Annotated in this window: 101 protein-coding genes and 5 tRNA genes (1 of these 106 running past the window's edge); 81 read left to right on the top strand and 25 right to left on the bottom strand. The window is 70.2% G+C overall.

Translation table 11 applies throughout. The features are described 5' to 3' along the window. Positions 1 to 228, top strand: partial view of an RDD family protein gene (locus BIV04_RS01350; RefSeq protein ID WP_043592664.1) — the 3' portion only. Its footprint begins 216 nt before the window's first position; 228 of the gene's 444 nt are visible here — the last part of the coding sequence; its start codon lies beyond the left edge, outside the window; it ends in the stop codon at positions 226 to 228. Positions 229 to 320: 92 nt separating this feature from the next. Here the strand turns inward: BIV04_RS01350 and BIV04_RS01345 are convergent, their stop codons facing one another. Then, the gene (locus BIV04_RS01345) at positions 321 to 1,043 is read right to left on the bottom strand and encodes a DUF4191 domain-containing protein (protein ID WP_071253490.1); all 723 of its coding nucleotides are present in this window, start codon (positions 1,041 to 1,043) and stop codon (positions 321 to 323) included. Between the two features lie 122 nt (positions 1,044 to 1,165). Between BIV04_RS01345 and BIV04_RS01340 the strand changes: the two genes are divergently transcribed. Further along, entirely contained in the window at positions 1,166 to 2,527 is a 1,362-nt protein-coding gene (locus BIV04_RS01340) for a hypothetical protein (protein WP_071253488.1), read from the top strand. Positions 2,528 to 2,550: 23 nt separating this feature from the next. On the opposite strand, the gene sucB is transcribed toward BIV04_RS01340, so the two are convergent. From sucB to BIV04_RS01325, 3 genes are all read right to left on the bottom strand, one after another. Continuing rightward, entirely contained in the window at positions 2,551 to 4,044 is a 1,494-nt protein-coding gene (sucB, locus tag BIV04_RS01335; RefSeq protein ID WP_071253487.1) for a 2-oxoglutarate dehydrogenase, E2 component, dihydrolipoamide succinyltransferase, read from the bottom strand. A 91-nt stretch (positions 4,045 to 4,135) separates the two neighbouring features. Next, the gene (gene lpdA, locus BIV04_RS01330) at positions 4,136 to 5,509 is read right to left on the bottom strand and encodes a dihydrolipoyl dehydrogenase (RefSeq protein ID WP_071253486.1); all 1,374 of its coding nucleotides are present in this window, start codon (positions 5,507 to 5,509) and stop codon (positions 4,136 to 4,138) included. Between the two features lie 174 nt (positions 5,510 to 5,683). Next, positions 5,684 to 7,162 (bottom strand): leucyl aminopeptidase, encoded by a 1,479-nt coding sequence (locus BIV04_RS01325; protein ID WP_071253484.1) that lies wholly within the window; start codon positions 7,160 to 7,162, stop codon positions 5,684 to 5,686. Between the two features lie 86 nt (positions 7,163 to 7,248). Between BIV04_RS01325 and BIV04_RS01320 the strand changes: the two genes are divergently transcribed. From BIV04_RS01320 to BIV04_RS01300, 5 genes are all read left to right on the top strand, one after another. Next, positions 7,249 to 8,175 (top strand): proteasome assembly chaperone family protein, encoded by a 927-nt coding sequence (locus tag BIV04_RS01320; RefSeq protein ID WP_071254609.1) that lies wholly within the window; start codon positions 7,249 to 7,251, stop codon positions 8,173 to 8,175. 88 nt (positions 8,176 to 8,263) lie between these two features. Continuing rightward, complete coding sequence (locus BIV04_RS01315; protein WP_071253481.1) at positions 8,264 to 9,619, top strand: nitrate/nitrite transporter; 1,356 nt, start codon at positions 8,264 to 8,266, stop codon at positions 9,617 to 9,619. 240 nt (positions 9,620 to 9,859) lie between these two features. After that, positions 9,860 to 11,119 carry an RNA polymerase sigma factor gene (locus BIV04_RS01310; RefSeq protein WP_071254607.1) on the top strand — a complete coding sequence of 420 codons (1,260 nt, stop codon included), beginning with the start codon at positions 9,860 to 9,862 and terminating at the stop codon, positions 11,117 to 11,119. Positions 11,120 to 11,123: 4 nt separating this feature from the next. Further along, positions 11,124 to 12,383 carry a MurT ligase domain-containing protein gene (locus BIV04_RS01305; RefSeq protein ID WP_071253479.1) on the top strand — a complete coding sequence of 420 codons (1,260 nt, stop codon included), beginning with the start codon at positions 11,124 to 11,126 and terminating at the stop codon, positions 12,381 to 12,383. Further along, positions 12,380 to 13,132 (top strand): hypothetical protein, encoded by a 753-nt coding sequence (locus BIV04_RS01300; protein WP_054146013.1) that lies wholly within the window; start codon positions 12,380 to 12,382, stop codon positions 13,130 to 13,132. Before BIV04_RS01305 ends, BIV04_RS01300 begins: the two co-directional genes overlap by 4 nt. 100 nt (positions 13,133 to 13,232) lie before the next feature. Here BIV04_RS01300 and BIV04_RS01295 read toward each other — a convergent pair whose 3' ends face one another. Next, a complete protein-coding gene (locus BIV04_RS01295) occupies positions 13,233 to 13,460 on the bottom strand; it encodes a hypothetical protein (RefSeq protein ID WP_043592677.1) in 228 nt (75 codons plus the stop codon). Positions 13,461 to 13,684: 224 nt separating this feature from the next. Between BIV04_RS01295 and BIV04_RS01290 the strand changes: the two genes are divergently transcribed. After that, positions 13,685 to 15,799, top strand: coding sequence for a type IIA DNA topoisomerase subunit B (locus BIV04_RS01290; protein ID WP_071253477.1), 2,115 nt, complete (start codon positions 13,685 to 13,687; stop codon positions 15,797 to 15,799). 77 nt (positions 15,800 to 15,876) lie between these two features. Here BIV04_RS01290 and BIV04_RS01285 read toward each other — a convergent pair whose 3' ends face one another. Further along, positions 15,877 to 18,390: a DNA topoisomerase (ATP-hydrolyzing) subunit A gene (locus BIV04_RS01285; RefSeq protein WP_071253475.1), complete on the bottom strand. Its 2,514-nt coding sequence runs from the start codon at positions 18,388 to 18,390 to the stop codon at positions 15,877 to 15,879. Between the two features lie 61 nt (positions 18,391 to 18,451). On the opposite strand from BIV04_RS01285, the gene BIV04_RS01280 reads away from it, so the two are divergent. Then, positions 18,452 to 19,582, top strand: coding sequence for an alkaline phosphatase family protein (locus BIV04_RS01280; protein WP_071253473.1), 1,131 nt, complete (start codon positions 18,452 to 18,454; stop codon positions 19,580 to 19,582). Positions 19,583 to 19,607: 25 nt separating this feature from the next. Here the strand turns inward: BIV04_RS01280 and sepH are convergent, their stop codons facing one another. Next, positions 19,608 to 20,762 (bottom strand): septation protein SepH, encoded by a 1,155-nt coding sequence (gene sepH / locus BIV04_RS01275; protein ID WP_071253471.1) that lies wholly within the window; start codon positions 20,760 to 20,762, stop codon positions 19,608 to 19,610. A 198-nt stretch (positions 20,763 to 20,960) separates the two neighbouring features. On the opposite strand from sepH, the gene BIV04_RS01270 reads away from it, so the two are divergent. Next, positions 20,961 to 21,254, top strand: a complete 294-nt coding sequence (locus BIV04_RS01270) for a DUF4193 domain-containing protein (protein ID WP_043592858.1) — start codon at positions 20,961 to 20,963, stop codon at positions 21,252 to 21,254. On the opposite strand, the gene BIV04_RS01265 is transcribed toward BIV04_RS01270, so the two are convergent. Then, entirely contained in the window at positions 21,229 to 21,684 is a 456-nt protein-coding gene (locus BIV04_RS01265) for a DUF3093 domain-containing protein (RefSeq protein ID WP_071254605.1), read from the bottom strand. The genes BIV04_RS01270 and BIV04_RS01265 overlap by 26 nt on opposite strands. 39 nt (positions 21,685 to 21,723) lie before the next feature. Between BIV04_RS01265 and dut the strand changes: the two genes are divergently transcribed. From dut to dxs, 5 genes are all read left to right on the top strand, one after another. Next, positions 21,724 to 22,185 (top strand): dUTP diphosphatase, encoded by a 462-nt coding sequence (dut, locus tag BIV04_RS01260; protein WP_177174731.1) that lies wholly within the window; start codon positions 21,724 to 21,726, stop codon positions 22,183 to 22,185. Positions 22,186 to 22,262: 77 nt separating this feature from the next. Then, complete coding sequence (locus tag BIV04_RS01255; RefSeq protein WP_043592861.1) at positions 22,263 to 22,901, top strand: DUF3710 domain-containing protein; 639 nt, start codon at positions 22,263 to 22,265, stop codon at positions 22,899 to 22,901. A 6-nt stretch (positions 22,902 to 22,907) separates the two neighbouring features. Then, positions 22,908 to 23,666: a DUF3159 domain-containing protein gene (locus BIV04_RS01250; protein WP_071253470.1), complete on the top strand. Its 759-nt coding sequence runs from the start codon at positions 22,908 to 22,910 to the stop codon at positions 23,664 to 23,666. A gap of 151 nt (positions 23,667 to 23,817) precedes the next feature. After that, positions 23,818 to 26,634 carry an aconitate hydratase AcnA gene (gene acnA / locus BIV04_RS01245; RefSeq protein WP_071253468.1) on the top strand — a complete coding sequence of 939 codons (2,817 nt, stop codon included), beginning with the start codon at positions 23,818 to 23,820 and terminating at the stop codon, positions 26,632 to 26,634. A 127-nt stretch (positions 26,635 to 26,761) separates the two neighbouring features. Further along, a complete protein-coding gene (dxs, locus tag BIV04_RS01240; RefSeq protein WP_071253466.1) occupies positions 26,762 to 28,708 on the top strand; it encodes a 1-deoxy-D-xylulose-5-phosphate synthase in 1,947 nt (648 codons plus the stop codon). Between the two features lie 80 nt (positions 28,709 to 28,788). Here the strand turns inward: dxs and BIV04_RS01235 are convergent, their stop codons facing one another. The 4 genes from BIV04_RS01235 to BIV04_RS01220 form a co-directional block, all read right to left on the bottom strand. Further along, a complete protein-coding gene (locus tag BIV04_RS01235) occupies positions 28,789 to 30,912 on the bottom strand; it encodes a 3-hydroxyacyl-CoA dehydrogenase NAD-binding domain-containing protein (protein ID WP_071253464.1) in 2,124 nt (707 codons plus the stop codon). Then, positions 30,909 to 32,114, bottom strand: coding sequence for a thiolase family protein (locus BIV04_RS01230; protein ID WP_071253462.1), 1,206 nt, complete (start codon positions 32,112 to 32,114; stop codon positions 30,909 to 30,911). Before BIV04_RS01230 ends, BIV04_RS01235 begins: the two co-directional genes overlap by 4 nt. A 73-nt stretch (positions 32,115 to 32,187) precedes the next feature. Next, positions 32,188 to 33,537 carry an HRDC domain-containing protein gene (locus BIV04_RS01225; protein WP_083396038.1) on the bottom strand — a complete coding sequence of 450 codons (1,350 nt, stop codon included), beginning with the start codon at positions 33,535 to 33,537 and terminating at the stop codon, positions 32,188 to 32,190. Positions 33,538 to 33,580: 43 nt separating this feature from the next. Then, positions 33,581 to 34,177, bottom strand: coding sequence for a DUF3000 domain-containing protein (locus tag BIV04_RS01220; protein ID WP_071253460.1), 597 nt, complete (start codon positions 34,175 to 34,177; stop codon positions 33,581 to 33,583). 111 nt (positions 34,178 to 34,288) lie between these two features. Between BIV04_RS01220 and BIV04_RS01215 the strand changes: the two genes are divergently transcribed. Then, the gene (locus BIV04_RS01215) at positions 34,289 to 35,506 is read left to right on the top strand and encodes a S9 family peptidase (protein WP_255364102.1); all 1,218 of its coding nucleotides are present in this window, start codon (positions 34,289 to 34,291) and stop codon (positions 35,504 to 35,506) included. On the opposite strand, the gene BIV04_RS01210 is transcribed toward BIV04_RS01215, so the two are convergent. The 3 genes from BIV04_RS01210 to BIV04_RS01200 are packed head-to-tail and all read right to left on the bottom strand — an operon-like array spanning position 35,464 to position 37,555. Beyond that, on the bottom strand, positions 35,464 to 36,219 hold the full coding sequence (locus BIV04_RS01210; RefSeq protein WP_071253458.1) for a dihydrofolate reductase family protein: 756 nt from the start codon (positions 36,217 to 36,219) through the stop codon (positions 35,464 to 35,466). The two genes, BIV04_RS01215 and BIV04_RS01210, sit on opposite strands and share 43 nt — an antisense overlap. Beyond that, positions 36,216 to 36,659 (bottom strand): SufE family protein, encoded by a 444-nt coding sequence (locus tag BIV04_RS01205; RefSeq protein WP_071253456.1) that lies wholly within the window; start codon positions 36,657 to 36,659, stop codon positions 36,216 to 36,218. Before BIV04_RS01205 ends, BIV04_RS01210 begins: the two co-directional genes overlap by 4 nt. After that, positions 36,656 to 37,555, bottom strand: coding sequence for a sulfurtransferase (locus BIV04_RS01200; RefSeq protein ID WP_071253454.1), 900 nt, complete (start codon positions 37,553 to 37,555; stop codon positions 36,656 to 36,658). The genes BIV04_RS01205 and BIV04_RS01200 overlap by 4 nt, the downstream gene beginning before the upstream one ends. 176 nt (positions 37,556 to 37,731) lie before the next feature. Between BIV04_RS01200 and zapE the strand changes: the two genes are divergently transcribed. Together zapE and BIV04_RS01190 are read left to right on the top strand one after the other, a co-directional pair. Further along, a complete protein-coding gene (gene zapE / locus BIV04_RS01195; protein WP_071253452.1) occupies positions 37,732 to 38,748 on the top strand; it encodes a cell division protein ZapE in 1,017 nt (338 codons plus the stop codon). 221 nt (positions 38,749 to 38,969) lie between these two features. Next, positions 38,970 to 40,262: an ammonium transporter gene (locus BIV04_RS01190; protein WP_071253450.1), complete on the top strand. Its 1,293-nt coding sequence runs from the start codon at positions 38,970 to 38,972 to the stop codon at positions 40,260 to 40,262. Between the two features lie 153 nt (positions 40,263 to 40,415). Here BIV04_RS01190 and BIV04_RS01185 read toward each other — a convergent pair whose 3' ends face one another. Beyond that, on the bottom strand, positions 40,416 to 42,110 hold the full coding sequence (locus BIV04_RS01185; RefSeq protein WP_071253448.1) for a glycoside hydrolase family 13 protein: 1,695 nt from the start codon (positions 42,108 to 42,110) through the stop codon (positions 40,416 to 40,418). A 124-nt stretch (positions 42,111 to 42,234) separates the two neighbouring features. After that, positions 42,235 to 42,307, bottom strand: a tRNA-Val gene (locus BIV04_RS01180). 174 nt (positions 42,308 to 42,481) lie between these two features. Between BIV04_RS01180 and BIV04_RS01175 the strand changes: the two genes are divergently transcribed. The 3 genes from BIV04_RS01175 (at position 42,482) to BIV04_RS01165 (ending at position 42,846) form a co-directional block, all read left to right on the top strand. Continuing rightward, a tRNA-Gly gene (locus BIV04_RS01175) sits at positions 42,482 to 42,553 on the top strand. A gap of 66 nt (positions 42,554 to 42,619) precedes the next feature. Next, positions 42,620 to 42,693, top strand: a tRNA-Cys gene (locus BIV04_RS01170). 81 nt (positions 42,694 to 42,774) lie between these two features. Then, positions 42,775 to 42,846 (top strand) — tRNA-Val (locus tag BIV04_RS01165). Positions 42,847 to 42,993: 147 nt separating this feature from the next. On the opposite strand, the gene BIV04_RS01160 is transcribed toward BIV04_RS01165, so the two are convergent. Both BIV04_RS01160 and BIV04_RS01155 read right to left on the bottom strand, forming a co-directional pair. Further along, complete coding sequence (locus BIV04_RS01160) at positions 42,994 to 44,499, bottom strand: serine/threonine-protein kinase (RefSeq protein ID WP_071253446.1); 1,506 nt, start codon at positions 44,497 to 44,499, stop codon at positions 42,994 to 42,996. Beyond that, entirely contained in the window at positions 44,496 to 45,848 is a 1,353-nt protein-coding gene (locus BIV04_RS01155; protein WP_083396141.1) for a phosphopantothenate--cysteine ligase family flavoprotein, read from the bottom strand. The genes BIV04_RS01160 and BIV04_RS01155 overlap by 4 nt, the downstream gene beginning before the upstream one ends. A gap of 177 nt (positions 45,849 to 46,025) precedes the next feature. On the opposite strand from BIV04_RS01155, the gene BIV04_RS01150 reads away from it, so the two are divergent. From BIV04_RS01150 to BIV04_RS01135, 4 genes are all read left to right on the top strand, one after another. Next, on the top strand, positions 46,026 to 46,772 hold the full coding sequence (locus BIV04_RS01150; RefSeq protein WP_071253439.1) for an NRDE family protein: 747 nt from the start codon (positions 46,026 to 46,028) through the stop codon (positions 46,770 to 46,772). A 133-nt stretch (positions 46,773 to 46,905) separates the two neighbouring features. Then, positions 46,906 to 47,760 (top strand): amino acid ABC transporter substrate-binding protein, encoded by an 855-nt coding sequence (locus BIV04_RS01145; protein WP_071254597.1) that lies wholly within the window; start codon positions 46,906 to 46,908, stop codon positions 47,758 to 47,760. A gap of 2 nt (positions 47,761 to 47,762) precedes the next feature. Continuing rightward, positions 47,763 to 48,428, top strand: coding sequence for an amino acid ABC transporter permease (locus BIV04_RS01140; RefSeq protein ID WP_071253438.1), 666 nt, complete (start codon positions 47,763 to 47,765; stop codon positions 48,426 to 48,428). Further along, positions 48,418 to 49,221, top strand: a complete 804-nt coding sequence (locus BIV04_RS01135; protein ID WP_071253437.1) for an amino acid ABC transporter ATP-binding protein — start codon at positions 48,418 to 48,420, stop codon at positions 49,219 to 49,221. The genes BIV04_RS01140 and BIV04_RS01135 overlap by 11 nt, the downstream gene beginning before the upstream one ends. A 79-nt stretch (positions 49,222 to 49,300) precedes the next feature. On the opposite strand, the gene BIV04_RS01130 is transcribed toward BIV04_RS01135, so the two are convergent. Next, positions 49,301 to 50,527: a cobalamin-independent methionine synthase II family protein gene (locus tag BIV04_RS01130; RefSeq protein WP_071254595.1), complete on the bottom strand. Its 1,227-nt coding sequence runs from the start codon at positions 50,525 to 50,527 to the stop codon at positions 49,301 to 49,303. 180 nt (positions 50,528 to 50,707) lie between these two features. On the opposite strand from BIV04_RS01130, the gene BIV04_RS01125 reads away from it, so the two are divergent. From BIV04_RS01125 to BIV04_RS01055, 15 genes are all read left to right on the top strand, one after another. Beyond that, a complete protein-coding gene (locus BIV04_RS01125; RefSeq protein ID WP_369825254.1) occupies positions 50,708 to 52,057 on the top strand; it encodes an aminotransferase class V-fold PLP-dependent enzyme in 1,350 nt (449 codons plus the stop codon). Continuing rightward, complete coding sequence (gene sufU, locus BIV04_RS01120) at positions 52,054 to 52,503, top strand: Fe-S cluster assembly sulfur transfer protein SufU (protein WP_071253436.1); 450 nt, start codon at positions 52,054 to 52,056, stop codon at positions 52,501 to 52,503. Before BIV04_RS01125 ends, sufU begins: the two co-directional genes overlap by 4 nt. A 193-nt stretch (positions 52,504 to 52,696) precedes the next feature. Beyond that, the gene (gene thrS / locus BIV04_RS01115; RefSeq protein ID WP_071254592.1) at positions 52,697 to 54,634 is read left to right on the top strand and encodes a threonine--tRNA ligase; all 1,938 of its coding nucleotides are present in this window, start codon (positions 52,697 to 52,699) and stop codon (positions 54,632 to 54,634) included. Positions 54,635 to 54,636: 2 nt separating this feature from the next. Beyond that, positions 54,637 to 55,221, top strand: a complete 585-nt coding sequence (locus BIV04_RS01110) for an HIT domain-containing protein (RefSeq protein ID WP_255364100.1) — start codon at positions 54,637 to 54,639, stop codon at positions 55,219 to 55,221. Positions 55,222 to 55,244: 23 nt separating this feature from the next. Then, positions 55,245 to 56,159, top strand: a complete 915-nt coding sequence (pdxS, locus tag BIV04_RS01105; protein ID WP_043592715.1) for a pyridoxal 5'-phosphate synthase lyase subunit PdxS — start codon at positions 55,245 to 55,247, stop codon at positions 56,157 to 56,159. Between the two features lie 22 nt (positions 56,160 to 56,181). Next, positions 56,182 to 56,790, top strand: a complete 609-nt coding sequence (gene pdxT / locus BIV04_RS01100) for a pyridoxal 5'-phosphate synthase glutaminase subunit PdxT (protein ID WP_071253432.1) — start codon at positions 56,182 to 56,184, stop codon at positions 56,788 to 56,790. Positions 56,791 to 56,827: 37 nt separating this feature from the next. Then, positions 56,828 to 57,589: a YebC/PmpR family DNA-binding transcriptional regulator gene (locus BIV04_RS01095; protein ID WP_071253429.1), complete on the top strand. Its 762-nt coding sequence runs from the start codon at positions 56,828 to 56,830 to the stop codon at positions 57,587 to 57,589. A gap of 9 nt (positions 57,590 to 57,598) precedes the next feature. Next, a complete protein-coding gene (gene ruvC / locus BIV04_RS01090) occupies positions 57,599 to 58,174 on the top strand; it encodes a crossover junction endodeoxyribonuclease RuvC (protein ID WP_071253427.1) in 576 nt (191 codons plus the stop codon). Continuing rightward, positions 58,171 to 58,785 (top strand): Holliday junction branch migration protein RuvA, encoded by a 615-nt coding sequence (gene ruvA / locus BIV04_RS01085; protein ID WP_071253425.1) that lies wholly within the window; start codon positions 58,171 to 58,173, stop codon positions 58,783 to 58,785. Before ruvC ends, ruvA begins: the two co-directional genes overlap by 4 nt. After that, the gene (gene ruvB / locus BIV04_RS01080; protein ID WP_071253423.1) at positions 58,782 to 59,807 is read left to right on the top strand and encodes a Holliday junction branch migration DNA helicase RuvB; all 1,026 of its coding nucleotides are present in this window, start codon (positions 58,782 to 58,784) and stop codon (positions 59,805 to 59,807) included. The genes ruvA and ruvB overlap by 4 nt, the downstream gene beginning before the upstream one ends. 79 nt (positions 59,808 to 59,886) lie before the next feature. After that, positions 59,887 to 60,300 (top strand): preprotein translocase subunit YajC, encoded by a 414-nt coding sequence (gene yajC, locus BIV04_RS01075; protein WP_071253422.1) that lies wholly within the window; start codon positions 59,887 to 59,889, stop codon positions 60,298 to 60,300. A 96-nt stretch (positions 60,301 to 60,396) separates the two neighbouring features. Further along, the gene (gene secD / locus BIV04_RS01070; RefSeq protein ID WP_071253420.1) at positions 60,397 to 62,160 is read left to right on the top strand and encodes a protein translocase subunit SecD; all 1,764 of its coding nucleotides are present in this window, start codon (positions 60,397 to 60,399) and stop codon (positions 62,158 to 62,160) included. Beyond that, positions 62,160 to 63,170: a protein translocase subunit SecF gene (gene secF / locus BIV04_RS01065; protein ID WP_071253419.1), complete on the top strand. Its 1,011-nt coding sequence runs from the start codon at positions 62,160 to 62,162 to the stop codon at positions 63,168 to 63,170. The genes secD and secF overlap by 1 nt, the downstream gene beginning before the upstream one ends. Then, on the top strand, positions 63,167 to 63,517 hold the full coding sequence (locus BIV04_RS01060; protein ID WP_071253418.1) for a rhodanese-like domain-containing protein: 351 nt from the start codon (positions 63,167 to 63,169) through the stop codon (positions 63,515 to 63,517). Before secF ends, BIV04_RS01060 begins: the two co-directional genes overlap by 4 nt. 237 nt (positions 63,518 to 63,754) lie before the next feature. After that, complete coding sequence (locus BIV04_RS01055; RefSeq protein WP_231567017.1) at positions 63,755 to 65,899, top strand: bifunctional (p)ppGpp synthetase/guanosine-3',5'-bis(diphosphate) 3'-pyrophosphohydrolase; 2,145 nt, start codon at positions 63,755 to 63,757, stop codon at positions 65,897 to 65,899. Here the strand turns inward: BIV04_RS01055 and BIV04_RS01050 are convergent. From BIV04_RS01050 to BIV04_RS01040, 3 genes are all read right to left on the bottom strand, one after another. Beyond that, on the bottom strand, positions 65,878 to 66,519 hold the full coding sequence (locus BIV04_RS01050; protein ID WP_071253417.1) for a type IV toxin-antitoxin system AbiEi family antitoxin: 642 nt from the start codon (positions 66,517 to 66,519) through the stop codon (positions 65,878 to 65,880). The genes BIV04_RS01055 and BIV04_RS01050 overlap by 22 nt on opposite strands. A 102-nt stretch (positions 66,520 to 66,621) precedes the next feature. After that, entirely contained in the window at positions 66,622 to 67,851 is a 1,230-nt protein-coding gene (locus BIV04_RS01045; RefSeq protein ID WP_071253416.1) for a DUF349 domain-containing protein, read from the bottom strand. Between the two features lie 89 nt (positions 67,852 to 67,940). Continuing rightward, positions 67,941 to 68,732: a peptidylprolyl isomerase gene (locus BIV04_RS01040; protein ID WP_071253413.1), complete on the bottom strand. Its 792-nt coding sequence runs from the start codon at positions 68,730 to 68,732 to the stop codon at positions 67,941 to 67,943. 65 nt (positions 68,733 to 68,797) lie between these two features. Between BIV04_RS01040 and BIV04_RS01035 the strand changes: the two genes are divergently transcribed. From BIV04_RS01035 to BIV04_RS00840, 40 genes are all read left to right on the top strand, one after another. Beyond that, positions 68,798 to 70,207 (top strand): replication-associated recombination protein A, encoded by a 1,410-nt coding sequence (locus BIV04_RS01035; RefSeq protein ID WP_083396036.1) that lies wholly within the window; start codon positions 68,798 to 68,800, stop codon positions 70,205 to 70,207. Between the two features lie 220 nt (positions 70,208 to 70,427). Further along, entirely contained in the window at positions 70,428 to 71,057 is a 630-nt protein-coding gene (gene rpsD / locus BIV04_RS01030) for a 30S ribosomal protein S4 (protein ID WP_043592736.1), read from the top strand. Positions 71,058 to 71,180: 123 nt separating this feature from the next. After that, positions 71,181 to 71,372: a hypothetical protein gene (locus tag BIV04_RS01025; protein ID WP_054146050.1), complete on the top strand. Its 192-nt coding sequence runs from the start codon at positions 71,181 to 71,183 to the stop codon at positions 71,370 to 71,372. Positions 71,373 to 71,428: 56 nt separating this feature from the next. Continuing rightward, a complete protein-coding gene (alaS, locus tag BIV04_RS01020; protein WP_071253410.1) occupies positions 71,429 to 74,101 on the top strand; it encodes an alanine--tRNA ligase in 2,673 nt (890 codons plus the stop codon). Positions 74,102 to 74,109: 8 nt separating this feature from the next. Further along, a complete protein-coding gene (gene ruvX, locus BIV04_RS01015) occupies positions 74,110 to 74,619 on the top strand; it encodes a Holliday junction resolvase RuvX (RefSeq protein ID WP_071253409.1) in 510 nt (169 codons plus the stop codon). Positions 74,620 to 74,622: 3 nt separating this feature from the next. Next, complete coding sequence (gene mltG, locus BIV04_RS01010) at positions 74,623 to 75,954, top strand: endolytic transglycosylase MltG (RefSeq protein ID WP_071253407.1); 1,332 nt, start codon at positions 74,623 to 74,625, stop codon at positions 75,952 to 75,954. Positions 75,955 to 76,054: 100 nt separating this feature from the next. Continuing rightward, complete coding sequence (gene aroC, locus BIV04_RS01005; protein ID WP_055972703.1) at positions 76,055 to 77,260, top strand: chorismate synthase; 1,206 nt, start codon at positions 76,055 to 76,057, stop codon at positions 77,258 to 77,260. Further along, the gene (locus BIV04_RS01000) at positions 77,257 to 77,772 is read left to right on the top strand and encodes a shikimate kinase (protein ID WP_369825252.1); all 516 of its coding nucleotides are present in this window, start codon (positions 77,257 to 77,259) and stop codon (positions 77,770 to 77,772) included. The genes aroC and BIV04_RS01000 overlap by 4 nt, the downstream gene beginning before the upstream one ends. Continuing rightward, complete coding sequence (aroB, locus tag BIV04_RS00995) at positions 77,769 to 78,857, top strand: 3-dehydroquinate synthase (RefSeq protein WP_071253405.1); 1,089 nt, start codon at positions 77,769 to 77,771, stop codon at positions 78,855 to 78,857. The genes BIV04_RS01000 and aroB overlap by 4 nt, the downstream gene beginning before the upstream one ends. Positions 78,858 to 78,942: 85 nt before the next feature. Then, positions 78,943 to 79,506, top strand: a complete 564-nt coding sequence (efp, locus tag BIV04_RS00990) for an elongation factor P (protein ID WP_043592746.1) — start codon at positions 78,943 to 78,945, stop codon at positions 79,504 to 79,506. Between the two features lie 3 nt (positions 79,507 to 79,509). Continuing rightward, the gene (nusB, locus tag BIV04_RS00985) at positions 79,510 to 79,920 is read left to right on the top strand and encodes a transcription antitermination factor NusB (protein WP_043592748.1); all 411 of its coding nucleotides are present in this window, start codon (positions 79,510 to 79,512) and stop codon (positions 79,918 to 79,920) included. 132 nt (positions 79,921 to 80,052) lie between these two features. Further along, positions 80,053 to 80,646 carry a bifunctional pyr operon transcriptional regulator/uracil phosphoribosyltransferase PyrR gene (gene pyrR, locus BIV04_RS00980; protein WP_083396035.1) on the top strand — a complete coding sequence of 198 codons (594 nt, stop codon included), beginning with the start codon at positions 80,053 to 80,055 and terminating at the stop codon, positions 80,644 to 80,646. Continuing rightward, positions 80,643 to 81,599, top strand: coding sequence for an aspartate carbamoyltransferase catalytic subunit (locus BIV04_RS00975; RefSeq protein WP_071253403.1), 957 nt, complete (start codon positions 80,643 to 80,645; stop codon positions 81,597 to 81,599). The genes pyrR and BIV04_RS00975 overlap by 4 nt, the downstream gene beginning before the upstream one ends. After that, entirely contained in the window at positions 81,596 to 82,966 is a 1,371-nt protein-coding gene (locus tag BIV04_RS00970; protein ID WP_071253401.1) for a dihydroorotase, read from the top strand. Before BIV04_RS00975 ends, BIV04_RS00970 begins: the two co-directional genes overlap by 4 nt. Further along, positions 82,963 to 83,484, top strand: coding sequence for a hypothetical protein (locus BIV04_RS00965; protein WP_071253399.1), 522 nt, complete (start codon positions 82,963 to 82,965; stop codon positions 83,482 to 83,484). Before BIV04_RS00970 ends, BIV04_RS00965 begins: the two co-directional genes overlap by 4 nt. After that, positions 83,477 to 84,661: a glutamine-hydrolyzing carbamoyl-phosphate synthase small subunit gene (gene carA / locus BIV04_RS00960; RefSeq protein WP_071253397.1), complete on the top strand. Its 1,185-nt coding sequence runs from the start codon at positions 83,477 to 83,479 to the stop codon at positions 84,659 to 84,661. Before BIV04_RS00965 ends, carA begins: the two co-directional genes overlap by 8 nt. Continuing rightward, positions 84,661 to 87,936: a carbamoyl-phosphate synthase large subunit gene (carB, locus tag BIV04_RS00955; protein ID WP_071253395.1), complete on the top strand. Its 3,276-nt coding sequence runs from the start codon at positions 84,661 to 84,663 to the stop codon at positions 87,934 to 87,936. The genes carA and carB overlap by 1 nt, the downstream gene beginning before the upstream one ends. Then, positions 87,933 to 88,787: an orotidine-5'-phosphate decarboxylase gene (gene pyrF, locus BIV04_RS00950; RefSeq protein WP_071253393.1), complete on the top strand. Its 855-nt coding sequence runs from the start codon at positions 87,933 to 87,935 to the stop codon at positions 88,785 to 88,787. The genes carB and pyrF overlap by 4 nt, the downstream gene beginning before the upstream one ends. Then, a complete protein-coding gene (gmk, locus tag BIV04_RS00945) occupies positions 88,775 to 89,689 on the top strand; it encodes a guanylate kinase (protein WP_055972721.1) in 915 nt (304 codons plus the stop codon). The genes pyrF and gmk overlap by 13 nt, the downstream gene beginning before the upstream one ends. Positions 89,690 to 89,766: 77 nt before the next feature. Continuing rightward, entirely contained in the window at positions 89,767 to 90,033 is a 267-nt protein-coding gene (gene rpoZ, locus BIV04_RS00940; protein WP_043592764.1) for a DNA-directed RNA polymerase subunit omega, read from the top strand. A gap of 126 nt (positions 90,034 to 90,159) precedes the next feature. Next, positions 90,160 to 91,386 carry a methionine adenosyltransferase gene (metK, locus tag BIV04_RS00935; RefSeq protein WP_043592879.1) on the top strand — a complete coding sequence of 409 codons (1,227 nt, stop codon included), beginning with the start codon at positions 90,160 to 90,162 and terminating at the stop codon, positions 91,384 to 91,386. A 2-nt stretch (positions 91,387 to 91,388) separates the two neighbouring features. After that, positions 91,389 to 93,464, top strand: a complete 2,076-nt coding sequence (locus BIV04_RS00930) for a primosomal protein N' (protein ID WP_255364099.1) — start codon at positions 91,389 to 91,391, stop codon at positions 93,462 to 93,464. 15 nt (positions 93,465 to 93,479) lie between these two features. Further along, positions 93,480 to 94,463, top strand: coding sequence for a methionyl-tRNA formyltransferase (gene fmt, locus BIV04_RS00925; RefSeq protein WP_071253391.1), 984 nt, complete (start codon positions 93,480 to 93,482; stop codon positions 94,461 to 94,463). Further along, positions 94,460 to 95,830, top strand: a complete 1,371-nt coding sequence (locus BIV04_RS00920; RefSeq protein ID WP_071253389.1) for an RsmB/NOP family class I SAM-dependent RNA methyltransferase — start codon at positions 94,460 to 94,462, stop codon at positions 95,828 to 95,830. Before fmt ends, BIV04_RS00920 begins: the two co-directional genes overlap by 4 nt. A gap of 9 nt (positions 95,831 to 95,839) precedes the next feature. Then, the gene (gene rpe, locus BIV04_RS00915; RefSeq protein WP_071253387.1) at positions 95,840 to 96,505 is read left to right on the top strand and encodes a ribulose-phosphate 3-epimerase; all 666 of its coding nucleotides are present in this window, start codon (positions 95,840 to 95,842) and stop codon (positions 96,503 to 96,505) included. Further along, a complete protein-coding gene (locus BIV04_RS00910; RefSeq protein ID WP_043592769.1) occupies positions 96,502 to 96,765 on the top strand; it encodes a phosphoribosyl-ATP diphosphatase in 264 nt (87 codons plus the stop codon). The genes rpe and BIV04_RS00910 overlap by 4 nt, the downstream gene beginning before the upstream one ends. Positions 96,766 to 96,829: 64 nt before the next feature. Then, the gene (gene hisG, locus BIV04_RS00905) at positions 96,830 to 97,669 is read left to right on the top strand and encodes an ATP phosphoribosyltransferase (protein WP_054146064.1); all 840 of its coding nucleotides are present in this window, start codon (positions 96,830 to 96,832) and stop codon (positions 97,667 to 97,669) included. A 2-nt stretch (positions 97,670 to 97,671) separates the two neighbouring features. Further along, positions 97,672 to 98,478 carry an imidazole glycerol phosphate synthase subunit HisF gene (gene hisF / locus BIV04_RS00900; protein ID WP_071253385.1) on the top strand — a complete coding sequence of 269 codons (807 nt, stop codon included), beginning with the start codon at positions 97,672 to 97,674 and terminating at the stop codon, positions 98,476 to 98,478. Positions 98,479 to 98,560: 82 nt separating this feature from the next. Then, positions 98,561 to 98,977 (top strand): phosphoribosyl-AMP cyclohydrolase, encoded by a 417-nt coding sequence (gene hisI / locus BIV04_RS00895; RefSeq protein WP_054146066.1) that lies wholly within the window; start codon positions 98,561 to 98,563, stop codon positions 98,975 to 98,977. Continuing rightward, positions 98,970 to 100,502 (top strand): anthranilate synthase component I, encoded by a 1,533-nt coding sequence (locus BIV04_RS00890; protein ID WP_369825250.1) that lies wholly within the window; start codon positions 98,970 to 98,972, stop codon positions 100,500 to 100,502. The genes hisI and BIV04_RS00890 overlap by 8 nt, the downstream gene beginning before the upstream one ends. Further along, entirely contained in the window at positions 100,502 to 101,146 is a 645-nt protein-coding gene (locus BIV04_RS00885) for a Trp biosynthesis-associated membrane protein (RefSeq protein WP_071253383.1), read from the top strand. Before BIV04_RS00890 ends, BIV04_RS00885 begins: the two co-directional genes overlap by 1 nt. An 81-nt stretch (positions 101,147 to 101,227) precedes the next feature. Beyond that, a complete protein-coding gene (locus BIV04_RS00880) occupies positions 101,228 to 101,506 on the top strand; it encodes a DUF6704 family protein (RefSeq protein WP_043592886.1) in 279 nt (92 codons plus the stop codon). Next, the gene (trpC, locus tag BIV04_RS00875) at positions 101,507 to 102,280 is read left to right on the top strand and encodes an indole-3-glycerol phosphate synthase TrpC (RefSeq protein WP_071253380.1); all 774 of its coding nucleotides are present in this window, start codon (positions 101,507 to 101,509) and stop codon (positions 102,278 to 102,280) included. Between the two features lie 2 nt (positions 102,281 to 102,282). Continuing rightward, a complete protein-coding gene (gene trpB, locus BIV04_RS00870) occupies positions 102,283 to 103,491 on the top strand; it encodes a tryptophan synthase subunit beta (RefSeq protein ID WP_056045283.1) in 1,209 nt (402 codons plus the stop codon). After that, a complete protein-coding gene (gene trpA, locus BIV04_RS00865; RefSeq protein ID WP_083396034.1) occupies positions 103,488 to 104,303 on the top strand; it encodes a tryptophan synthase subunit alpha in 816 nt (271 codons plus the stop codon). The genes trpB and trpA overlap by 4 nt, the downstream gene beginning before the upstream one ends. A gap of 85 nt (positions 104,304 to 104,388) precedes the next feature. After that, a complete protein-coding gene (lgt, locus tag BIV04_RS00860) occupies positions 104,389 to 105,390 on the top strand; it encodes a prolipoprotein diacylglyceryl transferase (RefSeq protein ID WP_071253379.1) in 1,002 nt (333 codons plus the stop codon). A gap of 288 nt (positions 105,391 to 105,678) precedes the next feature. Then, positions 105,679 to 110,256, top strand: coding sequence for a glutamate synthase large subunit (gene gltB, locus BIV04_RS00855; protein WP_071253377.1), 4,578 nt, complete (start codon positions 105,679 to 105,681; stop codon positions 110,254 to 110,256). Beyond that, the gene (locus BIV04_RS00850) at positions 110,249 to 111,706 is read left to right on the top strand and encodes a glutamate synthase subunit beta (RefSeq protein ID WP_071253375.1); all 1,458 of its coding nucleotides are present in this window, start codon (positions 110,249 to 110,251) and stop codon (positions 111,704 to 111,706) included. The genes gltB and BIV04_RS00850 overlap by 8 nt, the downstream gene beginning before the upstream one ends. A 78-nt stretch (positions 111,707 to 111,784) precedes the next feature. Continuing rightward, positions 111,785 to 113,233 carry a pyruvate kinase gene (pyk, locus tag BIV04_RS00845; protein ID WP_071253373.1) on the top strand — a complete coding sequence of 483 codons (1,449 nt, stop codon included), beginning with the start codon at positions 111,785 to 111,787 and terminating at the stop codon, positions 113,231 to 113,233. A gap of 85 nt (positions 113,234 to 113,318) precedes the next feature. Beyond that, positions 113,319 to 113,945, top strand: coding sequence for a hypothetical protein (locus BIV04_RS00840; protein WP_071253371.1), 627 nt, complete (start codon positions 113,319 to 113,321; stop codon positions 113,943 to 113,945). A 124-nt stretch (positions 113,946 to 114,069) separates the two neighbouring features. Here BIV04_RS00840 and BIV04_RS00835 read toward each other — a convergent pair whose 3' ends face one another. Beyond that, positions 114,070 to 114,273 (bottom strand): cold-shock protein, encoded by a 204-nt coding sequence (locus tag BIV04_RS00835; RefSeq protein WP_043592793.1) that lies wholly within the window; start codon positions 114,271 to 114,273, stop codon positions 114,070 to 114,072. Positions 114,274 to 114,586: 313 nt separating this feature from the next. Next, a tRNA-Leu gene (locus BIV04_RS00830) sits at positions 114,587 to 114,672 on the bottom strand. Between the two features lie 39 nt (positions 114,673 to 114,711). On the opposite strand from BIV04_RS00830, the gene BIV04_RS16955 reads away from it, so the two are divergent. Continuing rightward, complete coding sequence (locus tag BIV04_RS16955) at positions 114,712 to 115,317, top strand: ANTAR domain-containing response regulator (protein WP_043592796.1); 606 nt, start codon at positions 114,712 to 114,714, stop codon at positions 115,315 to 115,317. Positions 115,318 to 115,343 lie beyond the last annotated feature (26 nt).

Raw genomic sequence — 115,343 nt, 5'->3', positions numbered from 1 at the left:
GGGGTGTTCCTGCTCATGCAGATGCTCTTCCTCGTGCTGTTCGGCGGCTCGCTCGGGCACCTCGCACTGGGCATGCGTCTCGTGCCGATGGCCGGAGGCCGCATCGGCGTCGGACGGCCCGTCCTGCGGTCGGTACTGCTCGTGCTCGTCATCCCGGCCGTGGTCTGGGACCTCGACCAGCGGGGCCTGCACGACCGTGTCGCCGGCACGCTCCTCGTCCGCGTCTGAGGCGCCCCTCCGACCCGACCGACGCACGACGGCGCCCCTCCTGGTCGGAGGGGCGCCGTCGTCACGTCACGTCGAGGCGGAAGTCTCCGGGGTCAGCGCGGACGACCCGACCGCACCTTGAAGGGGTCGACGCCCTTGGGGATGGGCAGGCCGTTCTGACCGAGGGACTGGAGGCGGTTGCTGACGGCGAGCACCTCGTTGCGGTTGATCGAGGACTTCAGCTTGTTCATGCGTCCTGCGAGCTTGTGCAGGGGCACGGAGTCGGCGTCGGGGCCGACGTTGAGGACGTGGACCGGGACGTTCGGCAGGATGCGGGTGACCTTGCGACGCTCTTCGTCGACGAGTCGGCGCGTCTGACCGGCGCCACCCTCGGCGACGAGCACGACACCCGGCTTGCCGACCGCGCGGTACACAGCGGCCTGGCTGCGGCCCTGGACGGCCACGGGCATCTCGGCGGCGCGCCACGCACGACGCAGGCCGCTCTTCATGACGGCACCCACGGCACCGGGCTGCCCCTCGATCTGCGAGTACGCCGCGCGCTCGGCCTTCCGGCCCAGCACGATCAGCAGCAGCAGGAACCCGAGCATGACGCCGACGACGATGTACAGCACGAGGGCGAGCACGTTGCCGCCCGTGAGCAGCAGCGCCGCGACCACACCGAGCAGCACGGGCACGAAGAACGCCAGCAGCATCATCGGCAGCGCCGTCTTGTCGACGCGGCGGGTCATCTGGAAGACCTGCCACATCTGCTTGAGACGGCCGGGTTCCTTCGGCGGTTTCGGGGACGTGTTCTCGGGGGACGTGCGACGAGCCATGTGGACCAGGATACGGGGTAAGCGGTCCCGACGAGTCCTCCCCAGGGCCTCGGATCCGACGACGGTCGACAGAGGTCTCCGGCGGGACGACGGCGTCGGCCTCGGGACGACACCATCGCCTCATGACGAGCGAGTCGATCGGCCCTTACCGCGTGCTCTCCCGGCGCCTCGACGGCGGGGTGGAGCGCATCCTCGCCGAAGCACCCGGCGGGTCGCGCGTCGTGCTCAGGAGGCGCGGGTCGGGCTCGGCAGGACGCTCTCCCGTCGCCGAGGCGGTCGCCTTCGCGCGCGCGGACCACCCGCACGTCGCGCCCCTGGTCGACGTGCTGACGAGTGCGTCGGGCGAGCTCGTGCTCGTCTTCGAGGACCTCGGCGGCGACCCGCTCGCCTCGTGGCTCGCCGCCAGGGGGCGTCCCGAGCCGGGGGAGGCCATCACCCTCGTCGTGCCCGTGCTGGACGCGGTCCAGCACCTGGCCCGTCGGGGGACGGCCATCGGTGCTCTCGACGTCGACGACGTCGAGATCGACGCCCGCGGGGCCCCTGTGCTGGTCGGCGTTCGGCAAGCGGCCGCCGGGCCGGACGCCGAGCGCGCCTCGTTGCCCGTGGCGGCGCAGTTCGCCCGGGCCGTCGTCGAGCGCGCGGCTCGACCGGCGTCGCGGGACTCGATGCCGACCCTGGACGCGACGAGCTTCGAGTCCCTCGTCGAGTCGGTCTTCGACCTCGGCGAGGCCGTTCCGCTCTCGAGCGTCGACGACGTGGTCGAGGGCGTCGACGACGGTCTCGGGGGAGACCCCCACGTGTCGGCCCTCGAGGACGAGCCGGTCATGCGGGGCTGGCTCGCGCTCCTGCCCGAATCGGAGGCGCTCGACCGGGTGATCGCCGGTGTGCGGGACCTGCGACCGCGACAGGTGTTCACCGCCCTCGGGGCCGTTCGACGGCGCTACCGACTGCTCGCGGCGGGCGCCGTCGTCGTCGCCGGTGCAGCGGTCGTCCTCGGGACGGCTTCGTCGGCACGCCACGACGGCTCCGACGACAGGGTGAGTACGGTCTCGGCCGGTGCCGAGTCCTCCAAGCCGGGAGATCCTGCAGGCGACTCCCCGGGGACCGTCACGACAGCACCTTCTCGGTCGGGTGGAACCGGTTCTCTCGACGAGGTGGAGGCGCTCGTGGTCGGTGACGATGCCGGCGCAGCCGCCGAGGTGCTCCTGGCGGCGCGTCTGGAGTGCCTGCGCGACGTGACACCCAGCTGTCTCGACGCCGTCGACCAACCGGGCTCACCGATCGCGCTCCGCGACGCGGCCGTGCTCGACGACCCCTCGCTGGCCGGCGGGGCGACGGTCGCACTCGAGTTGACCGGCGGGGCGTCACGAGCCGGCGGGACGGTCGTGCTCGAGGCGACGGGCCCCCACGGCGAACCGGCCTCGGTCCTCGTGATGAGGACCGAGGCCGGTTGGCGGCTTCGAGACGTGTTCGTCGATCGGTGAGGTCCGGCCTCACCCGACGGGCGTCAGATGCCGAGCTTGGACGAGAAGTCCCCGCCCTCGAGACGCTCCTTGACGGCGACCAGGAAGCGCGCGGCGTCGGCACCGTCCACGATGCGGTGGTCGTACGACAGGGCCAGGTAGACCATGGACCGGATCGCGATGGACTCCGATCCGTCGGCCTTGATGACCACCGGGCGCTTGACGACGATGCCGGTGCCGAGGATGGCCACCTGCGGCAGGAAGACCACCGGGGTGTCGAACAGGGCACCTCGCGAACCCGTGTTCGTGACGGTGAACGTGCCACCGGCCAGCTCGTCGGGCTTCAGCTTGTTGTCCCGCGTGCGCTGTGCAAGGTCGGCGATCTGACCGGCGATGCCCGCGAGGTCGAGGTCGGAGGCGTTCTTGATGACGGGCGTCAGCAGGCCTCGCTCGGTGTCGACCGCCATGGCCACGTGCTCGTGGTCGGGGTAGACGATCGAGTCGCCGTCGACGGTGGCGTTCAGCTTGGGATGCGCCTTGAGTGCCTCGGCGGCCGCCAGGGTGAAGAAGGGCAGGAAGGACAGCCTGTTGCCGGTCTTCTCGAGGAAAGCACCCTTGTTCGCGTCTCGGAACGCCGCGACCTTCGTGACGTCGACCTCGACCACGCTGGTCAGCTGAGCCATGGCCTGCATCGACTGGACCGCGCGCTCGGCGACGACCTTGCGGAGGCGCGACATCGGGACGGTCGTGCCGCGCAGCGGCGAGACCTCGATCGGTGCGGGACCGGTGGAGGCCGGTGCCGACGTGGTCGAGGACGCGGCGGTCTCGGCAGCCTCGGCGGCGGCGAGGACGTCCTCCTTGCGGATGCGACCCCCGACACCGCTGCCCGTCAGGGTCGAGATGTCGACGCCCTTCTCGTTCGCCAACTTGCGGACGAGCGGGGTGACGTAGCCGACGGGCGCACCGCTGTTCGGGGCCGGGGTGGCGGGTGCCGACGTCTCGGACGAACCCGTGGCGGGTGACGGGGTCGGTGCCGACGGGGCCGGCTGCTCGCTGCTGGGCTGGGTGGCCTCGGGCTGCGAGGCGGCAGGCTGCTGGCTGGCAGCTTCCTGCTGTGCCGCAGCAGCCGGATCAACGGCGGGAGCGGGCTCGGGCGCGCTGGCCGCGGAGTCCTCGCCCGGGGCGGGTGCGGCGGACGAGGCGACCTCGGCCTCTTCGGCCTCTGCTTCGGCGGGTGCCGCGGGAGCCTGCTCGGGCTCTGCGGCGGCTTCGGGCTCGTCCGCGGGTGCCTCGGCGGCACTGCCGTCTCCGATGCGGACCAGGGCGGTGCCGACCTCGACGGTTTCGTCCTCGGCGACGAGGATCTCTTCGATCACACCGGCGACGGGCGAAGGGATCTCGGTGTCGACCTTGTCGGTCGAGACCTCGAGCAGCGGCTCGTCGACCTCGACGCGGTCACCGACGTTCTTCAACCAGCGGGTGACCGTACCCTCGGTGACACTCTCACCGAGTGCCGGGAGGTTGACGGATTCGCTCATCTGTGGGGCTCCTTTGACGACATTTGTGTGTCTGTGATTGCTGTGGTGGTGATGCGGGCCCCTGCTTCGCAGGAGCGATGGTGCGCGGGATCTACATCGCGTGGAGCGGCTTGCCCGCGAGGGCCAGCATGGCTTCTCCGAGGGCTTCGTTCTGGGTGGGGTGCGCGTGGATCAGGGGGGCGACGTCTTCCGGGTAGGCCTCCCAGTTGACGGCGAGCTGTGCCTCACCGATCAGTTCTCCGACGCGGGCGCCGATCATGTGCACGCCGACGACGGGGCCGTCGACCACGCGGACGACCTTGACCGAGCCGCTCGTGCCGATGATGTGGCTCTTGCCGTTGCCCGCGAGGTTGTAGTCGTAGCTGGTGACCTTGTCGGCGCCGTACTGGTCGGCGGCCTTGACCTCGGTCAGGCCGACCGATGCGACCTCGGGGTCGGAGTAGGTCACCTTGGGGATGTTCACGTCGGAGATCACCTGCGGCTTGAGGCCCGCGATCTCTTCGGCGACGAAGATGCCGTGCTGGAAGCTGCGGTGGGCGAGCTGCAGGCCGGGCACGATGTCGCCGAGGGCGTAGACGCCGGGGACGTTGGTCGCGAGGCGTTCGTTCGTCAGGACGAAACCGCGGTCCATCGTGATGCCGACCTCGTCGTAGCCGAGACCCGCGGTCGAGGGGCCACGGCCGACGGCGACGAGCATGAGGTCCGCCTCGAACGTCTTGCCGTCCTCGAGGGTGACGACGACGCCGTCGTCGTTCTGCTCGACGCCCTGGAACCGAACGCCCAGTGAGAAGGCGATGCCGCGCTTGCGGAAGGCGCGCTCGAACTGCTTCGAGATCGACTCCTCCTCGTTGGGGACGAGGTGGGGCAGAGCCTCGACGATGGTCACGTCGACGCCGAAGCTCTTCCAGACGCTGGCGAACTCGACGCCGATGACACCGCCGCCGAGGATGACGACCTTGTTCGGCACGTGGTCGAGCGCGAGTGCGTGCTCGCTCGTGATGACCTTGCCGCCGATCTCGAGACCGGGGAGGCTGCGCGAGTACGAGCCGGTGGCGAGCACGACGTTCTTGGCCTTGAGCGTGGTCTCGCCGACCTGGACGGTCGACGGCGAGGTCAGCTTGCCCTCGCCCTCGACGGTCGTGATGCCACGAGCCTTGACGAGCCCTTGGAGACCCTTGTACTTGCTGGCGACGATGCCCTCGCGGTACGAGGTGACGGCTGCGATGTCGATGCCGTGGAAGTCGGTGTTGACGCCGTACTTGGCGGACTCGCGAGACACGTCGGCCACCTCGGCCGAGTGGAGCAACGCCTTGGTGGGGATGCAGCCTCGGTGGAGGCAGGTGCCCCCGACCTTGTCCTTCTCGACGAGTGCGACGCTCAGGCCCAACTCGCTCGCTCGCAGCGCTGCGGCGTATCCGCCGCTCCCGCCACCGAGCACCACCAGGTCAAAATTCTGTTCCGACACCCAGCAACTCCCTCGTGCGTCCGCGGTGCCCCGACGCCGAGGCGGGGCCGTCGCGGTGGCGACGACGCCCGTCCCCGTACCGATCGCACCGTTCGGCGGCGTCGTCGTGACGCACGTCGGCGGATGCCCTCGGGGGACCGATCTCAGCGGGTTTCTCCCGCTCCCACGACCTTACTACGCAGCGGAAAACTTGTCGGCCAGCTCGATCAGGGTCCGGACGGTCACGCCCGTGGAGCCCTTGGCCGTGTAGCCGTAACCGCCGCCCTTGTTGTTCGACGGCCCCGCGATGTCGAGGTGCGCCCAGGGGATCGGCGTGGACGTGCCCTCGCGCGATCCGACGAACTCGTTCAGGAACACTCCGGCCAGCAGCATGCCGGCCGCCGTGTTGCCCGGGGTCGCGTTCACGAGGTCGGCCACGTCGGAGTTCAGGCGCGCGCGCAGCTCGGCAGCCAGCGGCATGCGCCAGAACGTCTCGCCCGTCGTGTCGGCGAGCGACACGATCTCGGACGCGAGGTCGTCGTTGCCCATGACGCCGACGTAGCGCATGCCCAGGGCGACGACCTGGGCGCCCGTGAGGGTGGCCACGTCGACGATGGCGTCGGGTTGCTCGTCGCTCGCCGCGACCAGGCCGTCCGCCATGACCAGTCGGCCCTCGGCGTCGGTGTTCGTCACCTCGACGGTGGTGCCGCCCTTGATGGTGAGGACGTCGTCGGGTCGGATCGCCGTGCCGCTCGGCATGTTCTCGGCGATGCAGAGCCACGCGGTCAGTCGCACGGGCAGCCGGAGCTTCGCCACGGCCACCGTCACGGCGAGGACCGTCGCGGCCCCCGTCATGTCGTCCTTCATGCCGAGCATGCTGGCGGCGGGCTTGAGGGACAGCCCGCCCGTGTCGTACGTGATGCCCTTGCCGACCAGGGCCAGGTGCTTCGCGGCTCCGGCGGGGGAGTACTCGACCTTGACCAGCCGGGGTCCGCGGCTCGACCCCTGGCCGACGCCGAGGATGCCTCCGTACCCGCCGTCGCGGAGACCGTCCTCGTCGAGGACGGTGACGGAGAGGGCGTCGTCCGCGGCATGCGCCACGGCGAAGTCGGCGAGTGCCTGGGGGTACATCTGCTGAGGGGGAGTCGTGGCCAGGTCGCGGACGGTGTGTACGGCCTCGGCTACCACGGTCGCACGCTCGAGGACGGAGTCCTGCACGTCGGCCGACGTCGCCAGGACGATGTCGCGGGCGTGTCGACGGGTGTCGGACGCCGAGGCGTGGCGGAACGCGTCGAACTCGTACGAGGCGATCGCGGCGCCCTCGAGGGCGGCCAGCGCGTCGGCGGCGTCGCCCACGGGCAGAGCCAGGACGACCCGGTCGACGGCGGTGAGCTGACGGACGGCCGAGCCCGCGGCGTAGCGGAGGCTCTCGGCCGTGACGGAGTCGCCCAGGCCGACCAGGGCAACGATCGAGGCGGTGACGCCGGTCGCGGGGACCTTGACGAGTTCGTCCCGGGCGCCGGTCACTCCCAGGGCGGCGAACGACTCTGCGAGCCCCGGGACCTCGAGGGTCGGCTCGGGGCCGTCGGCCCCCTTCATGACGCCGACGACGAGGACGTCGGCCTCGGCGGCGATCGGATCGGACGGCAGGACGGAGAGCGTGGCGACGGTCATCGGCCCATCGTATCGACCGTGGTGTTCGCTCTCGGCACGTGGTCGTGCGCCCCTCCCGTCGACGCCCGGTGCCTAGCATGGAGACCATGCACGACCCCGCAGCTCTCTACGACATCACCCCCGACGCCGACGACGTACCCGAAGGCCTGCCGCTCGTCGCCGGCCTGACCGGGTTCGCCGACGCGGGCTCGGCGGTGAGCCAGCTGGCGGAGTACGTCCTCGACACCCTCGACCACACCCTCGTGGCGACCTTCGACGCCGACGAGCTCCTCGACTACCGGGCCCGTCGCCCGACCTTCACCTTCGATCAGGACCACATCTCCGAGATCGACCCCTCGACCCTCTCGCTGTACCTCGTCCACGACGACCTCGGTCAACGGTTCCTCCTCCTGGCCGGGTTCGAACCCGACTTCCAGTGGCAGCGCTTCACCGCGGCCGTCGTGCAGCTCGTCGAGCGCTACCGCGTCTCGACCACGACCTGGGTGCACTCCATCCCGATGCCCGTGCCCCACACCCGTCCGATCGGGGTCACGGTCAGCGGCAACCGCTCCGACCTGGTCGAGGCGATGTCCGTGTGGAAACCCGTCACCCAGGCGCCCGCCAACGCGTTGCACCTCGTCGAGCACCGCCTCGGCGAGACGGGTCACCCCACGGCGGGCTTCGTCCTGCTCGTGCCGCACTACCTGGCCGACACCGAGTTCCCCGACGCGGCCGTGGCGGCTCTGTCGAGCATCAGCGCCGCGACGGGGCTGATCTTCCCGACCGATCGCCTCCGCGAAGAGGGTCGCGACTTCATGGTCAAGGTGGACGAGCAGGTCGCCGGCAACCACGAGCTGTCCCGGTTGGTCGCCACGCTCGAGGAACGTCACGACACCTACATGCAGGGCAACCCGCTGCCCTCTCCGCTGACCGACCAGGACGGCCAGGTTCCCTCGGCCGACGCCCTGGCCGCCGAACTGGAGAAGTTCCTCGCCACCCGGCGGGTGGACGGCGAGGGCGACGACCGCTCCTGACCGGCACCGCGCCTCCCGGGTCCGTTCCGACCGGGTGGCGCAGGAGGCGCGGGCCGGCGGCCAGCCCGCGGTCGGCTAGGGTCGCGGGGTGAACTCCGCACGTGCCTGGCTCGTCTGGGGAGCCGCCGTCTTCGCCTACGTCGTCGCCGTCCTGCAGCGGTCGTCGCTCGGCGTCTCGGGCGTCGAGGCGCAGCACCTCTTCGGCGTCTCGGCCTCGACCCTGTCGACCCTGGCCGTCGTGCAGCTCGTCGTCTACGCGGGGCTGCAGATCCCGGTCGGCGTCCTGCTCGACCGGGTGGGACCCAAGAGGCTCATCGTCGCCGGTGCCGTCCTGCTGGCCGCGGGCCAGCTCGTCGTGGCGCTCTCGCCGCCGACCATCGGCGTGGCCGTCGTGGGGCGCGTGCTCGTCGGCGCCGGCGACGCGATGACCTTCATCTCGGTGATCCGCCTGTTGCCCTCGTGGTTCCGTGGCCCGATCCTGCCGCAGGTGTCCCAGTGGACCGGCAACGTCGGACAGCTCGGCCAGGTCCTGTCGGCCGTGCCCCTGTCGATCGTCCTGCACGGGGCGGGGTGGGGCCCGGCCTTCCTCAGCGCGGCATCCCTCTCGGTCGTCGCCGCCGTGGTCGTGCTCCTGGTCGTGAAGGAGTCGCCGACCGGACGCGTCCGCTCCGAGGCGGTCGTCAGCTGGACCGACGCGGGCCGACAGCTGGGACAGAGCGTCCGCCGCCCGGGGACCCGGCTGGGGTTCTGGTCGCACTTCGTGACGCAGTCCTCGGGCACGGTCTTCAGCCTCTTGTGGGGCGTTCCGCTGCTGGTGGGCGGTCTCGGCTTCTCGACCGGGGAGGCCTCCGGCATGCTCTCGCTGCTCGTGCTGTCGGGCGTCGTCGCGGGGCCGGTCCTCGGGGTGCTGGTCGCCCGGTACCCGATGCGACGTTCCAACCTCGTCCTCGGGATCGTCACGGTGCTCGCCGTCGTCTGGACGGCGTTGCTGGCGTGGCCCGGGACGCCACCTCACTGGCTCGCGTACGTGCTGGTCGTCGTGCTCGGGGTGGGCGGGCCGGGCTCACTGATCGGATTCGACTTCGCGCGGACGTTCAACCCGCTCCGTAGCCTCGGAGTGGCCAACGGCGTGGTCAACGTCGGTGGCTTCCTGGCGAGCTTCGTCATGATGTTCCTCATCGGCGTCGTCCTCGACCGACTCGACGCGGCCCGCATCGCCTCGGGACAGCCGAGCGACCTCTTCGCCTTCGAGTCGTTCCGCATCGCGCTGCTCGTGCAGTACGTGGTGGTCGGCGGCGGCGTGGTGGCCCTGCTCGTCGAGCGCCGACGCACCCGTCGGGGCCTGCGCCTCGAGGAAGGAATAGAGGTGGCGCCCCTCTGGGTTGCCCTGAACAGGAGATGGCAGGCCGCGCGCCGCCGGCCCCGACGGGGGCCGGAAGCCTGACGTCCCCTGTGTCGTCCGACACCGGTCGGACGTGCAATAATGGGATACGGACCCGTTCATGTCCATCGATCGAGTTCACGAGTCGGCACAGTCGGCGCGCTTTCGATCGGGGACTTGACATGGGTCCTAGTACTGCCCGAATTCGGCCGACGCCCAGTGCCGGTCGACGTCCCCACCGGCGCACGTGAACGCGACGATCGCGTCCGGTCCGGAACGTACCGAGAACTGAAAGGTGTTCGCATGGCTACACGCAGCAAAGCGACCGCGGCCCCCGACGAGGCCGTGACCGACGACACGGCCGTCGAGGCCGAGACCACGGCTCCCGCCGCCAAGAAGGCTCCGGCCAAGCGGGCTCCCGCCAAGAAGGCGGCGACCAAGGCTCCGGCCAAGACCGCAGCCGCCAAGAAGGCCGCCGCGGCCGAATCCGCCGACGACGAGGTCGACGCCGAGGCCGCCGTCGACCCGGCCGCCGCCGACGACGCCGACGGCGAAGGCGCGAAGCCCGCCCCCGAGATCCTCCCGACCGGTGCGCTCGTCATCTCGCAGGACGACGACGACGAGATGCCCGTCTACTCGACGACCATCACCGGCGCGACGGCCGACCCCGTCAAGGACTACCTGAAGCAGATCGGCAAGGTCGCCCTGCTGAACGCGGCCGAAGAGGTCGAGCTCGCCATGCGCATCGAGGCGGGCCTGTTCGCGGACGACAAGCTCGCCAACAGCACCGGCCTGAGCCGCGAGCTCGAGCGCGAGCTGCGCTGGGTGTCCCGCGACGGTCAACGGGCCAAGAGCCACCTGCTCGGTGCCAACCTCCGACTCGTGGTCAGCCTCGCCAAGCGCTACACCGGCCGTGGCATGCAGTTCCTCGACCTGATCCAAGAGGGCAACCTGGGTCTGATCCGTGCCGTCGAGAAGTTCGACTACACCAAGGGCTTCAAGTTCTCCACGTACGCCACTTGGTGGATCCGTCAGGCCATCACGCGTGCCATGGCCGACCAGGCCCGCACGATCCGCATCCCGGTGCACATGGTCGAGGTCATCAACAAGCTCGCCCGCGTCCAGCGCCAGATGCTGCAAGACCTGGGACGCGAACCCACGCCCGAAGAGCTCTCCCGTGAACTGGACATGACGCCCGAGAAGGTCGTCGAGGTTCAGAAGTACGGTCGCGAGCCCATCTCGCTCCACACGCCTCTGGGTGAAGACGGAGACAGCGAGTTCGGTGACCTCATCGAGGACACCGAGGCCGTGGTGCCCGCCGACGCCGTCGGATTCACGATGCTGCAGAAGCAGCTCGAGTCGCTGCTCGACAGCCTGTCCGAGCGTGAAGCCGGCGTCATCCGCATGCGCTTCGGCCTGGGCGACGGCATGCCGAAGACCCTCGACCAGATCGGTGACACGTTCGGCGTGACGCGCGAGCGCATCCGCCAGATCGAGTCCAAGACGATGGCGAAGCTCCGCCACCCGTCGCGTTCGCAGTCGCTCCGCGACTACCTCGAGTAGGCCCGTGCGTTACCTGGTCCCCGTGCTGGCCGGCCGACTCGTCCGGGCGGTCGCCCGGTTGCGGGGCGGCGGGTCCGCCTACCCGGGGCAGACCGTCCTGAAGCTCGCGCCCGATTTCCTCACGCACGTCTCGTCGCAGTTCGAGCGCGGCGTCGTGTTCGTGCTCGGATCGAACGGCAAGTCGACGACGACGATGATGCTGACCGAGACGCTCCGGGCCCACGGGCTCAAGGTGTTCACGAACCCGACGGGTGCCAACCTGCCTCAGGGCATCGCGTCGGCCTTCCTCCGCGAGGTGACGCCGTTCGGTCGCGTCCGCGACGACATCGGCGTGATCGAGGTCGACGAGGCGTTCGCCGTCGAGTTGACGAAGTCCCTGCACCCCTCGACGGTGCTCATGCTCAACGTGCAGGTCGACCAGCTGTACCGGTTCTTCGAGACCGAGCGGGTCGGCACGATGATGACTGACACGGCTGCCGTGGCCACCGCCGCGGTCGTGACGAACCGCGACGACCAGCACCTGGGCCCGTACCAGGCCGTCGGTCGCCAGACGGTGACCCGCTTCGGTGCCTCACCCGAGGTCGTCTCCGCGTCACCCAACGGCCTCCAGAACGCCAACGACTTCAGCCGTGAGGCCGACACCTCGTTGACCGCCGAGACCGAGGTGACGGCGCTCACGGGCACGGGCGCCACCATCACCGTCTCCGGCACCCCGATCGACGTCCGGCTGCCGGCGCGTGGTCTGCACTACGCCGTGGACGCCGCCGCGGCCCTCCAGACGGCTTCGATCGTCCTGGGGCACCCGGTCGACCCGACCGCCGTCCAGCGGGCTTTCGAGAGCATGAAACCGGCCTACGGTCGCGGTGAGCGCATGTCCCTTGGCGCCGACGAGGCCGAGTTCATCATGTTCAAGAACGCGGCGAGCCTCCAGATGAACCTCGACGCGCTCCCGCAGGGCGTGGAGCAGGTCATGTTGGCGATCGACGAGGGCACGCCCGACATCTCGTGGATCTACGACATCGACTTCTCGCACCTCGACCACGTCGACGTCCTCGCGGGGGCGAAGGCCTGGCAGTTGGCCTTGCGACTCGAGCACGAGGGCATCCCCGTCCACGTGATCGAAGAGGACATCTCGAAGGCCATCCGCCTGATGCGGGCACTCCCGTCCCCGAGCGACAACACGAAGCACTTCGTGACGAACTACGAGCAGATGATGCTGGCCCGCCGCATCCTCGGCCACCCCGACCTGGAGAAGACCGCGTGAGCGACGACGTCCTCCGAATCGTCCACCTCTACCCGGAAGAGCTCGGTGTGAGCGGTGATCGGGGCAACGTGACGACTCTCGCGGTGCGCGCGCGCCGAGCCGGGGTCGACAGCACCGTCCTCGAGTACCGGGTGGGTGACGACGTTCCGACCGTGGCCGACGTGGTCGTGGTGGGGCACGGTCCCTTGTCCGGGGTCCGAGCCGTCGCCGCCGACGCTCGTCGCCTCGCGCCGGCACTCGAGTCGTTCGCCGCCTCCGGTGTCCCGGTGGTGGCAGTGGGAGGCGGTCTCGAGCTCCTGAGCCGCGGAGTCGAGGGCGTCGACGGCGAGTCAGTCGAGGGAGTCGGTTTCTTCGACGCGGTGGTCCGCCGCGGGGCTCCTCGTCGGACGAACTATCTGCAGGTGACGACCGACTACCAGGGCGACGAGATCACCCTCTTCGGATTCGAGGACCATGCCGCCCACCTCGAACTCGGGACGGACGCCGAGCCGTTCGGTTCCGTGGTCCACGGCGGTGGGAACGGCGACGGCCGCGAGGGGGTGCGCCGGGGCGTGTCGTTCGGCACCCAGCTCAAGGGACCGGTCCTGCCTCTCAACCCCGCCCTGACCGATCGGGTCCTGCGAGTCGCGTTGAGCCGCCGCATGATCTCGTACTCGGCGGGCGCCGGGCACGCCAAGCTCGACGAGTACGCCGCCGCGTCGCAGAAGGTGATCGCCGACAACCTCGAACGCTCGTTCAAGGCCATGTGACGACGTCCGCACCGCGACACGACGAAGGCCCCGCATCGATCGGATGCGGGGCCTTCGTCGTGCTGCCGACCCGGGCTGTGGTCCGGGGCGGCGCCGTGTCTCAGTGCGCGAGGAGCTTCGAGCTCTCGTCGAGCCATTCGATGGCGGTGGGCTGCAGTTTCTCTTTGAACTTCGCGCCGTGGTGGGCGCAGAAGAGAAGTTCGCCGGTGGCCATGGTCGCGCGGATGTAGGCCTGGGCTCCGCAGCTGTCGCAGCGGTCCGCAGCGCTCAACTGGTAGCGGGAGCCGAGCTCGTCGACGGCGGTCTGGTCGGTGGCCATCTGAGTCATGTGATGCTCCTCCTGACGGTGGTGCGGTGGGTGAGACACTCATCAAAACACGCCGACGTCCGTATCGCGTGACATCGGCCCCGGATTTCGCTCATCGCGTAGCGGGGACCGGGCCGTCGAGTGTCGGGACCGCCGTGTCGGCGGCCCTCGGTAGGCTGTAACGCGGCCACCGCCTCCCCGCATTCCCGTCGTCGAGAGATGACGGTGGGCCCTTCAGGAGAACCATGCCCCCCACCTCGTCCGCACCCGCCTCCGACTACTCGGCCCGGCACCTCTCGGTGCTCGAAGGCCTCGAGGCCGTGCGCAAACGTCCAGGCATGTACATCGGGTCGACCGACTCTCGCGGCCTCATGCACTGCCTCTGGGAGATCATCGACAACTCGGTCGACGAGGCGCTCGGGGGGCACGGCGACACGATCGACGTCGTGCTGCACTCGGACGACAGCGTCGAGGTCCGCGACAGCGGCCGCGGCGTGCCCGTCGACATCGAACCCAAGACCGGGCTCAGTGGCGTCGAGGTCGTGTTCACGAAACTCCATGCTGGCGGCAAGTTCGGCGGCGGCTCGTACACGTCGTCCGGTGGCCTCCACGGCGTCGGGGCCTCCGTCGTCAACGCGCTGTCCGAGAGGCTCGACGTCGAGGTCGACCGGGGTGGCAAGACGTACGCCATGTCGTTCCGACGTGGCGAACCCGGCACCTTCGACGACGAGGGCGAGCCCACCCCCGATTCACCGTTCACCCCGTTCGTCTCGGGCAGCGTGCTCCGCGAGGTCGGCAAGACCAAGCGCGGTGTCACCGGCACCCGGGTGCGCTACTGGGCCGATCGGCAGATCTTCACCCGGGGGGCTTCGTTCCAGACCGACGAGCTCTCGGCCAGGGCGCGACAGACGGCCTTCCTCATCCCCGGGCTCACGCTCACGCTGCGCGACGAGCGTGCGGGCTCGCTCACCGACGGCGGCTTCCCCCTCGAGAGCACCTTCCGCTTCGACGGGGGCATCAGCGAGTACGTCGAGTTCCTGGCGCCCGACACGGCGGTGACCGACACGTGGCGCCTGACCGGTTCGGGCACCTACACCGAGACGGTGCCCGTGCTCACGGACGGCGGTGCCATGATCGCGACCGAACTCGAGCGCCAGTGCGACGTCGACATCGCGCTGCGCTGGGGCGGGGGATACGAGACCGTCTTCCGCAGCTACGTGAACATCATCGCCACGCCGAAGGGCGGATCGCACCAGACCGGCTTCGAGACCGGGCTGCTGAAGTTCGTCCGGCAGCAGGTCGAGGCCAACGCCCGTCGCCTCAAGGTCGGCAACGACAAGATCGAGAAGGACGACGTCCTGGCCGGCCTGACGGCCGTGCTCACCGTGCGCCTCCCCGAGCCGCAGTTCGAGGGCCAGACCAAAGAAATCCTGGGCACGCCGGCCGTGCGGGCGATCGTGGCGAACGTCGTGGCCACCGAGCTGGGCTCGCTGTTCACGTCGAACCGTCGAGAGGACAAGGCCCAGACCGCCCTCGTGCTCGACAAGGTCGTCGCCGAGATGAAGACCCGAATCGCCGCCCGGGCGCACAAAGAGACCCAGCGTCGCAAGAACGCCCTGGAGAACTCGACCCTGCCGGCCAAGCTCGTCGACTGCCGGTCGAACGACGTGGCGAACAGCGAGCTGTTCATCGTCGAAGGCGACTCCGCGTTGGGCACGGCCAAGGTCGCCCGCAACAGCGAGTTCCAGGCGCTCCTGCCGATCCGCGGCAAGATCTTGAACGTCCAGAAGGCCTCGGTCAGCGACATGCTGTCCAACTTGGAGTGCGCCTCCATCATCCAGGTGCTGGGGGCCGGGTCCGGGCGGTCCTTCGATCTCGAGGCGGCCCGCTACGGCAAGGTGATCATCATGAGCGACGCCGACGTGGACGGTGCCCACATCCGGACGCTGCTGCTCACGCTGTTCTTCCGGTACATGCGACCGATGATCGAGGCCGGTCGCGTCTTCGCGGCTGTTCCCCCGCTGCACCGGGTGGTCGTGATGCACCCCGGCAGCAAGCCCAACGAGACGATCTACACGTACTCAGAGAAAGAGCTGCACGGCGTCCTCGCGGGGCTCAAGCGCACCAACAAGAAGTTCCAGGACCCCATCCAGCGGTACAAGGGTCTCGGCGAGATGGATGCCGAACAACTCCGGACCACGACGATGGAACGTCAGAACCGCATGCTGCGGCGCGTCAAGGTCGACGACGCCGAGAACGCCGCACGGGTCTTCGAGTTGTTGATGGGCAACGACGTCGCCCCTCGCAAGGAGTTCATCATCGACGGAGCCGGTCTCAGCCGCGACCGCATCGACGTCTGAGTCCTGACCGGCTCGCGACCGACGACGCCGACCTCGACTTCGAGGAGCGGCGCCGTCTCGGTGGGTCGTCCGAAGGGTCACTCCCCGGGTTCGGCACCGGCCTCGAGGCCCGTGGCCGAGTCGGTGATGTGGGCCACCGAGGCCCCGACGGACCCGACGGGTGCGTCGAGGGGCGTGCCTGACCCGTCTCGGCGTGAGAGCTCGGTCGGCAGGCTCCGGACGGAGCCGTCCGGGCCGACCGCCTGCGCGGGGGCCGGTCCGACCCAGGCCAGCGACAGGGCGTCTTCGCCCTTGAGCAGCGAGTGGGACCGGACGCCGCCCGTGGCGCGCCCCTTGCCCGGGTACTCGTCGAAGGCGCTGAGCTTCGCACGTCCGGGGTCGGTGCCGGCGATCGTCGAGCTGCTCGACGACACCGTCGCGACGACGGCCTCGTGACCCGCGGGCACGGCGCCGAAGAAGATCACGCTCGCGTCGTCCGGGAGGTTGATGCCGGCCACCCCGCCGCCGGCGGGCCCTTGCGGTCGGACCGCAGAGGCCGTGAACCGGAGCAACTGCGTGGCGGAGGTGACGAACACGAGTTCGTCCTCGTCGACCCCCTGGGCGACGCCGACGACCTGATCGCCCTTCTTCAGGCTGATGACCGGGAAGTCGGGTCGGGCGGGGTACTGGCCGGTCGCGACTCGTTTGACGACACCCCGGGCCGTACCCAGCGCGATGCTCCGATCGGCGGTGAGCGAGACGAGCCCGAGCACACGTTCTTTCTTGTCGACCAGGCCGATGTAGTCCCTGATGGGCACGCCCGCACCGAGCTGGACCGACGTGGGTGGCACCGACGGGAGGTCGACGGGGGTGAGCCGGACGAGACGCCCGAGGTTCGTCACGGCTCCGATCTCGGTCCGCGTGGTCGTGTCGATCGACGACAGGACGGCATCGTGCTTCGTACGCCGGGCCGGGGGAGTGGGGGCCGCGGAGTCGGGGTCGAGGTGGTCCACGCGCAGGACGCGGCCCGTCGTCGAGAGGAACACCCGGGTCGGGGTGTCGGCGATCTCGAGGACGGGGGCGGACCTGCTGCCGCGACCCGTCGTGGCGACGCTCGGCTTGGCCTCGGTGAGGAGGGTCCGCCGCGGGGTGCCGAACTGTTCCGCGATCTCGCCGAGCTCGCTCGAGACGAGAGCGCGGAGGCGGGCCGGGTCGGCCAGCAGGTCCTTGAGGTCGGCGATGGCCGCGAGCAGCTCGTCACGTTCGGCCTCGAGTTCGATGCGACTGAACCTGGTCAGCCGGCGCAACTGCAGGTCGAGGATGTACTCGGCCTGGATCTCGCTGAGGTCGAACACCTCCCGCAGCCGAGCGCGGGCGGCGGCCGTGTCGTCGCTCGTCCTGATCACCTGGATGACCTCGTCGATGTCGACGATGGCGACGAGCAGGCCCTCGACGAGGTGGAGGCGGTCCTCTTTCTTGGCCAGCCGGTAGCGGCTGCGACGCGTGACGACCGACAGGCGGTGGGCGACGTAGACCTCGAGCATCTCTTTCAGCCCGAGCGTGCGCGGCTGCCCGTCGACCAGGGCGACGTTGTTGATGCTGAAGCCGTCCTCGAGCGGCGTGTACCGGTAGAGCTGTTCGAGGACGGCTTCGGGGCTGAAACCCGTCTTGATCCCGATCACGAGACGGAGACCGTGCTTGTGGTCGGTGAGGTCGGTGACGTCCGTGATGCCGGTCAGCTTCTTCGCCTGCACCCCGTCCTTGATCTTCTCGATCACCTTCTCGGGCCCCACCAGGTACGGCAGCTCGGTGACCACGAGTCCGTTCTTCCGCGCGGTGATGCTCTCGACGCCGACCCGCGCCCGGGTCTTGAAACTGCCCCGACCCGTCGCGTAGGCGTCGCGGACCCCGGCGAGCCCGGCGATCGTGCCGCCGGTGGGCAGGTCGGGCCCGGGCACGAACGCCATGAGGTCGTCGAGGCTCGCGTCGGGGTGGTCGATGAGGTGTCTCGCGGCGCCGACGACCTCGACGAGGTTGTGGGGCGCCATGTTCGTGGCCATGCCCACCGCGATGCCGCTCGCACCGTTCACCAACAGGTTGGGGAAGGCCGCGGGAAGCACCTCGGGCTGCATCAGCTGGTTGTCGTAGTTGGGGACGAAGTCGACGACGTCCTCGCCGAGTCCCTGCGTCATGGCCAGCGACGCCTCGGCGAGACGGGCCTCGGTGTACCGCGGTGCGGCGGGCCCGTCGTCCAGCGAGCCGAAGTTGCCGTGCCCGTCGATGAGCGGCACGCGCATGGTGAAGGGCTGCGCCTGACGCACCATGGCGTCGTAGATCGCGGTGTCGCCGTGCGGGTGGAGCTTGCCCATGACCTCGCCGACGACGCGCGCGCTCTTCACATGGCCGCGGTCGGGCCGCAGGCCCATCTCGGACATCTGGTAGAGGATGCGGCGTTGAACCGGCTTGAGGCCGTCCCGGGCGTCGGGGAGCGCCCGCGAGTAGATGACTGAGTACGCGTACTCGAGGAACGACCCCTGCATCTCGAGCGAGACGTCGATGTCCTCGATGCGTTCGCCGTGGTCGGGGCTGCTCGTGTTCTCGGTGGTGGTCATGCACTTCTCACGGATCGGGGTGGACGGGGCACCCGATCGTCGCTGTGCCAGACTGGGGCCGGTGTCCTCCATCGTACCGGCGCGCCCCCGGGGGGCCGTGAGCCTGGCCGACGTGGTGCCCTCGTGTCTCGCGTCCCTCCGGGGTGAGGTGAACGCGCTCCGACTGCCCGCCGCGCGGGCCGCCGTCGTCGTCCTGGTGGACGGCCTCGGCCAGGTCGCCCTCGGAGCCCGCCGAGGCCACGCCCGGACGTTGTCGGGCGTGAAGGGCAGCCTGTGGTCCGGGTGGCCCACGACCACCGCGGCGGCGCTCACGACGCTGACGACCGGGGCGCTCCCCGGCGAGCACGGCCTCGTCGGCTACTCCGCCCTCGACCCCGAGAACGATCGTGTGGTCAAGCAGCTCTCGGGGTGGGACGACCGCATGCGACCCGACGAGTGGCAACGCCGTCCCACCCTGTTCGAGACGGCCCCCGACGTGGAGTCCCACGCCGTGGGCCCCAAGCGCTACCGATCGTCGGGGCTGACCGAGGCCATCCTCCGGGGCGCCACCTACGACGTGGCGGAGAGCGTGGCCGACCGCTTCGCGACCGCGGCGAGGCTCGTCGACTCGACCCGCGCCTCCTTGGTGTACCTCTATGTCCCCGAACTCGACATGATCGCCCACCGTGCCGGATGGGAGTCCGACGAGTGGATCGACGCCCTCGAGGGCGTCGACGCCGAGGTGCGGAGGCTCGAGTCCACGGTCGCACCCGACGTCGGGGTGATCGTGACGGCCGACCACGGGATCGTCGACGTCGCCGAACGGCGACGCATCGTGTTCGGGGGGACGCCGGCCCTGGTCGACGGGGTGAGGCACGTGGCGGGGGAGCCCCGCTGCCTGCAGCTGCACCTCGAGCCCGATGCGGACGAGTCCCGACGGAATGCGTTGCTCGACGCCTGGCGGTCGGCCGAAGGGGATCGGGCCTGGGTGCTGACCCGGGCCGAGGCGGTCGAGGCCGGTTGGTTCGGTGACGTGCACCCCGAGGTGCTCCCGCGCATCGGCGACCTGATCGTCGCCGCCCGGCGGGGCGTCGCCTACTACGACGGGCGAGATCGCGGCGGTCAGCCCGGCACGATGATGGGTCACCACGGGTCGTGGTCCGACGACGAGACCTTGGTTCCCCTGCGGACGTTCGGCGCCTACCGGCGGTGACGGGTCGCCGACCCGGGCAGAGGGGTCAGGCGGGGTCGTCGTCCGAGCGTGCTCCGAACACGATCTCGTCCCAGCTCGGCATGGAGGTGCGCCCCCGGGCCTTCTTCGTTGACTGAGCCGCGCTGGGCATCTCGCGACGGCCTGCCCGTCCCCGGCTGCCCCGGATGCCCGTGGGCTGGACCGGTGCGTCGTCCGCGGAGGCATCGCCTCGGGTCGACCGGTCGGGCAGCACGGGCGTGGGCTTGGTGGCCCCCTCGGGCAGGTCGAAGTCGTCCAGGGGGACGTCGATCACGCGGATCGTCCCGGTGACCGGGTGGTCCGAGCGCCCGTCGTCGTCCGAGAACCGGGAGGCCTCGCGTTCTCCGCGACGACGCCGGAGGGCCTCGAGCAGGTCGGCGGTCTGGTCGTGCCCGCTCGCGTCGTCCGGCGCTCGGTTGGCGGCAGCGAAGGAGGCGGTGCCCCGGACCCCGGGACGCAACCGGTCGGTCGCGGCCTCGGCCGGGAGCTCGACCTCGTCGACCTCGTCCACCAGGAAGGCGCCGCTGTCGAAACGACCCGAGGCGTCGTCGTGGCGTGGCTCGCGGGACACGGCCCGCAGACGCGGCACGAGCGGACCGGCCTCCTCGCCGTGCTGGGAGAGCCGGTGGGCGTCGCCGCCGAGAGGGGCCAGGACCGACTTCTTCGGGTCGAAGCGCCACGTCGCGTCACGCTCGACCTCGTGCGTGACGAAGGCCAGGTGGACCACCCAGCCGTGCTCGGCGTCCTTGTAGGCGCTCCACTCGCGCTGCGAGGTCTCGGCACCGTCGAGACGCTCGTCGATGACGGCTCCGAAGGTCGTCGCCTGCACGCCGGAGGCCGCGTCGTCGGCGACGGACACCGTGACGGCCCGAGCGCTCTCGAGGACGAAGGCACGCTCGGCCAGGACCGGTCCTTCGAACCGGTGCACGTAGTCGAGGTCGGCACCGGTCAGGTCGGCGACCTGCTGCGGTGTCTTGCCCGCCCGGACCAGAGCCTGGATCTCGCGCGGCGGTGCCTTCCTCTCGACCGGCGCGTCACCCGGGCTGGCCGCCCGGAGCTGGGAGTGGAGGGTGTGGGTGACGGGAAGGCGGTACTCGCCACCGGCGTCGGTGGAGACGAGCAGAGCTCCGCTCTGGACGCCGATGACCCTGAGATCCTGCATTTTCCACGCCTTTCACCGTCGTGATCCGGTGCCAAGAGTCGCACGTCGGCACCCGTTCTCGCGGGAATACGACGGGCGTGCCGTCAGTTCTTCCGAGGCGGCTGAAAGGCCGTGGGAACGGGTTTGCTATTCGACAACGAGTGATGCAAACTGCACCCGCCGAATCGGGCACACGAACGACCGAAGAACTGGATGGGCATGGCCACCGACTACGACGCACCTCGCAAGAACGACGACGACGGCTCGGAGTCGATCGAGGGGCTCAAAGAGAGGGTCCCCGACAAGATGACCGGCGTCGTCGACGACGACGCCGACAACCCGGGCTCGTTCGAGCTCGCCGGACAGGACCTCTCGGACCTCGACCTCGACGTCGTCGTCCTCCCCCCGCAGGTCGACGAGTTCACCTGTGTCGAGTGCTTCCTGGTGAAGCACCGCTCGCAGCTCGACCACGAGACCAAGCTGGGCGCTATCTGCCGGGAGTGCGCCGCCTGAGCGCCTCCAACCGCCGGACGACCTCGTCAGGACGACGGGTCGACACCAACCAATAGGGTGCCGGGTCGTCGAGGTCCGTCAACGAGATCTTGACGACCGGTCGCACCCAGCCTCTGAAGAGGGTCCAGGCTCGCGCGTCGAGCCGGGGCCCTCTTTCTCGTGTCGCGTCGGCGCCGGTGAACCCCTCGGCCTCGCCGATCTCGTGGGCGTACAGACGGGCACGACCCGCGGTGAAGCCCTCGTCGTCGATCGTCAGCACGGGCGAGGTCAGGACGAGCAGGACGATGGCGGCCGCGTAGAACACGACGGCCATCACCACGCCGACGGTCGAGTTGATCGGCAGGAAGACCAGCAGGGTGGCAGGGACGAGCAACGCGCAGGCGATGAAGACGGAGAGCGGCGGGAGCAGGCGCTCACGGTAGGGGTTCATGACGTCCATTCGACCAGACTTCTGCACTAGCCTCGACACGTGCCCCAGACCCTCGACGTCCTCATCGCCGCCGAGGCGACCTCGATGCCCGTGTACTCCCACCCGGGCGACGCCGGCGCCGACCTGCTCTCGACGCACGACCTCGTGTTGCGGCCCGGGCATCGCGCCCTCGTCGGCACGGGCGTCTCCATCGCGCTGCCCGAGGGTTTCGCCGCGTTCGTCATGCCCCGCAGCGGACTGGCCGCCAAGCACGGCATCACCGTTGTTAACGCTCCGGGCACCGTCGACGCCGGCTACCGCGGCGAGATCAAGGTCTCGCTGCTGAACACGGACCTCGAGGCCGAGCACCACGTCGCCGTCGGCGACAAGATCGCCCAACTCGTCATCATGCCGGTCGTCCGCGCGACCTTCGTCCCCGTCGCGACGCTCCCCGAGAGCGTACGAGGGGCCGACGGGCACGGCTCCACCGGATACGCACACAACCCAGGAGGCACCGCGTGAGGAAGTCCAAACGCCGCGAGCAAGAACTGGCCGCCGTCGAGATCGACGTTGAGTCGGCGGACGTCGACGACGTCGAGATCGACATCGAGTCCCTCGACGACACCGAGGTCGAGGTGTTCGACGACTCGAAGTCGGCACCCGAGGACCGTGCCGACGTCGGCCCTCTGGACGAGACCGAGGCCAACCCCGTCCGTCCTTACGTCGACCTCGGTGGCGTCAAGATCCTGCCCCGAGAGGGGCTTCACCTCCGACTCGAGGTCGAGGAGGGAAGCAAGCGGGTCGTCGCCGTCGGCCTCGACTTCGCCAAGTCGACGCTGCAGGTGCAGCCGTTCGCCGCGCCGCGCACGACGGGCCTCTGGAACGAGATCCGGGGGCAGATCAGCGAGCAGATCGAGAAGCAGGGCGGCACGACGGCCGAGGTCGAAGGGCCGTTCGGTCCCGAGGTCCGCGCCGAGATCCCGGTCATGGGTGGCGACCCCGGCACGACCAGGCGAGCGCGTTTCATCGGAGTCGACGGTCCTCGATGGTTCCTCCGCGGCGTCATCGCGGGCGACGCGGCCCACGAGGGCGAGGCTGCCGAGAAGATCGAAGAACTCTTCCGCAGCATCGTCGTGGTCCGCGGTACGACCCCCATGCCTCCGCGCGAGCTGATCCCTCTGGCCATGCCGAAGGCCGGCCCGACCGACGCCCCGGGCACCACGCCCTCGGTCGTCTGACCCGACGTGTCCGCGTCCGACGAACGGCCCGACCCGGCTGATCCGTCGCCGCTCGACGACCCCCGGGTGTCGCTCGCGGCTCAGTTGCAGGCCGCCGCGCGGCGAGCCGGCATCGGCCAGGTCGCACCCGGCGAGGTGCCCACGGCGGCAGCGCTCCTGACGGCGATCGGTGGGGTGCGCGGGCTCGTCGAGTCCATCGTCCCCGGCCTCGGTTTCGTGGTCGTCTACACGATCACCCGAGACGTCGTCCCGTCGGTCCTCATCCCGCTGGTCCTGGCCGTGGCGTTCGTCGTCGCTCGGGCCGTCCAGCGCGGTCCGGTCGCCCAGGCACTCGCAGGCGTCTTCGGCATCGCCCTCTCCGCGGGGATCGCGCTGCTCTCCGGCCGGGCCGAGAACAACTTCGTCCCCGGGCTGCTCATCAACGCCGCCTCGCTCGCCGCCATGCTGGTCAGCATCGCCGTGCGTTGGCCCCTCATCGGCATCGTGGTGGGACTCCTCACGAACGACGGCACCGGCTGGCGGGCCGATCGGGCGAAGCGGCGCGTCCTCGTCCTGGCCACGTGGTTGTGGGCCGGGCTCTTCGCCGCCCGCCTCGCCGTCCAGGTGCCCCTCTGGCTGGCCGGTGACGTGGCCCTGCTCGGCACGCTCAAACTCGTCATGGGCGTTCCCCTGTACGCCGGGCTGCTCTGGGTGACCTGGCTGCTCGTCCGGACGGTCTATCGGGGACGCGAGGCGGCGGACGACGCGCGGGGCCCCTCGGCCTGACCCGCGCCTCCTGGTGCTATGTTTTGTCTCGACATCGAGACAAATCGCTGGGATCGGCCCCGGGGACACCCCGCGGACTTAGGCTGACCTCGCTGGTGGGCGTCGCGCGCACCGGCCAAGATGAGGGCGTAGTCAGCAAGGGAGACGGCACGTGTCTGCAATCAACAGTTTCGGCTCGAAGAACACCCTCACGGTCGGGTCCACCGGCTACGAGGTCTACCGCATCGACGCGGTCGAGGGTTCTTCGAAGCTTCCGTTCAGCCTCAAGGTCCTCCTCGAGAACCTCCTCCGCACCGAAGACGGTGCGAACGTCACGGGTGACCAGATCCGGGCACTCGGCTCGTGGCAGCCCACCGCCGACCCCGACACCGAGATCCAGTTCACGCCGGCGCGCGTGGTCATGCAGGACTTCACCGGCGTGCCGTGCATCGTCGACCTCGCCACCATGCGCGAGGCCGTCGCCGAGCTGGGTGGAGACCCCACCAAGATCAACCCGCTGGCACCTGCCGAACTCGTCATCGACCACTCGGTCATCGCCGACCTCTTCGGCAGCGAGGACGCCCTCGAGCGCAACGTCGAGATCGAGTACGAACGCAACGGCGAGCGATACCAGTTCCTCCGATGGGGCCAGACGGCCTTCGACGACTTCAAGGTCGTGCCGCCGGGCACGGGCATCGTCCACCAGGTCAACATCGAGTACCTCGCGCGCGTCACCTACAGCCGTGAGGTCGGCGGCGTGCTGCAGGCCTACCCCGACACCCTCGTCGGCACCGATTCGCACACGACGATGGTCAACGGCCTGGGCGTGCTCGGGTGGGGCGTCGGCGGCATCGAGGCCGAGGCCGCCATGCTCGGTCAGCCCGTGTCGATGCTGATCCCCAAGGTCGTGGGCTTCAAGCTCTCTGGCTCGATCCCCACCGGTGTGACAGCCACCGACGTGGTGCTCACCATCACCCAGCAGCTGCGTCGCCACGGCGTCGTCGGCAAGTTCGTCGAGTTCTACGGCGAAGGCGTGGCCGAGGTCCCCCTGGCCAACCGCGCCACCATCGGCAACATGAGCCCCGAGTTCGGTTCGACCGCGGCGATCTTCCCGATCGACGACGTGACGCTCGACTACCTGCGTCTGACCGGACGCTCGGACGAGCAGATCGACCTGGTCGAGCAGTACGCCAAACTGCAGGGTCTGTGGCACGACCCGTCGACCGAGCCCGTCTTCAGCGAGTACCTCGAACTCGACCTCGCGACGGTGGTCCCGTCCATCGCCGGGCCGAAGCGCCCGCAGGATCGCATCGAGCTCACCGAGGCCAAGTCGCAGTTCGAGGTCGACCTCGAGAACTACGCCGGCACGGACCACTCGCACGTCGACGCCGCGGTCGAGGGCACGTTCCCCGCCTCCGACCCGATCGGCTTCACCGCCGAGGACGACGACGAGGCCCAGCCGCACTCGATCTCGCACACGTCGCACGCCCCGGCCAAGGTGTCCAAGCCGACCTCGGTCGCCCTCGGTGACGGCTCGACGTTCACCCTCGACCACGGTGCGGTCGCCATCGCAGCCATCACGTCGTGCACCAACACGTCGAACCCCTCCGTCATGCTCGCCGCGGGCTTGCTCGCCCGCAACGCCAGCCAGAAGGGCCTCAAGGCCAAGCCGTGGGTCAAGACGACCCTTGCGCCCGGTTCGAAGGTCGTCACCGACTACTACGAGAAGGCCGGACTCACCGCCTACCTCGAAGACCTCGGCTTCTACACGGTCGGCTACGGCTGCACGACCTGCATCGGCAACTCGGGCCCCCTCCTCGACGAGATCTCGACCGCGGTGCAGGACAACGACCTGGCCGTGACGGCCGTCCTGTCCGGCAACCGCAACTTCGAGGGTCGCATCAACCCCGACGTCAAGATGAACTACCTGGCGAGCCCGCCGCTCGTCATCGCGTACGCCCTCGCCGGGTCGATGAACTTCGACTTCGAGAACGACGCCCTCGGCACGGCCGACGACGGGACCGACGTCTACCTGCGGGACATCTGGCCCGACGCCGCCGAGGTGCAGCAGACGATCGACTCCTCCATCGACACCGGCATGTTCACCCACGAGTACGCGGGGGTGTTCGACGGTGACGAGCGCTGGCGCTCCCTGCCGACTCCCACCGGCGCCACCTTCGAGTGGGACTCCGAGTCGACCTACGTCCGCAAGCCCCCGTACTTCGAGGGCATGACAATCGAGACGACCCCGGTCACCGACATCCGGGGCGCTCGCGTCCTGGCCAAGCTGGGCGACTCGGTCACGACCGACCACATCAGCCCCGCCGGGTCGATCAAGGTCGACAGCCCGGCCGGCCACTACCTCGACGAACACGGCGTCGACCGCAAGGACTTCAACTCGTACGGGTCCCGTCGCGGCAACCACGAGGTCATGATCCGGGGCACCTTCGCGAACATCCGCCTCAAGAACCAGCTGCTGGACGGTGTCGAAGGCGGTTACACCCGCGACTTCACGCAGGCCGAGGGCCCGCAGTCGTTCATCTACGACGCCAGTGCTCGCTACCAAGAGCAAGGGACGCCCTTGGTCATCCTCGGTGGCAAGGAGTACGGCTCGGGATCGTCTCGTGACTGGGCCGCGAAGGGCACGAGCCTCCTCGGGGTCAAGGCGGTCATCACCGAGAGCTTCGAGCGCATCCACCGGTCCAACCTGATCGGCATGGGCGTGGTCCCCTTGCAGTTCCCGCAGGGTGAGAGCTGGGAGTCGCTCGGACTCGACGGCACCGAGCAGATCGACATCGCCGGGATCGAGCAGCTGAACGAGGGCACGACGCCGAAGACGGTCCACGTGACCGCCACTCCGACCGCTCACTCGCCCGAGGGCAAGCAGCCGATCGAGTTCGACGCCGTCGTGCGCATCGACACCCCCGGCGAGGCCGACTACTACCGCAACGGTGGAATCCTGCAGTACGTCCTGCGCAGCCTCGTCTGATCGACAGAACCCGCACCGACCAGACCCCCGGACGATCACCCGCATCGTCCGGGGGTCGTACGGCGTTCTCGCCGATCGCGTGCCTAGACTGGCGGGATGCCCGAGTGGGCCGAGAGGGAAGGCCAGCATGAGCCTGTTGCAGACGATCACGGGGCCTCGTGACCTCGACCGCCTGACGAACGAACAGATGGTCGAACTGGCCGCCGACATCCGGCGGTTCCTCGTGACCGAGGTGTCGAAGACCGGGGGCCATCTCGGGCCGAACCTGGGCGTCGTCGAACTGACGTTGGCCATGCACCGCGTCTTCCACTCGCCACACGACGCCTTCGTCTTCGACACCGGCCACCAGTCGTACGTCCACAAACTCCTCACCGGTCGGCAGGACTTCTCCGCGCTCCGCCTCCGGGGCGGTCTCGCCGGCTACCCGCAGCGGTCCGAGTCCGAGCACGACATCGTCGAGAGTTCACACGCCTCGAGTTCTCTCTCGTGGGCCGACGGCATCTCCCGCGCGTTCCAGCTCACCGGCCGCGACGACCGGCACGTCGTGGCCGTCGTGGGCGACGGCGCGTTGACCGGGGGCATGACGTGGGAGGCCCTGAACAACATCAGCGACGACAACGACCGCCGTCTCACCATCGTCGTGAACGACAACGGCCGGTCGTACGCCCCCACCATCGGCGGCATGGCCCGCTTCCTCAACACCGTCCGCACCCGCCAGGCCTACCGCGAGCTCCACGTCGGCAGCCGCGCCGTCTTCGACCGACTCGGACACCCGGGTCGCGCCGTCTACCGCGGTGTCCGGGGTGGACTGCACGGTTTCCTGAGCCGGTTCACCAACAACGAGGCGCTCTACTCGAACCTCGACATCAAGTACATCGGCCCGGTCGACGGCCACGACCAGGTGGCGATGGAAGAAGCCCTTCTCCAGGCGAAGAACTACGGCGCCCCCGTGATCGTGCACGCGATCACCGAGAAGGGCCGGGGGTTCGATCCCGCTCGCGCCGACGTGGCCGACCAGTTCCACGCGGTCGGGCAGATCGATCCCGAGACGGGAGAGCCCCTCGAGACGGCCACCTCGCCGTCGTGGACGTCGGTCTTCGCCGACGAGATCGTCGACATCGCCGAGCACGACGAGAAGGTCGTCGGCATCACGGCCGCGATGCTGCGTCCCGTGGGCCTGCACAAACTCGCCGAGCGGTTCCCGAAGCGCGTCTTCGACGTCGGCATCGCCGAACAGCACGCGGTGACGAGCGCTGCGGGTCTGGCGTTCGGCGGCCTCCACCCCGTCGTCGCTTTGTACGCGACCTTCGTGAACCGCGCCTTCGACCAGGTGCTGATGGATGTCGCCCTCCACCGGGCGGGGGTCACGTTCGTCCTCGACCGGGCCGGCGTCACCGGGCCGGACGGTCCGAGCCACCACGGCATGTGGGACCTCGCGCTGCTGCAGATCGTGCCGCACATCCGGTTGGCTGCACCCCGCGATGCGACACGCCTCCGCGAGGAACTCCGGGAGGCCGTCGCGGTCGACGACGCTCCCACCGTCATCCGGTTCTCCAAGGGCGCCGTCGGCGTCGAACACGAAGCCGTCGAACGTCTCGAGGACGGTGTCGAGGTGCTGCGTCGCGCGGGGCACGACGACGTCCTCATCGTCTGCGTCGGCCCGATGGCCGGGATCGGGCTCGAGGTCGCCGAACGGCTGGAGGCCCAGGGCATCGGTGCCACGGTCGTCGACCCGCGATGGGTCGTTCCCGTGCCGGGGAGCATCATCGATCTGGCGGCGACGCACCGACTCGTCATCACGATCGAGGACGGAGTCCGAGTGGGCGGAATCGGCACCCGGGTGCGGCAGGACCTCCGTGGCGCAGGCGTCGACACGGCCGTCACCGAGCTGGGCCTGCCCGACGAGTTCCTCGAACACGGATCTCGGGCAGAGATCCTCGAGGAGGCCGGCCTCACCCCGCAGCACATCGCTCGGGACGTCGTGGCCCAGGTGCTCGGCAGTCGCATCCCCGTCGCGAGACCCTTGGACGAGACCGCCGCCGCGACGAGGCACGAGGACGCCCGACACGACTAAGTCCCGGTGCGGTGGCACACCACACCGACCGACGTCGAACGCCCCGTCTCGTCCGAGACGGGGCGTTCGAGGTCGGTGGGCTACTCGACGCCGCGGATGGCCGGCTCGTGGAAGTCGCGACCCCGCACGCGTCGTGAGGCCCCGACACGATCGAGGTACGGCGTGACCCCGCCCATCTGGAACGGGTACCCGGCTCCGAGGATCAGACAGAGATCGATGTCCTCGGCGGCGGCCACCACGTGGTCGTCGAGCATGCGACCGACCTCGTCGGCGAGGCCGTCCTCGATGCCGATGCGCAGCTCGTCGTCGGTGAGTGCCGTGCCCGGCCCGGCGGCGAGGGCGACGGCCTTCTTGTCGAACCCCTTGCGACGGCCCTTCGAGTCCCGCTCGAAGATGGTGCCGTGCTCGGCCAGGCGGTGCAGTCCTTCGCTGGCGAAGAACCGGTCGGGGAACGCGGCGTGGTGGGCGTCGAGAACGTGCGCCCCGACGGTCAGCCCCACCAGCTCGAGCAGCTCGAACGGCGTCATAGGCAGGCCGAACGGGGCGGTCGCTCGATCGACCACCTCGAACGGCGTCCCCGTCTCGACGGCGTGCATGGCCTCGCCCAGCAACTTGGCCAGGATGCGGTTGACCACGAAACCAGGGGTGTCGGCCGTGATGACGGCGTTCTTCCGAAGAGCCTTCGCCGTCACCATCGCCGTGCTGAGCGTCTCGTCGTCGGTCGCCGGGGTCTTGACGACCTCGACGAGGGGCATGACCGCGACCGGATTGAAGAAGTGGAACCCGACCAGGCGCTCGGGATGCGCGAGGCGCGCCCCGATCTGCTCGACGCTCAGCGACGAGGTGTTGGTCGCCAGCACCGCGGTGTCAGAGACGACGGCTTCGACGTTCGCGAACACTTCTTGCTTGACGGACAGCTCTTCGAAGACGGCTTCGATCACCCAGTCGGCGTCGGCGAAGTCGGCGAGGTCGGTCGTGCCCGTGATCAGCGCCTTCAGGCGGTTGGACTCGTCGCGCGAGATGCGCCCCTTGCCCTGCAACTCGTCGATCTCGCCTCTGATGCGGGCGAGCGCCGTGTCGACCCGGGCCTGGTCGAGGTCGGTGATGACAACCGGGACGCGCAGGCGCCGCACGAAGAGCAAGGCGAACTGGCTCGCCATGAGGCCGGCACCGACGACGCCCACCTTGCCGATCTTCCGGGCGAGGTCGGGGGAGGGGGCTCCTGCGGGCTTCTTGGCGCGTTTCTGGACGAGGTCGAAGGCGTACATGCTCGCGTGGAACTGGTCGCCTGCCACGAGGTCGGCCAGTGCTTCGTCCTCCGCCGCGAAGCCGGTCGCCCGGTCGGTGTTCTTCGCGGCCCTGAGCAGGTCGAGTGCGGCATAGGGCGACTTCGCGACGGTGCCGATCTTCGACTCGAGCGACTTGCGCGCGACCGAGATCGCGACATCCCACTTGACCGCACGCTCGAGCTTGCCCGGGACGTTCGGTCGCTTGACGGTGACGCGGCCGGTCAGCACCCCGTCGGCCCACCGGATGCTGTCCTCGAGGAAGGACGCGGGGCCGAACATCACGTCGACGATGCCGAGTTCGAGCGCCTGGGCGGGCCTCAGCGTGCGGTTGTTCTTCAGGGGGTTCTCGATGACGACCTTGAGCGCGTTCTCGATGCCGATCAGGTTCGGCAGCAGCCAGGCGCCTCCCCAGCCGGGGATGATGCCGAGGAAGACCTCGGGCAGGGCGATGGCCGCTGCCGACGAGTCGACCGTCCGGTAGTCGGCGTGCAGGCCGATCTCGACGCCGCCCCCGAGGGCGAGGCCGTTCACGAAGACGAAGGTGGGCACCGCGGCGTCGTGCAGCTTGCCGAGGACCGCGTGCCCGAGCCGGGCGAGTTCGCGGGCGACGTCGCGGCTGGGGATGGCGCTGACCTTGCTGAGGTCGGCGCCCGCCGCCAGGAAGTAGGGCTTGCCGGTGACGGCGATCGCCGCGATCTCACCCGAGGAGGCGCGGGTGCGGACGGCGTCGAGGGCCGCCCCGAACTCGTGCAGCGTCGCCGGCCCCAGCGTGCTCGGCCGGGTGTGGTCGCGACCGTTGTCGAGGGTGATGAGGGCGAGGACGCCGCCGGAGGGCAACGGGACGTCGCGGACGTAGGAGTGCGTGACGACCTCGTCGGCCGACAGCTCGGTCAGTTGTTCGGTCGCAGAGCTCATGCGCGCGCCGCCTTCCGCGAGTAGTGGGGGTTCTCCCAGATGACGCTGCCGCCCTGGCCGAGGCCGATGCACATGGCCGTGAGGCCGTAGCGCACCTCGGGGTGCTGCTCGAACTGGCGGGCGAGCTGGATCATGAGCCGGACGCCCGAGGACGCGAGGGGATGGCCCACGGCGATGGCGCCACCCCAGGGGTTCACGCGCGGATCGTCGTCGTCGATGCCGAAGTGGTCGAGCAGCGAGAGGACCTGCACCGCGAACGCCTCGTTCAGCTCGAAGAGGCCGATGTCGTCGATCGAGAGCCCGGCCTTCCGGAGCGCCTTCTCGGTGGACGGAACGGGGCCGATGCCCATGATCTCGGGCTCGACGCCGGCGAAGGCGAAGCTGACCAGGCGCATCTTGGGGGTGAGTCCGAGCTCTTTGGCCGCGGCACCGGACGCCATCAGGCTGACCGTCGCCCCGTCGTTGAGACCGGACGAGTTGCCGGCGGTGACGCGGCCGTGCGGCCGGAAGGGTGTACGAAGCCCGGCCAGCCCCTCCATGGTGGTCTCGGGACGGGGGGCCTCGTCGCGCGTGGCCAACCCCCAGCCCTGATCCGTCTTGATCGCCACCGGGACGAGGTCGGGCTGGATCTGGCCTGCGTCGTAGGCGGCCGCGAGTTTCTGTTGCGATCGCAGGGCGTAGCGGTCGGATCGCTCCTTGGTCAGCTGGGGGAACCGGTCGTGGATGCGCTCCGCGGTGTTGCCCATGTTCAGGGCCTCGCCGCTGACGAGCTTCTCGGCGGTGAACCGCGGGTTCGGGTCGGCGGCGAACCCCATCGGGTGCCGACCCATGTGCTCGACCCCGCCGGCGAGTGCGACGTCGTAGGCGCCGAAGGCGATGCCGCCGGCGACGCTCGTCACACTGGTCATGGCGCCGGCGCACATGCGGTCGATGGCGTACCCGGGCACGGACTGGGGGAGCCCCGCGAGCAGTGCCGTCGTGCGCCCCAGGGTGAGGCCCTGGTCGCCCTGCTGCGTCGTCGCCGCGATGGCGACGTCGTCGATGCGTTCGGGCGGGAGGGACGGATTGCGTTCGAGCAGACCCTTCATCGCCTTCACGACCAGGTCGTCGGCGCGGGTCTGCCAGTACATGCCTTTGTCGCCGGCCCGCCCGAACGGGGTGCGTACCCCGTCGACGAACACGACATCGTTGCTCTCGGCCACATTGCCTCCAGTGTCAGGATCTGGTCCCGATCTTAGGGACGACACCGAGGGGCCGAGAATCGTTCGAGCAATCCTACGAAGCGCCGTCGCCCGTCGCCTCGGGCTCTTGGTGGGCGTCGACAAAGGCCTCGGCGACCGCCTCGGCGACGGCCTCGACCTGCCAGGCCCGGGCACCCAGCTCCACCAACGCGGCCGCGATGGTCGGTGCGTCGAAGGGGATGGGCGGGTCCCAGGCGAGCCGCCGCAGGGTCTCGGGGGTGAGCAGGTTCTCCACCGGCAGGTCGAGCCCCTCGGCGATCTCGGTGACCTTGGGGCGGACCGCCTTGTAGCGCGCGTCGGCCAGCGGGTTCTTGTCCGCCCACGATCGCGGCGGGGGGAGGGTGTCGCTCGCCGGCCCCCGGTGCGAGGGCAGGTCCGTCGTCTCACGGCCGCGTTCGATCGCCGCGAACCAGCGGTCGAGCTCACTGCGACTGGCGCGGCCGACGAACTCCTTGATGCCGGCGAGCGATCGTTTGTCGGTGGGCATCGCCTTGGTGGCGGCCACGAGTGAGGAGTCCGGGACGAGACGACCCGGGGCCGTGTCGATCTCGCGGGCGTAGTCGTCGCGCGCCTGCCAGAGCTCACGGGCGACGGCGAGCGAGCGGGATCCGCGCACGCTGTGCAGTCCCGTCAATCGACGCCACGGATCGACCTTCGCCGGCTTGGCCTCGCGCCGCAGGGTCGCCTCGAACTCCTGGCGCGCGATCTCGAGCTTGCCCGCGTCCGCGAGCACCGCCTCCATGGCGTCGCGCAGGTCGACGAGCAGCTCGACGTCCAGCGCGGCGTAGACGAGCCAGCTCTGCGGCAACGGTCTCGTCGACCAGTCGGCGGCGCTGTGCTCCTTCGCGAGGTGGACGCCCAGCAGCTGCTCGACGACGGCGCCGAGCCCGACCTTCGGCAGGCCGGCGAGACGCGCACCCAGTTCGGTGTCGAAGATGCGGCTCGGGTCGAGGCCGACCTCGCGCAGGCACGCCAGGTCCTGGCTGGCGGCGTGCAGCACCCACTCCTCGTCGCCGATCACCTCTTGCAGTTCGGCGAACGAGCCGATGGCGGGCGGATCGAGCAGGAACACCCCCGAGCCGCGTCGGAACACCTGGATGAGGTACGCCCGCTGCGAGTAGCGATAGCCGGAGGCGCGCTCGGCGTCGATCGAGATCGGCCCGGTCCCGGCGCGGATCGCCTCGACCGCGGCCAGGTAGCCCGGGCGGTCGTCGATGACCGTGACCTCGCCGTGCAGCGAGTCGGCGGTCTCGACGACCGGTCGGACGGTGACCCGGGGGCGCGTGTCGCGCGGTGCAGAGCCGCGGGGTGCAGAACCGCCGGGTCCAGAGCCGCCGGGTGCCGACTCGTCGGGTGCTGACTCGTCTGGTGTCGCTGTGGTCATGTCTCCGCTGTTCTCTCCGGGGGCGCTGTTCTGTTCCGGTGGTTCAGTCTCGTCCCACACGCCGCGAGGCGAGGAGCGTGACGCCCTCGACGGTCGGGGGCAGGCCTGCGAGCGTGCAGATCAACTCGCTCCAGGCCTCGATGTGCGGGGCCAGGTCGGTGGTGGTGGGGCTCCAGGACGCCCGGAGTTCGAGCTGGGCCCCGTCGCCGTGGCTGGCCAGCTCACCGTAGCCGGTCGAGAGGATCTTGGTGGCGGTGCCCGATGCCTGGTCGTACGAGGCTCCGCGGGCGTCGAGGCTGTCGACGAGCCAGGACCATGCCACGTCGGCCACGAACGGGTCGAGCGCGATCTCGGTCTCGAGGGGCGCCTGCGCGAAACTCACGACCCGGAACGGTCCGCCCCAGGCTTCGGGTTCGTCGTCGTCGTAGAGCAGCACGAAGCGGCCCGTGCCGAGATCGGGGTCGGGGCGGCCGGACGCGCCGATGACGTCCCCTGCGAGGGCCAGCGCGTGGGGGGCGAGGCCGTTCGGGGCGGGGATCTCGGTCACGGCGAGGGCGTCCCGCGCGGCGGCACGGTGGACGGACTCAACGGCCGCGGCGAAGGCGGGCGGCCGGGTCGGCGTCGGGGGGATCTCGGACACCCTGGAAGACTAGGGTCGATCCCGAGGGCGACCCCCGCGGCACGCCGCGCCCGGCTCAGCAGATCCACAGGTCACCCTCGAGCCCACCTCACGCCGCCCGAGGAGTCGCCCGTGAACCGCCCCGCATCCACCGGCCGACGGGGCATCGGCCCGCTCGCCGTCGTCTCGATCACGGTCGGGGGCACCGTGCTGGTGTCCACCGCGGCCCTCGCGTCGGGCATCATCGCCATCGCCCGGAAGATCGTCACGCCGGCCCGCAGGCGGCGAGACGACGTGCGGATCGAAGCCCACGACGCCGTCGCCGGGACGATCACCCTCCGTTCGACGCCGGACACGCGCCTCCCCGGTCGCTACAGCTTCTGGTACGCCCGGGGCCGAGGCCACGCCCGCGTCGGTGACGTCGTCCGCGACGACGGCCGGTCCGTCGAGCGTCGCGTCGAGGGCGTCGAAGGGCCCGGTCTCGAGCGGACTCACCGGGGCCGCATCGGCGGCTGGCTGTTCCCGACACCCCGTGACGCGGGCCTCGCGGCGGAAGAGGTCGCGATCGCCACGGAGGTCGGTCCGGCCCCCGCATGGCTCGTCCCCGCCGAGGCCGGCCTCGACGGCCCGTGGATGATCGGGGTGCACGGTCGCGGGGTGACCCGCGCCGAGACGATCCGGGCGGCTCCGGTCTTCCACCGAGAGGGCCTGACCTCGCTCCTCGTGTCGTACCGCAACGACGGCGAGGCACCCCGATCGCCGGACGGCCGCTACGCCCTGGGCGACTCCGAGTGGCGCGACGTCGAGGCGGCGATCCGGTTCGCCCTCGACCACGGGGCGACGTCCGTCGTGTTGATGGGATGGTCCATGGGCGGGGCGCTCGTGCTGCAGGCCGCCACGCGCTCCTCCCTGCGCGGCGTCGTCTCGGGCCTCGTGCTCGAGTCGCCGGTCGTCGACTGGAGGACGACCCTCGCCTACCAGGGGGCGGCCATGCGGGTGCCGCGGGTCGTCCAGGGTCTGGTGCTGCGCCTCCTGGGCTCGCCCCTGCTCTGTCGGTTGGCCGGCAGCGCCGAGCCGATCGACTTCGACCGGCTCGACCTCGTCTCGCGGTCCGGCGAGCTCGACCTGCCGGTGTTGTTGCTGCACAGCGACGACGACGGTTTCGTGCCGTCCACCGCGTCACACGCGTTGGCCGAGGCACGGCCCGACCTCGTGACCTTCGAGGTGTTCGAGGTCGCGCGGCACACGAAGCTCTGGAACCTCGACCCCGAGCGCTTCGAGGGGGCGATCAGTGGGTGGCTCGGTCGTCACCGACTCGCGGGGCCGCCGTCGACCGACCACCGCGCGTAGAGCGTGCTCTGCTCGTCGACCAGCAGCTGGCCGAGCACGAGCGACGCGGGGTCGAAGCGTTCGCGACCGAAGACGGGCAGGCCGCTGCCGATCACGACGGGCGAGGTCGACAAGCACAGCTCGTCGACGAGGCCGTCCCGAAGGAACTGACCGGCGAGCGAGGGGCCGCCCTCGCAGACGAGCGAACGGAGGCGCTGCTCGCGCAGGCAACGAAGGATCGCGGCGGGCTCCAACCGTCCGTCGTCGTCGGGCGCGGTCAGCACGGTGGCGACCGCCCAGATCTCGTCGCCGAGGGTCTCACGGACCCGGTCTCGAGCGGATCCGGGACACACGACGACGACCCGACCGGCCTCTGACGGGTCCATGCGATGGCCCGAGAGGTCGCCCGACGACGTGACGACGACGAGTCGTGAGGACTTCGGCACCCGGTAGCCCTCGGCCCGCACGCTGGCCGCACCGACGAGGACGCCGTCGGCGAGCGAGCGGATGGCCGCCAGGATCGTGCGGTCGGTGGCGTTGCTCAGCGTCTCGGAGGTGCCGTCGGAGCCCGCGGCGTCACCACTGACCGCGGCGATCAGGTTGAGTCGCAGCCAGGTCTCGCGGGATGGGGCGTACAGCTCGCGGATCCGGGCAGGGGTCGAGTCCTCGTCGATGTCGAGCTCCAGCCCGACGTCGCCCGGACGCTCGAGGGCGTGCAGCACCCGGAGCGTCACGCGCCGGCGGTCCGATCGCGGATCTGGCGCTTGGCGCGACCGAGCAGGGCGGTCATGCCACGGATCCGCAACGGGCTCACCGCCTCGGTCAGACCGATCGTCTGCGGGTAGTCGTCGGGGACGTCGTCGAGGACCTGGGCGACGGTGAGCCCGTCGAGCCCCTGGGCGAGGATCGACGCGAAGCCACGGGTCGTGGGTGCTTCGCGAGGTGCCGTCGCGTGCAGGTGCACCCGACCGTCGGTCACCTCGACGAACAGGAACACGGGGGACTGGCACTCGACCACCCGCTCGAGCAGGTCGGGGTGATCGGCGTACCGGGCCGGCAGTTCGGGCAGCTCGTTCGAGAACTCGAGCAGCAGCTGCAGACGGTTCCGCACGTCGAGGGCGAGGAACTCCTCGCGGATCTCGACGAGCGGCTCGGGCAGGGCGGCGTCGGTCACCGGGCCGGCACCTCGCCGGGCTCGGTGCCCTGCACGATCGGCACGCGGACGGCGCTGCCCCACTCGGTCCAGGAGCCGTCGTAGTTGCGCACGTCCTCGAAGCCCATGAGGTGCTTGAGCACGAACCACGTGTGGCTCGACCGCTCGCCGATGCGGCAGTAGGCGACGACCTGGTCGCCGTCGGAGAGGCCCGCGCCGTCGCGGTAGATGGCGTCGAGCTCGGAGAGCGGCCGGAAGGTGCCGTCGTCGGCCGCGGCCTTGCCCCACGGCACGTTCTGCGCGCTGGGGATGTGACCGGCGCGGAGGGCCCCCTCGTCGGGGTAGGCCGGAGCCGTGGTGCGCTGACCCGAGAACTCCTCGGGCGAGCGCACGTCGATCAGGGGCTTGCCGAGATGGGCCAGCACGTCGTCCTTGTAGGCGCGGATGACGCTGTCGTCTCGCTCGACGACGGGGTAGTCGGTGGCTTGGACCGTGGGGGCGTCGGTCGTGTAGTCGCGGCCCTCGGCCTCCCATTTCGCCCGCCCGCCGTCGAGCAGGCGGACGTCCTCGTGCCCGAACAGCGAGAACACCCAGAGCGCGTAGGCGGCCCACCAGTTGTTCTTGTCGCCGTAGATGACGACGGTACTGTCGCGCGAGATGCCGCTGCGGGCCATCAACGCGGCGAAGCCCTCGCCGTCGACGTAGTCGCGCTGCACCGGGTCGTTGAGGTCGAGGTGCCAGTCGATCTTGACGGCGCCGGCGATGTGGCCGGTCTCGTACAACAGGACGTCCTCGTCGGACTCGACGACGACGAGCCCGGGGGTGCCGAGGTGCTGCTGCAACCACTCGGTGCTGACGAGACGCTCGGGGTGGGCATACTCGCCGAAGTGGGCGGACGTGTCGTGCTCGACGGCCATGGTGTCTCCTTGTGCGGGTGTCGGGATGGAGCCGACGTCGGGCGACGGGTGGCGCCCGGCGGCGTAGGATCGCCTCTGGTCGGCCCCGTCGAGGTTACGCATGCCGCGTGACCGTCGCCCGGGAACCGTACGACTCTGACACAGATCCCCGCCCACACCGTTGCGAGGCCGCGCCCATGCCCCCCGAATCCGTCAGCACCCTCGTGTCCTTGACCGACCGCACCCCGACGATCACGGGGGCCGAGATCGTGACGCAACTCGTGCCTCCTCGTCAGTTCGCCGAGGCCTCGCTCGAGAACTACCGACCCGACCCGGACTTCGCCTCGCAGGCCGAGGCGGTCGCCGCCGTGACGGCGTTCGGAGGCGCGGGTGCCGACGCCCCGCGGAGGGGTCTGTTCCGCAAGAAGCCGGCCGCCCCGGCCGTGCGTCCCGGCCTCTACCTCGACGGCGGGTTCGGCGTGGGCAAGACCCACCTGCTCGCCGCCCTCTGGAACCGCACGTCCGGCCGGCGCTACTTCGGCACCTTCATCGAGTACACGGCGCTGGTCGGTGCCGTCGGCTACGCCGGCGCCGCGTCGCAGCTCAAGGGGGCCGCGCTGGTCTGCATCGACGAGTTCGAGCTCGACGACCCGGGCGACACGATGATGATGACCCGGCTGCTCGGCGACCTGGCCGACGACGGCACCCGCATCGCCGCCACCTCGAACACCCCGCCCAACGCCCTCGGCGAGGGCCGGTTCGCCGCCGCCGACTTCCTCCGCGAGATCCAGGGGTTGAGCGACAAGTTCCTCACCCTGCGCATCGACGGGAACGACTACCGGCGTCGCGAGGTCGAGGCCCGGGCACACGTGGTCGACGACGTCGACGCGGCGGCGGCGTCCCTCGGCGGGACCGTCTCCCTCGACGACTTCGACGGCGTCGTCGCTCACCTCGCGACGGTGCACCCCAGCAAGTACGTCAAGCTCGTCGACGACCTCGACGCGGTCGGGCTCCGTGACGTCCACGTCCTGACCAGCCAGGTCGACGCGTTGCGCCTCGTGGCCTTCGTCGACCGCCTCTACGACACGCAGATCCGGGTCGTCGCCTCGGGCACGCCCCTCGACCAGGTCTTCTCGGACGAGATGCTGGCCGGCGGCTACCGCAAGAAGTACCTGCGGGCCGTGTCACGCCTCGTGGCGCTCACCTCGCTCTGACGACATCCCCACCCGGTACGGGGTGAGCCGAAACACGTTGTTTACCTGCGCCCGAATCGTGTTACATCGGGGAAACAATCCCGCACACGGCTGGAAACCTCACCCCGCGACACTGGTGGCCGCACCGGACGAGAGCGTTCGTCACCACAGCCCGTGAACCCACGCGGTCGACCTCGACGTCGGTGCCTCCCCGGCTCAGGAACTCGAGAGGTGACCCGTACATGGAACTCGACCAAGGCAACACCGCCTTCATGCTCATCTGCGCAGCACTCGTGCTGCTCATGACCCCCGGCCTGGCCTTCTTCTACGGAGGACTCGTCAAGGCCAAGAGCGTCATCAGCATGATGATGCTGAGTTTCGGGGCCATGGGCCTCATCGGTGTGCTCTGGGTGCTCTTCGGATACTCGATCGCATTCTCGAACGGACCCCAGGGCCCTGCGGGTACGGACAGCTTCATCGGCATCGACGGTGTCATCGGGTTCGACTGGAAGACCCTCGGCCTGCAGCAGCTGTACACGGACGCGATCGCGGGCGGCAGTGGCGCGTACCCGACCATCGCTTTCGCAGCGTTCCAGGCGACCTTCGCCATCATCACCGTGGCACTCGTCTCGGGCGCCATCGCCGACCGCGCCAAGTTCGGGGCCTGGATGGTCTTCGCCGGAGTCTGGGCCACGGTCGTCTACTTCCCCGTCGCCAGCTGGGTCTTCAACTTCACGCTGGGCGACGACGGATCCGTCGTCGACGGTGGCTGGATCGCGAGCATGGGCGTCATCGACTTCGCGGGCGGTACCGCGGTGCACATCAACGCCGGTGCGGCCGGTCTCGCCCTCGCCCTCGTGTTGGGCAAGCGCGTCGGTTTCGCCAAGGGCGCGGACAAGCCGCACAACCCTCCCTTCGTGCTGCTGGGTGCCGGTCTGCTCTGGTTCGGCTGGTTCGGCTTCAACGCCGGTTCCGAGCTCGCGGCCGACGGCATCGCAGCCGTCGCCTTCATGAACACCATCGCCGCCCCGGCTGCTGCCATCCTCGGCTGGCTCGTCGTGGAGAAGATCAAGGACGGCAAGGCCACGTCCGTCGGGGCCGCATCGGGCGCCGTCGCCGGTCTGGTCGCCATCACGCCGGCGTGCGCCACCCTCAGCCCCCTGTGGGCCATGGTCCTGGGGCTCCTGACGGGTGCCGTCTGCGCGATCGCCATCGATCTCAAGTTCAAGCTCGGCTTCGACGACTCGCTCGACGTGGTCGGCATCCACCTCATCGGTGGTCTCATCGGCACGCTGTACATCGGCTTCTTCTCGACCGACTACGGACTGTTCTTCGGCCACGGCCCGGCACAGCTCGGCATCCAAGCGCTTGCCGCCGTCGTGGTGCTCGTCTACTCGTTCGTCCTCGCCTACGTCATCGGTTTCGCCATCGAGAAGACCATCGGCTTCCGGGTCAAGAACGAGGACGAGGTCGCTGGCATCGACCTCGCCATCCACGGCGAAGAGGGCTACGTGCTCGAGAACTCGCGTTCCTGAGCCCACTCCGCACGACGAACGGCCCCGGTCCTCTGACCGGGGCCGTTCCGCGTGCCGGCCCTGCGGACCGCGGCCGAACGCAGGAGGCGCGGTGAGGGACCCCTCGCACCGCGCCTCCTGCAGGTGGTCCCGTCGCGCCACCGGGCCCGTCTTTCAGACCAGGGAGAACCAGACCGTGGTCTCGCCCGGCACCTCGGTGACGCCGGTGAGCGTGTCCTGCAGCGGCTCGCTGGACGCGAGCACACGGGCGCCGGTGGGCAGATCCACCGGGCCGCCGCCGAAGTTCGTCAGCGAGTGCCAACCGTCGTGGCGCGAGAAGTGCACGACGTCGTCCTGCGCGTCGCTCACCCACCGCAGGGCCTCTCCCTGCTGCAGCTCGCGACGGAGCGCCAGGGCCCGCCGATAGATCGACAGCGTGGATTCGTCCTCGTCGTCCTGCACCGAGACGGCGAGGTCCTCGAACCACTCGGGCTGCGGCAGGTGCGGGGCGTGGTCGCCGAACCCCAGGGCGGGCTCGCTCGTGTCCCAGGGCAGCGGCACCCGGCTGCCGTCACGGCCCTTGCGCCGGTGGCCCGTGCGCGTCCAGACCGGGTCCTGCAACTGGTCGGGGCGCAGGTCGGCCACCTCGAAGAGGCCGAGCTCCTCGCCTTGGTAGACGTAGGCCGAGCCCGGCAGGGCGAGCATCAACAACGTCGCCGCACGAGCCCGACGCAGACCCGCGTCGGGGTTCAGGGTCGGGCGTCGTCCGTCGCTCAGCACGAAGGCGTCGAGGTCCTGGCCCTTCGGCAGGCCGTAGCGCGTGGCGTGACGGACGACGTCGTGGTTCGAGAGAACCCAGGTGCTCGTCGCCCCGCTCACCGCCGCCTGCTCGAGGGTCGACGCGATGATCGCGCGGTACTGGTCGGCGTCGAAGTCGGCTCGGGTGAGGGCGAAGCTGAAGGCCTGCCCGAGCTCGGTGGGGCGGGCGTAGAGCGGGACGCGCTCCGGCTGCACCCAGGCCTCGGCCACCGCACTGCGGGGCGGGTCGTACTCGTCGAGGACACGGCGCCAGCCCTCGAAGATCACGTGCACCTCGTCGCGGTCGTAGAGCGGGTCGCTGCCGTCGACCGGCAGGTCCTGGCGCTCGGCGGCGTCGCGGAGGGGGTGGGTGAGATCTTTCGCGAGCCCGTGGGCGACGTCGACCCGGAAGCCGTCGACGCCACGGTCCGACCAGAACCGCAGCGTCCCCTCGAAGTCGGCGCGGACTTCGGGGTTGCTCCAGTCGAGGTCGGGCTGCTCGGGGGCGAAGAGGTGCAGGTACCACTGCTCGGGTGTGCCGTCGGGGCGCGTCAGACGGGTCCATGCGCCTCCGCCGAAGTTCGACACCCAGGTGGACGGAGGAGTGGCACCGCCGTCGCCGAGGCCGTCCCGGAACACGTAACGGGCCCGGGCGGCGCTGCCGGGTTCGGACGCGACGGCCTCGCGGAACCACTCGTGGTCGCTCGAGGTGTGGTTGGGGACGATGTCGACGACGACCTTCAGCCCGGCCGCGTGGAGGGCGGCGACCATCTCGTCGAAGTCGTCGAGGGTGCCCAGGCGGGGGGCGACGTCACGGTAGTCGGCGACGTCGTAGCCGCCGTCGGCGAGCGGGGACGGATAGAACGGGCTCAGCCAGACGGCGTCGACCCCGAGCCGCTGCAGGTACGGCACCCGCGAGGTCACGCCGGGCAGGTCGCCGATCCCGTCGCCGTTCGCATCGGCGAAGCTGCGCGGATACACCTGGTAGACGACGGCCTGGCGCCACCAGTCGGCGTCTGGGACGGTCGTCGGGTGGGTCGTGGGCGCACGGGAGGCGGGGGAGGCGGTCATGGGGTGAGGATGCCACGTCTCGAGAGCGGGCGACGTCGATGCCTCGACGGAGGCGCCGGGCCGGGGATCTCGGTCCGGGAACGACGAAAGGCCCTGCGGATGCAGGGCCTTTCGGTGATGGTCGTGGGCGATACCGGGCTCGAACCGATGACCTCTTCCGTGTGAAGGAAGCGCGCTACCAACTGCGCCAATCGCCCGTGTGGGACTCGACGATGCTAGTGCATCGCGGGGCTCGAACGCCATTCGGTCCGTCGTCGAGGCCCCCGTCGTGAACTGCCCCACGCCCGGTCAAGACACGAACTTCCCTCGATTTGGTTTCTGCCCCGGGGTGTGGGTATTGTTCTTTTGCACGCAGAAATGCAAAGCGAAATGCGGATGTGGCGCAGCGGTAGCGCATCACCTTGCCAAGGTGAGGGTCGCGAGTTCGAATCTCGTCATCCGCTCGAGTGTAATGCTCACCAGAGGGTGGTCCACCGACTGGTGGCCTCCCTCTGGGGGGCTACTCGTATGGTGGAGTGGCCGAGAGGCGAGGCACCGGCCTGCAAAGCCGTTCACGCGGGTTCAAATCCCGTCTCCACCTCCATTCGATCCAGACCTAGGTCTAGAATCGATGTTGCAATTGAATAGTGCGGTTCGAGGGTTCACTCTCGCATCGTTGAGACATGAGCGATTGGCGCAGCGGTAGCGCGCTTCCCTGACACGGAAGAGGTCGCTGGTTCGATCCCAGTATCGCTCACACACAGAAAGCCCCGGCCTCGGCCGGGGCTTTCGTCATGTCGGGGCTCCCGCGCTCACGAGCGGTCGGCATCCCGTACCGAGACGTCACGACATGCCGCTCACCTCTCGAGGTGGGCGGCATGTCGTGACGTCTCGAGGCTTCTCTCTAGGGGGTGCCGGTCCCCGTCCCGAGACCGATTCCGTTGCCGCGGCCGTTGCCGTTCCCGTTGTTGCCGGGCCCGCTGTTCCCGTTGCCGTTCCCGCTGTTGCCCGGCCCGGTGTTCCCACCCGGGACGTCGACACCGGGAACGTCGACCGTCGGGGGCGTCACGGGGTCGACCGTCGGCTGCGTCGTCGGCTCGACCGGCGCCTCCTGGGTCGGGCTGACCTCGTCCGAAGGCGTCGGATCTGCCGGCGACTCGTCGGTCGAGTCCTCCGACGGCGACGGCGACTCGTCGTCCGACGACTCGGAGGGCGTCGTCGACGGGTCCGTCTCGACACTCGGACTCGTGCTCTCGGTCGGGCCGACCACGTCGTCATCGCGCGTGGCGGCCCAGCCGATGCCTGCCGCCAGCAACGCGGCGACGACGATCGCCGCCAGCACGAGGGGCCGGCGCCGGCGCTTCCGAGTCCCGTCGTCGGACTCGACGTCGGCGACGAGGTCCGCGGCGTCCGCCCCGGTCGCCGCCCCCGCTCCGAGCACCTGCGTGCGAGCGTCGTCCCGGGGCAGGACGCGAGTGGGCGTGTCGCCGCCGGGCAGGGCGGCCGTCGGCACGTCGGGAGCGGCCATGACGCGGGTGACGGCATCGGTCGACCCGGCGCCTTCGACGGCCAACGTGCGGGCCACCCTTGTCACCTCGGCGGCGGCGGGACGGTCCTCCGGTGCGCGCGAGGTCATGCGCGTCAGCAGCTCCGCCCACCCCGAACCGATCGAGGCCGGGATCTCGGGGTCGCGAGTGAGACGAGCCATGACCGACTCGACGACCGAACCCGTGAAGACGCGCTTTCCGGTCAGAGCCTCGACCAGGACCAGTCCGAGTGAATAGACGTCGGACGCGGGGGCCGGCGGTCGCCCCTCGGCCTGCTCCGGGCTGACGAAGGCGGCGGTGCCCATCAGGGTGCCCGTGGCCGTCACCCGCGTCGAGTCGATCAGGTACGCGATGCCGAAGTCGGCGAGCTTGGCCCTGCGGGGGTCGCCCTCGTGGTGCGGAGCCGCGAGCAGGATGTTCGCGGGCTTGACGTCCCGGTGGACGACGCCGGCGCGGTGGACCGCCGCCAGGCCGTCCGCGACGTCGCCGAGCAGCGCCGCGGCCTCGACGTGTGACAGCGGCCCGTCGGCGAGCACGGTCTGCAGGGTCGGACCGTCGACGTACTCCATCACGAGGTAGGCGTCGTCGTCGTGGCCGTCGCCCTCGACGCGGGCGTCGTAGAGCGTCACGAGCCCGGGGTGGTTCAGTGAGGCGAGGAGGCGCACCTCGCTGACCTGCCGGCTAAGGTCGTGGACGTCGTGCCCGTCCGACGAGAAGAGCTTGACGGCGACGTCCCGGCCGAGCTCGAGGTCGTTCGCCCGGTAGACGGCCCCCATGCCACCCCGCCCGACGATCGCGTCGAGACGGTAGCGACCACCGACGGTCGTGCCGAGGCGGGGGTCGGCCTGCTCACGGGGGCTCATGCGCCGGCTCCCGTCGAGGCCTCGGGGAGCGCCGGAGCGGTGCCACCACCCGACCCGCGCCTCTCCGCGAGACGTGAGGCGACCGCGTCGAGCACGGTCTCCGCCACGGTGGCCTTCGATCCCTCGGCCTCGGACACCACGTCACCGTCGGCGTCGATCACGACGACAGCCGTGTCGTCGCTGCCGAAACCGGTCGTCCACCCCACGGAGTTGAGCACGAGGAGGTCCGCCCCCTTCCGTCGCTGCTTGGCGCGCCCGAGCGACAGCAGTTCGTCGCGGTCGGCCGCCGTCTCGGCCGCGAAGCCGACGACCACCTGACCCGCGGGACGACGGACGACGAGGCCCGCCAGGACGTCCGGGGTCCGCACGAGGCGGACGGTCAGCTCGTCGCCCGAGTCGTCCTTGCGGATCTTGCCGTCCGCCACCGCGAGGGGCCGGTAGTCGGCGACCGCGGCCGCCATGATGACGACGTCCGCTGCGGGGGCGTGCTCGGCCATCGCGGCCTCGAGCTCGAGCGCGGTGCCGACCTCGACGACGTCGACCGCGGCGTCGGTCTCGATCGTCTGCCGCACGGCTCCGTCGAGCGCGGCGGCGACGACGGTGACGCGGGCCCCGCGTCGGGCCGCCCCGAGGGCGAGCGCCGCTCCCTGGGTGCCGCTCGACCGGTTGCCGACGAACCGCACCGGATCGAGGGGCTCGCGGGTGCCACCGGCCGAGACGACCAGCCGCAAGCCGTCCAGGTCGCCGGCCCGCGCCTCCTGAGCCTTCGCGTCCTGGTCCCGAGCACCGGGGACGGCGGCGGGGGAGGCAGCGACGCCGGCCGGGCCGGTCACGCGGGCGAGTGCCGCGGCGACGATCTCGTCGGGCTCGCTGAGCCGGCCGGGCCCCACGTCGCCGCCGGTCAGCGGCCCGTCGTCGGGCCCGACGACGGTCACCCCGCGCGACCTCAGCAGGTCGACGTTCGCGATCGTGGCCGGATTCAGCCACATCTCGCTGTGCATGGCGGGTGCGACGACGAGCGGTGCGGTGCTCGCGAGGATCGTCGTGCCGAGCAGGTCGTCGGACAGCCCGTGCGCGACCTTCGCCAGGGTGTGCGCGGTCGCGGGCGCCACGACGATCAGGTCGGCCCGTTGTCCCAGGGCCACGTGCCGCACCTCGGCGACGTCGTCGAAGACGGACGTGTGCACGGGGTTGCGGCTCGTGGCCTCCCAGGTCGGCGTCCCGACGAAGCGCAGGGCGGCCTCGGTCGGGACGACGTGGACGTCGTGCCCGCGCAGCACGAGGCCGCGGACGACCCCGACGGCCTTGTACGCCGCGATGCCACCCGAGACGCCGACGACGACGGACAGGCGACGCGAGGCGTCGGCGGGGGAGGAGCGGGGGTGGTCGTGCGTCACGGTGGGCCTCGTCGATCGATGCGTCGGTCGGCCGACCCGGTGCCGGGTCGGTAGCGTTGCCCCCCACGATGCCGCATCCCGCGGCCGAGCGTCGGCCCCGACCCGACGAGCCCCCACCGTGAGGACCCCATGTGCACCGTCGTCGTCGCCGTCCGACCGGGCGCGCCCTGGCCCGTCGTCTTCCTGGGACTCCGTGACGAGTCGCCCGACCGCCCCTGGGACGAGCCGGGTCCCTGGTGGCCCGACCTCGGCGAGCGGGTGTCCGGGGTGCACGACCGTGAGGCGGGCGGCGCGTGGTTGGCGACCGCCCGGGGGCCGAGTCGCGCGAGCGTCGTGCTGAACCGTCACGAGACGCCCGCACCGCCGCCCGGCGGGTGGACCACCCGCGGTGCCCTGCCCCTGAGGGCGGCCGCCGACGGCGTCCTGCCCGACGGGCCGCAGACGACCCGCACCTTCAACCTGCTCACCGCGGACGCAGGAGGCGCGGTGCACTCCGTGTGGGACGGCGCCGTCACCGAGACGGCCCGTCTCGCCCCCGGGGTGCACCTGTTGACGCACGCCGCCCCCGACGACCGGTCCGTGCCCCGGGTCGACCGCTGGCTCCCTCGGTTCCGCGACGTCGCGCCTCCGACCGGTCCGCTGCCGCCGGCGACCGAGGGCGAGGGCAGCTGGACGCCGTGGCTCGACCTGCTGCGCGAGAGCAGCGCCCTGCCGGCGGACGACGACGACGCGCTCGTACGGGCCGACCTCGTGGACGGGCACCTCTTCCACTCGTTGTCGCTCAGCACCGTCGCCGTCTCGGCCGACGACGTGGCCCACCGGCACGTGCGCCTCGACGGCGCGCCCTCGGTGGCGGAGGCGATCGCGCGACGATGACGCCTGCGTCGCATCGGCCGGCGCCGGAGGCGTCACGTCACGCGAAGTCATCGGGAATCACGCCCGCCCCCGCAGCGTTAGTGTCGGGAGGCTCGTCCGACCCCCGAGCCGCAGCAAAGGAACCCTCGTGAAGATCACCGCCGTCCGCACCGTCCGCCGCCTCGCCTCCGTCGGCGTCATCGCCGCCGCCGCCGTCGCCCTGGCCGCCTGCGCGCCCGCCTCCACCGACGGGGTCGTCCAGTCCACCGGCAGCGCGACCGCCGACACGAGCGCGGCGAAGAGCCTGTCCGACATCCAGGCGGCCGGCGAGATCGTCATCGGCACCGAGGGCACCTACCAGCCCTTCACGTACCACGAGGGCGGGGCCGGCGCGCTGACCGGCTACGACGTCGACGTCGCCACGGCCGTCGCCGAGAAGCTCGGCGTCACCCCGACCTTCGAAGAGACGCAGTTCGACGCCCTGCTCGCCGGGCTCACCGCCGGCCGCTTCGACCTCGTCGCCAACCAGATCTCGATCACCGACGAGCGCGAGGCGACGTACGACTTCTCGACGCCCTACACGGTCAGCCGCGGTGTCGTGATCACGCCCGCCGACAACACCGACATCACCTCGCTCGCCGACCTGAAGGGCAAGACGACGGCCCAGTCACAGTCGAGCAACTTCTACACGACCGCCAAGGACGCGGGCGCCGACGTGCAGGTCGTCGAGGGCTGGGCCCAGTCGGTCGCACTCCTCGAGCAGGGCCGCATCGACGCGACGGTCAACGACGAGCTGACCTTCCTCGACTACGTCAAGACCAACCCGGACCAGGCCGCCGGCATCAAGATCGCGGCGACCACCGACGACGTGTCGCGTTCGGCCCTGGTCACCACCAAGGGCAGCGACGACCTCGTGACGGCGATCGACGACGCCCTCGCCGAGCTGAAGGCCGACGGCACGCTGGCGACCATCAGCGAGAAGTACTTCGGCCAGGACGTCAGCGAGTAGGCGTGCAGTCCTCCCTCGACCTCTTTTGGCGGTCGCTCTGGCCGATCGTGTCGGGGGCGCTCGTGGCGTCGATCCCGCTCGCCTTCGCATCGATGGCGATCGGGCTGGTCATCGCCGTCGTCATCGCCCTCATGCGGCTGTCGGGCAAGACGGTGCTCGCGGGCATCGCCCGGGTGTACATCTCGATCATCCGGGGCACGCCCCTGCTCGTGCAGCTCTTCGTCGTCTTCTACGGCCTGCCGTCGATCGGCGTCCGGCTCGATCCATGGCCGAGCGCGATCATCGCGTTCTCGTTGAACGTCGGCGGGTACGCCGCCGAGGTCATCCGGGCCGCGATCCTCTCGGTGCCCAAGGGTCAATGGGAGGCCGCCCATACGATCGGCATGTCGCGGGGGCTCGCCCTCCGGCGGATCATCCTGCCGCAGGCGGCCCGGGTCTCGGTGCCACCTCTGTCGAACACGTTCATCAGCCTGGTCAAGGACACCTCGTTGGCGAGCGTCATCCTCGTCGTCGAGCTCTTCCGTCAGGCGCAGCAGATCGCGACCGTCTCGAACCAGTTCCTGCTCATCTACCTCGAGGCCGCCCTGGTCTACTGGGTGATCTGCCTGATCCTGTCGTTCGGGCAGGACGCCCTCGAGAAGAGATTGGACCGCCACGTTGCCCGCTGACGTCACCCCGCCACGGCCCTCCGGGGCGACCGGTGCCCCCGTGCTGACCGTCCGCGGCCTGCACAAGGCGTTCGGCGCGAACGAGGTGCTGCGCGGTATCGACCTCGAGGTGCGGCGTGGACGCGTCGTCGCGATCATCGGCCCCTCGGGGTCGGGCAAGACGACCGTGCTGCGGTCGCTCAACAGCCTCGAGGTGCCCGACGGGGGAATCGTCACGCTCTCCGACGGTCGGTCGATCAACTTCGGGGCCAAGGTCGGCAAGCGCGACCTGCTCGCCCTGCGCGACCGGTCGTCGATGGTGTTCCAGCACTTCAACCTGTTCCCGCACCTCACGGTGCTGCAGAACGTCGTCGAGGGCCCGGTGCGCGTCCAGGGACGCGATCCGAAGGAGGCGCGGGCCGAGGCCGAGACGCTCCTCGCGCGGGTGGGCCTCGCCGAGAAGGCCGACGCCTACCCGTCCGAGCTCTCGGGCGGCCAGCAGCAGCGCGTCGGCATCGTGCGCGCGCTCGCGCTGCGGCCCGAACTGCTGCTCTTCGACGAGCCGACCTCGGCCCTCGACCCCGAACTGGTCGGCGACGTCCTCACGGTCGTCAAAGAACTCGCCGACGAGGGCTGGACGATGATCGTCGTCACCCACGAGCTCGAGTTCGCCCGCCGGGTGGCCGACGAGCTGATCTTCATGGACGCTGGCGTCGTCGTCGAGCGGGGCCGTCCCGCCGACGTGCTGTCCCGCCCGCGCGAGCCCCGCACGCAGCAGTTCCTGCGGCGGGTGCTGAAGCCGCTCGACGACTGACGGGGCGTCCGCTCGCGAGACGACCCGCGCCTCCTCGTCCACCGGACCAGGAGGCGCGGGTCGTCTCTCCGGCGGACGCTCAGCCGAACAGGCGGTGCGACGCGATGCGCGCGCCTTCGCCGAGCGAGGCCAGCTTGGCCACGGCGATCTGCGGGTGGATGCGACCGCCCAGGCCGCAGTCGGTCGAGGCGACGACGTTCTCGGGCCCGACCAGCGACGCGAACCGCTCGATACGGTCGGCCACGAGCTCGGGGTGCTCGACCACGTTCGTGGCGTGGCTGACGACGCCCGGCACGATCTTCTTGCCCGCGGGCAGCTCGACGTCGCGCCAGAGCTTCCACTCGTGGTCGTGACGGACGTTGGCCGCCTCGAACGAGTACGAGCCGGCGTCGATCTCGAGCATGAGGTCGACGATGTGACGGAACTCGACGTCGGTCGTGTGCGGGCCGTGCCACGAACCCCAACAGAGGTGGAACCGCACCTGCTCGGCCGGCAGGCCCCGCAGGGCGTGGTTGAGGGCCTCGACCCGGATGCGCGTGAAGGCGCGGTAGTCCTCGATGCTCGGCTCGGGGTTGATCTGGTCCCAGTTCTCGGCGATCGAGGGGTCGTCGATCTGCACGGTCAGGCCGGCCTCGACGATGGCCGCGTACTCCTCGCGCAGCACCTCGGCCCAGGCCCAGATGTGCTCTTCCTCGGTGGCGTAGAAGTCGTTCGCGATGCGGGCTCCGCTGCCCGGTGACAGCGAGGTGATGAACCCCGAGGGCGAACCGCTCGCCTCGAGGCCGGCCTTGAGGTTGGCGATGTCCGAGGCGATGGCGGACTGTCCGACGTACGCCAACGGGCCCGTCGTGCTCGGGAACGGCGTGGCGCCCGAGCCCGTGCCGATGCCCGAGGTCGGGTCGGTGTAGGCGTCGTGGAAGGTCTGCCAGTCGCGGCGGTCGGGGAACGACGTCAGTCGCACGTCGCCGGGGGAGGACCGCACCGCCGGCTGGCTGAAGATGTCCGACCCCGTCAACGAGAGACCGCTCACGCGTTGGAACGAGTACGACCACCAGGCGCCGTAGTCGACGGCGCTCGTCATCGCCTTGCCGTACTCGCCGTCGCCGACGATCGTGATGCCGAGATCGTTCTGGCGCCGGACGAGATCGACGACGGCATCGGTCAACAGGGCGTCGAACTCGGGGGTGCGCTCGAGGGTGAAGCCGTCCTCGCCGAGGGCGCGCGCGTCGTTCGCGGCGATCAGCTCGGGTGTGCGCGGCAGGCTTCCCGCGTGGGTGGTCTCGATGCGGTCGGGGGTGGTCGTCATGGGGGTGCTCCGTTCGTCGCCACCACTCTGGCCCCCGACCCCGCCGTGCGCGACGTGCGCGACACGGGGCGTCACAGCCGCGGGGTCGGGAACACCGGGCGCTCGGCGACCGTTGCGTCCTGTGTCGGCCGACGCCGGGCCCCTCGGGGCGCCTCGCTACGATCGACGAGAAGGGACACCGTGACCACCACCTCCTCCGCACCATCCACCGCCCGTCCGGGGCTGTCCGACGACGACGCCCGCCGTCTGCGCGCGGACTTCCCCTTGCTGCAGCAGGACGTCAACGGCGAGCCGCTCGCCTACCTCGACTCGGGGGCGACCGCACAGCGACCGGCCGCCGTGCTCGACGCCGAGCGCCGCTTCCTCGAGACGACCAACTCGGCCGTGCACCGGGGCGCACACACGCTCGCCGCCTCGTCGACCGAAGCCTACGAAGAGGCGCGCGAGACGGTCGCCCGCTTCGTCGGTGCCGACGTCGACGAGATCGTGTGGACCTCGAACGCGACCGACGCGCTCAACCTCGTGGCGTACGGCCTCGCGAACGCCACGCACGGCCGGGGTGGCGAGGCCGCGCGACGCTTCGCCCTCGCGCCCGGTGACGAGATCGTCGTCACTGAGGCCGAGCACCACGCGAACCTCGTCCCGTGGCAGGAACTCGCCGCGACGACGGGCGCCACGCTGCGTTTCGTGCCCGTCCGCGACGACGGCACCTGGACCACCGCCGACGCGGCGTCCGTGATCGGACCCCGCACGCGCCTCCTCGCCTTCGCCCACGTCTCGAACGTCACCGGCTTCGTCGCACCCGTCGCCGAGCTCGTGGCGTCGGCGCACGCCGTCGGCGCCCTCGTCGTCCTCGACGCCTGCCAGTCGGCGCCGCACCGCCCCGTCGACCTGCACGGCCTCGACGTCGACTTCGCCGCGTTCTCGGGCCACAAGATGTTGGGGCCCACGGGCATCGGCGTGCTCTACGGGAAGGCCGAGCTGCTGAACGCCCTGCCGCCCTTCCGCACCGGCGGCTCGATGATCACGACGGTCACGATGGAGGGCGCCGAGTACCTCCCCGCCCCGCAGCGCTTCGAGGCCGGCACGCAGCCCGTGTCGCAGGCCGTGGCCCTCGCCGAGGCCGTCCGCTATCTCGACGCCGTCGGCATGGACCGCGTGCGCGAGCACGAAGAGGCCCTGGCCGACCTGCTCGTCCGCGGTCTCGAGGCGATCGATGGCGTCACGGTCGTGGGCCCGCCCGCGGGGGTGCCGCGATCGGGACTCGCCAGCTTCGTCGTCGACGGGGTGCACGCCCACGACGTCGGCCAGTTCCTCGACGCCCGGGGAATCGCCGTGCGCGTCGGCCACCACTGCGCCCAACCGCTGCACCGGCGCCTCGGGGTGACGGCCACGACGCGGGCCAGCACCTACCTGTACTCGTCGAGCGACGAGGTCGACCGGCTGGTCGCCGGGGTCGCCGAGGTCCGCGACTACTTCGGCGTCGCGGGCCCGGCGGTTCCCGACGAGAAAACCGAGGAGGCGCGGTGAGCGTCGCCCTCGACGGCCTGTACCAGCAGGTCATCCTCGATCACGCCAAGGCGCGCCACGGCGACGGCGAGCTGCCCGGGGCCGACGCGCAGCACCACGAACGCAACCCGACCTGCGGTGACGAGATCACCGTCCGCGTCGCCCTCGAGCCCGGCACCGACCGAATCGCCGACCTGCGCTGGCAGGGCGCGGGCTGCAGCATCTCGATGGCCTCGGCCTCGGTCTTGGCCCAGCTGGCACCGGGCCGGACGCTGTCCGAGCTCGACGCCCTCGTGGGGGAGTTCCGCGAGATGATGCGGTCCCGTGGTGCCGGCGAGCCCGACGACGAGGTGCTCGGCGACGCCGTCGTGTTCCACGGGGTCTCGAAGTTCGTCATGAGGGTCAAGTGCGGCATGCTCGCCTGGGTCGCGGCCGAGGCCTGTTCGACCGAGCTGCGCACCGTCTGAACCGTCCGCGGCCGCGTCGTCCGTCGGGGCGGTCCCGGCCGGACGATGGTCGGTCGACGGCTAAAGTGGTCCCCGCCCCTCGACGATAGGAACCACCGCCGTGTCCGACCAGACCGACCTCGACCCGACCGCCTCCTCAGCCCCGTCCGGCCTCTCGGCCGTCGAGGCCACCGAGACGACGACCGGCTTCGACCTGTTCACCGACAAGGCGGTCGTGGCCGTCCGCGTGGCCGGCGAGCTGCGCGACCTGGCGACCGAGCTGCAGGCCGGCGACGTCGCCGAGCCGGTCACGATCGACTCACCCGACGGCCTGGCGATCCTGCGGCACTCGGCGGCGCACGTCATGGCCCAGGCCGTGCAGCAGATCAACCCGGAGGCGAAACTCGGCATCGGGCCGCCCGTCACCGACGGCTTCTACTACGACTTCGACGTCGCGGAGCCCTTCACCCCCGACGACCTCAAGGCCATCGAGAAGGGCATGGAGCGCATCATCCGTCAGGGCCAGCGCTTCCGTCGGCGCGTCGTGACCGAAGACGAGGCCCGCGACCTGCTCGCCCACGAACCGTTCAAGCTCGAGCTGATCGGACTCAAGGGCGGGTCGGCCGACGACCTCGGCGCCGACGGCGAGTCGGTCGAGGTCGGCGGGGCTGAGCTAACGGTCTACGACAACCTCGACCCGAAGACCGGCGAAGTCGTGTGGTTCGACCTCTGCCGCGGTCCCCACGTACCCAGCACGCGCCTCCTCGGCAACGCCACGAAGCTGATGCGCGTGGCGGCCGCCTACTGGCGCGGGTCCGAGAAGAACCCCCAGCTGCAGCGGATCTACGGCACGGCGTGGCCCACCAAGGACGACCTGCGCGCCTACCAGGCCCGGCTCGAAGAGGCCGCCAAGCGCGACCACCGCAAGCTCGGTGCCGAGCTCGACCTCTTCTCGTTCCCCGACGAGATCGGCTCGGGGCTCGCGATCTTCCACCCCAAGGGCGGCATCATCCGTCGCCAGATGGAGGACTACTCGCGCGAGCGCCACGAGAAGGCCGGCTACGAGTTCGTCTACACGCCGCACATCACCAAGGCGGCCCTGTTCGAAACCTCGGGCCACCTGGGCTGGTACAAGGACGGCATGTTCCCGGCGATGCACCTCGACGAGGCCCGCAACGACGAGGGTGAGATCACGCGTCAGGGCGCGGACTACTACCTCAAGCCGATGAACTGCCCCATGCACATCCTGGCGTACCGCTCGTCGGCCAAGTCGTACCGCGACCTGCCGCAGCGTCTGTTCGAGTTCGGGACGGTGTACCGCAACGAGAAGTCGGGCGTCATCCACGGCCTGACCCGCGTGCGGGGCATGACCCAGGACGACGCGCACATCTTCACCACCCGTGACGACATGGCGGCCGAGCTCAAGGGCACGCTCGACTTCGTCCTCAGCCTGCTGCGCGACTACGGCCTTGACGACTTCTACCTCGAGCTCTCCACGAAGGACCCCGAGAAGTACGTGGGCGACGACGCCACCTGGGACGAGGCGACGGCGACCCTGCGACAGGTCGCGGAAGAGACCGGCCTCGAACTCGTGCCCGACCCGGCCGGGGCGGCGTTCTACGGGCCGAAGATCTCGGTCCAGGCGCGCGACGCGATCGGGCGCACCTGGCAGATGTCGACGGTCCAGCTCGACTTCAACCTGCCCGAGCGCTTCGACCTCGAGTACACGGCGGCCGACGGGTCGCGTCAGCGACCGGTGATGATCCACCGTGCGCTGTTCGGCTCAATCGAGCGTTTCTTCGGCGTGCTCACCGAGCACTACGCGGGTGCGTTCCCGGTCTGGCTGGCACCCGTCCAGGTCGTGGCGATCCCCGTCGCCGACGAGTACGGCGACTACCTCGACGGGGTCGTGGCGCGCCTGCGCGAGGTCGGTGTTCGGGCCCAGGTCGACCACAGCGACGACCGCATGCCGAAGAAGATCCGCACGCACACCAAGGCCAAGGTGCCGTTCCAGCTGATCGCCGGCGAGGACGACCGTGCGGCCGGTGCCGTCAGCTTCCGCTACCGCGACGGCTCGCAGGAGAACGGCGTGCCGCTCGACGAGGCGATCGCGAAGATCGTCGCGGCCATCGAGACCAAGGCCCAGGTCTGAACGTGGGCGCCGACGGGACCACGGCCGAGTCCTCCTCCGACTTCGCCGCGGTCCCCGACGCCTTCCAGCGACTCTGGACGCCCCACCGCGCCGTCTACGTCGAGGCGGGCCAGGACGCCCACGACGACTCCTGCCCGTTCTGCAGTGCGCCGTCGAGGTCCGACGACGAGGCCCTCATCGTGGCGAGGGGCGAACACGCCTACGTGCTGCTCAACCTCTACCCCTACAACCCCGGCCACCTGTTGGTCTGCCCGTACCGGCACGTCTCGACCTACGACCTCGCGACCACCGACGAGGTGGCCGAGATCGCGTCGCTGACCCAGACAGCCATGCGGGTCCTCACCCTGGTGTCGCACGCGCAGGGTTTCAACATCGGCATGAACCAGGGGCAGGTCGGCGGAGCCGGCATCGCCGCCCACCTGCACCAGCACGTGGTGCCACGCTACGGCGGCGACTCGAACTTCTTCCCGATCATCGCGCAGACGAAGGCCGTCACGCAGTTGCTGGGCGACGTCCGCGTCGCGGTCGCCGAGGCCTGGCCGACCGGAGGCGCCGGTCCTGTCCCGGCGGCGTCACCCGACCGCTGATCGGGCCTAAGATAGGGGCCATCATGAGCGACACGACCCCTGCCTCCAGCCAGTCCTCCACCACCGGTTCGAGCCGCGTCAAGCGCGGTCTCGCCGAGATGCTCAAGGGCGGCGTCATCATGGACGTCGTCAACGTGGAGCAGGCGAAGATCGCCGAAGACGCCGGAGCGGTCGCCGTCATGGCCCTCGAGCGCGTCCCCGCCGACATCCGGTCGCAGGGCGGGGTCGCCCGCATGAGCGACCCCGACATGATCGACGAGATCGTCGCCGCCGTGTCGATCCCCGTCATGGCCAAGGCCCGCATCGGCCACTTCGTCGAGGCGCAGATCCTGCAGACGCTCGGCGTCGACTACATCGACGAGTCCGAGGTCCTCAGCCCGGCCGACTACGTCAACCACATCGACAAGTGGAACTTCACCGTCCCCTTCGTCTGCGGGGCCACCAACCTGGGCGAGGCGCTGCGCCGCATCACCGAAGGTGCGGCCATGATCCGTTCCAAGGGCGAAGCCGGCACGGGTGACGTGTCCGAGGCGACCAAGCACATCCGCACGATCTCAAAAGAGATCGCCCAGCTGCGGGGCCTCAAGGCCGACGAGCTCTACGTCGCCGCCAAAGAGCTGCAGGCTCCGTTCGAGCTCGTGAAAGAGATCGCCGAGACCGGCAAGCTGCCCGTCGTCCTCTTCACCGCCGGTGGCGTCGCGACGCCGGCAGACGCGGCGCTCATGATGCAGCTCGGCGCCGACGGTGTCTTCGTCGGTTCGGGCATCTTCAAGTCGGGCAACCCAGCCGACCGTGCCAAGGCGATCGTCAAGGCCACCACCTTCTTCGACGACCCCCAGGTCGTGGCCGATGCCTCGCGCGGTCTCGGCGAGGCGATGGTCGGCATCAACGTCCCCGACCTGCCCGCACCCCACCGCCTCGCCGAGCGCGGCTGGTGACCGCAGGGGTCGATCGTCGGTGATGACCACCGCACGAACGCCTCGGGTCGGCGTCCTGGCCCTGCAGGGTGACTTCCGTGAGCACCTGGGCGTCCTCACCTCGCTCGGGGCCGAGGCCGTACCCGTCCGCCGCGCGTCCGAGCTCGACGAGATCGACGGCCTGGTGATCCCGGGTGGCGAATCCAGCGTGATGGACAAGCTGTCGCGCATGTTCGACCTCGACGAGCCGCTCCGGCGTGCCATCGGGTCGGGGTTGCCCGTCTACGGCACCTGTGCCGGCCTCATCATGCTCGCCGACCGCATCGTCGACGGCATCCCGGGGCAGCGGAGCCTCGGGGGCCTGGACGTCTCGGTGCGGCGCAACGCCTTCGGCTCGCAGACCGACTCGTTCGAGACCGACGTCGACGTCCCCGTGCTCGACGGTCCGCCGGTGCACGCCGTGTTCATCCGAGCCCCGGTGGTCGACCAGGTCGGGCCGGCCGCGACGGCCATCGGCGTCCTCGACGACGGCCGGGTCGTCGCCGTCGAGCAGGGCCCCTTGATGGGCACCTCGTTCCACCCCGAGGTCACCGACGACCTCCGGTTCCACGCGCGGTTCCTCGACAAGGCCCGTGCGCGGGCGTCGCGGTAGACTCGTCGCGATCCACGTCAGCATCTGAAGGAGCACCGTGTCCGGGCATTCCAAGTGGGCAACGACCAAGCACAAGAAGGCCGTCATCGACAGCCGCCGTGCCAAGTCGTTCGCCAAGCTCATCAAGAACATCGAGGTCGCGGCCAAGCAGGGCGGTGCCGACATGTCCGGCAACCCCACGCTGGTCGACGCCGTCCAGAAGGCCAAGAAGACCTCGGTCCCCAACGACAACATCGACCGCGCCATCAAGCGCGGCGCGGGTCTCAGCGGCGAGAGCGTCGACTACCAGACCATCATGTACGAGGGCTACGGTCCGAACGGCGTGGCTCTGTTGATCGAGTGCCTCACCGACAACAAGAACCGCGCGGCCGCCAACGTCCGCACGGTGATGTCCCGCAACGGCGGCACCATGGCCGACCCCGGCAGTGTGGCCTACAACTTCAGCCGCAAGGGCGTCATCGCCGTCATGAAGACCGACGACCTCACCGAGGACGACGTCCTCACGGCCGTCCTCGACGCCGGGGCCGAAGAGGTCACCGACCGCGGTGAGGGCTTCGAGATCGTGACCGAGGCGTCCGACCTGGTCCCGGCCCGCTCGGCCCTGCAGGACGCCGGCATCGACTACGACTCGGCCGACATCGAGTTCGTTCCCGGGCTCAAGATCGAGGTCGACCTCGAGACGGCCCGCAAGGTGTTCCGGCTCATCGACGCCCTCGACGACGACGACGACGTGCAGAACGTCTACGCGAACCACGACGTCCCCGCCGACGTGCAGGCCGCGCTCGACGACGAAGAATAGGTCGCCTCGGTGACGCTCCGGGTGCTGGGCATCGACCCCGGGCTCACCCGGTGCGGGGTCGGGGTCGTCGAGGTCGACGCCCAACGACGCGCGACCCTCGTCGACGTCCAGGTCATCCGCACGGCCCCCGACCTCGCCCTCGAACTGCGCCTCCTCGCCCTCGGTCGTGGTCTCGACGCACTCATCGACGAGCACCGACCTGACGCCATGGCCATCGAGCGGGTCTTCGCCCAGCAGAACGTCCGCAGCGTCATGGGCGTCGCGCAGGTCAGCGGTCTCGCCCTTCGTGCCGCGGCCGAGCGCGACATCCCCGTCACGCTGCACACACCCTCCGAGGTCAAGGCGGCCGTGACCGGGTACGGGTCGGCCGACAAGAAGCAGGTCGGCACGATGGTCGCCCGGTTGCTCGGGCTCGCCGAGGCGCCCCGACCGGCGGACGCCGCAGACGCCCTGGCCCTTGCCATCTGCCATGCCTGGCGGGGCGCGCCCGTCGCGGCCCGCGCCTCCTCGGGGTCGCTGACGCCGGCCCAGCGAGCGTGGCGCGACGCCGAGAAGTCGGTGCGCACTCCTAGGCTGGGGGCATGATCTCGAGTGTCCGCGGTACCGTCTTGTCCGCGTCCGGCACGTCGGTCGTGGTCGAGGTCGGTGGCGTGGGCCTCCGGGTGTCGGTCACGCCACAACTCGCGTTGACGGTCCGCGTCGGCGAGCAAGCGCTCATGCACACGGCGTTGATCGTCCGCGAAGACGACCTCTCGCTCTTCGGGTTCGCCGACCGTGAAGAACTCGAGGTCTTCGACCTGCTGCGCAGCGTCACCGGCGTCGGACCGAAGTCGGCCCAGGGCGTCCTGTCGACGCTCACGCCCCACCAGGTCGCCACCGCCGTGGCCGACGACGACGATGCCGCCTTCCGCCGCGTCTCCGGCATCGGCCCCAAGACGGCCAAGCTGATCGTCCTGTCGTTGGCCGGCAAGCTCGACGTGGCACCGAGTGCACCGACCGTCACGGCCGCGTCGACGACCGCCGCCGACGTGCTCGTCGCGTTGGTCGGGCTCGGTTGGTCCGAGCGCGAAGCCCAGGCCGCCATCGACGCCGTCGTGGCCGACCGGGGTGATGCCGTCGCGGTCGCCGTGCCGCAGCTGCTGCGTGCGTCGCTCGGTCACCTGGGACCGCAGAAGTCCGCCGGGGCCCGCGCGTGACCGACGACGACCTGACTCGTCCCACGCTCGAATCCGAGGCCGAGCTGGCCTTCGAGGGGGCACTGCGGCCCACCTCGCTCGGCGAGTTCGTCGGCCAGACCAAGGTGCGGGGCCAGCTCGAGCTGCTGCTCAAGGCTGCGACGATGCAGGGCCGCACCCCCGACCACATCCTCCTCGCGGGGCCGCCAGGGCTCGGCAAGACGACCCTGGCCATGATCGTGGCCCACGAAGGGGCACGACCGTTGCGCATGTCGTCGGGTCCGGCGATCCAGCACGCGGGCGACCTCGCCGCCGTCCTCTCCGCACTCGTGCCGGGCGAGGTGCTCTTCATCGACGAGATCCACCGCATGGCGAGGCCGGCCGAAGAGATGCTGTACCTCGCGATGGAGGACTACCGCATCGACATCATGGTGGGCAAGGGGGCGGGCGCGACCAGCATCCCGCTCGAGCTGTCGCCCTTCACGCTCGTCGGCGCGACCACCCGCAGCGGACTGCTGCCGAACCCCCTGCGCGACCGTTTCGGATTCACGGCGCACCTCGAGTTCTACGACGAGGCCGAACTGACCGAGGTCCTCCGTCGGGCCGCCTCGCTGCTCGGCATCGTCATCGACGGTGCCGCCCTGGCCGAGATCGCCGGACGCTGCCGCGGCACGCCTCGCATCGCGAACCGCCTGCTCCGGCGTGTGCGCGACTACGCGCTCGTCCACGGACGGGACGCCGACCTGACGACCGTGCGCGAAGCGCTCGACCTCTACGACGTCGATTCGCTGGGGCTCGACCGCCTCGACCGAGAGGTCGTCCAGACGGTGCTGACGCGCTTCGGCGGCGGACCCGTCGGCCTCAACACGCTCGCGGTGTCGGTGGGCGAAGAGGCCGACACGATCGAGTCCGTCGTCGAGCCGTTCCTGGTCCGCGTCGGCCTGCTCACCCGCACGCCCCGGGGCCGCATCGCGACTCCCGAGGCCTGGCGGCACTTCGGCCTGACGCACGCCTCAGGGGCGCTCTTCGGCGATGACCTATAATTCCTGCAGGTCCGAGGCCGTCGCTCGCTGAAGCGAGTCCCGCTCGGCCCACACCCCCAACAGCGAAAGGGAGTTCCGCATGGATCCCGCAACCCTCATCATGGTCCTCCTCCTGGTGGTCCTCGTGTTCTTCATGTTCCGCAACAAGAAGAAGCGCGACCGTCAGCAGGCCGAACTGCAGAACAAGCTCGTCCCCGGCGTCGAGGTCATGCTGTCGTTCGGCGTGTACGGCACCGTCGTCTCCATCGACGACGAGAACAACGTGGCCGAGGTCGAGGTCTCGCCCGGCACGGTCCTCAAGGTCCACCGTCAGACCCTGGGCCGCGTCGTCGAACCGGTCATCGACGAGCCCGTCGCCGACGACGCCGACTCGCTGTCCGACGGCAGCACCGAGCACGACCGCGTCATCGGCGACGCGCCCGAGTTCGGTGAGCGCGCCACGTCCGCGCCGGTCGACTCGACCGTTACCAAGGACACCGACAACAAGGCCTGACCTGACGACCGTCCCGACCGCCTGGCGCGGTCGGGTCCGATCCACGGCGCGCGCTCCGGGTGGGCGCGCGCTCCCATGAGAAAGCAGAGTTCCTCCGTGGCACGCTCGACGCCGGTGAAGAAAGCAATACGATCCCTGACCTGGTTGTTGGTCATCATCGCCGGCCTCACGGCCCTGAACGGCACGGCCACGTTCCTCAACGACTCCGGTCGTGACGGCTGGTGGAACGGAGCCAGCTGGGTGCCCGAACTCGCCCTCGACCTGCAGGGCGGGACGCAGATCACCCTCGCGGCCCAGCTCCAGAGCGGTGAGACGGTGTCGTCCCAGCAGCTCGACCAGGCCGTCACGATCATCCGGCAGCGCATCGACTCGGCCGGCGTCTCGGAATCCGAGATCACCAAGCAGGGCACGCAGAACATCGTCGTCTCCATCCCGGGGCGGCCCGACAACGCGACCCTCGAGCGCATCGAGGCGTCGGCCAAGCTGACCTTCCGTCCCGTGCTCTACACCGAGGCCGTGTCGAACGCCGCGGTCGGCGGAGAGGGCGACAACGCCACGGCCAGCCCGAGCGCCACACCGTACACTCCCAACCCCGACCTCGAGAGCACGCCGACGGCGTCCCCGACGAACGCGTCCGACCTGTCCTGGATCACCCCTCAGCTCGCCGACCTCTACCAGAACTACGACTGCGCAGCCGAGAACGACCTGGCCACGGCCCGTGACGACGAGCCGCTCGTGACCTGCTCCACCGACGGCACGGCCAAGTACATCCTCGGTCCGGTCGAGGTGCAGGGCTCCGACATCAGCGATGCCACGAACGGCCTCGCCGCCGACTCGCAGGGCAACTCGACCAACACCTGGGCCGTCAACCTCGAGTTCGACGGTCAGGGCACCGACCGGTTCTCCGAGGTCACCTCGCGCCTCGTCTCGTTGCAGGCGCCGCAGAACCAGTTCGCCGTGACCCTCGACAACCAGGTCATCACGGCTCCCTCCGCCAACGCCGCCATCACCGACGGCAAGGCCCAGATCACGGGCCAGTTCACGCAGGACTCCTCGAAGACCCTCGCCGACCAGCTGAAGTTCGGCGCCCTGCCGTTGAGCTTCTCGGTGCAGAGCAACGAGACGATCACCGCGACCCTGGGGCAGACCCAGCTGGTCAGCGGTCTCATCGCCGGTCTCATCGGTCTGATCCTGGTCGTCATCTACTCGCTCATCCAGTACCGGGCCCTCGCGTTCGTGACGGTGCTGTCGCTCGTCATCGCCGCTGTCCTCACCTACCTCGTGATCGCCATCCTGTCCTGGCGCGAGGGTTACCGCCTCTCGCTCGCAGGGGTGACGGGTCTGATCGTGGCCATCGGCATCACGGCCGACTCCTTCATCGTCTACTTCGAACGCATCCGGGACGAGCTGCGCGACGGCCGCATCCTCGAGAGCGCCGTCGAATCGGGCTGGAAGCGCGCCATCCGCACCATCGTCGCCTCCGACACGGTCAACTTCCTGGCGGCCATCACGCTCTTCATCCTCGCCGTCGGCAACGTCAAGGGGTTCGCGCTCACCCTGGGCATCACCACGGTGATCGACCTCATCGTGGTCTCGCTGTTCACGCACCCCATGCTCCAACTGATCGCCCGGACGCGGTTCTTCGGCGAGGGGCACTCGTTCAGCGGGCTCAACCCCCGTGCCCTCGGCGCCGTCTACCGTGGGCGGGCGCAGTTCCGCACCCCGGCCGTCGTCGGCCGCAAGGGAGCGGGCGGCCGCGAAGCCGTCAAGCGTCAGACCATCGCCGAGCGCAAAGCCGCCGAGAAGAACACCGAGCGCGTCGACACGTCGACCGCCGGTGAAGGGAAGAAGGACTCCTGATGGCCAGTTTCTCGAAGTTCGGCAACGACCTCTACACCGGTGCCCGGTCGTACGACATCGTCGGCCACCGACGCCGCTGGTACTGGATCGCGGCCCTCGTCATCCTCATCTCGGTCACCGTCCCGTTCCTCCGCGGGGGCTTCCACTTCGGCATCGAGTTCACGGGCGGTTCGGAGTTCCAGATCGCACAGCCGGCCGAGCTGGACCAGGACGTCGCCTCGGCGACCGTCGACGAGGTCGTACCGGGGTCGAACCCCCGGGTCACCCAGGTGGGCACCGACACGATCCGCGTGCAGACCTCGCAGCTCGAGGCCGCCCAGACGAACGACGTGGCGGCAGCCCTGGCCACGGCGTACGACGTCCCCGACGACCGGGTCACCTCGTCGTTCATCGGTGCGTCGTGGGGTGCAGACATCACGAGCCAGGCCATCAAGGGGCTCGTGATCTTCCTGATCCTCGCCGCGATCGGCATGACGCTCTACTTCCGCACCTGGAAGATGTCGCTGGCGGCCATGGCCGCCCTGCTGCACGACCTCGTCCTGACCGCGGGCATCTACGGCATCGTCGGCTTCGAGGTCACCCCGGCGGCGGTCATCGGCTTCCTGACGATCCTCGGCTACTCGCTCTACGACACCGTGGTGGTTTTCGACAAGATCAGAGAGAACACGACCGAAGACGGCGAGGGTTCACGTCGCACGTTCGGGCAGTCCGTGAACCTGGCGATCAACCAGACGCTCGTCCGGTCCATCAACACGTCCGTGGTGGCGCTCCTCCCCGTCGCGGCCATCCTGTTCATCGGAGCGTTCGTCCTCGGTGCCGGCACGCTTCGCGACATCTCGCTGGCCTTGTTCATCGGCATCCTGGTCGGCACCTATTCGACGATCTTCATCGCCTCGCCTCTGTACGCCACGCTTCGCCTCCGCGAGCCCGACATCGCCAAGCGAGACGCCCGGAAGCTCGAGGCACAGAAGACCGAGCCGCTCACCGTCGACGAGACGGTGGGCGCATGATCGGCGACGACCGCCGACCCGAGATCGGGGCCGACGCTGCCATCGACGCCTTGGCCGAGGGCACCTACCTGCTCGACGTCCGAGAGCGACACGAGTGGGATGACGCGCACGCGCCCGGTGCGACCTTGATTCCGCTCTCGGAGCTGAACGATCGTGTGGACGAGGTCCCCACCGACCGCCCCGTCCTCGTCGTCTGCCACTCCGGCATGCGCTCGGCCCGCGCAACGGATGCCCTCCGCGGCGTCGGTGTGGACGCCCGGAACGTCGTCGGTGGGATGCTCGCCTGGCGCGACGCCGGCGGCGTGGTCGTGGCCGGGGACGATCACCCCGTGTCGTCGGCCGACTGACGGCCGACGGGTACCCTTGACCCCACGGAGTCCACGTCCGACCATGACGGCCGGTGGCGTCACTCCGACCCGAGAGAACGAGGTGCTGCCGTGACCGAGATCACCACACGGAACAACTCCGCACCGTCCGAGGTGCCCGGTGGTCAGAACACGGCCTCGTTGCGGACGCTCCTGCCCCGTCTCTTCTCTCGGAGCCAACCGGCGGGTGCCGTCGACCGGTTGATCAAGACGGTGCGCATGCACCACCCCAAGGCCGACATCGTCCTCATCGAGCGGGCGTACTCCGTCGCCGAGAAGGCCCACACGGGTCAACTCCGCAAGAGCGGCGAGCCCTACATCACCCACCCGGTCGCGGTGGCACAGATCCTCGCCGATCTGGGCATCGGTTCCAAGACCATCGCCGCCGCGCTCCTCCACGACACCGTCGAGGACACCGACTACACGCTGGCCATGCTGCAGCGCGATTTCGGTGACGAGATCGCGATGCTGGTCGACGGGGTCACCAAACTCGACAAACTCAAATACGGCGACAGCGCACAGGCCGAGACCGTCCGCAAGATGGTCGTCGCCATGTCGAAAGACATCCGGGTGCTCGTCATCAAGTTGGCCGACAGGCTCCACAACGCGCGCACCTGGGGCTTCGTCGAGTCGGCGTCGGCCACCCGCAAGGCCACCGAGACCCTCGAGATCTACGCCCCCCTGGCCCACCGACTCGGCATCCAGACCATCAAGTGGGAGCTCGAGGACCTCTCGTTCGCCGTGCTCCACCCCAAGCTCTACGTCGAGATCGACAACCTGGTCAAGCAGCGCACGCCGCAGCGCGAGCAGTTCGTCCAGAACGTCATCAATGCCGTCAAGTCCGACCTCAAGTCGACGAAGATCCGCGGCGACGTCATGGGTCGACCGAAGCAGTACTACTCGATCTACCAGAAGATGATCGTCCGGGGCCGCGAGTTCGACGAGATCTACGACCTCGTCGGCATCCGCATCCTCGTCAACTCGCTCCGGGACTGCTATGCCGTGTTGGGGTCGATCCATGCCCGGTGGAACCCCATCCCGGGCCGTTTCAAGGACTACATCGCGACGCCGAAGTTCAACCTGTACCAGTCGTTGCACACGACCGTGATCGGCCCCAAGGGGCGACCCGTCGAGATCCAGATCCGGACCCACGAGATGCACCAGCGGGCCGAGTTCGGTGTGGCCGCCCACTGGAAGTACAAGCAGCGCATGAACGGCGGGCGGGACGACCAGGGCGGGGCCAAGACCGAGACCGACATGGCCTGGCTCGCCCACATCTCGGACTGGCAGGCCGAGACCGCCGATCCCAGCGAGTTCCTCGACAGCCTCCGGTTCGAGATCGGCGCCAAAGAGGTCTACGTCTTCACGCCCCAGGGCAAGGTGATCGGCCTTCCGTCGGGTGCCACCCCGGTCGACTTCGCCTACGCGGTGCACACGGAGGTCGGCCACCGCACGATGGGCGCCAAGGTCAACGGGCGACTCGTGCCGCTCGAGAGCGTCCTGTCGAGCGGTGACGTCGTCGAGGTCTTCACCTCCAAGAACCCCGACTCGGGGCCGAGTCAGGACTGGCTCGCCTTCGTCAAGAGCCCCCGCGCCCGGAACAAGATCCGCCAGTGGTTCACGAAAGAACGCCGCGACGAGGCCATGGAACAGGGCAAGGACGCCATCGCCCGGGCCATGCGGAAGCAGAACCTGCCGCTGCAGAAGCTGATGACGCAGGACAGCATCGCCGAAGTCGCCGCCACGATGCGGTACGACGATGTGTCGAGCCTCTACGCCGCCGTCGGCGAGGGCCACATCTCCACCCAGTCCGTCATCGAGAAGATCCTGGCGGCGGTCCACACGCAGACCGAGGTCGACGAGGGCGAGTTCGAGTTCCCCAGCCAGGGTCGGGCGCGGCCGCTGCGCAACAGCGACTCGGGCGTCCTGGTCCGCGGGGCGCCTGACATCTTGGTGAAGCTCGCCAAATGCTGTACGCCGGTGCCCGGCGACCAGATCGTCGGATTCGTGACCCGGGGTCAGGGCGTCAGCGTCCACCAGGCCAACTGTCACAACGTCCAGGGTCTGCTGAAAGAGCCCGAACGGATGATCGAGGTCGAGTGGGCCCCGTCGTCGAAGAGCGTGTTCATGGTGCAGATCCAGATCGAAGCCCTCGATCGCAGCGGACTGCTGTCGGATGTGACCCGCGTGCTCTCGGAGCACCACGTGAACATCCTCTCCGCGACGGTGTCCACCTCCACCGAACGTCTCGCTCTCAGTCGGTTCGTGTTCGAGATGGGCGACACCACGCACCTCGACCGCGTCCTGAACGCGGTCCGACGCATCGACGCCGTGTACGACGTCTACAGGGTCAGCGCCGGCTGAGTCACGATCGTCGCCGTCCGACGGGGCGGATGTGCGTCGTCTCGAGGTGACTCGTCACCCATCTGGAGGTGAGCATCGGCCGCACAGACGACACCGAGGCGGTCGACCGTCCGCGCTCGGTGGGGGAGTCGTCCTCGTCGATCGAGGACGGCGACCGCGTCGGCGGACACGACGCCCTGCCCAGTCGACACGTCGCGTGCGGCCGTCTCGTCCTCTGGCGTCCAGTCCTCGCGGCGAGCGAGGTCGACCACGGTCCGGGCCGGTGTCGTGACGGCCACACCGTGGACTGTGACGATCTCGTCGTCGTCGATGACCACCTGTCGGATCACCGAACCCCGGCCTCGATGTTTCACTCGCGCCGGCGACACCACGAGCCCGGAGTGGGGGAGTGGCGCCGGCCCTCGAGCTCCCCAGACCCAGGCGGCCGTCCGCTCGGCAGCGACGACTCCGGCCCCGAGGGCGAGCCCCACCGCGATGGCTCGTCCGACGTGGTCGTCGATCTCGGCGATGCTTCGCCACGAATCACCGACGGCGTAGACCTGGCCGTCGAGCGCAGCCGCACGGAGTTCGGTTTCGGGCAGGTCGTCGTCCGTCAGGACCAGGGGGAGTCGCGCAGGCATGTGCCCACCCTGGCCGACCCCGCTCACGACGACGAACCGCCCGACCCTCCCTGTGGAGAATCGGACGGTTCATGACGTCGGTGGGCGACCGGCCCGTGGCGGTCAACCGATGGCGTCGAGCCAGACCTTCCGGGCGTCGAGGGCCTCACGAGCCTCTTTGACCCGACGAGCGTCACCGCTCGCCTCGGCCGTCGCGAGCTCGTCCTCGAGCTTGCCGATGGCATCGTGCAGCTGGCTCGCGAGCCCCTGGGACCGTGCCTGACGCTCGGGGTTGTTCTTCTCCCAGAACTGCTCGTCGAGCTGGCGCACGTGGGATTCGACCTTGCGGAGGCGGTCCTCGACGAACCGGACCTGCTCACGCGGAACGCGACCGATCTCGTCCCACCGCAGCTGGATCGAGGTGAGCGCCTCTCGGGCCGGGACCCGATCCGTGACCGTCAAGATCTTCTCGGCCTCGGTGAGCAACTCGAGCTTCAGCTCGAGGTTGCCTTCGTACTCGGCAGCGTCCTGAGCGACGACCTCGGACTTGGCCGCGTAAAGCACGTCGCCTGCCCGCTTGAACTTCGCCCACAGGGCGTCGTCGTACTTCTTGCCGGCGCGTCCGGCACGCTTCCAGTCGTCGAGCAGCCCCCGGTAGGCGGGGATGCCGTCGACGCCCTTCGGCGCGAGGGCCTCGGCGGACTCGACGAGGGCCTGTTTGCGCTGACGGGCGTCACGGTGCGTGGCGTCGAGGTCGGCGTAGAAGGCCTTGCGGTGCTGGTCGATCGTCGTGCGCGCGGCACGGAAGCGCTTCCAGAGGTCGTTGCCCTCGCCCTTCGGGATGCGGGGACCGTCCTGCTGGTGCTTCTGCCAGCGGGCGAAGATGTCGTCGATGCTGGCCGTGACCTGCTTCCACTGCACGCGGGCGGGGTCCTGGGCGGCGAGGGTCTCGGCCTCGACGACGAGGGCGGTGCGATAGGCGACGGCTTCGGTCAGAGCCTTCTGCGCCTCGGCGCTCTGCTGCTGCGTGAGCTCGTCGACCGTCGAGTCGAGTGCCGAGACACGAGCACGGAGGGCCTCGAGGTCACCGACCGCGCTCGGTTCGACGAGTTGCTCACGCAGGTGGGTGACGGTCTTGACGACGTCGCCCGCCGATGCGCCGCGCTTGATCCGCTGCTCGAGCAACGTCACCTGCCCGGCGAGCTCGACGAACTTGCGCTCGTAGTACGCGAGAGCCTCGTCAGGCGTCGCGTCCGGGTACTGCCCCACCGCGCGTTCGCCGTCGCCCTCGCGGACGTAGACCGTGCCGTCGTCGTCGACGCGGCCCCAGGGTGCCTGATCGTCAGTAGCCACTTTTATCCCTTGCTGAAAGTGCTCGTCGCGGAACCAGGACAGGCCACCGCGATGGGTGCCCAGCCTATTGCACGGCGGGCCGCGGCGGACTACTCGATCGTGGCGCCCGTGATCGTGGTCGCCACGACGGGGGCACCGTCGGTTTCGCTCGACCCGGGTGTGAGGCCCGCGTCCGTGATCTGGGCCTCGAGCTGGTCGAGTCCGCTCGTGACCTGTCCGACCACGGTGTAGCCGCCCGTCGAGCCGTCGAGGGTCGTGTCTCCGTAGGTAATGAAGAACTGCGTCGACTGCGAGTACGGGTCGGTGCTGCGAGCCATGGCGATCGTCCCGGTCGGGTACACGCCGTCCGTGGGGACGTTCTCGAGCGGGCCGAACGTGAAGCCGGCGTCGCCCGTCCCGTCGCCGTTGGCAGAGCCGCACTGGACGAACTTCGCCGTCGCGGCATCGCTCATGCGGTGGCAGGTCGTGCCCGTGTAGAAGCCCTTCTGGATGAGGTCGATGACGACGCTCGCCGCCTGGGGGGCCTTCGCCCCGTCCAGTTCGATCCCGAGGTCGACGCCGTCGTTCAGCGTCAGCCCTCCGGTCCAGGTGCGGCCCTCGGCGATCGACTCGTTGGGAACGTCGCCGACGTTCTCGCCTGCGGCGGGGGTCGAGGAGGGGCTGGGCACGTCCGAAGGAGTCGCCATGGGGGCACCGGGCCCACTCGTCGACCAGAAGACCTGCGACACGGCCGCGAGTCCGACCACGACCACGACGGCGGTCACGGCGAGGACGTTGTCCCGACGACGCCGGGCGACCTGCGTGGCGTGCACCTGCTGACGAGCGGTGTACCTGCGGAGCCGGTCTCGGTTCTCACGGTCCGGGTTCTTGCTCGGTGCCACGGGTCCTCCAGCTCGGTGATGTCCAGCCTGCACTGTATCGGAGGGCCGGTCTAGCATGGGTCACCATGAGCCCGCTCCCGCAGAGCTCGACCCCTCTCGCGGTCCGCATGCGTCCCACCACCCTCGACGAGGTCGCCGGCCAACGGCACCTGCTGCGGCCCGGCTCGCCTCTGGTCACCCTGGCGTCCGACACGGGTGCCGACCAAGGTGCGGTCTCCGTCATCCTCTGGGGCCCGCCGGGCACGGGCAAGACGACCCTCGCGCAAGCCATCGCACGCAGCTCAGGGCGACAGTTCATCGAGCTGTCCGCCGTGACCGCCGGCGTCAAGGACGTCCGACAGGTGATGGAGAAGGCGCTGTCGAACCGCGACCTCTACGGCACGACGACGGTGCTCTTCCTCGACGAGATCCATCGCTTCACCAAGGCGCAGCAGGACGCTCTCTTGCCGGGCGTCGAGAACGGCTGGGTCATCCTCATCGCCGCCACGACCGAGAACCCCTCGTTCTCCGTCATCACGCCGTTGTTGTCCCGCTCGCTGCTGCTGACGCTCGAACAGCTCAGCGACGACGACCTGGCCCAGCTGGTGCAACGAGCGGTCGTCGACCCCCGCGGTCTCGACGGAGCCGTCCGGCTCGACGACGAGGCCCTGGCCACGATCGTCCGGCTGGCCTCGGGCGATGCACGACGTGCGCTCACGGCGCTCGAGGCGTCCGCCCAGTCGGCGTGGGCCACGAAGCTCGAGGCCGACGCGGTGCCGACCGCCACGCCCGACGACGCGGCCGACGCCGACTTCGACCCCGACGCCGAGTACGACGAGACCGATCCCGACGACGACCGCCCGGCGATCACGTCGGAGATCGTCGCCCAGTCGGTCGACCGCGCCCTGCTGCGGTACGACCGCAACGGGGACGAGCACTACGACGTCATCAGCGCCTTCATCAAGTCGATCCGGGGGTCCGACGTCGACGCGGCGCTCCACTACCTCGCCCGGATGATCGAGGCGGGCGAGGACCCGCGCTTCATCTGCCGACGGATCATCGTGTCGGCCTGCGAGGACATCGGCATGGCGGACCCGAACGCGCTGACCGTGGCGGTCTCGGCCGCGACCGCCGTGCAGATGATCGGCATGCCCGAGGGCCGGATACCCATGGCCGAGGCCGTCGTCTACCTGGCGACCGCGCCCAAGTCGAACCGGTCCTACTCCGCGCTCGACGCCGCCATCGCCGACGTCCGGGCCGGCAAGGCGGGCCGAGTGCCCAAGCACCTGCGCGACGCCCATTACCCCGGGGCCAGACGCCTCGGGCACGGGAAGGGCTACCGTTACGCCCACGACTCCGAGTTCGGGGTGGTCGAGCAGCAGTACCTCCCCGACGAACTCGTCGGCCACGAGTACTACGACCCCACCGCCAACGGCAACGAGCGCGACGTGGCGGCGCGCCTCGAGAAGCTGCGCCGCATCACGCGGGGGCACTGACGACACGATCGACCCGCTGCTCGCATCCGTGCCCGGGCTCCTGTATGCTCGGGGGGTTGCCTGTTCTCGGGCGTCGACGCGCGGCTGCTGACGACGACCCGATCAAGGTGCGACGACCTGTAGCCGGTCGCCACCGCGGCACTCACCCCTCTTGTTACGCCGCTCGGCGCTCGCGCGCTGGGGCGGTCCATGACGAACCACCGACAAGAAAAAGGAACAAGTGTCCACCAAGTCACGTACCCGCAGCAAGACCCGTCTCTCGCGTGCCCTCGGCATCGCGCTGACCCCGAAGGCCGCTCGTTACCTCGAGAAGCGCCCTTACGCTCCCGGTGAGCACGGTCGCACCAAGCGCAAGACCGACAGCGACTACGCCGTCCGCCTGCGCGAGAAGCAGCGCCTGCGCGCCCAGTACGGCATCCGCGAGGCCCAGCTCAAGATCGTCTTCAACGAGGCACGCAAGGCCTCGGGCCTGACCGGTGAGAACCTGGTCGAGCTCCTCGAGACCCGTCTCGACGCCCTCGTCCTGCGTGCCGGCTTCGCCCGCACGACGGCCCAGGCCCGTCAGATGGTCGTGCACCGTCACATCCTCGTCGACGGCAAGCTCGTCGACCGTCCCTCGTTCCGCGTCAAGCCGGGTCAGATGATCCACGTGAAAGAGCGCAGCGAGAAGACCGAGCCCTTCCAGGTCGCCGCGGCCGGCGGTCACGTCGACCTGCTGCCCAAGGTGCCCGGATACCTCGAGGTCGAGATCGACAAGCTGCAGGCCCGCCTCGTGCGCCGCCCGAAGCGCGTCGAGGTCCCGGTGACCTGCGAGGTCCAGCTCGTCGTCGAGTACTACGCCGCGCGCTAGAACTCGTCACCCCGTCAGGAGCGGGCCACGGTCGTGGCCCGCTCCTTTCGCGTTCCCGGGGCCGGGTAAGCTGACGTGTCGTCGCGCTCGCACGTCGCGACACCAGCCCCAAGAGGAGTCCCCGTGAAGAGCCTGTTCCTGCTCGCCGTCGGTGTCGTCGGCGGTTTCGCCGTCGCCCACCAGTTCAACAAGACACCTCGGGGTCAGCAGTTCTTCGGCGGCCTCGACGGCAACGTGAAGTCGTTCCGCGCCGCCGTGGTCGACGGCTATAAGGCCCGCGAGGCCGAACTGCGCACCGACCGCGACGAGTCCTGAGCGCCCGGCCGCGCCTCCTCGTCCTGACACACGACCAACCCACCCTCGGGAGAACCATGCAGACCGCCGAAATCCGCCGCCGTTGGCTCGACTACTTCGGCGATCGGGGCCACACCGTCGTCCCGTCCGCGTCCCTGGTCAGCGACGACCCGAGCCTCCTCTTCACGGTCGCGGGCATGGTCCCGTTCATCCCGTACCTCACCGGGCTCGTCCCGACGCCGTACCCCCGCGCCACGAGCGTCCAGAAGTGCATCCGCACCAACGACATCGAAGAGGTCGGCAAGACGCCCCGACACGGCACGTTCTTCCAGATGAACGGCAACTTCTCCTTCGGCGACTACTTCAAAGAAGAGGCGATCGGCTACGCCTGGGAGCTCTTGACCTCGAGCGAGGCCGACGGCGGCCTCGCGTTCTCGCCCGACGACCTGTGGGTGACGGTCTACGAAGAGGACGACGAGGCCATCGCTCTCTGGAAGAAGGTCGCCGGCCTGCCCGACGAGCGCATCCAGCGCCTCGGCAAGGACTCCAACTACTGGCACACCGGTCAGCCCGGGCCCGCGGGGCCGTGCTCCGAGATCTTCTTCGACCGTGGTCCCGCCTACGGCGCCGACGGGGGTCCGGCGACCGACGACGACCGCTACGTCGAGATCTGGAACCTCGTGTTCATGCAGTACCAGATCGAGAACGTCCGCTCGAAGGTCGACTTCGACATCGTGCGCGAACTGCCGAACAAGAACATCGACACCGGCATGGGTCTCGAACGCGTCGCCTTCCTCAAGCAGGGCGTCGACAACATGTACGAGATCGACCAGGTGCGCCCGGTCCTCGACAAGGCCGCCGAGCTGTCGGGGCGGCGCTACGGCGCGGTCCACGACGACGACGTCCGCATGCGCGTCATCGCCGACCACGTCCGCAGCTCGCTCATGCTGATGTCCGACGGGGTGCGCCCGTCCAACGAGGGCCGCGGCTACATCCTCCGCCGCCTCCTGCGCCGCACGGTCCGCTCGATGCGACTGCTCGGCGTCGACGGCCCCACGTTCCCCGCGCTCTTCCCGGAGTCCCGCGACGCGATGAAGGCGGCCTACCCCGAGGTCGAGACCGACTACGACCGCATCTCGCGCCTGGCCTACGCCGAGGAGGAGACCTTCCTGCGCACCCTGGCCGCCGGCACGAACATCCTCGACATCGCCGTCGACGACACGAAGCAGCGCGCCTCGGCGGGCACGACGCCGCAGCTGCAGGGCGACACGGCGTTCCTGCTGCACGACACCTTCGGGTTCCCCATCGACCTCACCCTCGAGATCGCGGAAGAGAGCGGTCTGACGGTCGACCGCGAGGCGTTCGACCGGCTGATGTCGGAGCAGCGCGCCCGCGCGAAGGCCGACGCCAAGTCGCGGAAGGTGGCCCTGGCCGACCTGAGCGTCTACAGCGCCTTCCGCGCCCAGGGCGAGACGGTCTTCACGGGATACGACGAGCTCGACACCGAGACCCGTGTGCTCGGCCTGATCGTCGACGGGGCCGACGTCGACCGGGCCGTGACGGGCGACATCGCCGAGGTCATCCTCGCCGAGACCTCGCTGTACGCCGAGTCCGGCGGCCAGGAGGCCGACTCGGGCCGCATCGTCGGCGTGGGCTTCGACCTCGAGGTCCTCGACGTGCAGAAGCCGGTCAAGGGTCTCATCAGCCACCGCGTCCAGGTCACCTCCGGCGAGGTGGGGGTCGGCGACGCGGCGACCAGCGTGGTCGACCCCGCCTACCGCCGGGGCGCGACGCAGGCGCACTCCGCGACGCACCTGATCCACGCCGCCCTCCGAGAGGTGCTCGGCCCCGAGGCGCACCAGGCCGGGTCCTACAACAAGGCCGGCTACATGCGTCTCGACTTCAACTGGAACCAGGCGCTGAGCCCGCAGACACGGTCCGAGATCGAGGAGATCGCCAACAACGCGATCCGCGACGACCTGCAGGTCGTCACCCGCGAGATGCCCCTCGACGACGCCCGCGCCCTGGGTGCCATGGCACTGTTCGGCGAGAAGTACGGCGAGACCGTCCGCATGGTCGACATCGGTGGACCGTGGTCGCGCGAGCTCTGCGCGGGCACGCACGTCTCCACCAGCTCGCAGGTCGGTCTCATCAACCTCGTCAGCGAGACCTCGGTGGGGTCGACCAACCGCCGCGTCGAGTCGCTCGTCGGCATGGACGCGTTCCGTGAGTTCGCCGCCGAGCGTGCCCTCGTGTCCCAACTGACCTCGTCGCTGAAGACCCCGCGCGATCAGCTGGCCGCCCGCGTCGGCGATCTCGTCACGAGTCTCCGCACGGCCGAGAAGAAGATCGCCGAGTTCGAGTCCGCCCGCCTCGCCACGCGCGTCCCGGCGTTGGCCGAGACGGCGACCTCGATCGGCGACCTCACCGTCGTCGCCGAATCGGTCGGGTCGCTCGGTTCGACCGACGACCTGCGGTCGCTCGCCCTGTCGGTGCGCGAACGCCTCGGCGCCTCCAGCGCGGCGGTCGTCGCCCTGGCAGCAGACGTCGCGGGCAAGCCAGCCGTGATCGTGGCCACCACCGACGGCGCGCGCAAGGCCGGAGTCAAGGCCGGCCGTCTCGCCAAGGGTGCCGCCTCGGCTCTCGGTGGCGGTGGCGGCGGCAAGGACGACCTCGCGCAGGGCGGCGGATCCGACGTCTCGGCGATCCCCACCGCGCTGGCCGGCATCGTCGCCGAACTCGGGGCCTGAGGACGGCCGTGCGCCGCGGCGTCCGCATCGGCATCGACGTGGGCAAGGCTCGGGTCGGAGTCGCTCGCACCGATCCCGACGGTCTGCTCGCCACCCCGGTCGAGACGCTCGCGCGTTCCGCCGACGGTGTGGCCGACATCGGTGCCGTCCGCGACCTGGTCGCCGAACTCGATGCGCTCGAGGTGATTGTCGGCCTGCCCATCGCCCTCTCGGGTCGAGACACGGCGTCGACGCAGGACGCACGTGACTTCGCCGCGGCGATCGCGCAGGCCGTCACGGTTCCCGTCCGTCTCGTCGACGAGCGACTCTCGACGGTGAGTGCCCAGGGTGCACTCCGGGCCTCGGGCCGGAAGGGCAAGAGACAACGGTCCGTGATCGACCAAGTGGCCGCTGTTATCATCGTCCAGCACGCGCTCGACCTCGAGCGCTCGAGCGGTCAGCCGCCCGGGCGGACGGTCGACGTGACCCGAGAGACGGGCGGCGACGTTGCCGTACCCGCCACCGACGAAAGACAGTGATTCGTGGCCGACGAACCCGATTGGGACGACATCTTCGCGTCCCAACCCCAGAACGACCGCCCTGCCGACAGCTCCGGACGCCGCCGAGGCGAGACGGTCGACGGCCGGCACGGTGACGGCGACGGCGCGCCGCTCCGGCGCAGCACGCACGTCGAAGCCCCCGCCCTGTCCCGCCGCGAACAGCGTGAGCGCGAACGACGGGCCGAGCCCGTCGTCGTTCCGTCCTCCGACGGCGATCGTGCACGCGCGACGCGGGAACCGCGCGAACGACGGTCCAAGAAGGGCCCGATCGTCCTCGCCTCGATCCTCGTGCTCGTCCTGGCCGGGGGCACCGCCGGCGTCGCCGCCGCCTGGGGGCAGGTCCAACCCCTGATCGCCAAGATCACGGGTGACGACGAACCGGCCGACTACGCCGGCAGCGGCAACGGCACGCCCGTCGACTTCGCCATCGTCTCGGGCCAGGTCGGCTCCGACATCGCGCAGAACCTGGCGGACGCCGGCGTCACGCAGAGCTACGAGTCGGCCTACTCGCTCCTGCTGGCCGACCCGTCGATGACCTTCCAGCCGGGCACCTACACCCTGCAGCAGCAGATGAGCGCCCAGTCGGCCCTCGACGCGCTCCAGGACAGTGCCAACCGCATCACCAACAAGGTCGTCATCCCCGAGGGAACCGTGGCGGCGGACGTCTACGAGCTCCTCGCGTCCGCGACGTCGATCCCGATCGCCGACGTCCAGGCCGCCGCCGCGGACTACACGACGTTCGGACTGCCCGCCGAGGCCACGAGCCTCGAGGGTTGGCTCTTCCCGGCGACCTACGAGCTCGACCCGGGCAAGACGGCCCACGACTACCTCCAAGACATGGTGACGACCATGACCCAGCACCTCCAGTCCGCCGGTGCGCAGCCCGCCGACTACCAGAAGACGATCGTCTTCGCGTCGCTCATCCAGAAAGAAGCCGGTCTCGCCGACGACTATCCCAAGGTCGCGCGGGTCTTCCAGAACCGCCTCGACCAGGGGATGCTCCTGCAGTCGGACGCCACGGTCGCCTACGGCACGGGGAACACCCACCGGGTCACGACGACCGACGAAGAGCGCGGCGACGCGAACAACGCCTACAACACCTACGTCCACGAGGGACTGCCGGTCGGGCCGATCTCGAACCCGGGCGACCTCGCCCTGAACGCCGCCCTGAAACCGGCCGACGGCACCTGGCTCTTCTTCGTCACGGTCAACCTCGACACGGGCGAGACGGCCTTCTCGACCACGTACGCCGAGCACCAGGCCGCGGTGAAGCAATGGCAGGCCTGGATGCGCGAGCACCCCGAGTACCAGTGACCGGCCGACGGTCGACCGTCGGGCCCTGACGCCCGTCCTGAGGGGCCGACCGACCGTCACACGGTCGGTCGGCCCCTCTCTCTGTGGGAAGATCGACACCATGCTTCGTTGGTTGACCGCTGGAGAATCTCACGGGCCCGAGCTCGTCGCCGTCCTCGAGGGGCTGCCGGCCGGCGTGCCGGTGTCGCTCGACGCGATCCGTGCCGACCTCGCCCGCCGCAAGCTGGGCTACGGTCGCGGCTCTCGCATGAAGTTCGAGCAGGACGAGCTGAACATCTCGGGCGGCGTCCGCCACGGCCTGACGATGGGCAGCCCCGTCGCCCTGCGCATCGGCAACACCGAGTGGCCGAAGTGGGTCGAGGTGATGAGCCCCGAGCCCGTCGAGGTGAGCGATGCCTCGCGGGGGCGAAGCGCGCCCCTCACGCGACCCCGTCCCGGTCATGCCGACCTCGTGGGCATGCAGAAGTACGACTTCGACGAGGCCCGGCCGATCCTCGAGCGTGCGAGCGCTCGTGAGACGGCGGCCCGCGTCGCCCTCGGTGCCGTCGCTCGGTCCTTCCTCGCCGAGCTCGGCATCGAGCTCGTCAGCCACACCCTGTCCATCGGTCCCGTGCGCGTGCCCGACGGCAGCCCGGTGCCCGTCCCGTCGGACGTCGACCGTCTCGACGACGATCCGCTGCGCTGCTTCGACCAGGCGACCAGCGCCCTCATGGTCGACGAGGTCGAGGCCGCCAAGAAAGACGGCGACACCCTGGGTGGCGTCGTCGAGGTGCTCGCCTACGGCGTGCCGCCGGGACTCGGCTCGCACGTCCAATGGGACCGGCGTCTCGACTCGCAGCTGGCCGCCGCGTTGATGGGCATCCAGGCGATCAAGGGCGTCGAGGTCGGGGACGGCTTCGAGACCACCCGCAGGCGCGGTTCGGTCGCCCACGACGAACTCCACCGCACGGGCGGGGTCATCTCGCGCGACACCGATCGCGCCGGGGGGACCGAGGGGGGAATGAGCACGGGCACCGTCCTCCGCGTGCGTGCCGGCATGAAACCGATCGCGACGGTTCCGCGCGCACTGGCCACGGTCGACGTCACCAGCGGCGAAGAGAGCAAGGCGCACCACCAGCGCTCCGACGTCTGTGCGGTCCCGGCCGCCGGCGTCGTCGCCGAGTCGATGGTCGCCCTCGTCCTGGCGAACTCGATCCTCGAGAAGTTCGGCGGCGACTCGCTGGGCGAGACGGCTCGCAACCTGCGGGGCTACCTCGACGCCATCCCCGAGAACCTGCGGACTCAGCCGGCGTCCGCCGCCGAGTGACGACCACGCGTCCGGTCGTCCTGATCGGCCCCATGGGGGCGGGCAAGACGAGCATCGGCAAGAAGCTCTCGCGCCGCCTCGACGTCTCGTTCGTCGACAGCGACCGCCTCGTCGTCCGACGGCACGGGCCCATCGCAGAGCTGTTCGAACGTCACGGCGAGGCACACTTCCGGGCCCTCGAACACGAAGCCGTGGTCGAGGCCCTGGCCGGTGACGGGGTGGTGTCGCTGGGCGGGGGAGCCGTCCTCGACGACCGCACCCGCGCCTCCTTGTCAGGGTTGCCCGTCGTCCTGCTCACCGTGACGGCCGAGGCCGTCGAATCGCGGTTGGCCGGCAGCGCCCGGCCACTGCTGCAGCGAGGGGGCGTCGACGCCTGGCGCGCCATCGCCGCCGAGCGCGATCCCGTCTACCGGGCACTGGCGTCCGTCGTGTTCGACACGTCCCACCGGCCCGTCTCGACCGTCGTCGACGACATCGAGACCTGGCTCGACTCCGAGAGAGGCACCGCATGACCGACGAGACCGACACCACGACCATCCACGTCGGGGGAGACGCCCCCTACGACGTGCTGATCGGTCGGGGACTCACCGGCCACCTGCCGGGCGTCCTGCACCCGCAGACGAAGAAGGTGCTCATCGTCCACGCGCCCACGCTGGGCCGCAAGGCGGGCGAGGTGCGCGACTCCCTGGTGGCGGCCGGGTACGAGGCACTCATCGCCGAGGTGCCCGACGCCGAGGACGCCAAGCGCGTCGAGGTCGCCGCCTTCTGCTGGCAGGTGCTGGGCCAGGCCGACTTCACCCGCACCGACGCCGTCATCGGTCTCGGCGGCGGCGCCATCACCGACCTGGCCGGCTTCGTCGCGGGCACCTGGCTCCGGGGCGTCCCGCTCGTCCAGATGCCGACCAGCGTGCTCGGACTCGTCGACGCGAGCGTCGGCGGCAAGACCGGCGTCAACACCGCCGAGGGCAAGAACCTCGTCGGCGTCTTCCACCCGCCGGTGGCGGTGCTGGCCGACCTCGACCACCTCGACACGTTGTCGAAAAACGAGATCCTGGCCGGCTTCGCCGAGGTCGTCAAGGTCGGGTTCATCGCCGAACCCGAGATCCTCGACATCGTCGAGGCCGACGTCGACCAGGCGACCGACCCGACGACGCCCGAGTTCCGACGGGTCGTCGAGCTGGCGATCGGGCTCAAGGCCCGCGTCGTCGGCGAAGACCTCACCGAGCAGGGTCTCCGTGAGATCCTGAACTACGGCCACACCCTCGGCCACGCCGTCGAGCACGCCGAGCGCTACCAGTGGCGCCACGGGGCCGCGGTCTCGGTGGGCATGGTCTTCGCCGCCGAGCTGGCGCGTCTGACCGGACGCTTGTCCGACGAGGCGGTCGACCGTCACCGGCGCATCCTCGAGTCGCTGACCCTGCCGGTCTCGTACCCCCTGGGCCGATGGAACACCCTGCTGGCGACGATGCAGCGTGACAAGAAGGCCCGCGCGGGCCTGTTGCGCTTCATAGTCCTCGACGAGATCGGCCGGCCGACCGTGCTGCAGGGGCCCGACCAGAGCCTGCTGTTCGCGGCCTACCAAGAGATCGGTTCGTAGCCCTCCGACCCGTCAGGGCGTCCGCTACACTCGACGATGGCCGATTCCGGCCGACCTCCCACCACCCCGAACGGATCATTCGCGCATGGCGACTACCAACGACATCAAGAACGGTGCCGTCCTCAACCTCGACGGTCAACTCTGGAACGTCATCGAGTTCCAGCACGTCAAGCCGGGCAAGGGTGGAGCGTTCGTCCGCACGAAGATGAAGAACGTGATGTCGGGCAAGGTCGTCGACAAGACGTTCAACGCCGGCACCAAGATCGACTTCGCCAACGTCGACCGTCGCGAGTACACGTACCTCTACGCCGAGGCCGACGGCTACGTGTTCATGGACACGAGCGACTACGACCAGATCAACGTGCCCGCCACAATCGTCGGCGACGCGAAGAACTTCATGCTCGAGAACCAGAACGTGCAGATGGCCCTGCACGACGGCGACCCGCTGTACATCGAGCTGCCCGCCTCGGTCATCCTCGAGGTCACCTACACCGAGCCCGGCCTCCAGGGCGACCGGTCGACCGGCGGCACGAAGCCCGCCACCGTCGAGACCGGCTACGAGATCCAGGTGCCGTTGTTCCTCGAGACCGGCACCAAGGTCAAGGTCGACACGCGCGACGGCGGCTACCTCGGCCGCGTCAACGACTAGTCGGTGAGCGCACGCACCAAGGCGCGCAAACGCGCCCTCGACGTCCTGTACGTCGCCGACATCCGTCAGATCAGCATGACGGACGCTCTGGTCGCCGAGACCCAACGGGCCCTCGACCAGCCCGAGCGTGGGTCCAGCTGGGGTTACGCCCGCGACATCGTCCAGGGTGTCATCGACCATCGGGACGAGATCGACGAACTGATCGAGACGTATTCGCAGGGTTGGACCCTCGCGCGCATGCCCACCCTCGACCGCGGAATCATCCGCATCGGCATCTGGGAGCTCCGCCACAACGACGAGATCCCCGACGCCGTGGCCATCAGCGAGGCCGTCGAACTCGCCCAGACGCTCAGCACCGACGACTCGGCCTCGTTCGTCAACGGACTGCTCGGCCGCATCGCGACCGCCGACTGACGGTCGAGGGCTGATCACCACCGACCGATCGTCACCGGTCGACTCCTCGGTCATGTGACGAACCGATAGGGTTGAGCCACCCACACCGACATCCTTTAAATTCCGTCCCGAGAGGCGGGGAAGGAGGTCCGATTGAGCACCCGTACCGTGCTGAGTCAGGCTGACATCGCGCGTGCCCTCACGCGCATCTCGCACGAGATCCTCGAGTCCAACAAGGGCGCCGACGACCTGGTCGTCCTGGGCATCCCGACGCGCGGCGTCGTGCTCGCCGACCGCCTCGCCGCGAGCCTCTCGTCCATCTCGGGCAGCACCGTGCCCGTCGGGTCGGTCGACGTGACGATGTATCGCGACGATCTCCGGCGGCAGCCCACCCGGTCGCCCCGCCCCACCTCGGTGCCCTCCGGCGGCATCGACGGCAAGACCGTCGTCCTCGTCGACGACGTCCTCTACTCGGGTCGGACCATCCGTGCCGCGCTGGACGCGCTGAGCTCGATCGGTCGGCCCCGGGCGGTCCGCCTCGCCGTCCTCGTCGATCGGGGGCATCGCGAGCTCCCGATCCGCGCGGACTTCGTGGGCAAGAACCTGCCCACCTCGACCGTCGAGCGCATCTTCGTGCGACTGCACGGCGTCGACGACGACGAACTCGTCGCCATCGACGACGGCACGACCGCAGGAGGCGCGGGTCCCGACCCCGCGCCCGTCACCACCCCGGGGGCGAACCGGTGAGGCACCTGCTCAGCACCGCCGATCTCTCGCGTGACGAGGCGATCCGCGTCCTCGACGTCGCGGAGGACATGGCCGACGTCGCCACCCGCGAGGTGCGCAAGCTTCCGACGCTCCGCGGCATCACGGTCGTCAACCTGTTCTACGAGGACAGCACTCGCACGCGCATCTCGTTCGAGGCCGCCGCCAAGCGTCTCAGTGCGGACGTCATCAACTTCGCGGCGAAGGGATCGAGCGTCTCGAAGGGCGAGTCCCTGAAGGACACGGCCCAGACCCTCGCCGCCATGGGGGCGGACGGCATCGTGATCCGCCATCCGTCGAGCGGTGCCCCACGCGTGCTCGCCGACAGCGGCTGGGTCGAGGCCGGCATCGTCAACGCGGGTGACGGCACCCACGAGCACCCCACTCAGGCGTTGCTCGACGCCTTCACGATCCGTCGTCGCGTCCACGGGGCGGCGAGCCGAGGGCGCGACCTCGACGGCGTCGAGGTGATGATCGTCGGCGACATCCTGCACTCCCGGGTCGCCCGGTCCAACGCGTGGCTGCTGCGGACGCTCGGTGCCCACGTGACGGTGGTCGCGCCTCCCACGTTGATCCCGGTGGACGTCAGCCGCTTCGGCGTCGACGTCCGCTACGACCTCGACGAGGCCCTGGCCGAGGTCCGACCGGACGTCGTCATGATGCTGCGCATCCAACAAGAGCGCATGAACGACGCGTTCTTCCCCAATCCGCGCGAGTACGCCCGGTCCTGGGGCCTGGGCGCGATGCGGTTCCGGTCGCTGCCCGAGTCGACGCTCGTCATGCACCCCGGCCCGATGAACCGCGGCCTCGAGATCAGCGACGAGGCCGCCGACTCGCCGCGCTCGACCGTCCGCGAGCAGGTCACCAACGGCGTGGCCGTCCGCATGGCCGTGCTCTACCTCACCCTCGCCGGCGACCGAGAGGACGCATCGTGACCACCACCCACCTCATCCGGGGCGCCGAGACCGTCGACGGCAGCCGGACGGACGTCGTCGTCCGCGACGGCGTCGTCGTCGAGCTCGGCACCGGTCTGACCGCCGCCGCCGCGACGGTCACCGACGCCGACGGCCTGCTCCTGCTGCCCGGCCTCGTCGACCTGCACACCCACCTGCGCGAGCCCGGGGGCGAGGGCAGCGAGACCGTGCTGACCGGCTCGCGCGCCGCGGCCGCCGGCGGGTACACCGCCGTCAACGCCATGGCGAACTCGTCGCCCGTGGCCGACACCGCGGGAGTCGTCGAACAGGTGCAGGCCCTGGGGGAGCGCGCCGGCTTCGTGACCGTCCGCCCGATCGGTGCCGTCAGCCAGGGGTTGAAGGGCACCCACCTCTCCGAGATCGGAGCCATGGCCCGCTCCCGTGCCGCCGTCCGGGTCTTCTCCGACGACGGGTCCTGCGTGGCCGACCCGCTGCTGATGCGTCGGGCCCTCGAGTACATCAAGGGCTTCGGGGGAGTCCTCGCCCAACACGCCCAGGAGCCCCGGCTCACCGAGGGCGCCCAGATGAACGAGGGCGCACTGTCGGCCGAGCTCGGCCTGGGCGGTTGGCCCGCGGTCGCCGAAGAGGCGATCATCGCCCGCGACGTGCTCCTCGCCGACCACGTCGGCGCCCGACTGCACGTCTGCCACGTCTCGACCGCGGGCAGCGTCGAGGTCATCCGCTGGGCCAAGTCGCGCGGCATCGAGGTCACGGCCGAGGTCACCCCGCACCACCTGCTGCTGACCGAGGACCTCGTGTCGGGCTACGACTCGCGCTACAAGGTCAATCCACCGCTGCGACGCTCGGAAGACGTCGACGCGCTGCGTGGCGCGCTGGCCGACGGCACGATCGACATCGTGGCCACCGACCACGCCCCGCACACCTCCGAGGCGAAGTGCTGCGAGTGGGACGCCGCCGCCAACGGCATGGTCGGTCTCGAATCCGCCCTCTCGGTCGTCCACCACACCATGGTCGACACGGGTCTGATCGGCTGGGCCGACGTGGCGCGGGTGATGTCGCTCACCCCGGCCGCCATCGGCCAGGTGACCGGGCACGGGCGTCCCCTCGCCGTGGGCGAGCCCGCCGAGCTCACGCTCTACGATCGAGAGGTGACCCGCACGTTCTCGACCGAGCACCTCGCGGGCAAGAGCCGCAACTCGCCCTACCTCGGACGCGTCCTGCCCGGTCAGGTGCGGGCGACCTTCCACCAGGGCTACGCGACCGTGGTCGACGGCCACGTCGTCGACAGCGAGGTCGTCGCCCACGCGGCCCGACTCGTCGACAGCGCCGCCGCCCTCGCCGCCACCGCGGGGACGTCCGCCCGATGAGCCAGTGGATCATCGCTGCCCTCATCCTCGTCGGCGTCGGGCTGCTGATCGGCCTGATGGCCCGGTCCTGGCGGGCCCGCGGGCGCCGTCAGTCCGACATCCCCGCCCCCGACCGGGCGCCCGACGACCTGTCGGACCCCGTCGTGGCGGTCGACGCCCTCTACGTCGCGACGTCACGAGGCGGCGACCCGCTCGACCGTGTCGTGGTCCACGGCCTCGGGTTCCGCGGGCGGGCGATCGTGTCCGTCCACGCCGAGGGCGTGCGCCTCGAGATCGCGGGCGAACCCGCCGTGCTGATCCGCGCCTCCTCGATGCGGGGCGTCGACCGCGCGACCTGGACCATCGACCGGGTCGTCGAGCGCGACGGCCTCGTGCTCGTCGGCTGGCGCCTCGGCGACGTCGACCTCGACACCTACCTGCGCTTCACCGACGACCCCACCCCCGTCGTCGCGGCGATCCGCACCCTCGTCCCCACGGCCCCCGGGGCCGGCACCACCAAGGAGAAGACCATTGACTGACGCCTCCACCACCGACAGGGCCGTGCTGGTCCTCGCCGACGGCACCCGGTACACGGGTCGCGCCTACGGCGCCGTCGGACGCACCCTCGGCGAGGTCGTCTTCGCGACCGGCATGACCGGCTACCAGGAGACCCTCACCGACCCCTCGTACGCCGGTCAGATCGTCGTCATGACCGCCCCGCACATCGGCAACACGGGCGTGAACGACACCGACCCCGAGTCGCGCCGCATCTGGGTCGCCGGGTACGTCGTCCGGGACGCGAGCCGCGTGGTCTCGAACCACCGCGCACAGGGCAGCCTCGACGACCAGCTCGTCGCCGACGGCATCGTCGGCATCCGCGGCATCGACACCCGCGCCGTGACCCGCCGTCTGCGCGAGGTGGGCTCGATGAAGGGCGGGGTCTTCAGCGGGCCCGACGCCGGACTCGACCCCGACGAGCAGCTCGCCCTCGTCACCGCCGGGGCCGACATGCGCGGCCTCAACCTGTCGAGTCAGGTGTCGACGGTCGAGCCGTACGTGCTGCAGGCCGAGGGCGACCGCATCGGATCCGTCGCCGTCCTCGACCTGGGCGTGAAGACCTCGACGCTGCGCTACCTCGCGCAGCGCGGCTTCGAGGTCCACGTGCTGCCGCAGTCCACGACCCTCGACGAGCTCCGCGCCCTCGCCCCCGACGCCCTCTTCTACTCGAACGGCCCCGGTGACCCGGCGGCGAGCGACTCGCAGGTCGAGCTGCTCCAGGGCGCCCTGCGCGACGGCCTGCCGTACTTCGGCATCTGCTTCGGCAACCAGCTGTTCGGCAGGGCCCTGGGCTTCGGCACGTACAAGCTGCCCTTCGGTCACCGCGGCATCAACCAGCCGGTGCTCGACAAGACGACGAACAAGGTCGAGATCACCAGCCAGAACCACGGGTTCGCGGTCGACGCGCCGATCGACGGCGTCCTCGACTCGCCGGCCGGCTTCGGCCGGGTGGAGGTGAGCCACTACAGCCTGAACGACCAGGTCGTCGAGGGCCTCCGTGCCCTCGACATCCCCGCGTTCTCGGTGCAATACCACCCCGAGGCCGCCGCGGGCCCCCACGACAGCAACCACCTCTTCGACCGCTTCCGCGAGGCGGTCGTCGCCCGCAAGAACGGCCAGGCCGTCGACTTCGGCTCCGACATCGAAAGCAGCAACTGATGCCCAAGCGTGACGACATCAACTCCGTCCTCGTGATCGGCTCCGGGCCGATCGTCATCGGCCAGGCGGCCGAGTTCGACTACTCGGGCACCCAGGCCTGCCGCGTGCTGCGCGAAGAGGGCGTCCGGGTCATCCTCGTGAACCCCAACCCGGCCACGATCATGACCGACCCCGACTTCGCCGACGCGACGTACATCGAACCCATCACGTCCGAGGTGCTCGAGGCGATCATCGTGAAGGAGCGCCCCGACGCGATCCTGCCGACCCTCGGCGGGCAGACGGCCCTGAACGCGGCGATCAAGCTCGACGAGGAGGGCATCCTCGCCAAGCACGGCGTCGAGCTGATCGGCGCGAAGGTCGAGGCCATCCAGAAGGGCGAGGACCGCCAGCTCTTCAAGAAGCTCGTGCTCGAGTCCGGTGCCGACGTCGCCAAGTCGCACATCGCCACGACCGTCGACCAGGCCGTCGAGTACGCCGAGGACCTCGGGTACCCCCTGGTCATCCGTCCCTCGTTCACCATGGGCGGGCTCGGGTCGGGCTTCGCCTACACCCGCGACGAACTCGTCCGCATGGTCACCGACGGCCTGCACCAGAGCCCCACCACCGAGGTCCTGCTCGAAGAGAGCATCCTCGGCTGGAAAGAGTACGAGCTCGAGATGATGCGCGACACGGCCGACAACACGGTCGTGGTCTGCTCGATCGAGAACGTCGACCCGGTCGGCGTCCACACCGGCGACTCGATCACCGTCGCACCGGCGCTCACCCTGACCGACCGCGAGTACCAGAACCTGCGCGACATCAGCATCGACATCATCCGTCGCGTCGGTGTCGACACGGGCGGCTGCAACATCCAGTTCGCGGTGGACCCCGCGGACGGCCGTGTCATCGTCATCGAGATGAACCCCCGCGTGTCGCGCTCCAGCGCCCTCGCGTCCAAGGCGACCGGCTTCCCGATCGCGAAGATCGCGGCGAAGCTGGCCCTCGGGTACCGTCTCGACGAGATCCCGAACGACATCACGAAGGTGACCCCCGCCTCCTTCGAACCGACGCTCGACTACGTCGTCGTCAAGGTGCCCCGGTTCGCGTTCGAGAAGTTCCCGGCGGCCGACACGACGTTGACCACGACGATGAAAAGCGTGGGCGAGGCGATGGCCCTCGGCCGCAACTTCACGCAGGCGCTGCAGAAGTCGCTCCGGTCGCTCGAGAAGCGCGGGTCGAGCTTCCACTGGCAGGGTGAGCCCGGAGACCAGGAGGCGCTGCTCGCGTTGTCGTCGACGCCCACCGACGGCCGCATCGTCACCATGCAGCAGGCCCTGCGGGCCGGTGCCACCGCCGAGCAGGTCTTCGACGCCACGAAGATCGACCCCTGGTTCATCGACCAGATCGTGTTGATCAACGAGGTCGCCGAGCAGGTCGCCTCGGCCGCCGAGCTCGACGCCGACACCCTCGTGCTGGCCAAGGACCACGGCTTCAGCGACGACCAGATCGGCCAGTTGCGCGGCCTCTCCGAGCAGCAGGTGCGCGATCACCGCCACGCCCTCGACGTGCGCCCCGTCTTCAAGACCGTCGACACCTGCGCGGGGGAGTTCCCCGCTCTGACGCCGTACCACTACTCGAGCTACGACACCGAGACCGAGGTCGTGGCCAGCGACCGCCGCAAGGTGATCATCCTCGGCTCGGGACCGAACCGCATCGGGCAGGGCGTCGAGTTCGACTACTCGTGCGTCCACGCGAGCTTCGCCCTGAGCGACGCCGGCTTCGAGACGATCATGATCAACTGCAACCCCGAGACGGTCTCGACCGACTACGACACGAGCGATCGGTTGTACTTCGAGCCGCTCACCCTCGAGGACGTCCTCGAGGTCGTCCACGCCGAGAGCGCCAGCGGTGAACTCGTCGGCGTCGTCGTGCAACTCGGCGGCCAGACGGCGCTCGGCCTGTCCAAGGGGCTCGAAGCGGCCGGCGTGCCCATCCTCGGCACGACACCCGACGCGATCGACTCGGCCGAAGAACGAGGCCTCTTCCAGGGCATCCTCGACGCCGCCGGTCTGCTCGCACCGCGCAACGGCACGGCGACCGACTACGACAGCGCGGTCGCCGTCGCCGAGGAGATCGGTTACCCGGTGCTGGTGCGGCCGTCGTACGTCCTCGGCGGCCGCGGCATGGAGATCGTCTACGACAGTCCTTCGCTCGCCGACTACTTCGAGCGGGTCGCGGACCAGGCCATCATCGGCCCCGAGGCGCCCTTGCTGGTCGACCGCTTCCTGGACGACGCCGTCGAGATCGACGTCGACGCGCTCTACGACGGCACCGAGCTCTACGTCGGCGGCATCATGGAGCACATCGAGGAGGCCGGCATCCACTCCGGCGACTCCAGCTGCACCCTGCCGCCCGTCACCCTCGGGAAGGGCGAGATCGACCGCGTCCGCGACGCGACCCTCGCCATCGCGAAGGGCATCGGCGTGTCCGGTCTGCTGAACGTGCAGTTCGCGATCGCGGCCGGAGTGCTCTACGTCATCGAGGCCAACCCGCGGGCGAGCCGGACGGTGCCCTTCGTCTCGAAGGCGTTGGGCATCCCGCTGGCCAAGGCGGCTTCGCTGATCATGGTCGGGCACAGCGTGCGAGACCTGGTGGAGGGCGGCCTGCTTCCCGAGCAGGACGGCTCGGACGTCCCGCTCGACTCGCCGATCTCGGTGAAGGAGGCCGTGCTGCCCTTCAAGCGGTTCCGCACGAAAGAGGGGCAGGTCGTCGACAGCGTCCTCAGCCCCGAGATGCGCTCGACCGGTGAGGTCATGGGCATCGACCGCGACTTCCCCCGGGCGTTCGCGAAGAGCCAGACGGCCGCCTACGGTGGACTGCCGACGTCGGGCACCGTCTTCGTGAGCGTCGCCGACCGCGACAAGCGGGCGATCGTCTTGCCGGTGCTGCGCCTCCAGCAACTCGGGTTCCGCATCCTGGCGACCGAGGGGACGGCCACCGTCCTCGTGCGCAACGGCATCCACGCGGACACCGTCGACAAGTTCAGCGACGGGGGCCACTCGGTCGTCGACCTGATCAACGCCGACGAGGTCGACATCGTGATCAACACCCCGAGCGGGTCGAGCGCCCGAGCCGACGGCTACGAGATCCGCGCGGCGACCGTGGCGGCCGACAAGGCCCTCTTCACGACCATCGCGCAGCTCGGAGCGGCAGTCGCCTCGATCGAGGCCGTGCAGAGCGACCTCGAGGTCACGAGCCTGCAGGACTACGGTCTCGCCCGGGCGGCCCGACGGTGAGCTCGTCGTTCGGCGACCGGCTCGCGGCGGCGTTCGCCGCGACCGGTCCGCTCTGCGTCGGCATCGACCCCCACCCCTATCTCCTGGACCAGTGGGGTCTCTCTGCCGACGCCTCGGGAGTGCGCGAGTTCGGCCTGCGCGTCGTCGACGGCCTGGTCGGCTCGGCCTCGATCGTCAAGCCGCAGGTCGCGTTCTTCGAGCGCTGGGGCTCTGCGGGGTTCGCAGCCCTCGAGGACGTCCTCGAGGCCGGACGCGAGCGGGGCCTGCTGCAGATCGGTGACGCCAAGCGGGGCGACATCGGCTCGACGATGGACGGCTACGGTGACGCCTGGTTCGACGAGTCGTCGCCGTTGCGGGTCGACGCGCTGACCGTCTCGCCCTATCTCGGCTTCGAGTCCATGACCGGGCTCGTGACGCGGGCACGGGCCGTCGGCTCAGGCGTGTTCGTGTTGGCCGCGACGTCCAACGTCGAGGCGTTGGCGACCCAGACGGCCGTGCGGACCGACGCCCACGGCGCGGAGGGGACCGTCGCGAGCGGTATCGTCGACGACGTGCTCCATGACAACCAGACGGCGGGCGACGCCCCGTTCGGCAGCGTCGGCCTCGTGCTCGGCGCGACCGTCGACCTCGACGACTACGGCATCGACGCCGCCCGGCTGACGACGACGCCGGTGCTCGCCCCGGGGTTCGGCCACCAGGGCGCGTCCTATGCCGACCTCCCCCGACTCTTCGGCCCTGCCGCCGGCGCCGTGCTGGTCTCCGCCTCCCGTGCCCTCCTCTCGGCGGGTCCGGCGGGGTTCGCCGACGCGGTCCGTCGTGATGCCGACGAGGTGCGTTCGTGCCTCGTCTGACCCCGCCCCCCGTCGACCGTGCCGCGGCGGCCCGCGCCGCCGTGGCCGCACGACGTGGTCGCGCCGCCGTGAAGAACGCCGTCGCCTCGCGGACCCGGAGCGCCCTCGACGTCGCCGAGGCCGCCTGGGCCGGCGAACCCACGAGCCCCGAGGGGTCGCTCAGGGTCCGTGAGCTGCTCACGAGCATCCCGGGGATCGGCCCGACCCGCGTCGCCCGCATCATGACCGAACTCGGCATCGCCGAGTCGAAACGGGTCGGCGGGCTCGGGGTCAGGCAACGCCGCATCCTCGGCGACTGGCTCGCCGTCCGCGAGGCCAAGGGGCGCCTCCGGTCCCGGTTGGTCGTCCTGGCCGGTCCCACGGCCGTGGGCAAGGGCACCGTCTCGACGTACATCCGCGAGAACTATCCCGACGTGCACCTCAGCGTGTCCGCGACGACCCGTGCCCCGCGACCCGGCGAGGTCGACGGGGTCCACTACTACTTCGTGGACGACGCCGAGTTCGACCGCATGATCCGTGACCGCGAACTGCTCGAGTACGCCACGGTCCACAACTCCTACCGCTACGGCACGCCTCGCCCCCCACTGGACGCGGCGTTGAACGAGGGGCGCAGCGTGCTGCTCGAGATCGACCTGCAGGGCGCCCGACTCGTCCGGGCCGCGATGCCCGAGGCCGTGCTCGTCTTTCTGCTGCCCCCGACCTGGGACGAACTGGTTCGTCGACTCATCGGTCGAGGCACCGAGGACGCCGCCGAACAGCAGCGTCGACTCGAGACGGCGAAGGTCGAGCTGGCCGCCCAGGACGAGTTCGACGCGCGTGTCGTGAACCACGACGTGGCCGAAGCGGCCCGTGAGGTCGTAGAATTGATGACTGCGCCCGAACCGGGCCGCACCCGCGCGTGACCCGCGCCCCGATCTTGGTGCCCACGCTCGTCCCGAGCGGTGTCGGCACCGACCCCCATCGACACGAGGAGCAACCAATGGCCGACAAGAACCAGGGCATCATCGATCCCCCCATCGACGAGCTGCTGTCGAAGGTCGAGTCGAAGTACGCACTCGTCATCTTCGCCTCCAAGCGCGCCCGTCAGATCAACGACTACTACGCCGACCTGCACGAGGGCAGCCTCTTCGACAACGTCGGCCCCCTCGTCGACAGCTCGATCGACGACAAGCCCCTGTCGGTCGCCATGCACGAGATCAACGAGGACAAGCTCGAGGTGAAGCCGCTCGCGGCTCCCGCCGAGTAGCGCGGCGACACGACCAGCCTCTCTGACGGTGGTCGGTCCTATCATCTGACGAGGCCCCCGGGAGTCCATCCCGCGGGGCCTCATCGCGTCCGCACCCCGATCGACACCCAGAGGAACACCGTGAGCCTGACCGACACGACGACCGACCCCGCCACGACCGCATCGACCTCCCTGCGACTGTTCACGTCCGAGTCGGTCACCGAGGGCCACCCCGACAAGATCTGCGACCAGATCTCGGACGGCATCCTCGACGCGCTGCTCGCGGTCGACCCCGCCAGCAGGGTCGCGGTCGAGACGATGGTCACCACGGGGCTCGTGCACGTCGCCGGCGAGGTCACCACCAAGGGCTACGTCGACATCCCGACGATCGTGCGCGACCTCATCGTGGGCATCGGCTACGACTCGTCCGCCGTGAGCTTCGACGGGCGCACCTGCGGCGTCGAGGTCTCGATCGGGTCGCAGTCTCCCGACATCGCCCAGGGCGTCGACACCGCCCTGGAGGCGCGTGGCGGCGACGACGATCTGCTCAACCGTCAGGGTGCGGGCGACCAAGGCATCATGTTCGGCTACGCCACCAACGAGACGCCCCAGTTCATGCCGCTTCCGGTCTGGCTCGCCCACCGGCTGGCCGAGCGTCTCGCGGCCGTGCGCAAGTCGGGCACCCTCGACTACCTCCGGCCCGACGGCAAGACCCAGGTGACGGTCGGTTACGACGGGGTCGTGCCCAAGACGGTCGACACGGTCGTCCTGTCGACCCAGCACTCACCCGCGGTCTCGAGCGAACAGCTCGAGTCCGACGTCATCGAGCACGTCATCCGCCCCGTCCTCGACGAGGCCGGGCTCTCGTCCGCCGACACGCGGTTCATCATCAACCCGACCGGCAGGTTCGAGATCGGGGGCCCACAAGGGGACGCCGGCCTCACCGGTCGCAAGATCATCGTCGACACCTACGGCGGCGCGAGCCGTCACGGCGGTGGTGCGTTCTCGGGCAAGGACCCCTCGAAGGTCGATCGCTCCGCCGCTTACGCCATGCGCTGGGTGGCCAAGAACGCCGTCGCCGCGGGCCTCGCCGACCGGCTCGAACTCCAGGTGGCCTACGCGATCGGGCGGGCCGCACCCGTCGGCCTCTACGTCGAGACCTTCGGCACGGGGCACGTCGGCGACGACGTGATCACGGCCGCCATCGAGACGGTGTTTGACCTCCGCCCGGCGGCGATCATCCGCGACCTCGACCTGCTCCGGCCGATCTACTCGGCGACGTCGACCTACGGCCACTTCGGTCGCGACCTGCCCGACTTCACCTGGGAGGCGCTCGACCGCGTCGACGCCCTCCGGGCCGCCGCCGGGCTTTGATCGTGGCGGGGGTCGCCGATGCGCTCGTCGAGGGCGGCCCGCGCGTCGTCCGGGTGATGGTCGAATCGCCCCTGCCGCAGCTCGACCGGTTGTTCGACTACGCCGTGCCCGAGCGGCTGCGCGACCAGATCGCCCCGGGCATCCGCGTCAAGGTCCCCCTCCGCTCGGCCGGACGCATCGCCGACGGATTCGTCGTCGAGGTCGCGTCGTCGTCCGAGCACGGCGGTGACCTCTCCGAGATCGAGGACGTCGTGTCGGCCGTGTCGGTCCTGGCACCCGAGGTGTGGCGCCTGGCGCGTGCCGTGGCCGACCGGGCCGGCGGATCGGCCAGCGACGTCGTGAGGCTCGCGGTCCCTCCGCGTCAGGTCCGGGTCGAGAAGGCGTACCTGGCCGCCGCCGAGAACCCGTCCTCGCCGTCACCGGAACCCGCCGACCCCACGCGGCCACCCGCGGACGCCACGCCCCCACCCGCGGACGCCGCGCCGCCCGTCGGGGACCACGATCCCGTCCCGGTCGTCGTGGGTTACCGGTCGGCCGACCTCGCCGGGCTCGTCGCTGCCCGTGGTCGCGCAGCGGTCGACGCCGTGCCCTTGCTGGTCGAGTTGCCCGACGGAGCCTGGGTGGGTCACTGGGCGCTGACGGCCGCCCAGCTCGCCGCGGTCGCCGTCGCCGCAGGCGAGAACGCCGTGGTCGCCGTCCCCGACTACCGTGACGAAGAGCACGTCCTCCAGGCCCTCACGGCCGTCCTCCCGCCCGACCGCGTCGTGCGGCTCGACTCCCGGCAGTCCAACGCCGACCGGTACCGTGCGCTGCTCCGTGCCCGGGGCGACGAGCCCGTGGTCGTGGTCGGCAACCGCTCCGTCCTGCTCGCGCCCTCGGCCAGGCTCGGGGTCGTCGTGGTGTTCGACGACGGCGACCCGTCCTTCGGCGAGCCGCTCGCCCCCTACGTGCACGCCCGTGACACCGCTCTGCTCCGACAGGCCCAGCAAGACACCGCCCTGGTGTTCCTCGGCCACTCCCGCAGCACCGACGTCCAGCGCCTCGTCGAGATCGGCTTCCTGGCCGAGGTGCGCCCGGACCCGCGCTACCAGCCCCGGGTCGTGCCGACCGTGCGTCAGGCGGCCACGGACGGCTTCGCGGCGCAGGCCCGCATCCCCTCCTCGGCCTACGCCGAGGCCCGGGCCGCGGTCGAGCACGGACCGGTGCTGATCCAGGTCGCCTCGCCGGGTTACTCGCCTCGTCTGGCCTGCGTCGACTGCGGTGACACGGCGCGCTGCCTGCGCTGCAACGGCCCGCTCCAGCAGCGCGAGCGCGGGGCGACCCCGGCCTGCGCCTGGTGCGGCGCCCTGGCCGTCTCGTGGCACTGCCGCACCTGTGAAGGCACGCGCATGAGGGCCGTCGGCACCGGTGCCTCGCGGACGGCCGACGAGCTCGGCAAGGCGTTCCCCGGGGTCCGCATCATCGTGTCGGACGGCACCCGGGCCCTGACCCACGTCGACGCCGACCCGGCCATCGTCGTCGCGACCCGCGGGGCCGAGCCGGTCGCCCCGGGTGGCTACCGGGCCGTCCTGCTGCTCGACGGCGAACGCATGCTCGCGCGCGAGAGCCTCCGCGTCGCCGAGGACTGCCTCCGCTGGTGGGCCAACGCCACGGCCCTGGCCGCACGACGGGCCCCGGTCGTGCTGGTCGGGGTGGGCGGCGCCATCGCCTCCGCCCTCGCCACCTGGGAGCTCGCCCGGTTCGTCTCCGCCGAGCTCGCCGATCGCCGCGTCCTGCGCTTCCCGCCGGCCGTCCGCGTGGCCACCGTGACCGGCACGGTCGACACCGTCGCGCGTGCGCTCGACGACCTGCCCGACGAGGTCCGTTCCGAGACCCTCGGCCCGGTGGACGTCGAGTCCGCCGGGGTCCGCGCGATCGTCCGCTTCGACTACTGGCGGGGCCACGACGTGGCCCAGGCCCTCCGCTCCCAGGTCATCCGTGCGGCGACGGACCGACGCAAGGCGCTCGGTCAGAAGCGCGCACGCGCCGTCCCTACACTCAGAGTGCGGTTCGACGACGTCGAGCCGTTCGCCGACTGACCCGCCAGGAACCCCATGCGCCTCGTCTTCGCCGGCAGCCCCGCCGCTGCCGTGCCCTCGCTCACCGCCCTCGCCGACGGCCCTCACGAGGTCGTCGCCGTGCTGACCCGCGACGACACCCCCCAGGGACGCCGACGCGTCCTGACCCCGACGCCCGTCGCCGTCGAGGCCGACCGCCTCGGTCTCCGCGTCGTGAAGGCCCGACACATCACACCCGAGGTCACGGCCGAGCTCTCGGCGCTCGATCCCGACCTCGGAATCGTCGTGGCCTACGGCGCCCTGCTGCGTGAGCCCCTGCTCGGTGCGCCCCGCCTCGGCTGGGTCAACCTGCACTTCTCCCTGCTGCCCGCCTGGCGCGGTGCGGCCCCCGTCCAGCGGTCGCTCATGGCGGGCGACGTCGTCACGGGCGCGGCGGTGTTCCAGCTCGTCCCCGAGCTAGACGCGGGCGACGTCTACGGCACCCTCGAACGCCGTCTCGACGGCACCGAGACCGCGGGGGTGCTCCTCGCCGAACTCGCGCAGTCAGGGTCCGACCTGCTGGTCGACGTCGTCGCCCGCCTCGCCGACGGCACGGCCGTGTCGACGGCCCAGACCGGCGAGGTCACGCTCGCCCCCAAGCTGACCCTTGCCGACGGCGTCCTCGACGTCTCGCGTCCGGCGGCCGAGCTGATCGACCGTTTCCGCGGCGTGACGCCCGAGCCCGGTGCGCGCGTCGACCTCGACGGCACGGTCCTCAAGATCACGGAGGCGCGGGTGACGTCGGTCGACGAGCCACCTCTCGAGGCCGGTCGCCTCGAGTCCCGGGGCCGCCGTGTGCTGATGGGCACCGCCTCCTCGCCCGTCGAGCTCGTCCGGGTGCAACCGGCGGGCAAGAAAGAGATGTCGGCGGCCGACTGGTGGCGAGGGCTGCCCGGCGGGGTCGAGCGCCGCGTGACCCCGCCCACCGCGGCCGCCCGGGCCGACACCGACACCTCCACCGACACGGAGAGCGCCTCATGAGCCGAGTCCAGCCCGCCCGCCAGGTCGCCCTCGACGTCCTCCGGGCCGTCGAGCAGGACGACGCCTACGCGAACCTCCTGCTGCCGCAACGCATCGTCCGGGCCCGTCTCGGAGCACAGGACGCGGGGCTCGCGACCGAACTCACCTACGGCACCCTGCGCCTCCGGGGCTACTACGACCGCGTGATCGCGCTGGCCGCCCGCCGAGGCACCGACGCGATCGACCCGGCGCTCCTCGACGTCCTCAGGCTCGGCACGCACCAGCTGCTCTCGACGCGGGTGGCGGTCCATGCAGCCGTCGACGAGAGCGTCGAGCTCGCGCGTCAGGTGGGCAGCCGGTCGGGCACGGGCTTCGTGAACGGGGTGCTCCGCACCATCTCCCGGTCGACGCCCGACGAGTGGCGCGATCGCGTCCTGGCCGGCACGACCGGTGACGACGACCGTCTGGCGGCGGAGTGGTCGCACCCCGCCTGGGTGGTGCGGGCGTTCCGTCGCTCACTGGCCGCCGAGGGCCGCGAGGGCGAACTCGTCGACCTGCTGTCGGCCGACAACGACGCCCCGAAGGTCAGCCTCGTCGCGCTGCCCGGGCTCGCCGAGGTCTCCGAGCTCGGTGCCCCGAGCGGGCGCCTCTCGCCGCTCGCCGCGACGAGCGGCGGGGGAGACCCGGCCCAACAGACGGCCGTCCGCGAGGGGCGCGCCCGCGTGCAGGACGAAGGTTCACAGCTCGCGGCACTGCTGCTCAGCCGCCACCGGCCCGCCGAGCCCGGAGAACGCTGGCTCGACATGTGCGCGGGCCCCGGCGGCAAGGCCGCCCTGCTGGGCGCCGAGGCGGCCCGGGCAGGCGCCCACCTCGTCGCCAACGAGCTCGTCCCGGCCCGGGCGGGTCTCGTCCGACAGGCCCTCGAGGCCGTCCCCGGCGACGTCGAGGTGCTCGAGGGTGATGCCACCCGCTTCGGGGCGGAACAGCCCGGAGGCTTCGACCGCATCCTGCTCGACGCGCCCTGCACCGGCCTCGGGGCCCTGCGGCGGCGGCCCGAGGCCCGGTGGCGCAAGCAGCCGGCCGACGTCGGACAGCTCACGGCCCTGCAGTCGCGCCTGTTCGCCAGCGCACTGGACGCGCTCGCGCCCGGGGGAGTCCTCGCGTACGTGACCTGCTCGCCGCACACGGCCGAGACCCGCGGAGTCGTCGAGGCGGGGCTCCGGGGCCGCGACGACGACCTCGTGCTGCTCGACGCGACGGCGGGCGTGGAGCGCATCGCCGGCCGGTCCGTCGACCTGGCGTCGGCACCGTTCGTCCAGCTCTGGCCGCACCGCCACGGCACGGACGCCATGTTCGTCGCCCTGATCGAGAAACGCGCCGGACGGTAAGCTCGTCCCGTGTCGATCCGCATCAGCCCCAGCATCCTCTCGGCCGACTTCGCCAACCTCGAGCGCGACCTGCAGCGCATCTCGACCGCCGACCTCGTGCACGTCGACGTCATGGACGGCCACTTCGTGCCCAACCTGACCCTCGGGCTGCCCGTCGTGCAGCGTCTCGGCGAGGTCAGCCCGGTGCCGCTCGACCTGCACCTCATGATCGACGACGCCGACCGCTGGGCGCCCCGGTACGCCGAGACGGGCGCCTTCTCGGTGACCTTCTCCGCCGAGGCCGCGGCCGACCCCGTGTCGACGGCGCGCGCCATCCGCAGCAACGGGGCCCGCGCCTCCGTCGCGGTCAAGCCGGGCACCGACCTCGAGCCCTACCTCCAGACCCTCGACGCGTACGACATGATCCTCGTCATGACCGTCGAGCCGGGCTTCGGCGGGCAGTCCTTCATGTCCGAGACGATGACCAAACTGGCGCGCGCCCGCGACGCCGTGCGCGCCTCCGGGCTCGACGTCTGGCTCGAGGTCGACGGCGGCATCACGACCGAGACGATCGTCACCGCCGTCGAGAACGGTGCCGACACGGTCGTCGCCGGGTCCGCCGTCTACGGTGGGTCGCCCGTCGACAACATCGCTGCACTCCGGGCGGCCGCCGCGACGGTAGCCTTGACGTCGTGAAATCCTTCGACGACCTGTACCTCGAGCTCAGCGACAAGGCCCGCGACCGGCCCGAGGGGTCGGGCACCGTCGCCGAACTCGACGCCGGCGTGCACCAGATCGGCAAGAAGATCGTCGAAGAGGCCGCCGAGGTCTGGATGGCCGCCGAGTACGAGGGCGACGTCGCGACCGCCGAAGAGATCTCCCAGCTGCTCTACCACCTGCAGGTCATGATGATCGCCAAGGGCATCACCCCGGCCGACGTCTACCGACATCTCTGAATCGGCCTCCGTCACCCCCGTTCGTCACGCCGCTCGCGCGGCACCCCAGCAGACAGAGAACCCCATGCTCCGCGTCGCAGTGCCCAACAAGGGATCGCTCAGCGAGACCGCCTCCGCCATGCTCGCCGAGGCCGGCTACACCGGTCGCCGAGACCCCAAGACCCTCCACGTCGAAGACCCGCGAAACGGCGTCGAGTTCTTCTACCTCCGTCCGCGCGACATCGCGACCTACGTGGGGTCGGGCGCGCTCGACGTGGGCATCACGGGCCGCGACCTGCTGCTCGACTCGCACTCGCCGGCCCACGAGGTCGCCCCCCTCGACTTCGGTGGCTCGACCTTCCGCTTCGCGGGCCCTCCCGGCCGTTTCGCCGATCTGCGCCAACTGCAGGGCACCCGGGTCGCGACCAGCTACGCAGGCCTCGTCGGGTCCTTCCTCGAGAGCCACGGAGTCACGGCGACCCTCGTGCCGCTCGACGGCGCCGTCGAGAGCGCGGTGCAGCTGGGCGTCGCCGACGCGGTGGCCGACGTCGTCTCGACCGGTGCCACCCTGCGTGCGGCGGGGCTCGAGATCTTCGGGCCGGTCATCCTCGAGTCGACCGCCGTCCTCATCTCGTCCGATGCCGAGGTCGACGGCCTGGCGGTCCTCCACCGACGCCTGCAAGGCGTGCTCGTGGCCCGGCAGTACGTCCTGATGGACTACGACGTCCCGGTCGCCAAGCTCGATGCCGCGACCGCCGTCGCCGGCGGCATGGAGTCGCCGACCGTCTCCCCGCTGCACGATCGCGACTGGGCCGCCGTGCGCGTGATGGTCCCGCGGTCCGACACGAACCAGGTCATGGACGCGCTCTACGACCTCGGTGCCCGGGCCATCCTGGTCAGCCCGATCCACGCCGCGAGGCTGTAGCCGTGGCCGCCGACGACTCGGTCGCCACCGGCGCAGCCGCTGCGGACGCGTCCCTCGCCGTCCGGGTCATCCCGTGCCTCGACGTGGCCGCAGGACGCGTGGTCAAGGGCGTCAACTTCCTCGACCTGCGAGACGCGGGCGACCCGGTCGAGCTGGCCCGTACCTATTACGAGCAGGGTGCCGACGAGATCACCTTCCTCGACGTCACGGCCACGGTCGACGAACGGTCGACCACCTACGACGTCGTCCGGGCGACGGCCGAGCAGGTCTTCATCCCGTTGACGGTCGGTGGCGGCGTTCGCACCACCGACGACGTCGCGCGGCTGCAGGCGGCCGGGGCCGACAAGATCGGCGTGAACAGCGCCGCCATCGCCCGGCCCGACCTCATCGGCGAGATCGCCGACCGCTTCGGGGCACAGGCGGTCGTCCTCTCGCTCGACGTCAAGCGGTCCACCGGCACCCCGTCGGGCTTCGTCGTCACGACCCACGGTGGCCGCACCGAGACGACCCTCGACGCGCTCGCCTGGGCCCGTGAGGCCATCGAACGCGGAGCGGGCGAACTGCTCGTCAACTCGATCGACGCCGACGGCACCAAGCAGGGCTTCGACCTCGAACTCGTCCGCGCCATGCGCGAGCTGAGCCGGGTGCCGGTCGTCGCGTCCGGAGGCGCGGGTCGACTCGAGCACTTCGCCCCCGCCATCGAGGCGGGTGCCGATGCCGTGCTCGCCGCGTCGGTCTTCCACAACGGCGAACTCACCGTCGGCCAGGTCAAGGACGAGCTGGCTCGGTCCGGGGCGATCGTCCGCTGAGGCGGGCCGTCACTCGTCAGAGACCGCACCCGACCACGCGACCCCGCACCGCACCGCACCGCACCGCACCGAGGAGCACACCATGACCGACCAGCTGACGCGTGAGACGGTCGAGCCCGTCGTCGCCCGTGCCCGGTTCGACGCGTCGGGGCTGCTGCCCGCCATCATCCAGCAAGAGGGCACGAAGGACGTGCTCATGATGGGCTGGATGGACGCCGAGGCGCTCCGCCGCACGCTCACCGAGGGGCGTGTCACCTTCTGGTCCCGGTCTCGTCAGGAGTACTGGCGGAAGGGCGACACGTCCGGTCACGCGCAGTTCGTCCGCGCCGCCGCCCTCGACTGCGACGACGACGTGCTGCTCGTCACCGTCGAGCAGATCGGCGCGGCCTGCCACACGGGTTCCCACTCCTGTTTCGAGGTCGACCCGCTCGAGCCGGCCACCGCCTCCTCGTCCCTGCCGTCCGGCGACACCGACCCCACCGGAGGCCTCCGTGGCTGACGCCCCGATCCGCACCTCGACCACCCGGGCCCAGTTCGACGCGCGGCTGGCCGGCCATCGGGTCGTCCCGGTCGTGCGCGACCTCTTCGCCGACGGCGAGACCCCGGTCGGGGTGTACCGCAAGCTGGCGGACGGCCGGCCCGGCAGCTTCCTGCTCGAGTCGGCGGCCCAGGGCGGCATCTGGTCCCGGTGGTCCTTCGTGGGCGTCTCGTCCTTCGGCGTGCTCACCACGGACGGCGGCGAAGCCCGTTGGATCGACTACGGCATCGACCGCGAGCGGGCCCTGGGCGACGCCACGGGCCGCCCGCTCGAGGTGCTCTCCGCCCTCCACCACCGGTGGGCCACCCCGCGCATCGACGGGATGCCGCCCCTCACCGGCGGCCTGGTCGGTTTCATCGGCTGGGAGGCCGTGCGCGAGCTCGAGCACCTGCCCGACGTGCCGCCGGCCGAGTTCACGGTGCCCTCGCAGGCGCTCAGCTTCGTCTCCGAGCTCGTGGCACTCGACCACCGCACGGGGGCCGTCCTGCTCGTCGCGACCGCGTTAAACGACGGCACCGACGAGCCCGACGTCCTGTGGGCCGACGCGCAGTCGCGACTCGACGACCTACAGTCCCGCCTCGCGGCCCCGAGCGAGGCCTTTCTGTCCGACGTCGACCTGACGATCGAGGCCACGCCCACCCGACGCTCGACCGACGACGAGTACGCGCACGCCATCCAGCGGTCGAAGCAGTTCATCCACGACGGCGACGTCTTCCAGGTCGTCATCTCCCAGCGCTTCGACCACGAGGTCACGGCCCAACCGCTCGACGTCTACCGGGTGCTGCGGACGCTCAACCCGAGCCCGTACATGTACCTGGTGACGCTCGACGACGTGCGGGGCCGTCCGTACACCATCGTCGGCTCGTCGCCCGAGGCGCTGGTCAAGGTCGACGGACGGCGGGCCTACACGCATCCCATCGCCGGATCGAAGCCCCGGGGCGCGTCGCCCGACGAGGACCAGCGCTACGCCGACGAGCTCGCCTCGGACGAGAAAGAACGCGCCGAGCACCTCATGCTGGTCGACCTGGCCCGCAACGACCTGCTCAAGGTGTGCACGCCCGGCACCGTCGAGGTCACCGAGTTCATGCAGGTCGAACGGTTCAGCCACATCATGCACCTCGTGTCCAGCGTCGAGGGCGACCTGGCCCCCGGCAAGGACGCCATCGACGCGTTCCGGGCCACCTTCCCGGCCGGGACGCTGTCGGGTGCCCCTAAACCCCGGGCCCTCGAGATCATCGACGAGCTCGAGCCGGCCCAGCGCGGCGTCTACGGGGGAGTCGTCGGTTACTTCGACTTCGCCGGCTCGGCCGACGTCGCGATCGCGATCCGCACCGTCCTCCTGCAGGACGGCGTGGCCCGCGTCCAGGCCGGCGCCGGACTCGTCGCCGACAGCGACCCGGTCGCCGAGAACCAGGAGGCGCGCAACAAGGCCGCGGCCCCCTTGCGTGCCGTCGCGGTCGCCAACGCCATGACACGGCTCCACTGATGCCCGCTCGTCGCCTCAAGCTCACGACGATCCTGGCGGGCATCCTGCTCGCGGGGCTCGCCCTGCTGTCCTGGACGCAGGACTGGTTCCACGTCGTCGTCGCGTCACCCCAGGGTGGAGACCTGCCCCTCGCCGTCGCCGGCGACGTCGCCGGTGCGCCGCTGTCCGCCCTCTCGCTGGCCAGCCTGGCACTCTTCGGTGCGCTCACCATCGCCGGTCGGGTGTTCCGCGTCGTCCTGGGGGTGCTGCAGGTGGCGCTGGGAGTCAGCGTCGTCGTCACGACGGCGACGGCCCTGGCCGACCCCGTGCGCGCCTCGGGCAGCGCCGTGACGACCGCCACGGGCGTCGACGGCACCGACTCGATCCGGGGCATCGTCTCGTCGGTCGAGCCGACGGCCTGGCCCTGGCTCGGGCTGGTGGCCGGCGTGCTGGCCGCGCTCCTCGGCGTCGCCACCGTGCTCCTCGCGGGCGCCTGGCCCCAGGCCACCCGGAAGTACTCCGCGACGCGACTCGTCGCCGCGGATCCCGCGGCCGATCCCGCGGCCGCCTGGGACGCGCTCTCGGGCGGCGACGACCCGACCGACGCCCCCTCGCGCCCCGACGAGGGCGGGTCGAGCCCCACCGAGCCGGGCCGTACCCGGTAGACTCGGCCCCCGTACCGACCTGATCCAAGGAGCACTGTGAGCACGAACACGACGAGCACCCCCTCCGGTGGCGACGCGCCCCTGAAGAACGCCCCGGCGAAGGTCGACTCCGGCTCGAAGGGCCGCGACACCGAGACGGCCGACGACCTCGGGCACGGCAACTCGCCCGCGGCCTGGACCGCCGTCGTCATCATGCTGGTCGGCTTCGCCATCGGCACCCTGGCGTTCTTCCTCGACGTCCCGTGGATCGTCTGGGCTTCCGCCGGCCTGGTCGTCGTCGGACTCGTCGTGGGTCTCGTGCTCAAGAAGGCCGGTTACGGCGTCGGCGGCCACCGCTACGTGCCGAAGGCCCACAACTAGGTGCTCGACGACCTGTACGCGGGTGCCGTGGCCGACGCCGCAGCACGCCGTGAGTCCCTTTCGTTCGCCGCCATCGAGGCGGCGGCCCTCTCGCGCGAGCCCGCCCTCGACGCCCGCGCCGCACTCGCCCCGGCCGAGCGCGTCAAGGTCATCGCCGAGGTCAAGCGGGCGAGCCCGTCCCGAGGCCACCTCTCGACCATCGCCGATCCGGCGTCGTTGGCCCTGTCGTACGCGGCCGGGGGAGCGAGCGCGATCAGCGTCCTCACCGAGGGCCGCAAGTTCAAAGGCTCCCTCGCCGATCTCGAAGCGGTCCGTGCCGCCGTCGACGTCCCCGTCCTCCGCAAGGACTTCATCGCCGACGCTTACCAGGTCTTCGAGGCGAGGGCGGCCGGTGCCGACCTCGTCCTGCTGATCGTGGCCGGGCTCGAGCAGCCCCGTCTCGTCGAGTTGCACGACCTCGTGCGGCAGCTGGGCATGACGGCACTGATCGAGGCGCACTCGGCCGACGAGGTGTCGCGAGGCCTCGATGCCGGCGCCACCGTCCTCGGCGTCAACGCTCGCGATCTGACGACCTTCGAACTCGACCGTGACCTCTTCGGTCGCCTGTCCGACTCGATCCCGGCGGGCGTCACCCGCGTCGCCGAGTCGGCCGTCTCGTCTCCCGACGACGTCGCCCACTACCGTCGCTCGGGTGCCGACGTCGTGCTCGTGGGCGAAGCCCTCGTGACCCACGGCGACCCCGCCGACGCCATCACCCGCTTCCTGGAGGTCTGACCATGGCATTACGCGACGAGACGGGACCGTACTTCGGCTCGTTCGGTGGGCGCTTCGTGCCCGAGTCCCTCGTGGCCGCTCTCGACGAGCTCGACGCGGCCTACAAGGCCGCCGCCGTCGACCCCGAGTTCGCCGCCGAGCTGACGGCTCTGCACGCCACCTACACGGGTCGGCCGTCGATCATCACCGAGGTGCCGCGATTCGCTCAGCACGCGGGCGGCGCCCGCATCATCCTGAAACGTGAAGACCTCAACCACACGGGGTCGCACAAGATCAACAACGTGCTCGGGCAGGCCCTGCTCGCCCGCAAACTCGGCAAGACCCGTCTGATCGCCGAGACCGGGGCGGGTCAGCACGGCGTCGCCACGGCCACCGCGGCCGCGCTCTTCGGCATGGAGTGCGTCGTCTACATGGGGCAGGTCGACACCGAGCGCCAGGCTCTCAACGTCGCACGGATGCGCCTGCTCGGGGCCGAGGTCGTCTCGGTCACGACCGGTTCTCGCACCCTCAAGGACGCCATCAACGACGCCATGCGCGACTGGGTCTCCAGCGTCGACACCACGCACTACGTGCTGGGCACGGTTGCCGGCCCGCACCCCTTCCCCGCCATGGTGCGCGACTTCCACAAGATCATCGGCGAAGAGGCCCGCCAGCAGGTCCTCGACCTGACCGGTGCGCTGCCCGACGCCGTCACGGCCTGCGTCGGCGGCGGCTCGAACGCGATGGGCATCTTCCACGCATTCCTCGACGATCCCTCTGTCCGGCTCTTCGGCTTCGAGGCCGGCGGCGACGGCGTCGAGACGGGCCGTCACGCGGCCTCGATCACGCTGGGCCGCATCGGCAACCTCCAGGGCACCAAGTCCTACCTCATGCAGGACGAGGACGGTCAGACCCTCGAGAGCCACTCCATCTCCGCAGGTCTCGACTACCCGAGCGTCGGCCCGGAGCACGCCTGGCTGTCCGAGTCGGGTCGAGCCGAGTACCAGCCGATCACCGACGACGAGGCCATGCAGGCTTTCCGTCTGCTCTCGCAGACCGAGGGCATCATGCCGGCCATCGAGTCGGCACACGCCCTGGCGGGCACGATCAAGCTCGGCCTCGAGCACCCCGACTGGACGATCCTGGTCTCTCTCAGCGGGCGTGGCGACAAGGACGTCTCGACCGCGAGCCGGTACTTCGGCGTCCTCGACGAGAAGGCGCAGCAGCTGTGACCGCCGCGATCCACGACGGAACGAGCAAGGTCGGCGACGCCATCCGGGCTCGGCGCGACGCCGGGAGCGGTGCCGTCGTCGGTTACCTGCCCGTCGGGTTCCCCGACCTCGACACGAGCATCGAGGCCGCGGTGGCGATGGCCGAGAACGGCATCGACGTCATCGAGCTGGGCATCCCGTACTCCGACCCGGTGATGGACGGGCCGGTGATCCAGGCCGCGACGCAGCGATCCCTCGCCGAAGGGTTCCGCGTGCGCGACGTCTTCACGGCGATCCGCGAGATCACCTCGCGCGTCGACGCCCCCGTCATCCCGATGACCTACTGGAACCCGGTCGAGCAGTACGGCGTCCAGCGTTTCGCCGACGATCTCGCAGCTGCGGGCGGCGCGGGGCTCATCACCCCCGACCTGATCCCCGACGAGGCCGACGCGTGGATGGCCGCCGCCCTGGCCGCGGACCTCGACCGGGTGTTCCTGGCCGCTCCGTCGTCCAGCGAATCGCGCCTCCGCCAGGCCGTCGCGAGCAGTCGCGGCTTCGTCTACACCGTCTCGACGATGGGCATCACCGGTGCCCGCACCGACGTCGACGCAGCGGCCAGCACCCTCGTCGCCCGACTCCGCGAGGTGGGCGTCGAGAACGCCTGCGTGGGTCTCGGCATCTCCACCGCCCAGCAGGTCCGCGAAGTACTCGAGTACGCCGACGGCGCCATCATCGGTTCGGCCTTCGTCCGGGCACTCGCCGACGGCGGGGTCGAACGCCTCGCCGAGGTCTCCGCCGACCTCTCGTCCGGCGCGGCCCCGTCCGCCTCCTGACCCTCTCGGGTCCGACGCCCTCGCGCTAGAGTCGTCACCCGTCGGGTGACCGACGCTCCGCACCCCTCCGAAAGGCACCACGCCCGTGTTCGTTCCCCTGAGCATCCCGAGCCCGTCGGCCGCCTGGCAGTACTTCGACGTCACCGCCTGGCTGAACTCGACCTTCGGGGCTTCGCTGCCCGGTTCGCTGCGCATCCACGCCTACGCCATCTGCATCCTCGTCGGCATCGTCGCGGCGGTCATCATCACGAACCACCGCCTCAACCGGCAGGGGGCCGAGAAGGGCATCGTCATCGACGTGGCCATCTGGGCCGTGGTCTTCGGCATCGCGGGGGGACGCCTCTTCCACGTCATCACCCACCCGGCGGACTACTTCTCGTCGCCCGACCAGTACATCCACGTCCTGTTCGTGTGGGAGGGCGGCCTCGCCATCTACGGAGCTCTCCTGTTGGGTGCCGTGGGCGTCTGGCTCGGCTGCCGCTTCACCGGTCTGCGGTTCACGGTGTTCGCCGACGCCCTCGCCCCCGGACTGCTCGTCGCGCAGGCCTTCGGACGCCTCGGCAACTGGTTCAACCACGAGCTCTTCGGCATGCCGACCGACCTGCCCTGGGGCCTCGAGATCGAGTCGACGAACGCCGCCTACCCGACCGGCCTGCCCGAGGGCACGCTCTTCCACCCCACGTTCCTGTACGAGATCGTTTGGATGCTCGCCGGGGTCGCGCTCCTGCTGCTCCTCGAGAAGAAGGCCCCGATGCAGTGGGGCCGGTCGCTCGCCTTCTACCTGGTCTGGTACGGCATCGGCCGGGCCTGGTTCGAGTCGATCCGCACCGATCCCAGCCTGCTCTTCTTCGGCATCCGGACGAACGTCTGGATGAGCTTCTTCGCCGTCGTCCTCGGCATCGTCCTCTTCGTCGTCGCCGCACGTCGGCACACCGGCACCGTCCCCGGCCCCTACGTGCCCGGTCGCGCACCGAGCGAGCGGGCGTCTGCTGTAGACTCCGACGACACGTACACGGAGAACGACGAACCCGAGTTGGTCACCGTCGGCGCATCGGACGACAACACCGATCGCTCACCGCGTCCCTAGGTCGTCCACTCCACGACGACCGCGGGCCCGGCGCCCCACCGTCGTGGCGCCCGATCCTCTCCACCCCATCCCGGTGCGAACGATCCGCCCGCGACACGGTTCTGTGCACGCACCCGCGCCTCGTAAGATCGAGCGCAGTCGGCCCCTCCCGCCGGCGTGCACGCACACGGTCGCCACGAGCCGACCTCTCCCGCCGAATCGGGGCCGCCCACAGACCGCGGTCCCGCGAGGCACCTCGGGCCGACGTCGTCCCGCCCCCTGTCGGATCTCTTCGTGAGGACGGATTCCATGGCTCTCACGCCAGCCCACCAGCAGTTCAGCACGGTCCCCGAGGCCAGCGGCCTCTACGACCCGCGCAACGAGAAGGACGCCTGCGGCCTCGCCATGGTCGCGACCCTCCGCGGAACCCCTGGCCACGACATCGTCGACACCGCCCTCCGAGCCCTCCGGAACCTCGAGCACCGAGGTGCCGTCGGCTCCGACGCCGGCACCGGCGACGGTGCGGGCATCCTCTGCCAGGTGCCCGACGAGTTCCTCCGTCACGAGGTCGACTTCGACCTGCCGCCGGCAGGCCAGTACGCGGTGGGCATCGCCTACCTGCCCCTCGACGACCAGGAGCGCTCCGAGCTGAAGACGGGCATCGAGCGCATCGCCGACCTCGAGCACCTCGACGTGCTCGGCTGGCGCGAGGTCCCCGTGCGACCCGAAGAGCTGGGCACTCTCGCGCGCAACGCCATGCCCGCCTTCGAGCAGCTCTTCGTCGCCAGCAGGCACCACGACGCCGACGGCGTCCCGCTCGCCGGAGTCGCGCTGGACCGTCAGGCGTTCCGGCTGCGCAAGCGTGCCGAGCGCAAGCTCTCGGCCTACTTCACCTCGCTGGGCAGCCGGACCATGGTCTACAAGGGCATGGTCACCACGCTGCAGCTGGAGCCGTTCTACCCCGACCTGAGCGACGAGCGCTTCGCGTCGAAGCTCGCCATCGTGCACTCGCGCTACTCGACGAACACGTTCCCGTCGTGGCCGCTGGCGCAACCGTTCCGCATGATCGCGCACAACGGCGAGATCAACACGGTACGGGGCAACCGCAACTGGATGCGCGCCCGTCAGTCCCAGCTCGAGAACGAGCTGATCGGCGACCTCAAGCCCATCCTCCCGATCGTCAGCCCGGGAGCGAGTGACTCGGCGTCGTTCGACGAGGTCGTCGAGCTGCTCAGCCTCACCGGCCGGTCGCTGCCGCACGCGGTCATGATGATGGTGCCCGAGGCCTGGGAGAACCAGGTCGACATCGACCCCACCCTGCGCGACTTCTACGAGTACCACTCCATGCTCATGGAGGCGTGGGACGGTCCGGCGGCCATCACGTTCACCGACGGCACGCACGTCGGTGCCACCCTCGACCGGAACGGCTTGCGACCGGGCCGCTATCTCGTCACCGACGACGGCCTCGTGGTCCTCGCGAGCGAGATCGGCGTCATCGACGTCGATCCCGCCAAGGTGGTCCGCAAAGGCCGGCTCCGTCCCGGCAAGATGTTCCTGGTCGACACCGAGGCCGGGCGCATCATCGAGGACGACGAGATCAAGCGTGACCTCGCCACGGCCGCGCCGTACGGCGAGTGGCTCGCCGAGGGGCGCATCCACCTCTCCGAGCTGCCCGAGCGCGAGCACATCGTGCACACCCCCGCGTCGGTCACCCGGCGTCAACGCACCTTCGGTTACACCGAAGAGGAGGTCCGCATCCTGCTGACCCCGATGGCGAAGACCGGTGCCGAGCCCCTCGGGGCCATGGGGAGCGACACGCCGATCGCCGTCCTGTCGGAGCGCCCGCGCCTCCTGTTCGACTACTTCACGCAGCAGTTCGCCCAGGTGACGAACCCGCCGCTCGACTCGATCCGCGAGTCGGTGGTCACGTCGCTCAAGCTGGGCCTCGGACCCGAGCGGAACCTGCTCGCCGCGACCCCCGAGCACGCCCGTCAGGTGATCCTGGACTTCCCGGTCATCGACAACGACGAGCTCGCGAAGATCCAGCACATCGACCCGAGCCCCGGGTCCCGCAAGACGTCGACCATCCGTGGGCTCTACCGGGCGGACAAGGGTCCGCGGGCGCTCGAGAAGCGGATCGCCGCCATGTGCAACGAGGTGGACGACGCCATCGAGGCCGGCGCCGAGTTCATCGTGCTCTCCGACCGCGACTCGAACGCCGACTTCGCGCCCGTGCCGTCGCTGCTCATGATCGCCGCGGTGCACCACCACCTGATCCGCACCGAGAACCGCATGAAGGTCGGCCTGATCGTCGAGGCCGGAGACGTGCGCGAGGTGCACCACGTGGCCACCCTGATCGGCTACGGTGCGTCCGCCGTCAACCCGTACCTCGCGATGGAGACCTGCGAGAACCTCGTGCGCGCGGGCATGATCACCGGGTTGAGCCCCGAGGACGCCGTGCACAACCTGATCAAGGCGCTCGGCAAGGGCGTGCTCAAGATCATGTCGAAGATGGGCATCTCGACGGTGTCGAGCTACGCCGCGGCGCAGGCGTTCGAGGCCGTGGGCCTCAGCCAGGAGTTCGTCGACACCTACTTCACCGGAACCTCGTCGATGCTCGGCGGCGTCGGGATCGACGTCATCGCGGCCGAGAACAAGCAGCGTCACACGAGCGCCTACCCCAGCGACGGCTCCGTCATCGCCCACGAGCGGCTGGCCACGGGCGGCGAGTACCAGTGGCGCCGCGAAGGTCCACGTCACCTCTTCAACCCCGACACCGTGTTCCGGCTGCAGCACGCCACGCGCACGCGCCGCTACGACATCTTCCGTGAGTACACCAAGCTGGTCGATGACCAGGCCGAGCAGCTGATGACGCTGCGCGGGCTGTTCCGGCTCAAGCACGGCGTGCGGCCGCCCGTACCGCTCGACGAGGTCGAGCCCATCGAGGCGATCGTCAAGCGGTTCTCGACGGGGGCGATGAGCTATGGCTCGATCTCGCAAGAGGCACACGAGACGCTCGCGATCGCGATGAACCGTCTCGGTGGGAAGTCCAACACCGGCGAAGGCGGTGAGGACGTCGACCGGCTGCTCGATCCCGAGCGCCGGAGCGCCGTCAAGCAGGTGGCCTCCGGCCGGTTCGGCGTCACGAGCATGTACCTGACGCACGCCACCGACATCCAGCTTAAGATGGCGCAGGGCGCCAAGCCCGGCGAGGGCGGTCAGCTGCCGCCGACCAAGGTCTACCCGTGGGTCGCTCGCACCCGACACGCCACGGCGGGCGTCGGCCTCATCTCGCCGCCGCCGCACCACGACATCTACTCGATCGAAGACCTGAAGCAGCTCATCTTCGACGTCAAACGTGCCAACCCCAAGGCCCGCGTCCACGTCAAGCTCGTGAGCCAGTCGGGAATCGGCGCGGTCGCGGCGGGGGTCACGAAGGCACTGGCCGACGTCGTGCTCGTGTCCGGTCACGACGGGGGCACCGGCGCCAGTCCTCTGAACTCGCTGAAGCACGCGGGCACGCCCTGGGAGATCGGCCTGGCCGAGACCCAGCAGACCCTGATGCTCAACGGGATGCGCGACCGTGTCGTCGTGCAGGTCGACGGTCAGATGAAGACCGGTCGCGACGTCCTCATCGCGGCCCTGCTCGGTGGCGAGGAGTTCGGCTTCGCGACGGCGCCGCTGATCGTCGAGGGCTGCATCATGATGCGGGTCTGCCATCTCGACACCTGCCCGGTGGGCGTGGCGACGCAGAACCCCGAGCTCCGTGCCCGTTTCTCGGGCAAGCCCGAGTTCGTCGTCAACTTCTTCGAGTTCCTCGCTCAGGAGGTGCGCGAGTACCTGGCCGCCCTGGGGTTCCGCAGCCTCGACGAGGCCGTCGGCCGGACGGACGTCCTCGACGTCGACCGCGCCGTCGACCACTGGAAGGCCTCGGGTCTCGACCTCGCCCCGGTGCTGGTCGGGCCGACCTTCGCCGATGACGAGCCCCGCCGCAACCACACCACGCAGGACCACGGCCTCGACGAGCACTTCGACGTCCAGTTGATCGAGCGCAGCGCCGACGTGCTCGAGAACGGCGGACACGTCGAGATCACCCTGCCCATCCGCAACACCGAGCGCGCGGTCGGCACCATGCTCGGGCACGAGGTCACCCTGCGACACGGCGAGCACGGGCTTCCCGACGGCAGCATCGAGATCAACCTCAGCGGTTCGGCCGGTCAGTCGCTCGGCGCCTTCCTGCCCTCCGGCATCACGCTGCGACTCGAGGGCGACAGCAACGACTACGTGGGCAAGGGCCTCTCCGGCGGCAACGTCGTCGTGCGCCCGCCCCGCGGCAGCGCGTTCGCCGCCGAGGAGAACGTCATCGCCGGCAACGTCATCGGCTACGGTGCCACCCAGGGCAGCATGTTCCTGCGCGGCATCGTGGGGGAGCGCTTCCTGGTCCGCAACTCCGGGGCCAGCGCGGTCGCCGAGGGCGTGGGAGACCACGCGCTCGAGTACATGACGGGCGGCCTCGCCGTCATCCTGGGCAACACGGGCCGCAACCTGGGTGCGGGCATGTCGGGAGGCACGGCCTACGTGCACCGGCTCAAGCCCGAACGGGTCAACGCCGAGGCGCTCACCTCGGGTGAACTCGAACTCCACCCGCTCGGCAGCGCCGACGTCGAGATCCTCACCGATCTGCTGCGACGGCACCTGGCCGAGACCGGATCACCCGTGGCTCGGCGCATGCTCGACGACCTCGACGCCACGGTGGCCGAGTTCGTCAAGGTGCTGCCCCGCGACTACGCCGCCGTCCTCGCCACCCGGCAGACGGCCGTCGACGAGGGTCTCGACCCCGATGGCGACGAGACATGGAAGAGAATCCTGGAGGTGACCGGTGGCTGACCCCAAAGGCTTCCTGAAGACGCAGTCCCGCGAGCTGCCCAAGCGCCGACCCGTGTCGGTCCGGCTCATGGACTGGAAAGAGGTCTACGAGCAACAAGAGAGCGGTGAACTCCGTCGTCAGGCGGGCCGCTGCATGGACTGTGGTGTTCCGTTCTGCCACCAGGGCTGCCCGCTGGGCAACCTGATCCCCGAGTGGAACGACCTCATGTGGCGCGGCGAGGGCCGTCAGGCCATCGAGCGTCTGCACGCGACCAACAACTTCCCCGAGTTCACGGGTCGTCTCTGCCCCGCGCCGTGCGAGTCCTCCTGCGTGCTGGGCATCAACCAGCCCCCGGTGACGATCAAGCAGGTCGAGGTCTCGATCATCGACCAGGCCTTCGCCAACGGCTGGGTCACCCCGCACCCGCCCGAGCGCCTGACCGGCAAGACGGTCGCGGTGGTCGGTTCGGGCCCCGCCGGACTCGCCGCCGCCCAGCAGCTCACCCGCGCGGGCCACACGGTCGCCGTGTACGAGCGCGAGGACCGCATCGGCGGTCTCCTGCGCTACGGCATCCCCGACTTCAAGATGGAGAAGAAGCAACTCGAGCAGCGCATCGCCCAGATGCAGGCCGAGGGCACGCGCTTCCGCGCCCGGGTCGAGATCGGCCGCGACATCGCCTGGGACGACCTCCGGGCCCGATACGACGCCGTCGTCGTCGCGACGGGGGCCACGGTTCCCCGCGACCTGCCCATTCCGGGACGCGACCTGTCCGGCATCCACTTCGCCATGGACTACCTCGTGCAGCAGAACAAGTCCGGTGCGGGCGACACGGTGGCCGACCAGATCACGGCCGAGGGCAAGCACGTCGTCGTCCTGGGCGGCGGCGACACCGGTGCGGACTGCATCGGCACCGCACACCGTCAGGGTGCCCTCTCGGTGACCAACCTCGCGATCGGTCAGCAGCCACCCGAAGAACGCCCCGAGGCCCAGCCGTGGCCGATGTTCCCCACGCTGTTCGAGGTGTCCAGTGCCCACGAAGAGGGCGGCGAGCGGGTCTTCCTGGCCTCGACGGTCGAGTTCCTGACGAACGAGGTCGGAGAGGTGCGGGCCATCCGCGTCGCCGAGACCGAGTACGTCGACGGCCGGCGGGTTCCCAAGGCCGGCACCGAGCGCGAGGTCCCCGCCGACCTCGTCCTCCTCGCGCTCGGCTTCACCGGGCCCGAGCGCGACACCATCGAAGAGCAGCTGCGGCTCACCTTCGACGGTCGCGGATCCCTCGAGCGCGGCGCCACGTACGAGACCGGCGAGCCCGGCGTCTTCGTGACCGGTGACGCCGGTCGCGGGCAGTCGCTCATCGTCTGGGCGATCGCCGAGGGTCGGGCCACGGCCTCGGCCGTCGACGCCTACCTCGAGGGCGAGACCGTGCTGCCCTTCCCGGTGAAGCCCACCGATCGGTCCATCTCGGTCTGATCCGGCCTTCCGACGGGAATAGGGTGGGAGTCGGGCTGTAGTCGTCCCACCCCCTTTCCCCCCACACGAACGGAACACATGAGACGCGCAAAGATCGTCGCCACCCTCGGGCCGGCGACGTCGAGCTACGACGACATCCGGGCGATCATCGACGCCGGCGTCGACGTCGCCCGCATGAACCTCAGTCACGGCAGCTACGACGTCCACGAGGGCGTCTACGCGAACGTCCGCCAGGCGTCCGCCGATTCGGGCCGCGCCGTCGCGGTCCTCGTCGACCTGCAGGGCCCCAAGATCCGTCTCGGCAAGTTCGCCGACGGCCCGCACGACCTCGAGGTCGGCGACGTCTTCAAGATCACCACCGACGAGATCCTGGGCTCCAAAGAGATCTGCGGCACGACGTTCAAGGGCCTTCCCGACGACGTCGAGGCGGGCGACCCGCTCCTGATCGACGACGGCCGCGTCAAGCTCCGCGTCCTCGAGACCGACGGGACCGTCGTGACGACCGAGGTCGTCGTCGCCGGCACCGTCTCGAACAACAAGGGCATCAACCTCCCGGGCGTGGCGGTCAACGTCCCCGCCCTCTCCGACAAAGACGAGGCCGACCTGCGCTGGGGCCTCCAGCTGGGTGCCGACCTGATCGCCCTCTCGTTCGTGCGGGACGCGGACGACGTCGTGCGCGTGCACGAGATCATGGCCGAAGAGGGCCGCAAGGTCCCCGTCTACGCGAAGATCGAGAAGCCCCAGGCCGTCGACAACCTCGAGGCGATCATCGACGCGTTCGACGGCATCATGGTCGCCCGCGGCGACCTCGGCGTCGAGCTGCCCCTCGAGGCCGTGCCCATCGTGCAGAAGCACGCGGTCGAGCTGTCTCGTCGTATGGCCAAGCCGGTCATCGTCGCCACGCAGATGCTCGAGTCGATGATCTCGAGTCCGATCCCCACGCGCGCCGAGACCTCCGACGTCGCCAACGCCGTCCTCGACGGCACCGACGCGGTCATGCTCTCGGGCGAGACGAGCGTCGGCGAGTACCCCGTCATCACGGTGCAGACCATGGCGCGCATCGTCGCCTCCACCGAAGAGCACGGTCTCGAGCGCATCCCCCCGCTGGGTACCCGTCCTCGCACCCAGGGCGGTGCCATCACTCTGGCCGCGGCCGATGTCGCCGAATTCGTCCAGGCGAAGTTCCTCTGCGTCTTCACCGAGTCGGGTGACTCGGTCCGTCGCATGTCGCGTCTGCGCCACTCGATCCCCATCCTGGCCTTCACGCCCAACGAGGCCATCCGTCGCCGCATGGCGATCAGCTGGGGCGTGCAGTCCTACCTGGTCGAGACCGTCACGCACACCGACGCGATGTTCGCGCAGGTCGACGACATCCTCCTCGGCAACGATCTCGCCGAGTCGGGCGACAAGGTCATCGTGATCGCCGGGTCCCCTCCCGGGATCGCGGGTTCGACGAACGACCTCCGGGTGCACCGTGTGGGCGACGCCCACGGCGAGGCCGCCCCGGCGTACGCGTCGCAGCCCTGACACACCGCGACATTCCTGGCGAAGCCGGGGCGATCCCACCGGATCGTCCCGGCTTCGTCGTGTCGGCGGGGCGTACGCTCACCGCATGTCCGTGGACGCCCGACACCCCTCGTGCTTCGAAGTCGAGGCCCGCTTGTACGTCGTGCCGTCGTGGAGCGGTCACGGCGTGGCCGAGACACGACGCAGCTTCGGAGCCGAGATCCAGGAGACCAGCCGAGGAGGCGCGGGGCCGGGCCGGTGGGCGGCCCTCGGTGCCCTCGTCGGCGGCTCGTTCCTCGGGGGAGTGGCCGCGACCGTCTGGCGGGTCGACGGCATCTGGGCCCTGGCGCTCGTCTTCGTCCTGGGCGCCGTGGTCGGGGCCGTGCTCGCCATCGGCACCAGGACGATCTTCCACGACGGAGCGGGCGACCAGCCAGCAGCGGTCGCGGCCCCGAATCCGTCGGATCGACGCCTGCCGGCCGTCGAAGTCCCCTGGGACGTGGCCCGCGCGGCTCCCGAGGACTCCACCGGGGACGAACTGGTCCTCTGGTCGACCCTGACCAGCCGGTACCGCGACGCCCGCGAAGCCCTCGTCGCCGGTGGCGGTGACGACGACCGGTTCACCGACCCCCGCGAGGCCGGAGCACGGATCGCCGAGTGGGAGTCCGCCTACCGGACGGCGAGCCGGGACTACGAACCGGTGGCGCGCCTCCTCGGCTTTCCCCTGCCCTGACGTCGCGCACCCCCGCACTCGAGCCGGGGACGGAGAAAGCCCCGACCCGCGTGAGCGGATCGGGGCTTTCGGTTCAGTGGCGGGCGAGCCCGCCGACTGACGGCGTCACGAGGACGCCACCGAGTCAGATGACGCGGATGTTCTCGGCCTGGAGGCCCTTGTTGCCCTGAGCCGTGTCGAACTCGACCTTCTGGTTCTCTTCCAGGTTGCGGTAGCCGTCGCCGGCGATCGCGGAGAAGTGCGCGAAGACGTCAGTGGTTCCGTCGTCGGGGGTGATGAAGCCGAAGCCCTTTTCGGAGTTGAACCACTTAACGGTGCCTGTTGCCATTTTTCTATTTCCTTCAATCAGAGTTGTCGATCCCGATTTCGAGATCGCTCGTCGCGGTGCCTTTTTGTCCGCTCCCTCTGAGAACGACGCCACCGTCGGAACCCCTCTCGGTGAGAGGAGGCCTTCGGCACGTCGCGAGATACAAATGCGTAACACAACAACCAGTTCCATCAGCGTAGTGCACGGAGGCCCATGGGCACACCCTCTGAGCAGAACTCGTGTCGGCGTGTCGCCTCGACGGCCGGACGAGACAAGGAGATCCACATCTCGTCGGCATGCTCGCGACAGGGCTGGTGCTCGTTCGCGCCGGGGCTGGTGCCGGATGTGGGACTCGAACCCACACGCCCTCACGGACAGAGCATTTTGAGTGCTCCGCGTCTGCCATTCCGCCAATCCGGCGCACAACAACCAGGTCGACAATACCGTAGGCTTCACGTCGTGAGTGACCAGGAAGCAACCCCAGCAGCACCCCGTCGCGTCGTCGTGGCCGAAGATGAGTCCCTCATCCGCCTCGACATCGTCGAGATCCTCCGCGACAACGGTTTCGAGGTGGTGGGCGAGGCCGGAGACGGCGAGACCGCCGTCGCCCTCGCGACCGAGCTGCGCCCCGACCTCGTCATCATGGACGTCAAGATGCCCCAGCTGGACGGCATCTCCGCCGCCGAGCGGCTCTCGAAGGCGCACATCGCGCCGGTCGTCCTGTTGACCGCGTTCAGCCAGAAAGAACTCGTCGAGCGGGCGAGCGAGGCCGGCGCCCTCGCCTACGTCGTGAAGCCCTTCACGCCCAACGACCTGCTGCCGGCGATCGAGATCGCCCTCTCGCGGTATGCACAGATCATCACGCTCGAGGCCGAGGTCGCCGACCTGGTCGAGCGGTTCGAGACCCGCAAGCTCGTCGACCGGGCGAAGGGCCTGCTGAACGAGAAGATGGGGCTCACCGAGCCCGAGGCCTTCCGGTGGATCCAGAAGGCGTCCATGGACCGCCGTCTGACGATGCACGACGTGGCCCAGGCGATCATCGAGCAGCTCAGCGCCAAGAAGTAGTCGCCGCGACGAGAGAAGGCCCGCCC

It is taken from the genome of Frigoribacterium sp. MCBA15_019, assembly GCF_001864945.1.
Lineage (GTDB): Bacteria > Actinomycetota > Actinomycetes > Actinomycetales > Microbacteriaceae > Frigoribacterium.
Note: the sequence above shows the minus strand (reverse complement) of the source record. Positions and strands in the feature narration are given on the sequence as shown.

What these genes read in the sequence shown, in the direction of transcription:
- rpoZ (WP_043592764.1), top strand. Translation starts at nt 89,767, where the DNA reads ATGGCCGACAAGAACCAGGGCATCATCGATCCCCCCATCGACGAGCTG.
- BIV04_RS01340 (WP_071253488.1), top strand. Translation starts at nt 1,166, where the DNA reads ATGACGAGCGAGTCGATCGGCCCTTACCGCGTGCTCTCCCGGCGCCTC.
- BIV04_RS00835 (WP_043592793.1), bottom strand. Translation starts at nt 114,273, where the DNA reads ATGGCAACAGGCACCGTTAAGTGGTTCAACTCCGAAAAGGGCTTCGGC.
- gltB (WP_071253377.1), top strand. Translation starts at nt 105,679, where the DNA reads ATGGCTCTCACGCCAGCCCACCAGCAGTTCAGCACGGTCCCCGAGGCC.
- efp (WP_043592746.1), top strand. Translation starts at nt 78,943, where the DNA reads ATGGCGACTACCAACGACATCAAGAACGGTGCCGTCCTCAACCTCGAC.
- BIV04_RS01235 (WP_071253464.1), bottom strand. Translation starts at nt 30,912, where the DNA reads ATGAGCTCTGCGACCGAACAACTGACCGAGCTGTCGGCCGACGAGGTC.
- BIV04_RS00885 (WP_071253383.1), top strand. Translation starts at nt 100,502, where the DNA reads ATGCCCGCTCGTCGCCTCAAGCTCACGACGATCCTGGCGGGCATCCTG.
- aroB (WP_071253405.1), top strand. Translation starts at nt 77,769, where the DNA reads ATGACCGACGAGACCGACACCACGACCATCCACGTCGGGGGAGACGCC.
- BIV04_RS01265 (WP_071254605.1), bottom strand. Translation starts at nt 21,684, where the DNA reads ATGAACCCCTACCGTGAGCGCCTGCTCCCGCCGCTCTCCGTCTTCATC.
- carB (WP_071253395.1), top strand. Translation starts at nt 84,661, where the DNA reads ATGCCCAAGCGTGACGACATCAACTCCGTCCTCGTGATCGGCTCCGGG.
- BIV04_RS01320 (WP_071254609.1), top strand. Translation starts at nt 7,249, where the DNA reads ATGCACGACCCCGCAGCTCTCTACGACATCACCCCCGACGCCGACGAC.
- BIV04_RS01055 (WP_231567017.1), top strand. Translation starts at nt 63,755, where the DNA reads ATGCACCACCCCAAGGCCGACATCGTCCTCATCGAGCGGGCGTACTCC.
- fmt (WP_071253391.1), top strand. Translation starts at nt 93,480, where the DNA reads ATGCGCCTCGTCTTCGCCGGCAGCCCCGCCGCTGCCGTGCCCTCGCTC.
- BIV04_RS01225 (WP_083396038.1), bottom strand. Translation starts at nt 33,537, where the DNA reads ATGACCACAGCGACACCAGACGAGTCAGCACCCGACGAGTCGGCACCC.
- BIV04_RS01325 (WP_071253484.1), bottom strand. Translation starts at nt 7,162, where the DNA reads ATGACCGTCGCCACGCTCTCCGTCCTGCCGTCCGATCCGATCGCCGCC.
- BIV04_RS01270 (WP_043592858.1), top strand. Translation starts at nt 20,961, where the DNA reads ATGGCCACCGACTACGACGCACCTCGCAAGAACGACGACGACGGCTCG.
- BIV04_RS01345 (WP_071253490.1), bottom strand. Translation starts at nt 1,043, where the DNA reads ATGGCTCGTCGCACGTCCCCCGAGAACACGTCCCCGAAACCGCCGAAG.
- BIV04_RS01190 (WP_071253450.1), top strand. Translation starts at nt 38,970, where the DNA reads ATGGAACTCGACCAAGGCAACACCGCCTTCATGCTCATCTGCGCAGCA.
- trpB (WP_056045283.1), top strand. Translation starts at nt 102,283, where the DNA reads ATGGCATTACGCGACGAGACGGGACCGTACTTCGGCTCGTTCGGTGGG.
- BIV04_RS01285 (WP_071253475.1), bottom strand. Translation starts at nt 18,390, where the DNA reads ATGACCACCACCGAGAACACGAGCAGCCCCGACCACGGCGAACGCATC.
- BIV04_RS01050 (WP_071253417.1), bottom strand. Translation starts at nt 66,519, where the DNA reads ATGCCTGCGCGACTCCCCCTGGTCCTGACGGACGACGACCTGCCCGAA.
- BIV04_RS01130 (WP_071254595.1), bottom strand. Translation starts at nt 50,527, where the DNA reads ATGACGACCACCCCCGACCGCATCGAGACCACCCACGCGGGAAGCCTG.
- BIV04_RS00840 (WP_071253371.1), top strand. Translation starts at nt 113,319, where the DNA reads ATGTCCGTGGACGCCCGACACCCCTCGTGCTTCGAAGTCGAGGCCCGC.
- pdxT (WP_071253432.1), top strand. Translation starts at nt 56,182, where the DNA reads ATGACCACCGCACGAACGCCTCGGGTCGGCGTCCTGGCCCTGCAGGGT.
- BIV04_RS01150 (WP_071253439.1), top strand. Translation starts at nt 46,026, where the DNA reads ATGTGCACCGTCGTCGTCGCCGTCCGACCGGGCGCGCCCTGGCCCGTC.
- BIV04_RS00920 (WP_071253389.1), top strand. Translation starts at nt 94,460, where the DNA reads ATGAGCCGAGTCCAGCCCGCCCGCCAGGTCGCCCTCGACGTCCTCCGG.
- sepH (WP_071253471.1), bottom strand. Translation starts at nt 20,762, where the DNA reads ATGCAGGATCTCAGGGTCATCGGCGTCCAGAGCGGAGCTCTGCTCGTC.
- secF (WP_071253419.1), top strand. Translation starts at nt 62,160, where the DNA reads ATGGCCAGTTTCTCGAAGTTCGGCAACGACCTCTACACCGGTGCCCGG.
- BIV04_RS01035 (WP_083396036.1), top strand. Translation starts at nt 68,798, where the DNA reads ATGAGCCCGCTCCCGCAGAGCTCGACCCCTCTCGCGGTCCGCATGCGT.
- dxs (WP_071253466.1), top strand. Translation starts at nt 26,762, where the DNA reads ATGAGCCTGTTGCAGACGATCACGGGGCCTCGTGACCTCGACCGCCTG.
- BIV04_RS01310 (WP_071254607.1), top strand. Translation starts at nt 9,860, where the DNA reads ATGGCTACACGCAGCAAAGCGACCGCGGCCCCCGACGAGGCCGTGACC.
- sucB (WP_071253487.1), bottom strand. Translation starts at nt 4,044, where the DNA reads ATGAGCGAATCCGTCAACCTCCCGGCACTCGGTGAGAGTGTCACCGAG.
- BIV04_RS01185 (WP_071253448.1), bottom strand. Translation starts at nt 42,110, where the DNA reads ATGACCGCCTCCCCCGCCTCCCGTGCGCCCACGACCCACCCGACGACC.
- zapE (WP_071253452.1), top strand. Translation starts at nt 37,732, where the DNA reads ATGCCCCCCGAATCCGTCAGCACCCTCGTGTCCTTGACCGACCGCACC.
- BIV04_RS00965 (WP_071253399.1), top strand. Translation starts at nt 82,963, where the DNA reads ATGAGCCAGTGGATCATCGCTGCCCTCATCCTCGTCGGCGTCGGGCTG.
- BIV04_RS01200 (WP_071253454.1), bottom strand. Translation starts at nt 37,555, where the DNA reads ATGGCCGTCGAGCACGACACGTCCGCCCACTTCGGCGAGTATGCCCAC.
- BIV04_RS01290 (WP_071253477.1), top strand. Translation starts at nt 13,685, where the DNA reads ATGCCCCCCACCTCGTCCGCACCCGCCTCCGACTACTCGGCCCGGCAC.
- yajC (WP_071253422.1), top strand. Translation starts at nt 59,887, where the DNA reads ATGGATCCCGCAACCCTCATCATGGTCCTCCTCCTGGTGGTCCTCGTG.
- hisG (WP_054146064.1), top strand. Translation starts at nt 96,830, where the DNA reads ATGCTCCGCGTCGCAGTGCCCAACAAGGGATCGCTCAGCGAGACCGCC.
- hisI (WP_054146066.1), top strand. Translation starts at nt 98,561, where the DNA reads ATGACCGACCAGCTGACGCGTGAGACGGTCGAGCCCGTCGTCGCCCGT.
- BIV04_RS01160 (WP_071253446.1), bottom strand. Translation starts at nt 44,499, where the DNA reads ATGAGCCCCCGTGAGCAGGCCGACCCCCGCCTCGGCACGACCGTCGGT.
- pdxS (WP_043592715.1), top strand. Translation starts at nt 55,245, where the DNA reads ATGAGCGACACGACCCCTGCCTCCAGCCAGTCCTCCACCACCGGTTCG.
- aroC (WP_055972703.1), top strand. Translation starts at nt 76,055, where the DNA reads ATGCTTCGTTGGTTGACCGCTGGAGAATCTCACGGGCCCGAGCTCGTC.
- BIV04_RS01295 (WP_043592677.1), bottom strand. Translation starts at nt 13,460, where the DNA reads ATGACTCAGATGGCCACCGACCAGACCGCCGTCGACGAGCTCGGCTCC.
- ruvA (WP_071253425.1), top strand. Translation starts at nt 58,171, where the DNA reads ATGATCTCGAGTGTCCGCGGTACCGTCTTGTCCGCGTCCGGCACGTCG.
- pyk (WP_071253373.1), top strand. Translation starts at nt 111,785, where the DNA reads ATGAGACGCGCAAAGATCGTCGCCACCCTCGGGCCGGCGACGTCGAGC.
- BIV04_RS01060 (WP_071253418.1), top strand. Translation starts at nt 63,167, where the DNA reads ATGATCGGCGACGACCGCCGACCCGAGATCGGGGCCGACGCTGCCATC.
- alaS (WP_071253410.1), top strand. Translation starts at nt 71,429, where the DNA reads ATGCAGACCGCCGAAATCCGCCGCCGTTGGCTCGACTACTTCGGCGAT.